The sequence below is a fragment of the Pseudomonas brenneri genome, assembly GCF_007858285.1.
Classification (GTDB): Bacteria; Pseudomonadota; Gammaproteobacteria; order Pseudomonadales; family Pseudomonadaceae; genus Aquipseudomonas; species Aquipseudomonas brenneri.
Genome location: NZ_VFIL01000004.1, coordinates 402,658 through 516,541, shown reverse-complemented (window position 1 = coordinate 516,541; position 113,884 = coordinate 402,658). Strand labels below are relative to the sequence as shown.

Genomic DNA, 113,884 nt, shown 5'->3' with positions numbered 1-113,884 from the left:
CTCGGCCCGTCGCCGCTTGAACAGCGGTCGCGATGCGCGATGGAGGCGAGCCCTTGGCGGTTGCCGCAACGGCGCGAGCCGCTGTTGATGGGCGAGTAGGGCGATAGCAGGTTGCATGCCAGAAAAATTCGGGACAGCGGTGTGAAGCAGGGTTTATCCCGGGCAGTGGACGTTGTGTTTGTCGTTCCGTGGCGAGACAAACCAGCGTTATGCGAAGGCGCTAGCTCGCGGTTTTATCGCTGTTTTTTATGATTTTTTAATTGAAAAAACATGCAAAAACTCAGGCTTATATCGATGGGTTTTGTTGCGCAAAAACAATCGGTAACTTTTCGTTTCTGCGCATTTTTTAAGATTTTTTGTGCTTCAGGTAAACAGAAGGAAAGCGTGGGCGATGTTGTATTTTTATTTTATGTATTTGAAATATAAGTATTTATTTTGATTTTTATTTTTGGTTTTGCGTTTTTTAGAGTGTTACCGAAATGCACGGCTCCGGTGCATCTCGTGGGAAATGTGCACCGAAAATACCCATATTTTAAAATAGATAATTCAATTGACATTTCACGTAAATATTATGATTTTAGATTTAAGCGTTGGGCAGGGGTTGATCTGTCCAGTCCACTGACAGGCGACGCGCAGGCGTCACAACATTGAGCGGGAGGTGGCATGACTATCGTCGTCGAGCATATGGCGTTGGGGGGGAGTGGTCTGTCGGTGATGGTCAAGGACACGATCGACATCGCAGGCTTTGCAACCCGTGCTGGCAGCCAGGCTTTGGAGAACGCAGCAGCGGCGCAGGAACATGCCCAAGTGGTCGAGGCCCTGCTCGCGGGCAACTGTCGGATTCTCGGTAAGACCAGCCTGCATGAGTTGGCCTTTGGCACCACCGGGATCAACCACTGGAGCGGCACCGCCGACAACCCGCTGTACCCCGGGTTGATTCCTGGCGGCTCCTCCAGTGGTTCGGCGGCGGCGGTTGCGGCAGGGCTGGTGGACTTCGCCCTGGGCACCGATACGGGTGGCTCGGTGCGTGTGCCGGCCGCCTGTTGTGGCGTGTTTGGCCTCAAGCCGACCTTTGGCCGGATCAGCCGTGCGGGGGTGATGCCCGGCGTCTCCAGCCTCGATTGTGTCGGCCCCTTTGCTGCCAGCATGGAACTGTTGATCGCGGCCATGCAGGTCATTGACCCTGGGTTTATTGCCCTGTCCTGCCCACCCAGTCTCAGCATCGGCGTGGTGCCCGTCACGGCGCACCCGCAGATCCTGCAAACCCTCGACGCGGCATTGGCCCGCAGCGGTTTTGCCCTGCACCCAACGCTGCTGCCTGGCATGGAGGCGGCCTACAACGCGGGCCTGGCCGTGATCAATCGTGAGACCTGGAACGCCTGTGGCCACCTGCTGCCCAGCGGCCTGCTGGGCGCGGACATCGCAGCACGCCTGCAAGCCGCGGCCTTGACCAGCGACGAAGCACTGCAGCAGGCCGAACAGGTGCGCGAAGCGTTCACCCATGAGGTGGATGCGGCCCTGGCGCAGCACCCGATCCTGGCCTTGCCCACCCTGCCCGATTACCCCCTGCAAGTGGCGCAGGCGGCAGATACCCGCGCTGCCATCGGCATGACTAGCCTGGTGCGCCCCTTCAACCTCACCGGCCACCCAGCCCTGAGCCTGCCGTTGCAAGGTCCGAGCGGCCTGCCAGTGGGCCTGCAACTGATCGCCGGCAAAGGCCAGGACGCGTTGTTGTGCGCCGTGGCCCTGATGATTTCGCAACGCCTAGAACAACAATCAGCCTGATTCTTTTTGGAGGTATTCCATGACTGCACTCCGTGCACAAAGTCCGAGGTCCGACCTGTCGATCATCGACGGTGAAGACTTCCAGCAACTGTTGGATGACATCCGTCGGCGCGCGCGTAGCGGTGAGTTCGACCAGCAAAAACACATCAGTCAGGACATCATCGAGCGCTTCCGCACCCTGGGCGTGTATCGGGCCCTGGTACCCAAGCGTTTTGGCGGGGACGAGTGTTCGCCGGCGCAGTTCTGCCAGATGGTTGAAGACATTGCCCATGCCGACGGCTCCGCCGGCTGGGTCGCGAGTTTTGGCATGAGCCTGGTGTACCTCTCGGCCTTGCCCCTGGCGAGTATCGAGCAGGTCTACGCCAACGGCCCGGATGTGGTGTTCGCCGGAGGGATCTTCCCGCCGCAACCGGCCGCGTTTGTCGACGGTGGCCTGGAGGTCAACGGGCGCTGGAAGTTCTCCAGCGGCTGCATGGGCGCCTCGTTGATCGGGGTTGGTATCGCCCCGAAAAACGGCGACATGCTCGGCCTGCCACGCATGGCCGTAATGCCCAGGGACAAGGTGCGCATCGAGCAGACCTGGGACGTGACCGGGCTGATCGGTACCGGCAGCCACGACCTGGTGGTCGAGGGCGTGGTGGTACCAGAGGAGTGGACGTTCGTGCGTGGCGGGCCGTCGAGCCTGACCGAGCCGTTGTTTCGCTATCCGTCGCTGTCGTTCGCCACCCAGGTGTTGTCGGTGGTCGGGCTGGGCGTAGCGCGTGCTGCACTGGATGAACTCAGTGGCATGGCCAATGGGCGCATTTCGGTGACTGGCGCGCCGTCCTTGTCCGATCGCCCCCTGGCCCAGGTGGAAGTGGCCAAGGCCGAGGCGGCCTTGCTTTCGGCGCGGGCCTGGTTCTACCAGGCCATCGATGATGCCTGGAGCAGCATCCTCGCCGGCGACCCGGTGTCGGTGGAACAAACCAACCTGCTGCGCCTGTCGTCGACCCATGCCACCCGCGTGGCCGCTGATGTGGCGCGCACCGCGCAGATGCTCTCGGGGATGAGCGGGGTGTACCGCAGCAGCCCGCTGTCGCGCTTCGTCAACGACGCCCAGGTCATTACCCAGCACGCCTTTATGGGTGACATGACTTACCAAAGCGCCGGTGCGATTTTCTTCGGCAACAAGCCGTTGCCCGGCTACCTGTGACGTTCAATTCTCAAGAAAAAAGGTGACTGCAATGAGCGATACCAAAGCCTTGCGCGTGCTGTTTTGCATGGGCATCAACCAGAATTTCTTCGACGCGCCGCGGGACGAACAACTGCAAGTCTGGGCGGCGTTCAGCCAGATGTGGAATGGCATCCATGACCTGCCGGGCGTCAAGGTGTTCGGCAACATGGATGACGACCAGAGCATGGTCGGCCCGTCCGCCGGCTACCCCTGGACCACCTACCTGCTGGCGGACGTGCCGGATATCGCCAGCGTGCATGCGGCTTGCAACCTGTTTCGCAGCACCCCGGTGGGGGACGGCACCTACAAGCTGTGGAAGTACTGCAAGGTCGAGGCCCGTACCGGCCGCGAACTGATTATCCAGCGCTGAGGCCCGGCCATGAACGACCCACTCCAAGCCCTGGAACAACGCCTGGACGCCCTGGAAAGTGCCAGCGCCATCCGTGCCTGCATGAACCGTTACATGCAGCTGTGCGACGACCTGGGCGCCCACTCGCCCCTGGACGAACTGGCCGGCCTGTTCACCCCCAACGCGATCTGGGAAGGCAAGGGCAGCAAGTACCAGGAGGCCTTTGGTGGCTATCACGGGCGTGCGGCCATTCGCGGGATGTTTGCCACCTACATGGTCGAGCCCGCGCACTTTGCCCTCAACGTGCACTTCCTGACCAGCGAACAGATTGAGGTCCGGGGCCTGCAGGCCGGCGGTGCCTGGGTGATGTTGCAGACCTCGACCTTTGCCAGTGGCGCGTCCCATTTGAACAGTGCACGGCTGAGCGTGACCTTCGAGTGTGAGGACGGCCAGTGGCGGATCGCCCATTTCCAGACCGAGAACCTGTTCAGCCGCCCCGTGAGCCTGTGGAACCACAGTGCCCGGTTGCCGGTGCCCCATAAGCCGGGTGAGTGAAACCCGCATTCAAGTGAGTCGGCCCGGCGGGTCGACGAGGAGACATCGTGAATAACCTGATTCAAGCAGTGAACCTTGAAAGTTGCCCGTCCGAACGCGTCCTGCCGGACCGGGTGCACACGTCGCTGTACACCGATGCGCAAGTCTTCGACCAGGAGCTGGAGAAGATTTTCTACAAGACCTGGATCTGGGTCGGCCACGTCAGTGAAATTCCCGATGCGGGCAGCTACAAGACCACCTACGTCGGCAAGCAGCCGGTGATTGTGGTGCGTGACCGCAAGCAGGCGATCCATGTGCTGCTCAACCGTTGCCGCCACCGCGCCGCGACGGTGTGCGAGCACAAGAAGGGCAAGACCAACAGCTTCGTCTGTCCCTACCACGGCTGGAGCTACGCCCTCGACGGTTCGCTGCGTGGCGTGCCTCATCCGGAGAGTTACGCCGACATGCTGGACAAGGGTGAGCACCCCTTGGTGAGCCTGCGGGTCGAGCAATACGCGGGGATGATTTTCGCCACTTTCAACGACGCCATCGAGCCGTTGGAAGACTTTCTCGGTGCGGCGAAAAAATGGATGGATCTGTTTATGAAACAAGGCGGTGGCTACCCGATCAAGGTCGCCGGAGAACACCGCTTCCGCTTCCCCGGCAACTGGAAAATCCAGCTGGAAAACACCACCGACGCCTACCACTTCCCGTTGGTGCACAAGTCGTTCCTGTCGTCGGTGGATAAGCAGACCGAAGAGATGCTCAATTTTGTCGGCGGCAGCGGTTATGTCGAGGACCTGGGCAACGGTCATAGCGTGATGGTGATGATCCCCGACCTGATCGACCTGGAAGCCAACCTTGAGTTGCCGATCCCGGCGCGTTTCGAAGAACTGGCCGGGCAACTGCGCGAAGAAGGGCATGACGAGAAAGCAGTGCGGCGCATCGTCCGCGCCGTGGGCGGCTCGGGGTTCAACCTCAATCTGTTCCCCAACATCGCGTGCTCAATGGCGTTCTTCCGGGTGCTGCAACCGATTGCCGTGGACGAGACCGAGATCCACCACGCAGTGATCACCATGGACGGCGGCCCGGCGGTCGCCAACCGCTACCGCTTGCGCCTGCATGAGCACTTCCAGGGGCCGATGGGCTTTGGCACGCCAGACGACTCCGAGGCGTGGGAGCGGGTGCAGAAGGGCGCCAGTGCCGGCACCGACCTGTGGGTCATGCTCAATCGCGGCCTGGCGGGCGAGCAGGCCAGCAACGATGGCCTGGTCAGTGATGTCAGTGCCGAAACCGGCATGCGCGCCGGCTATCAGCAGTGGAAAAAAATGATGTCGGCCCAGGAGACCCAGTGATGATCAACCTACAACTGCTCAACCAGGCCAGCGCCTTTATCTGGCAAGAAGCGGACATGCTCGATCACGGTGAGTTTGAATCATGGCTGGCGCTCTGGACCCAGGATGCGACCTACATCATCCCCATCGACCCGCTGGAAACCGACTTTGAGAACACCCTCAACTATGCCTATGACGACCATCACATGCGCCAGTTGCGGGTCACACGCCTGACCAGCGGCGAGTCGATTTCCACCACGCCACGGGCGCGCACCGTGCGCACGCTGTCACGGTTTCGCCTGCTCGCCGATGACGGCAAAACCGTCACCGTGCGCTGCGCACAGAACCTGCGTGAATGCCGCAAGGACGTGCTCAAGCACTACACCGCCGATATCACGTTCGAGCTGCTGCGTGACGGCGACAGTTTCAAGATCCAGCGCAAGCTGATCCACCTGATCAACTCCACCGACACCCTCGCCGGTATCGGTTACATCCTGTGAGGGCGCCGGCATGACACACATAGCCTTAGTGACGGGCGCTGCCCAGGGCCTGGGGTACGCCATCGCCGCCCAGTTGTACGCGGCGGGGTACGCGGTGGTGCTCAGCGACCTTTCCCTGGCGGCGGCAAACGCCAGCGCCCGGCGCCTGGACCCGAGCGGCGAGCGCGTGTTGGCGCTACGTCTGGACGTGGGCTGCAAGGCCGATTTCGAGCAGGCACTGGCGGCGACCCTAGAGCGTTTCGGCGCCCTGCATGTGTTGGTCAACAATGCGGCCATGACCCTGGCAACGCCGTTGATGCAGATCAGCCCCGAGGAGTTCGAGCGGGTCACCAACATCAACCAGCGCGGCACCTTTGTCGGTTGCCAGGTATTGGGGGCTTACCTGGCTGACCAGGGCTATGGGCGGATCATCAACATGGCGTCCCTGGCCGGGCAGAACGGTGGGACTGCTACCGGTGGGCATTACGCGGCATCCAAGGGCGCGATCATCACCCTGACCAAGATCTTCGCCAAGGAACTGGCGGCACGCGGGGTGACGGTCAATGCCATCGCCCCGGGGCCGATCGACTCGCCGGCAGTGCATGCCGTGGTCGCGCCCGAGCGCATGGAGCAACTGCTCGAAGCGATCCCGGTCAAGCGCCTGGGCAGTGCCGATTACATCGGTCGCCTGGTGGTGCAACTGGCGGAACAGGATGCCTATTTCGTCACCGGAGCGACCTGGGACGTCAACGGCGGGCTATTCATGCGCTGATGCGACAACGGGCCGACCGTGATCGGCCTTGGCCAATAATAACCAGCGGAACGAGCCGATATGAGCGTGCAAACATTATTGAAAGTGGTGGTGCAAAAACGCCAGGAACAGGGCCAGGGGGTGGTGGTCCTCGACCTGGCCGACCCTGATGGCCAGGCGTTGCCGGCCTTCGAGGCCGGGGCCCATGTGGACATTCACCTGCAAGCGGGCCTGGTCCGCCAGTACTCGCTGTGTGGCGACCCGGCCAATTCCCGGGTCTATCGCCTGGGCGTGTTGAAAGATCCGGGCTCGCGCGGCGGCTCCCTGGCGGTACACGAGCAACTGCTCGAAGGCCAAGTGGTGCAGATCAGCGCACCGCGCAACCTGTTTCCCCTGGCGGCCGATGCGCAACGCTCGATCCTGATCGGCGGTGGTATCGGCATCACGCCCATGGTGGCCATGGCGTATGCCTTGCAGGCCCAGGGGCGGGAGTTCCAGCTGCACTATTGCGCGCGGTCGCGCAGCCTCTGCGGTTTTATCGATGAGCTGCAGCACGCGTCATTCGCGTCGCGGGTACACACCCATTTCGATGACGAAGACCAGGGTCAACGCCTTGACCTGCAAGCGGTGCTCGGAGTGCCCGGCGCTGGGGTCCATGTCTACGTCTGTGGGCCGGCCGGCTTCATGGATTGGGTCATCAGTGAGGCGGCCAAGGCCGGTCATGCCCAGGACCATATCCATCGTGAGTACTTCCAGGTCGAGGTCGACAGCAGCGGCCAGGGCTTTGAAGTGGTCGCCGCGCGCAGCGGCAAGCAGGTGCAGGTGCAAGAAGGCCAAAGCATTCTCGACGCCCTGGCCAGTGTCGGTATCAAGATTGAAATCTCCTGCGAGCAGGGGGTGTGCGGGACGTGTCTGTGCGATGTGCTGGAAGGTGAGCCCGACCATCGGGATGTCTACCTCACCGACGACGAAAAGGCCGCCAATGACCAGATCCTGGTGTGTTGCTCGCGGGCCAAATCGAAAAAACTGGTGCTGGACATCTGAATTGGCGGAGGGCAAGACCATGGTAGATACAACAGGTTTTCGCAATGCAATGGCATTGCTCGGCGGCGCCGTCTCGGTGATCGCCACCGATGGCGCAGCCGGGCGCTTCGGCTTTACGGCCTCAGCGGTATGCAGCGTGACGGATCAGCCGCCGACCCTGCTGGTGTGCATGAACCGGGCGTCGACGTCCAATATCAACTTCAAGAGCAACGGTGTGTTGAGTGTCAACGTACTGACCGCCGATCACCAGGCGATTTCCGGGGTGTTTGCCAACCGTGACATGAACACCGAGCAGCGTTTTGCCTGTGCCCAGTGGGTGACCCTGGAAAGTGGCGCGCCGATTTTGCAGGAGTCGCTGGTGAGTTTCGATTGCCGCATCGCCCAGGCCCATGAGGTGGGCTCCCATACGATTTTCTACTGTGAGGTGCTGGGTATCTGCAATGGCGAAAGCCAGGAAGGCCTGGTGTATTTCAACCGTGCCTATCATCGCCTGGGGGACGCATCGAAGGCCGCTTCTTGATCGTTGCCAACTAACTTGTCCGGTTCTCTAAAACAACAATAAGCGTGCTCCGCACGCATGCGTCTTTTTGCAGCAAGTGGTTATAAAAACAAGACTGCGGATTAACTGCCCATTAGTTATCTGCCCCACTCAAATGTTTTGCGCGCATATAAAGGAACCACCGATGCCTCTTGAAAATAGAATGGCCCGCGACTGCGTGTTCGTCGGCCTGCTGGGCTGCCTGACGCCGCTATTTGCCCACGCCGACTTTATCAACGACCGTCAAATCAGCCTGGGCCTGCGCAACTTTTACCTGGACCGGGACTTTCACCAGACGGATGCACCCAAGTCCCGGGTCGGCAGTTGGACCCAGGGTTTCGACTTCAAGGCCGCCTCAGGCTACACCGAAGGCCCTATGCAGTTCGCCCTCGATCTCTACGGACAGTATGCGTACCGCCTGGACGGCGGTGGCGGGCGTGGGCCGGACTCGGTGATCCCGTACGACGACAGCCGTGGCGAACCGGTGCAGGACTACGGCCGGGCGGCGTTCGCGGCGAAAGTTCGCTATTCGAAAACCGAATTGAAGTTGGGCGAGCACCGCCCGACCTTGCCGGTGGCGTATTACGACGATACCCGGCAATTGGTGACCACATTTAATGGGGTCAGTATCGAGTCCAAGGACATTGATAAGTGGACATTGACCGCCGGGCGTTTCAACCAGATCAGTTCACGGGAATCATCCGACCGCGAAAAAATGTACCTGTTTAATGGCCCGGATATAAAACACCGCAGCGCCGGCCTGAACTTTGCCGGTGCCACTTATGCACTGACCCCACAGTTATCGGCGACGTATTTCTACGGTCAGTTGGAAGATATCTACCAGCAGCAATACTTCGGCCTGAGCCATGACCTCGACCTGGGTGGCGGCTATGCCTTGAAAAGCGACCTGCGTTATTTCGATAACCGCGAAGATGGCAAGGCGTTGTACGGAAACATCGATAACCGCTCCTATGGCCTGATGACCGCCTTGAAAAAGGGCGGCCATACTTTTGGCGTCGCCTACCAGCGCATGCTCGGTGACAGTGGTTTCCCCACCATCAACGGCTATGCACCCCAGCCGTACCTGGTGAACTGGTCCGTGGTGTCTTACGTCAAGCCCAATGAGAGCTCCTGGTCAGTGAGTTATGACTACAACTTCGCAGCGATGGGCGTCCCGGGGTTGAAGTTCAAGACGCGCTACTTCCGCGGGACAGGCATCGACCGTGGCAACAACGCCCTGGACCAGAACGTGGAAAGCGAACGCTGGCTGGCCCTTGGCTATGTGGTGCAGGCCGGGACCTTCAAGAACCTGGGGTTGGAGTGGCGCCGTTACGACGTCAAGACCCGTTATGGCAACGGCAGCGCGGCGGGGCCGGATTATACGGAGACACGCTTGATTACGACGTATGTGTTCAAGTTCTGAGGTGGGCTGAGGCGATTAGATATCACTCCACTGGGCTGGCAAGGAGTATGCAACTCGTTGCCAGCCAAATCACAGACAAAGAAAAGCCCGCGATGGGGAGTGCGGGCTTAAAGGTTTTCACTAGGAGCTGGGATCACCCTAGGCGCCCGACTGTGAAAGGGATGTGAAAGCGCCAAGCAATTTGCGTGCGCGCTGATCAGCGATGTGTCGATAAGCGATAAACCCCCACTGGCCACTGCACCAGGGATTTGCCCTTGTTGAACAGCGCAACGCGGTCCATTTGTGGGGTAGGCAGCCACAGCACTCCGTCCTTGTCCAGGAACGGCGCGTCAACCCAATGCAATCGCTCGTCCACGATCAGGGTTTCGATCTGCCCGTCAGTGCGGCGTACGCGAATGGCATCATGGGCCAGGTCGGAAAAGTACAGGTTGCCCTGTGCGTCCATGACCGAGCCACCGGTTGCGGGGATATCGGCAAAGAACTCAACCCGCGCGGCCAGTTGTTCCGGGCTCAGTGCCGGGTTGGCAAGGTCTTGGATACGCACCTTGGACCAGGGACCTTGCAGCGGGCCGTAATACAGCCAGATGCCATCAATGCTGACTTCCAGCGGATCGGCGTTGACGCGCAGGGGGGCACCATCGGGAGCCTTGACCACCTGGTTGCTGAGGATCAAGTCCCGGTCAGGCCGGGCGACCACCGATGCATGTTGGTTCAATACACGCCGGGCAGCGCCGGTCTTCAGGTCCACCACAATAATGCCGGCATTTCCCGCATCGGTGAGCAAAGCCATGCCGGCGCTGAAGCGCACGTCATCCACATAACTGCCGGCTGTGGCGATGTCCGCCCCGAAGAAGTAGGTCCGAACCACCTTGTTTGTAGGCAGATCGATACACACCAGCTTTGCGCCCTGGCTGACGGGGTTGCCGCCGAACTCGGGCGAGCCGGTATCCACCACCCACAGTTTGTCGCCTTCCAGGCGCAAGGCATTGATGTTCACAAAGGCATTGGTTGCATCCAATCCTGGCGCCCAGTTGTTCCAGGCACTGTTTGGATAGGCGCTGTGCTGGCCATTCTGGTCAACTGCCGTCAGTTGCGGGCCCTGGGTGCCGGTCCAGCGTGGCCCCGATAGAAACGTGCGGCCGCTGTAATGCGCCACGGCATTCCAGATCTGCCCGGAGCTTTGGACTGCGACGCCCAGCTCGGGCTGTTTGACGGTGCTGCACCCGATAAGCAGTGCCAGCATCGCAGCGCCCAGCAGCAAGCGGGTCATGGCCGTGCGCCCCCGGCGCGGGCACAGGTTTCCCATAACTCTGTGAGGCGTTGATGGAGGGTGTGCATGAATTGGCTGACGGTGGTTTTCGACATGGTGATTCTCCTGCATCCGGTATGTGACCTAACGAGGAGATAGCTTGATTGTTCGTGTTTGCCTGAAAAAGCCCAGGTTCAACGCATTCAGTTTCTTTAAAATATTGATAATCCGCACTTGAACATCACAACACGCGACGTTCGTTGCGCAATGTTTCTCCGAGTGAGAAACTGGCCTAATTGTGAACAGTTATCATCCACTGCCTATGTCATCTTCTTCCGCGCGCATCCTGGTCATCGAGGATGACGTCGAGCTGTGCGCCCATCTTTGTACCCATTTGAGCCGACGCGGTTTCGCCTTGAGCAGCGCGCATCGCGGTGATGAAGGCTTGAGCATGGCGCTGGACCCAGCGGTAGAGCTGATCCTGCTGGATATCATGCTGCCCAACGAAAACGGCCTGAATGTGCTGGCGCGCTTGCGCAACGAACGGGGCACACCAGTGATTCTGATGTCGGCACTGGGCGCCGAGCAGGACCGCATCATCGGTTTCAGCCAGGGCGCGGATGACTATTTGCCCAAGCCCTTCAGCCTCGCCGAGTTGGATGTGCGTATCGACGCGTTGCTGCGGCGTGTGGCGCTTGATCGCGGTACACCTGTCTCTAGGCCGCTATGGCTGGACCTGGATGTAAATGCCCGTGATGTTCTATTCAACGGCTGCCCGGCAGGCCTGACCGCTTCGGAGTTCCGCTTGCTGTCCACCCTGCATGAGCACGTCGGCGAACCCTTGTCCAAGGCGTTCCTGTACCAGCATGTGTTGCATCGCGTCTATACGCGTCTGGATCGTGGCCTGGATGTGCATGTGTGCAATGTGCGCCGCAAGCTGGCGGCAATTGATTTGCAGGGCGTGCGCATCGAGGCGGTGCGTCATCAGGGGTATGTGCTGCTGTGTGAAGGCTTGGGCTGATGCAGCGTCGGCATCCACTGCTATGGAAAATGGCGCTGTTGCAAGTGTGTTTCTGCTTGCTGCTGGTCTGGTTGGTCTGGGGCTGGGGCTTGCAGGTCGAGCGCAGTACTTATTTTCTTGCAGAGCCTGACCGCGCGGCCCTGACCGCCTATGCCGCGCAGGCCGAAGAGGTGGCCGCAACCGGTGACGCCAAGGCCGTGGAGCAATGGCGCCAGACCCTGCAGCAACGCGAGCAGACCTGGGTCGGCGTGCTCGATCCGTTCCTGCAAAGCCTTGGCACACAACCGCTGACGGCGGCTGAGGTCAGCCACCTGACCTTTATGCGCAAGCCCAGTTGGCCCATGAGCAAACGCCTGGAGGATGAGCTGCCCTATGTCAGCATCGCCTTCCCTCAACACCCGGAGCGTGGCCGCTTGGTCATGCAGTTGCCCGAGCGCTTGCTGCCACCGGGGCTGACGCCGTGGACGCATCTGTTTACCCACGGTGTGGTGCCGGTGGTTTTGGCCTTGGGCCTGGGCCTGTTGCTGTATCGCCACCTGGTGGTGCCTTTGAACGAATTGCGCGAGCGTGCGAACGCCCTGAGTGGCGGTGACCTGGCGCCGCTGGCCAGCAGTGCCGTAACCCGTCGCGGCGACGAGTTGGGCGAGTTGGCGCGTGCCTACGAACACATGGCCGAGCGCCTGCGGCAAAGCCTGCAACAGCAACGCCAATTGTTGCGCACCTTGTCCCATGAAATCCGCACGCCCTTGGCCCGCTTGAAAATCGCCAGCGAAAGCGGCCTGGCGCGCCAGCAGTTGGAACAGCGGCTGGCGCGTGAGGTCGAGGAGATGCGGCGCCTGGTGGATGATTCCCTCAACCTGGCCTGGCTGGATACTGAACGGCCGCAATTGCAGGCCGAAGATGTACGAGTGGCCTCGGTGTGGGAGGCGCTGGTGCAGGACGCGCATTTCGAGACGGACTGGCCATTGCAGGCGTTGGTGTGCGAGGTCGGTGAGGAGTGCGAAGTCAGGGTTCACCTCAACAGTTTCGCCCAGGCCCTGGAGAACATCCTGCGCAATGCAATCCGCCATTCCCCCCCAGGCGGTGTCATTCGCTTGAGCGGGGCACGTGAAGGCGAGACGTGGTTGCTGACCATCGAGGATCAGGGCGCCGGCGTTGCCGAGGCCGACCTGGAGCGGATCTTTGAACCCTACCTGCGCCTGGACGGTACGCCCGGTAACGGGTTTGGCCTGGGCTTGAGCATTGCCCGACGCGCCATCCAATTGCAGGGCGGCCAGTTATGGGCCAGCCAGGGCGGGCAAGGTCTGCGCATGCACCTGCGAGTGGCTGGGGCAAATGTTTAGAAAGTTAATGTTCTTTACTCGCAATTGCATCTGATTATCATCTGCGATCTTTGCTGGCCTACCGCTATCGGTGGGCTTGACGTTTCGGAGATCCCCGCATGCACCGCCTGCCGCCCCTGTCCCTGCTTGCCCTGAGTATTTGCAGCCTGCTGCCCGCCAGCAGCTTTGCCGCCGAGCCCGAGGCCCCTGCGCGTCTTGAGCTGCAAACCCAGACCGTCCTGGGCACGGCGCAGGAAGAGATAAAGCAGGCGCCCGGCGTGTCGATCATCACCGCCGAAGACATCAAGAAACGCCCGCCGGCCAACGATCTGTCGGACATCATCCGCACCATGCCCGGCGTCAACCTCACGGGCAATTCCAGCAGCGGTCAGCGCGGCAACAACCGACAGATCGATATCCGTGGCATGGGCCCGGAAAACACCCTGATCCTGGTTGATGGCAAGCCGGTGGGCAGCCGTAACTCCGTGCGCTATGGCTGGCGCGGCGAGCGTGACAGCCGTGGCGACAGCAACTGGGTGCCCGCCGACCAGGTCGAGCGGATCGAGGTCATCCGTGGCCCGGCTGCCGCCCGCTATGGCAACGGCGCCGCCGGTGGCGTGGTGAACATCATCACCAAACAACCCGGTACCGAGACCCACGGTTCGGCGACGATCTACCACAACTTCGCCCAGCACAGCGCCGAAGGCGAGACCGAGCGCATGAACTTCGGCCTGAACGGCCCGCTCACCGACACCCTCAGCTACCGGGTGTACGGCAACGTGGCGAAAACCAATGCCGACGACGCCGATATCAACAGCGGTCATGAGTCCAAACGTACCGGTAACCAGGTCGGCACCTTGCCGGCGGGGCGCGAAGGGGTGCGCAACAAGGACGTCAACGGCCTGTTGAGCTGGAAGATGACGCCTGAGCAGACCTTGGACCTGGAAGCCGGTTTCAGCCGCCAGGGCAACATCTACACCGGTGACACCCAGAACACCAACAGCAACGCCAACGTGAAAAAACTGCTCGGCCACGAGACCAATGTGATGTACCGCGAGACCTACGCCGTGACCCATCGCGGCGACTGGGACCTGGGCACCAGCCTGGCCTACCTGCAATACGAGAAGACCCGCAACAGCCGGATCAGCGAGGGCCTGGCGGGTGGCACCGAAGGGATCTTCTCCAGCCGCGACTTCAATACCAGCGTATTGCGTGACCTGACCGCCCACGGTGAAGTCAGCCTGCCCTTGCATGCCGGGGTGGACCAGGTGCTGACCGTGGGCACCGAATGGGTCGAGCAGCAACTGGATGACCCCAGCTCCAACGTGCAAACCACCACCGCCGGGGGCAGCGTGCCTGGGCTGGCCGGGAGCAACCGCAGCAGCTCGTCCTCGGCGCGGATCTTCTCGGTGTTCGTCGAGGACAATATCGAACTGCGCCCTGGCACACGCCTGACCCCGGGCCTGCGCATGGACCACCACGACGTGGTGGGTGACAACTGGAGCCCGTCGCTGAACCTGTCCCAAGTGCTCACCGACACCCTGACCCTGAAAGCCGGGATCGCCCGTTCCTACAAGGCGCCCAACCTCTACCAGCTCAACCCCAACTACTTGCTGTACAGCAATGGCCAGGGTTGCTACGGGCAGACCACCAGTTGCTACCTGCAAGGCAATGCCGACCTGGATGCCGAAACCAGCGTCAACAAGGAATTGGGGATCGAGTACCGCAATGACGGGGTTGTGGCGGGCCTGACGTACTTCCGTAACGATTACAAAAACAAGATCGAGTCGGGCCTGACTCCGGTCGGCAGCGCCAGCGGCGGCACCGGCACCACGGCCAACGCGAGTATCTTCCAGTGGGAAAACGTGCCCAAGGCCCTGGTCGAAGGGCTGGAAGGCACCCTGGCCCTGCCGTTGACCGAGCAGTTGAACTGGACCAACAACTTCACCTACATGCTGCAATCGAAAAACAAGCAGACCGGCGATGTGCTGTCCGTCGCGCCCAAGTACACCTTGAACTCGATGCTCGACTGGCAGGCCAGCGATGACCTGTCCCTACAAATGAGCGTGGCCTGGTACGGCAAGCAAACCCCGAAAAAATACGACTACCACGGCGAGCGCGTGACGGGATCGGGCAACAACCAGCTATCGCCGTATGCTATTGCCGGGGTCAGCGGTACGTACGCCTTCACCCAGAACCTGAGCCTGACGGCCGGCGTCGACAACCTGTTCGACAAACGCCTGTGGCGCGAAGGCAATGCCCAGGGTGTAGCGAATATCGAAGGGGCAGGCGCCGCGACCTATAACCAGTCCGGTCGTACCTTGTACACCAGCCTCACGGCGTCCTTCTGATGGGGCGCCTGATCAGCCTGGCGCTGTTGCTGATGGCCCAGGCTGCCGTCGCCAAACCTGCACCTGATCAGTTGATGGATGCGCCGGTGTTGCGTGAGGCCAGTGCCTACAGGTTCAGCACCCTGGAGCTGGAGTCGGCGGATGGCGCTCGCCATTACCGGATCTGGCTGGGGCAGCCGCCTGCGGTGAGTGACGCCAGCCCGGTGGCGTACCTGCTCGATGGCAACGCCGCGATGGCCGCGCTGGACAGCCAGGGTTTGAATCAATTGGCGCAGAGTGCGTCACCGCCGGTGTTGGTCGCCGTGGGTTATGCCACGCCGCTGCGCATCGAGCGCAATGCACGCACCTTCGACTACACGCCAAGGGTCGGCAGTGCCGTGGAGCAACGGGATCCGTTGACTGCGGTGCCCAGTGGCGGTGCGGATGTATTTTTGGATTTGCTGAGCGGAAATATCCGCCCGCAGGTCAATCAGCGTCTGGGTATCACCCCGCAGCGGCAATTGCTATGGGGCCACTCCTATGGCGGCCTGCTGGTGCTGCATGCCTTGCTGACGCGCCCGCAAGCCTTCGATGACTACGCCGCCGCGAGTCCTTCGTTGTGGTGGAATCAAGGCGTTGTGAGCGCCGAGTCTCAAGCTCTGGCACAACGCTTGAACGGCAGCCGGCCGCGCTTGCTGCTGATGCGTGGCGACCTGGAACCGGCCAGCCCGGCCAGTGTGTCGCCGTCCAAAGAGGCCAGCGACACGGCGTTCAAGACGCTAGTGGGCAGCCTGCAACAGGTCCATGGCTTGCAGGTACGCCAGCAGACCTTTGCCGGATTGGGCCACGGCCCGATGTTGCCGGCATCGTTGCGCTACACATTGCAGATGCTCAGCCAAGGCAGTCATGCCCGCCAGAGTGGTTCGCCCTCGTCATCCAGCGTCCAGTGAGGCAGGCCGGGCATGATCTGCACGCCACCGACCCAACGTGTGTGGCTTGCATGGTCTGGCCAGTACGCGCGGCCTTGCAACACCCTGGCGCCCAGCGGTGTCAGGGTCAATGTGCGGCCGGGCCATGGCAGATCAGCCTCGGACTCCGTCAGCAATGGATCGGCTCCGTCGATCAAGGGACGCAGCAGGGCATGAAACATCATGTCGCCGAGAAAGGGCAGGGGCTCACGCTTGGCCATCAACTCGGCGAACACCCGGGCAAACGCAGTGGGGCCGACCTCGGCGAGATACTGCAGGGCCAGGCGCTCGGTCAGCGACAGGCCATCGCGAGCGCCTGGTAGCTCCTGTAACTGCCGGCGCAATGCCGGGGCCAGCAAGGGCAGGCAGGGATGAGTGGCGTGGGCCAGTTGCGCCAGATTCACTGGCGAACTGTTGCAATAGGCGGCCCATGCTTGCCGAGCCAGTTGGCGCATGGCTTCATCGACAGGTCGCCGTTGTGGCCACAGCCAAGCCAATACCGGTGGCGCCAATTGGCCGATGCCGATAAAGCGTTGCACGCCGGGGATGCGGTCGACTTCGATCAGTTCCAGCCTGGTGGGCACGGGCTCAAGCCCGGCCAGCGCACGGATCAAAAACAACTGGTCATAGGCATCGGCCTCGCACCACAGCACGCTGTGATCGGCACTGCCCAGTTCCTCAAGATGCTGGTATTCGTCGTCCAGGCGGCGTGCGGCATCTGCCAGGTCTAGGGCAAACGCCTGGCTGATGAACCGCGCCCGTGTTGCCCGGTAGGCCTCGCCCGGCAAGGCCTGGACCGGGCCCATGCACAGCGGATCCGTGAGCATCCGAAACCGTCCCTTGAACCCCGCCACACCAAGGCTGTGGGCAATATCATTGCCGCAGCGCCAATGGGTGGTGCGCGCTTCATCGCTGGCCTCGAAACCTGGGTGGTTGGCGGCAAAATCCACGGCGTCCACATGGGCCTTGAGCTTGGGCCAACTGCTGAAACCCAACTGCCGGGCAACCAGCCATTGAGCATCGGAAAGGGTCGGTGGCAGGTTGGCAACCTGCGCCAGTTCAGCGGGCGCCGTGCCTTGTTTCATACGCTGCAAAAGCTCCTTGGCGCGCTTGCGCTGCTGCTCAAGGTTGATACGACCGTCAGTGGCCGGTGAGGCGGGGCGTTGCGACATACGATCTCCTTGCACAAACCTTGTCCGCTTTAAGGTTGGGAGTCGTAGTGATGGGGTATGCAGTCATGTCCTGGGCGCAGCCCTTTCCGCGGAAGGTGGCGTAGAGGGCGCCTGGCGCGAATATAGGCAGGGGAGAGGTTGATTGCAAGGCGTTCTGTTTCCAGATGTTGAAATATGCAACTTCTCCAAGAGCCGGAAAAACCGTTGAGGTAGCCTTGTTTCCTACAGACAACAAGGAGTCGTCATGCAACGAAGAACCATCAATCCCCCGACAGTCTTCAACTCCCTGCAATACGGTTTCAGCCAGGCCATGGAAGTGCGTGAGGGGCGGCGTATTCTCTTGTCTGGTCAGGTCGGCGTGGACGCTGATGAGCGCACCGTCGGCCCAGGCATCGCCGAGCAGACCGCCACGGCCCTGGACAATATCGAAAAAGTCCTGGCGGCGGTCGAGGGCGATCTGTCCCATGTGATTATGCTGCGCCTGTACATCGTCGAGTCCGCCCGCGATCAGCAGGAACCCATCGCCGCCGCTTTGCGCGAGCGTTTTCCGCGCAACCCGCCGCCGTCGTCATGGATCATCGTCAGCGGTTTGTCGCTGCCCGAGTGGTTGATCGAGATCGAGGCGGAGGCGCTGATCCCAGGGTAATCAATAACGCATCATGACCGACTTGAGTTCGGTGTAGTCCTCGATAAACGCATTGCCAAACTCGCGGCCAATTCCCGAGGATTTGTTGCCACCGAATGGTACGGCCGGGTCGAGCAGGGTGTGCATGTTGACCCACACCGTGCCGGCGTTGATGGCCGGGACCATACGCAGGGCCTTGCCCAAGTCGTTGGTCCACAGGCTGGCGCTGAGGCCGCCGGCAGTGTGGTTCATCAGTGCCAGCAACTCGTCCTCGTCGTCGTAGGGCAGGAACGTGGCGATGGGGCCGAAGGTTTCTTCGGTGAGCAGCGTATCGTTGATGCTGTTGGCGAGGATCACCGTGGGCTCGACGTAGCAACCGGGTCGATCCATCGGTTGGCCGCCGTAGATAATCGTGTTGTTTTCGGCGCGGGCGGTGGCAAAAAAACCTTCCAGCTTCGCTTGGTGTTGGCGATGGGTGACCGGGCCGAATTCGGTGCGCTCATCCAGCGGCGAGCCGATATTCAGTGCGCTCAAACGCTGGGCCAGGGCCTCCATGACTGGGTTGATTTGCGAGCGGTGGACAAAGAAACGCTCGGCCGCCGCACAGATCTGCCCCGAGTGCAGGAACCCGGCCTCGATAATGCCGTTGACGGCGGTTTCCAGCGGCACATCGCGTAGGAACGCCGCCGCGTTTTTGCCACCCAGCTCCAGAGTCGCCCGCGTCAGGCCGGCGCCCATGGCCGCGCGGCCGACCGCAATGCCGGTGGGCACCGAACCGGTGAACGACACCTTGTCGGTGCCGGGGTGTTCGATCAGCCCCTTGCCCACCTGGCCACCGCCGGTCAGCACGTTCAGCACACCGGCGGGCAGGCCGGCTTGCACCGCCAGTTCGGCAATGCGCAGCAGGGTCAGCGGCGTGAATTCGCTGGGTTTGATGATGATGCTGCAACCGGTCACCAGGGCCGAGGCGAGTTTCCAGATGGCAATCATGGTGGAGAAATTCCACGGCACGATGCCGACCACCACGCCGACCGGTTCGCGCAGGGTGAAGGCGGTGTAGCGCTCGCCGGCAAACGAGGGCAGCGACGGGGTGAGGGTCTGGCCGCTGATCTTGGTTGCCCAGCCCGCGTAATAGCGCAGGAAATGCGCGGCCTGGTCCACTTCAAAGGCGCGGGAAATCTGGATGATCTTGCCCGACTGGCAGGTCTCGATCTGCGCCAGTTCCTCGCGGTTTTGCTCCAGCAGGTCAGCCAGTTTCAGCAGCACATTGCCACGTACCGCCGGGGCGGTTTGTGACCACTGTTTGAAGCCGTGCCGGGCAGACGCCACGGCCAGCTCAATATCAGCCGCTTGCGCATCGATCACCGTCGCGATGACCTTGCCGGTGGCGGGGTTGATTACCTCCAGGGTCTGGCTGGACTGGCTGGGGACGTAGTGGCCGTCGATGAACAGGCCATGGTCTCGACGCAAGAAGGCTTCGACCTGGGGCAGCAGCGCGATATCGCTCATGGGGTGTTCCTGATCAAAAAGGAAAGCCTGAGGCTAACCAACGCGCAAGGTCACGGCTTGACTGTGCCTGCCGGGGCGTATGTCTGTGGCTGCCATGAGGGCGCAGAGCGCCCCTGTGGGAGCGAGCAAGCCCGCTCCCACATTGGGATGGCGGTAAGTATCCATAGCTCAGAACGGCACAGCGACCACCAACTGGCTGTACACATTGGTGCCATTGCCGCCGACCTGGTTGCCGCCGGTGTCCTGGTCCTTGTCCGGTTGGTACAGGCCAATCAACGGCGTGATGATCAGGTGGTCATTCACCGCCCATTCGGCATACAGGTCCAGCTCACGGCCATCGAGGTCGAGCATGTTGCGTTTGCTCACGGTCGTGTAGTCGAAGAACAGCGCGCCGAGGGCCAGGTTGTCCAGCGGTTTGACCTTGAGTGCCACATGTTGCACCGAAGTGTTGGTGTTGTAGGGGCCGGAGTAGTTGCCCGCCACTTCGCCCTGGACCCAGGTGCCAAAGCCCCGGTTGAAACCGGCAAACAGTGCATCCCAGTTCTTCGAATAGCGCGCATAACGGTAGGTCAGGTCCGGCGACCAGGGCAGGTCGGCAAAGGTATAGCCGGCTTCGGCGTACCAGGCTTTTTCCGGCCCTGGATCCTTGTCCTGCCAGGCGTATTCGAACGAGAAGTGCGCATTGTCGATCCCGGCATTCCCGCTGCCGCGCAGGCTGTAGAGGTTCATGCCCTTGCGTTGCTTTTGCACGTCACTGGCATAGCGTTCGTCGACATCAATGCCATGCAGGTACGTCAGGCCCAGGGTGCCCGGTGCGGCGCTGTATTCCAGGGTGCCGATGGCCATTTCGGTCAGGGCCTGGGCGCGGTTGTCGGACTCGATCCACATCAGGCTGCCATGCAGGCCGTCCTTGCCGCCCAGGCGCACCACCGCTGCCTTGTCGAAGGCATGCCGCGCCGCGATGTAATAGGCGCCACCGCGATCGAACTCACCATCGGCCACGCCATTGCCCAGGTTCGGGCCGTCGTCATTGATGATAAAACCATCGCCCACGGTGATGACCTGGCGCCCGTACGACAGGTCCAGGCCATCCTTGCCCAACGCGGGCAACAGATCGCCCGAGCGCCAGCCAGCAAAGGCTTCCTCGAACTTGGTGGTGCGCTCGCTGCCGTCGGTCACGCGGGAAGCATCGCCATCGCCCCAGGTACCCGAACTCACCAGATTGGTGGTGCCGTACACACTGCCCAGGTCGCCCAGGCGCTGGTCGATGCTCACGCCATATTTGATAAAGCCTTCACGCCAGGTCGAACCGCCCGGGCTGCCCTCGTAGTTCTTGCGGCTGTTGAACATCCCGTACACCGCGAGAAAGTTGCCGGTGACGGTGGTGTCGTCGTCGGCATACAGTTCGATTGCCTGGGCCGCAGGTTGGCCGATCAACAGCGCCAGACCCAGGCCGACGACCGGGTGTAGGTGGTGGGTTTTGCGTGTGTGCTCCATTGTTATAGTCCCCAGCAAGATGAAGTTGAGGGGGCATTAGGGCGAGCGTCGGCAGCGTAAGTCTTTCACCTGCGTGCCAGGCAATTGATCCTGGCCGCCAGGCCGCGAGCCCTGGCAGGGAGCAACAAAACCAGCGGCAGCCAGGGGCAAGACGATCAGGTTGGGCGGGGCGCACAGTGCAAGCACTTCTAAAAATCCCCTTCGAGGATCTGCACCATGTCGATCAATGACAGACTTACCGCGCACCTGAACCGGGGCACGGTGGGTTTTCCCACCGCGTTGGCCAGCACCATTGGCCTGATCATGGCAAGCCCGGTGATTCTCACCGCGACCATGGGCTTTGGCATCGGCGGCAGCGCGTTTGCGCTGGCCATGCTGATCGCCGTGGTGATGATGCTGGCCCAGGCCACCACCTTCGCCGAGGCCGCATCGATCCTGCCCACCACCGGCTCGGTGTACGACTACATCAACTGCGGCATGGGTCGTTTCTTTGCGATCACCGGCACCTTGTCGGCCTACCTGATCGTGCATGTGTTTGCCGGCACCGCCGAGACCATCCTTGCCGGCGTCATGGCCCTGGTGAACTTCGAGCACCTCAATACCCTGGCCGAATCCGCCGGCGGCTCCTGGTTGCTTGGGGTCGGCTTTGTGCTGGTGTTTGGTGTGCTCAATGTGTTCGGTGTCAGTGCCTTTGGCCGCGCCGAAATCATCCTGACCTTCGGTATGTGGACCACCTTGATGGTGTTTGGCGTGCTGGGCTTGATCGCTGCGCCGGCGGTGCAACTGGACGGCTGGTTTGGCGAATCCCTGGTGGGCAGCGACCTGGTGACGGTGTTGTCCCTGGTGGGCATGGCGATGTTCATGTTTGTCGGCTGCGAGTTCGTCACCCCGCTGGCGCCGGACTTGCGCCAGTCGGCCAAGGTCATGCCGCGGGCAATGATGCTTGGCCTGATGGGCGTGGCGACGTGCATGTTCATCTACGGCGCGGCGATGAAACGCCAGGTAGAAAACGTGGTGCTGGACGCGGCCAGCGGCGTGCATTTGCTGGATACACCCATGGCGATTCCACGCTTCGCCGAACAGGTGATGGGGCAGATCGGGCCGCTGTGGCTGGGGGTCGGCTTTCTGTTTGCGGGCGCCGCCACCATCAATACCTTGATGGCGGGTGTGCCACGGATTCTCTACGGCATGGCGGTGGATGGCGCGTTGCCGAAGGTGTTCACCTACCTGCATCCACGCTTCAAGACCCCGGTACTGTGCATCCTGGTAGCGATGCTGATCCCCTGCCTGCACGCGCTGTACCTGGGCGGTAACACCGATAACATCATGCACCTGGTGCTGGCGGCGGTGTGTGCCTGGAGTTTTGCCTACCTGCTGGTGACGGTGTCGGTGGTGATCCTGCGCATTCGTCGTCCCGACTTGCCGCGTGCGTACCGCTCGCCGCTGTTCCCGTTGCCGCAGATCCTGTCCAGCGCCGGCATTCTGCTGGGCATGTGGTTTATCACACCACCGGGGATGAATCCGGCGGATATCTACATCCCGTTCGGCGTGATGCTGGGCGGTACTGCGGTGTATGCGCTGTTCTGGACCCTGGTGGTGCAGAAGGTCAATCCATTCATGCCGGCGTCGGTGGAAGACGTGCTGGCCAAGGAGTTTGCCAATGAACCGGGTCACACTCACCACGGCTATGTCAGCGCTGCGGCAAAAACTGTCTGAACTGTTCAGCGCACAACGGGCGCCGGCGGGCTATCAGCCGGGGCGCACCCTTGGGCAACTGCGGCGCAACCTGGGGCTGGCACGGTTCGAGTGGGTCTCGCCGACCCTGGCGCGGGCCATCCTGGACGATGACAGCCTGCACCTGGAAATTTGCGAGCGCACCGAGTCGCAGCTGTTGATGCACCTGGTCATGACCGAATTCAGCCTGCGCCTGCCTGCCTCGACAGAGGGCGCGGCACACTTTGAATTGCACCATGGCGGGGCCATCCGGCGCACGGGGATCTGCTGTCGGCAACGTACCGGCGAACGCGCATTGTTGGGGCAACTGCAGGCGTGTTTGCAGCCGGACAGTGCCCTGCATGGGGCATTGATGCTCCTGGATTTCAAGCGCCTGCATATCGAGCTGCACGGCCGTCAGTGGCTCGTGCGCCTGGAGCATATGGGCGGCAGCGAGGTGGTCAACCGCATGCCGGCCTTTCGGCGCTACATCGCCTTGAGCCGCGTGCAGCGGGATGCGCTGCTGGCTGTGCTGGCCGGCCTGCAACGCGTATTGCGCACGCTCTGATTGGCATTATTAGTGCTAACACAATGGCAGACAGGTACTTGTTGCGCGCATATAGGTAACATGTTAACTATTGCCCGACAAAAATAATAAGCCATTGTGGAGACACCCATGGGTATCCAACAGAGTGCACAACAGGGGCTCGACACCTGGAACCGCGACTTGCGTGCGATGTGCGGCCACTTCGACACCGAACTGGCTTTCAACCGTTCGCTGTTTATCGGCGAGTTTTCCATGCTTTCAAGCGGCGGGTTGCCCTTGGCCAGCCTGCGTACCAACGCCGGCCTGATCAAGCGCCAAGTGACCAATCCCGACCATGATAACGACCAGGATTGCTTTTTGGTCAGCCAGCGCAGCGGCTATTCACAGGTCGTGCAGAACGGCCAGCGGGTGCAACTGGCCCCTGGCGAACTGCTGCTGATGGACTCGGTGGGCTCCATTGAAATCACCCCGTTCGGCTTGATCGAACATATCTCGCTGTCGTTGCCGCGTGCCCAGGTGTGCAAGCAGATGGGCAGCCAAGCGAAGACCTTTGGCAAGATTTCCTCCAGCAAAGCCTGTGGGCGCATGCTGCATGTGTTGATGGACCAATTGTGCAAGGGCAGCGAAGGCGCCGAGGATGAGGTCGAGGCGTTGCAGCGTGCTTTTGTGTCGCTGCTGGGCTCAGCCCTGGAGCAGGATGACGACGCGCGCGACGACACCAGCGCGTTGCAAGGCAACAACCTGCGCAGCTACGTGCAGAAAGTCATTGATGAGTCCTTGAGCCAGCCTGGCCTGAGCCCTGTCGGCCTGGCCAGCCGCTTGAACATCTCGGTGCGTCATTTATACCGGCTGTTCGAGGAGCAGGACGACAGCGTCTGCCGTTACATCCAGCGTGCGCGGCTCAAACGCAGTGCGGATGACTTGACCAACCCGTTCTTGCGTAGCGAGTCGATCACTTCGATTGCCTATAAATGGGGCTTTACCGATTCGGCGCATTTCAGCCGCTCGTTCAAGAAGCAGTTTGAATTGTCACCCAAGGCATTTCGTTCCAGCCGGATGGCCTGAACTCCAATCATCAACCACCACACACCGAATGTGGGAGCGGGCTTGCTCGCTCCCACATAGAGCAAAGTAGTTATACGACCGCGAAGTAGTGTTTGACGAAGCTCTGGCTCAGCACTTCCCACAGCACTGGCGTGCCCTGGGTCACGAACCAGCTGTCGCCCGCTTTGTAGGTGGTGGTTTGGCCGCTGGCCTCGTCGGTCAGACGCACTTCGCCGGTGACCACCGTGGCCTGTTCGTTAAACGGGTAGACCATGCGGAACTTGCCCTGGGTGGTGCCGAAATAGGCGCTGCTGACCTTGTCGGTGGGCGCACCAAAGGTCATTTTGCCGAAGGCCTTGAGTTCGCCTTCGAGGATTTCGGAACCGAGATCGGCAACGGTGCCCCAGGCGTCGAGTTCAGACAGTTGGATATCTTTTTTGAGGGTAACAAGGGTCATTGCAGTTGCTCCAGAGGGATAAAAAAGGGGTTAGCGGCGACCATTCCAGTAGCCGGACAGTTGGTGCCAGGATTTGCCGGCGGTCAGCAACAGTGGGCGGATCGCGTCCTTGCCGATAATCGTCGGGCGATGCACCGAGCTGACCAGGTCATAGCGCGCCGAGCCTTCGCTCATGCCTTCGGCCAGGACCTTGCAGATGATGTGGCTGGGGGTGACACCGAAACCCGAATAACCCTGGACGAAGAACGCATTGCTGCGTCCCGGCAGAGTGCCGATCTGCGGGAACAGGTTCGGGCTGCAGGCCATCGGGCCACCCCAGGCCAGGTCGATCTTCACGTCCTTGAGGTAGGGGAAAATTTTCAGCATCAGCTTGCGGTTCCAGGCTTTCAAGTCGCCGGGAATGTGCTCCACCAACGGCGTGGCAGCGCCGAACAACAGGCGGTTCTCGTTGGTCACCCGGTAGTAGTCGATCACCGGACGGATATCGCTGTAGGCCCCGCGAATCGGGCTGATGCGCTGGATCAGCTCTTCGCTCAACGGCTCGGTCATCATCTGGAAGGCGTAGGTGTTGATGGTCGAGCGATGCAGCTCCGGCTCCAGCTTGTTGAGGAAACTGTCACAGGCCCACAACAACTTGCTGGCCTTGACCGAGCCGCGCCCGGTGCGCACGGTGATGCGCTCGCCGTAGCTGACTTCCAGTGCCGGGCTGTTCTCGAAGATCCGCACGCCATGGCCGGCGAGGGCGGTGGCTTCGCCCAGCAGCAGGTTCAGCGAATGCACATGCCCGCCACCCATGTGCAGCAGGGCGCTGCTGTAGGCGTCGGAGCCGATGATCTGCTTGACGTCGGAGCCGCCGAGGAAGCGGATTTCATGTTTGCTGTTGATCGACTTGAAGTCTTTTTCCCAGGCCCGCAGGGTCTTTTCCTGGCGAGCGTTGAAACCCATGTAGCCATAGCCGTGGCAGAAGTCGGCATCGATGTTGTACTTGGCGATACGGTCCTTGATGATGTCGGCGCCCAGGTCGCTGATCTCGAAGACTTGGCGCAGACCGTCCTCGCCCACGTCTTTCTTGATCTTCTCCAGGTCGTGGCCGATGCCGGCCATGATCTGCCCGCCATTGCGCCCGGTGCCGCCAAAGCCCAGGTAGCGCGCTTCCAGTACGACGATATTGGCGATGCCTTTTTCCGCCAGTTCCAGGGCGGTATTGATCCCGGAAAAGCCGCCGCCAATCACCACGACGTCAGCCTCGATGTCCTGTTCCAGGGTGGGAAAGCTCAGGTTGTACTTCTTGGTAGCGGTGTAATACGTAGGGGTTTCGATGTTGATCATGGCGCAGCCTGAAAAGTGAAGGAAGGCTCTAAAGCAGTGTCTTCATTAGGGCCCCTGGCGCGATCATTGTCTTGATCCTGCGTGCCGGGGCTTTTGATTCAGCGCGCCATGGACGTGCGCGACCCCTAAGTTATAGCGCGAGCGCGGGGCGGGGATGTTAGAGTTTCGTTAAAACATTAACTAAATATCACGTGATCCTGACTTTATGCTCAAACCCCGGCAATCCCTGACCCTCACCCTGTTACAGGCCCGCGAAGCGGCCATGAGTTTTTTCCGCCCATCGCTGAACGAGCACGGCCTGACCGAGCAGCAATGGCGGGTGATCCGCATCCTCAATCAGCACGACGAACTGGAGATTTATCAACTGGCGGAACTGGCCTGCATTCTCAAGCCGAGCATGACCGGTGTGCTGGTGCGCATGGAAGCGGCGGGGATGATCCACCGGCGCAAGGCCGAGCAGGATCAAAGACGGGTCCTGGTGACCCTGGCGGACAAGGGCCGGGCGAGTTTTGCGTCCATGAGCCAGTGCATGGAGGCCAACTATCAGCGCTTGCAGGAGCAGTTGGGGGCACAGAAGTTACAGACCTTGCTGGGGCTGCTCGATGAGCTGAAAAACATCAAGCGCTGAAACACCACGCATCGAAAATGTGGGAGCGGGCTTGCTCGCGAAAGCGGTGGTTCAGTCACCGAATATATTGACTGACACACCGCTTTCGCGAGCAAGCCCGCTCCCACATTGGGTCCTGCGCCGTTGGAAGTTGATTAGTACACGCCGCCAGTGCTCACAGGCGCCGGCTTGTCTTTGAATTTCCCCACCAACCCCTGCAACCCACGCATCAGCACGGTGGTATCCACCCCGACCGCGACAAACCCGGCCCCCAGCTCGATATAACGCCGGGCCAGTTTCTCATCGGCACTGAGAATCCCCGCAGCCTTGCCCGCCTGGCGAATCCGTGCGATGGCATCTTCGATGGCGGCTTGCACATCCGGGTGCCCCGGATTGCCCCGGTGCCCCATGGATGCACTCAAGTCCGCCGGGCCGATAAATACCCCATCGACGCCTTCAACGGCGGCAATCGCATCCAGGTTCGCCAGGCCTTGCAGGCTTTCGATCTGCACCAACAGGCACATCTGCGCATCGGCCTGGTCCAGGTAGCCGTCGATGCTGTTCCAGCGCGAAGCCCGCGCCAGGGCGCTGCCCACCCCGCGTATGCCCTGGGGCGGATAACGCATGGCGCGCACCAGCTCCCGAGCCTGGGCGGCGCTTTCGACCATCGGTACCAACAAGGTCTGTGCGCCGATATCCAGCACCTGCTTGATCAACGCGGTATCACCGATCACCGGGCGAATCACCGCCTCGCTGGCGTAGGGCGCCACGGCTTGCAATTGGCCGAGCATGCCGCGCAGGTCGTTGGGTGCGTGTTCGCCGTCGATCAACAACCAATCGAAACCGGCATTGGCCGCCAGCTCCGCACAGTAGGAGTCGGCCAGCCCGAGCCACAGGCCGATTTGCGCTTCACCGCTATTGAGCCGCTGCTTGAAGCGGTTGACAGGCATGTCCATGAAACAGTCCTCCTGAGGTCAGACGAAACGGCAGGAAATCGAGCCGAGCATGTCGTAGTCGACATGGAAGGTGTCGCCCGGGCTGGCCGCCACAGGGCGGGTGAAGGAGCCACCGAGGATGATCTGCCCCGGCAACAACGTGACGTCGTAGGGCGCCAGCTTGTTGGCCAGCCAGGCCACACCCTTGGCCGGGTGGTTGAGCACGGCGGCCGAGACCCCGGACTCTTCTATCACGCCGTTGCGGTACAGCACGGCCGGTACTTTGCGCAGGTCGATCTCGGTCGGGCGCACCGCACGGCCACCCATGACCACGCCCGCATTGGCGGCGTTGTCGGAGATGGTGTCGAACACCTTGCGCGTGGCCTTGGTGTGCGGGTCGATCTGCTGGATGCGTGCGTCGATGATCTCCAGGGCCGGGATCACCCACTCGGTGGCATCGAGCACATCGAAGATCGTGCAGTTGGGCCCCTTGAGTGGCTTGCCGAGGATAAACGCCAGCTCCACTTCGACCCGCGGCACGATAAAACGCTCGAAAGGAATGTCGGTGCCTTCCTCAAACAGCATGTCGTCGAGCAGCGCACCGTAGTCCGGTTCGGTGATGTTCGACGATACCTGCATGGCCCGCGAGGTCAGGCCGATCTTGTGCCCGACCAGCTTGCGCCCGCCCTTGATCTTCTGGGCGACCCAGGCGCGCTGGATGGCGTAGGCGTCCTCGATCGTGATGCCTGGATGATCGAGGGAAAACTGGCGTACCTGTTCGCGGCTGCGTTCGGCGTGGTCCAGTTGGGCGGCGGCTTGCAGGATGAGCTGTGGATCAAGCATGACGAAACTCTCTTACTGAGGATTGACGATGGCGGCGTTGGTGCGCAACACCAGCAGGCCGCCAAGGGCGATAAACAGCGCCAGCACATACAGGGCCAGGCTCGCGCTTTGGGTGGTGTCGCGCATCCAGCCGATCAGGTACGGCGCGAGGAACGAGGCGATGCTGCCGAACGAACTGATCATGGCGATTCCGGCAGCCTGGGTGCAGTTGGACAGGAACGCCGGTGGCAGTTGCCAGAACATCGGCAGCGCGGCGCTGGCACCCATGCCGGCGATGATCAGGCCGCTCATCACCAACAGCGGGTTGCCCGGTGCCAGGCCGGTGATGGCGATGCCCACGGCGGCCATCAGCAGCGGTACGCACAAGTGCCAGCGGCGTTCGCGGTTACGGTCCGAGGAGCGTCCGCAGCCGATCATGAAGAAACACCCGGCCAGGTACGGCACGGCACTCAACAGGCCGACCTGGCTGTCACGGCCGATGCCGGCGCCATGGATCAGGGTGGGCATCCAGAACGCCAGGGTGTTGACTGCCAGCATCACGGCAAAATAGATCGCGACCAGCAGCCAGACTTGTGGGTCGCGGATGATCCCGCCAAAGGAGGTAATGGATTTGCGTTTTTCCTCGGTACTCAACTGCTCGCGCAGCTGTTGCTTTTGCGTGTCGTTGAGCCACTTCACCGTTTCAAAACTGTCCGGCAGGCACTTGAGGACCACCAGGCCCAACAGCACTACCGGTGCGCCTTCGATCAAGAACATCCACTGCCAGCCGCGCATGCCGCCAAAGTCGTGGAAGTTCTCCAGGATCGCGCCGGACAGTGGCCCGCCAATCACCCCGGCCATGGGTACGGCGATGGCGAACAGGGCGGTGATCTGCGCCCGGCGACGGGCCGGGTACCAACGGTTGAGAAACACCAGGATCCCCGGGAAGAAGCCAGCCTCGGCCACCCCCAGCAGAAAACGCAGGACATAGAAGCCGCTGGCGCTTTCGACCCACAGCATGCTGGTGGACAGGATGCCCCACACCACCATCAGGCAGGCAATCCAGCGCCGTGGGCCGACGCGGTCCAGGGCGATGTTGCTGGGCACACCGAACAGCGCGTAGGCGATAAAGAACAGGCCGGCACCAAAGCCATACACCGTGTCGCTGAAGTGCAGGTCGGTGCTCATCTGCATCTTGGCGAAGCCGATGTTGATCCGGTCCAGGTGGGCAAACAAATAACAGATCAGCAACAACGGCATCAGTCGCCAGGTGACGGTGCTGTGGGTGCGATCATGCTCGGCAAGGGTGACGCTGTGGGCGGTATTGGCTGTGCTCATGATGTTGTACTTTTTGTCTGAGAGGCCGTTGGGGAGGCGAGACTGCACCGTCAAGCGAATGAAACCCACTGTAGGCGCGAGCTTGCTTGCAAAGACCTCAAGGCCATCGCGGTTATCCAGCAGGCACGCGTTATCGTTGACGATCTTCGCGAGCAAGCTCGCTCCTACAGGTGATCTCGTTCAGTTGATGGATATCAGCCCGCCTGGTTGTTTAAAAACGCGTGGACGTTGTTCTGCTTGAAGTTCAGTTGCGGGTGCAGCTCGATCATCTCGAACGACAGGGCCAGCAGCCGTTGCGCCTGCAAGGCGGCGAAGTGTTCGGTGATCACCGTGAACAGGACTTGCGCCACGGCCTGGCGGGTCGGCAGGTCGCGGCCGTGGCCGACCTTGAGGGTCATGTGGACGAAGGCGTAGTCGTGCTTGCCATCGGCCATGCGCCAGGTGTCCAGGCGTACGGCGCGGCTGCGGATACCGCCCAGGGGGAACACGCCACTGTCTCCCAGCACCTGGTGGACCTTTTCAAACAGCCCCGGCAGGTCAGCCTGGGGTTCGAGGTTGTCGGTGTATTCGGCGATGAAATGCGGCATGCAAAGCCTCCTTCTGTACGCGATTCAATGTGGGAGCTGTCTCGCCGGGCGAGACAGCTCCCACATGTATTCAGAGCGGAAAAATGGCGTTGATCTGGCCGGTGCCGGAGCTGCCGAATGGTTCGGTGATGATTTCGGCCGGGCGGTTGTATTCCGGCCCGCCGAGCAACCCCAGGAGCATCGCGGTGTCGTGCATCTTGCCTTCGCCAAAGCAATGCTCGGCGTAGTCCGGGAGCATCGCGCAGAACTCCTTGAAGCGGCCTTCGCGCCACATCTGCACCACGTGCATGTCCACTTGCTTGTCGAACTCGCGGGTCCAGTTGTGGATGTTGGCTTCGGCCTCGCGGTCGTCGGAGAAACGGTGCGACAGAGAGCCGGAAGCCAGCACCAGCACCTTGCGATCACTCTTCTCGATGGCCCGGCGCACGGCAGCGCCGAAGGCGAAGCTGTCTTCCAGGCGATGCCAGGCGCACCAGGCGGCGATGGAGACCACGTTGAATTTCTGTTCTTCGGGCACATCCATGTGCATGTAGCGCATGGGCACCAGGGTGCCGTACTCCAGCTCCAGGCTCGGGATGTTGTGGTTCATGGTGCGCACCCCGGCCAGGTTGGCTTCGGCGGCGATCAGTTCACCCAGTTCCGGGCAGCCGGGGTAGGCGTACTCCATGTTCTTGATGAAGTGCGGCAGCTCATTGCTGGTGTAAGTGCCCTGGAAGCGCTCGCCACCGTTGACGTGATAACCGCTGTTGACCAGCCAGTGCACATCGAACACCACGGCGGTGTCGGCCCCCAGCTCACGGGCGCGGCGGCCGATCTCCTTGTGCCCGGCAATCGCCGCGGCGCGACAACCGTGGTGCTTGCCTGGCAGTTCTGACAGGTACATGGAAGGGACGTGGCAGATTTTCGCCGCCAGGACTACTTCACCCATGATGACTCTCCTCAATTCATTATTCTTGTTGGTGCTCTGCGGACCCAATAGGAGCGAGCTCGCTCGCGAAAAACGCAAGGTCGCCGCGTTAACCCTGACAGCCAGCGTTATCGTTAACGACCATCGCGGCGGTGCGGCGATCCGACAAGCCCGCTCCTACAGTTACACGCCCCAGCGCGGGATGTGATGGCTGCCCATGGAGATACACACGTTCTTGATCTCTGCGAATACTTCAAAGCTGTACTGGCCGCCTTCACGGCCGGTACCGGAACCCTTGACCCCGCCGAACGGCTGACGCAGGTCGCGCACGTTCTGGCTGTTGATGAACACCATGCCGGCCTCGATGCCACGGGCCAGGCGATGGGCCTTGCCGATGTCCTGGGTCCAGATATAGGACGCCAGGCCATACTCGGTATCGTTGGCCAGTCGCAGTGCCTCTGCTTCGTCCTTGAAGGGGATCAGGCACACCACCGGGCCGAAGATTTCCTCCTGGGCGATGCGCATGTTGTTGTTTACATCGGCGAACACGGTGGGCTGGATAAACTGCCCGCGTGCCAGGTGCGCCGGCAGGTTGGCCGGACGTTCCAGGCCGCCCGCCACCAGGCTTGCGCCTTCTTCGATGCCAATCTTGATGTAGCCGGTGACTTTGTCATAGTGGGCTTGAGTGATCATCGAGCCGACCTGGGTGTTCGGGTCTTGCGGGTCACCGACAATCAGGCGCTTGGCGCGGGCGGCAAATTCGGCGACGAACTGCGGGTATACGCTTTCCTGGATAAACACCCGGCTGCCGGCGGTGCAACGTTCGCCATTGAGCGAAAAGATAGTAAACAGCGCGGCATCCAGGGCGCGTTCGAGGTCGGCGTCTTCAAAAATCAGCACCGGCGACTTGCCGCCCAACTCCATGGAGTATTTTTTCAGGCCGGCGGTCTGCATGATTTTCTTGCCGGTGGCGGTGCCGCCGGTAAAGGAAATCGCCCGCACATCGGGGTGGCGCACCAGCGCATCGCCGGCAGTGGCGCCATAGCCCTGGATCACGTTGAGCACGCCATTGGGAATCCCCGCTTCAACCGCCAGGCGCCCCAGTTCGTTGGCGGTCAGCGGCGACAGCTCGGACATCTTCAGCACCGCTGTGTTGCCCAGGGCCAGGCACGGTGCGGTCTTCCAGGTGGCGGTCATGAACGGCACGTTCCACGGCGACACCAGGCCACACACACCCACCGGTTGGTAGAGGGTGTAGTTGAGCATCTGGTCGTCCACCGGGTAGCTGTGGCCGTCCATGCGCGTGCAGACTTCAGCGAAGAAATCGAAGTTGTGCGAAGCCCGCGGGATCAGCACGTTCTTGGTCTGGTGGATCGGCAGGCCGGTGTCCAGGGTTTCCAACTCGGCCAGGCGGGGCACGTTCTGCTCGATCAGTTCACCGAGCTTGCGCATCAGGCGCGCACGTTCCTTGGCCGGGGTATTGGCCCACTTGGGGAAGGCTTCCTTGGCGGCAGCCACGGCCTGGGCGACTTCCTCGGCGCCGCCGCTGGCCACTTCACCAATCGCCTCGCCAGTGGCGGGGTTGTAGTTGATGAAGGTGTCTTTGCTTTCGACCTCACGGCCGTTGATCCAATGTTTGATCATGGTGCTCAAGCCTCTTTGGCGGCGGTGAAAAAGTCCGCCTCACTGACAATTCGGTTGACCAGGCGGCCGACACCTTCGACTTCCACCACCACTTCATCGCCTGGCACCACATCGGCCAGGCCTTCGGGGGTGCCGGTGGCGATCATGTCGCCGGGTTGCAGGGTCATGAAGCTGGACAGGTATTCGATCAGGTACGGGATATCGAAAATCATGTCGCGGGTGCTGCCTTCCTGGCGCAGTTCACCGTTGATCCAGGTGCGCAGGGTCAGGTTGCTCGGATCTGGCACATCGGCCACATCGACGATCCACGGGCCGACCGGGGTGGTGGCGTCGCGGTTTTTCACCCGCAGGTTGGGACGGTAGTAGTTTTCCAGGTAGTCGCGGATCGCGTAGTCGTTGCACACGGTGTAGCCGGCCAGGTACTCCAGGGCGTCCTCGCGCTTGACGTTGCGCGCCGGCTTGCCGATCACCGCCACCAACTCGCACTCGTAATGCATGTAGACGATGTTGTCGGGGCGCCAGGTGACCTGGTTATGCCCGGTGTAGGTGCCTGGCGACTTGACGAACGCCAGCGGCTCGGTCGGCGGGGCGAAGGCCAGTTCGGCGGCATGGTCGGCGTAGTTCAGGCCCAGGGCGAACATAGTGCCGGTGGCCGGTGGCAGCCACTCGACCTGGTCTTCGGCCAGCAACCGACCATCAGCCAGGCGCACAGCATTGAACTCTTCGACGTGGACCTGATGGACCTGGCCTTCAAAACGGATACGCGCGTGTTTCATGGCTGTTCCTCGGCCTGGATGTGGTTGACCAGGCGGCCCAGGCCGCTGATCTCGACTTCGACGGTGTCGCCGGGGTGCACATCCACCCGGCCTTCAGGCGTGCCGGTGATCAGCACATCGCCCTCATGCAGGGTCATGAATTCGCTGATTTCGGCGATGAGGCGGGGAATATCACGCACAAAGTTGGCGGTGGTGTTCTGCTGGCGCAGTTCGCCGTTGACGAACAGCTTGAGGCTCAACTGATGGGGGTTGGCAATCTGTTCGCGGGCCACCAGTTGCGGGCCGAGGGCGCAGAACCCGTCGCGGCACTTGGCTTTGACGGCGGGGCGGTAGTAGCTGTCTTCCGGCAGGCTGAATTCATTGACGATGGTGTAGCCCGCCACATAGTCCAGGGCATTTTCCACGCTGACGCGGCTGGCACTTTTACCCATTACCACGCCCAGGGCCGGGCCAGGTTGCAGGCGCTGGCCAGCAGGATGAAACACCACGCCGTCATGACTGTTGCGTGTATTGGGCGTCTTGATAAACAGCACCGGCTTGACCGGCGGCTTCTGGTACGGCGGCTGTTCGAATTCAGCGAGACGCTGGTTCAGCAAGCCTTGGTAGTTCAGCGCGACGCCGAACAGGGTGCCGCTGGCAACATCATGCAGGGTACGGCTCATGGATTTCTCCTGGCGATGGCGACTGCTCTGGAGGCAGTTCGTTAATGTATTAACGTTATAATTAATATGTTAACTACCGTCAAGCGTGGCAAAATCATCGGGTGCAAAAAACAATAAAGAGATGCCTGTGAAACCGATCCCCAATATCAACATCGGCCAGGTCTACGACCAGCGCTACAGCGATGCCGACGTGCATTACGACCGGCTCGGCAACCTGGCGGGATTTTTCGGGCGCAACATGCCCGTGCATCGCCATGACCGGTTTTTCCAGGTGCATTACGTCAAGAGTGGCGCGGTGCGGGTCTACCTCGACGACCAGCAATACCTGGAATCCGGGCCGATGTTTTTCCTGACGCCACCGACGGTGGCCCATGCCTTCGTCACCGAAGCCGACGCCGACGGCCATGTATTGACCGTACGCCAGCAATTGGTGCGGGCGCTGATCGATGCCGACCCAAGCCTTGCGCCCGGCCCGCAAGTGCCGCCGGCCTGCGTGGCGCTGGCCCGCCTGGGGCCGCAGTTCCAGCCCGAGATCAAGCGCCTGGAATGGTTGTTTGACGAGTTGTGCAACGAAATCAACAGCGCCGGAGCCGGTCGTGCAACGGCCTTGGAAAGCCTGACCCGGCTGATCATGATCAGTTTGCTGCGGCTCAGTGCCAACTCCCTGGAAGCGCGCCCGGCGCGTCATGAAGACCTGCGCATCTTCCATCGCTTCAATGAGCTGATCGAAGACCACTATCTGCTGCATTGGCCGCTGTCGGCCTACGCCGAAGCCATTGGCGTCACCGAAGCGCGGCTCAATGACGTATGCCGGCGCATTGCCGACCTGCCGTCCAAGCGCCTGGTGCTTGAACGGCTGATGCAGGAGGCCAAGCGCCTGTTGCTGTTTACCGGCAGTTCCGCCAATGAAATCTGCTACCAGTTGGGCTTCAAGGACCCGGCCTATTTCAGCCGGTTTTTCCAGCGTTATGCGCAGGCCACACCGGGGGAATACCGCCTGCGCCAATCCGGCCTGCGTTGATCACCACAGCGCCAGGCTGTAGCCGACGATGATGCGGTTTTCGTCGATATCACTGGTCAGGCCGTTGCTGGAGCGCAGCGTTGCGTTACGCAGCCGCACGTTGACGTTCTTCAGTGGCCCGCTCTGCACGGTGTAGGTCAGGTCGGTATCGCGCTCCCATTCGCGGCCATTGCGCACGCTGGCGGTCTGCACATGGCTGCCATCGACATAGCGCGTCATGAAGGTCAGGCCCGGCAGGCCGAAGGCGGCGAAGTTATAGTCGTAGCGCGCCTGCCAGGCATCGGTCTGGGCCTTGGTGAACACGTTGATGGTCACCAGGTTGACCGAGTAGGGGTCCAGGCCCGGGTAGGCGAAATCGCCGTCGCCCGAGAGGTTCTGATAGCCCAGGCCAACCTTGTGGCCGCCCATCGACAGGCTCAGCATGCCGTTGAAGAAACGGTTGTCGATCCGCCCACCGTCCACCCGTGAGGCGCCACGCAGTGCATGGCTGCCTTGCTCGCGCGTGTCGAAGTAACGCAGGTCGCTGCGCAGGTTGATGCCTTCGGCCAGCGGCAAGTCATGTACCAGGCCGATAAAGTGCTGGCAGTAGATATCCTGCATCTGCGCGTAGTAGTAGGTCGTCGCCAACTGCGGGGTGATTGCATAGGTGCCACCGGCGAGGTCCAGGTGGCTGCTGTCGACGCCAGCGTAGCTCATCTGATCGTTGCTGGACGAGTCGCGCAGGTTCTGTTTTTCCAGGCGGCCGAGGTTCAGGGTCAGTCCGGCGATGTCCTGGGAGGTGAGCAGTTCACCGGTGTAGGTCGAGGGCAGCAGCCGGGTGTCGTTGTAGGCGGCGACGGGCAACTGCGGTTGCAGGGTGCCGGCCTTGAGCACGGTTTTCGACACCCGCACCTTGGCCGTCAGGCCCAGTTCACTGTAGTTGTCGACGGGCTGCTGGCTGGCGCCATAAGGCAGCAGGCCGGTACCGCGCCGGTCACGGCTGGAGTCGAGCTTGACCCCCAACTCGCCCAGGGCATCCACGCCAAAACCCACCAGGCCTTCGGTGTAGCCCGACTCCAGGCGCAGCACAAAGCCCTGGGCCCACTCATCGGCCTTGTTCTGCGGCGCGTTGGTCTGGCGAAAGTCGCGGTTCATATAGAAATTGCGCAGGTCGAGGCTGGCCTTGCTGTCCTGGATAAACTCGGCGTAGGCGCTCAAGGGGCTGAACGTAGCGCACAGGCCGGCGCTGGCCGCCAAGGGGAGGAGGCGCAAATGCATGACAGATTCCTTTTGTTGTTTTTGTAGGTATCACCCTTCTGATCGCTGAAGGGATTGGTATATTGTTAACATGTTATATTTATTGCGGGTAGAAAATTTGTGCTTCTTGTAAATAATTCATGTCGAGATTAACGAGTTTGTGCGGCGGCCGGCTTGCATGCCCATGGAGCCGACCCTAAGCTTCGACGCTTCGATCTCTTTTGCGCGTGAACCATGTCCACTCCCAGACCTTCCCTGACACTGACCCTGCTGCAGGCCCGCGAAGCGGCCATGGCGTTTTTCCGGCCGTTGCTCAATGAACATCAATTGACCGAGCAGCAGTGGCGGGTGATTCGTATCCTGCGCCAGCAAGGCGAACTGGAAAGCCATCAACTGGCACACCTGGCCTGCATCCTCAAGCCGAGCATGACCGGCGTCCTGGCACGCCTGGAACGCGACGGCCTCGTGCGCCGCCGCAAGTCCAGCGAAGACCAGCGCCGCGTGTTCGTGAACCTCACCGAGCAGGGGCAGCAGTGCTTCGTCGAGATGAGCGCCGGGATGGAAAGCAATTACCAGAAGATTCAGGAACAGTTTGGCGAAGAGCAGTTGCAGCAGTTGCTTGAACTGCTCAACCAGTTGAAGAACATCAAGCCTTAATCGCTTGTAAACGCCGGCTTGACTGGCGATGGCGCGTCGTAGGCAGGTCAAACAATCATGGAAAGACGGCAATTCAGCGGCGGCATGAAAGGCAAGAACCTGCGCTACCTGAACGAAACCCCGGGCCAGGCCCCGCGCCTGATCCGTGCGGGGTTTGTGCTGCTGGAGCATTTCTCACTGCCGGCCTTCACCCAGGCGCTGGACACCTTCATCACGGCCAATCTGTTACGTCCGGGGCTGTTCACCTCGCGCACCTTCGGCCTGGGCGAGCAGGAGGTGATCAGCGACCTGGGCCTGGTGATTCGCCCCGACGCACGCCTCGACCACAGCGCGCTGGCGGAGCTTGACCTGCTGGTGATCTGCGGCGGTTACCGCACCCAGCTCAAGGCCAGCGAAACCTTTATCGAACTGCTCAAGGCTGCGGCGCAACAGGGGGTGATCCTTGCCGGCTTATGGAACGGTGCGTGGTTCCTCGGCAAGGCCGGGGTGCTGGACGGCTATCGCTGTGCCATTCACCCGGAACATCGCCCGGCCCTGACGGAAATCGCCAAGGCCACGCAGGTCAGTAGCGAGCCCTATGTGATCGACCGCGATCGCCTGAGCGCATCCAGTCCTTCGGGGGCGTTCCATATGGCCCTGGACTGGATCAAGAGCCTGCACGACAAAGCGTTGGTGGAAGGTATCGAAGATATCCTGGCCTTTGAGGAGTCGCGCTACCGGCGGATCAAACCCGCAGAAAATATCTGCGTCAGTGCGCCGTTACGCGAGGTGGTGCGCCTGATGGATGCCAACCTCGAAGAGCCCCTGGCCCTGGAGCAACTGGCGCTGTATGCCGGGCGGTCACGGCGCCAGTTGGAGCGCTTGTTCCGCGAGCAATTGGGTACCACGCCGCAGCGCTACTACCTGGAACTGCGCATCACCGAGGCGCGACGCTTGTTGCAGCACACCGAACTGTCCCAGGTCGATGTGCTGGTGGCCTGCGGGTTTGTGTCGCCGAGCCACTTCAGTAAATGCTACAGCGCCTATTTCGGCTATCGGCCGTCGAAGGAAACCCGCCTGGTCAAATAACCCGTCATTACACAGAGTGCGTCGCCTGTTTGAGCGCGGGAGCACGCTTGACGCAATGAGCCAGGGCCTGCTCGATATCGGCCAGCAAGTCCGCGATATCCTCCAGCCCCACCGACAACCGTACCAGGCCTTCAGAAATTCCGTGCTGGGCACGTTGTTCCGGGGTGTAGGTGGAGTGGGTCATGCTCGCTGGGTGCTGGGCCAGGGATTCGGCATCGCCCAGGCTGACCGCGCGGCTGAACAGCTTGAGCGCGTTCATGAAGCGTCGGCCCGTGGTGATCCCCCCCTTGAGTTCGAAGGCAATCATGCCGCCCGACAGTTTCATCTGACGTGCTGCCAGCTCGTATTGTGGGAAGGAGCGCAGGCCGGGGTAGGTCACCGACTCCACGGCCGGGTGGGCCTGCAACGCTTCGGCCACCGCCTGGGCATTGCTGCAATGACGATCCATGCGCAGGGCCAGGGTCTTGAGACCACGCATCAGCAAAAACGCATCCTGGGGCGACAGCACGGCACCGGTCAGGTCTTTCAAGCCTTGCAGGCGAATCCGTTGCGCCAGGTCGTGGCGGCTGACGGCGATACCTGCGGTGATATCGCCATGGCCGCTGAGGTACTTGGTGGCCGAGTGCACCACTACGTCGGCACCCAGTTCCAGCGGGCGTTGCAGGTACGGGGTGCAGTAGGTGTTGTCGATCACCACAGTAATGCCGGGTTGCTGGTGGGCGATCTTGGCCACGGCGCCAATGTCGATCAATTGCAGGTTGGGGTTGGCCGGGGTTTCGCAGTAGATCATGCGGGTCGCAGGGGAGAGTGCGGCGCGCAGGGCGTCGAGGTCCGACAGGTCGACATGGCGCACCTTGATCCCGAACTCGGCGATGCCGTGGTGCAGCAGGGCGAAGGTGCAGCCGTACAGCGTCTGGCTGACGATCACTTCATCGCCGGGGCGCAACAAGGTCCAGAAGGTTGCCGCAATCGCCCCCATACCGGAGCTGAACGCCACTGCGGCTTCGCCACCTTCCAGGGTGGCCATGCGCGACTCCAGCAGCGCCAGGGTCGGGTTGGAGATACGCGTGTAAAAGTGCCCGCTTTCTTCACCGGCAAAGCACCCGGCGCCGTATTCGGCGGTCGGGAAGGCAAAGGTCGCCGACAGATAAATCGGCGGCACCAGGGCACCATGGTGGTCTTGCGCATCGTAGCCGTAGTGAATGGCACGGGTGGAAAAGCCGAATGTGTTGTGTTTATTTTTCATGTCGGACGCTCCTTATTTCCTACAATGCTATGCTCATAACCGAGGCCGAACGTTGCCTACTTTGCCGAGAAAAACCTGTGGCGAAGGATGAAACCCCATAAAAATAATGATTTGAGGCAAGACATGCCCAGCAGTCTGGACCGTACCGACAAAGCCCTGCTCAACGCCCTGCAAGGCAACGCGCGCCTGACCGTCGCCGAACTGGCCGAACGGGTGTCCCTGACCACCTCGCCGTGCTGGCGCCGGGTCAAGAACCTTGAAGACAGCGGTGTGATCAGCGGCTACCAGGCGATTCTTTCGCCCAAGGCCCTGGGCTACGGGGTGACGGCGTTTGTCAGCATCATGATGGACACCCACTCCAAGGAAATCGCCCGGGCGTTTGAACAGCGGCTGCTGGATATCCCGGAAATCGTCGCCTGCCATAACGTATCCGGGCGCTATGATTTTTTGCTGGAAGTGGTGGCCAGGGACCTGGAGTCCTTCGGCGAATTTGCCCGCGAGGTGTTGCAGACATTGCCGTGTGTGAAGGAAATATATTCGAGTTTTTCCTACAAGTCGGTCAGACCGTTGCGGGTGATTCCGTTGCCGGGGTGATAGGACGGGCGTGAGCCTTGTGCGGGGCTTTATTCTTTCCTGCTCGTTTCAAAGACAAATCGTATTTCTTGCCCCGCCGTAACCCTTCAAGTTCATGTTTGAAGCGAGCACCACGCTGTTCGGTTCAGCTTTGAAAAAGGGTTACTGGCTCAGTGAGGGTATTTATGTCCGCAGTTACACCACGAGTAAGCAGCACGCTCCAGGATATTGACCAGTTCCGGCATCGCGATGACCGCGGCGGTACGATCAAGCACAACGGATTGCAGTCCAAAACCACTGAAGAGGCCGCACGGCAGCTGTGGCGTAGAAGTCCCGGATGGCCAGATAAAAACGGTGATGGCACGTACGATGTCAGCTACGAGTTTCTATCTGCTCCCGCTGATAAAAAACTGAAACGGGGTGGCAGGTCAGGGTTCACATCGATCCTTGAAAATCAAAGGAAGCAAACCGAACTCAGCCTTCAATCAATTGCCGATGTCGCAAACGTCAAGTTCAACGAAGGGCCTAGGACCGTCAAGAGTGAAGGGCATATTGCAATCGGTAACTATGGTCAGAGATTTGATAAGAATAATAAATCCATCGACGCTCAACCCCATACGGAACTGCCGGATAATAAAGGCCGGGGAGGCGCTGTCTGGTTTGTGAACAATGCTGAAGAAATGTCGGTGCCCAAGGCTCACCATGGTGATGCCGGTCGCCACACGATCACCCATGAACTGGGCCACGCGATGGGACTTACGCATCCGGGTAACTACAATGGCATTCTTGATCGCTCGAAGATCGACTCCCATGAGGACTCTCAAAGCCATAGCGTCATGAGTTACCGGGGTGAACGAACGAGCTATGCCAATCACGGTGGTTTCCGGGCATCGGCTCCCCAACTCGACGATATTTCTGCCTACCAATCGAAATATGGCGCCAATCACCAAACCCGCAAAGACGACACCACTTACGGCTTCAATTCCAATACCGATCGTGACTTCCTCAGCGTCAATACCAAGGACGACAAAATACTCGCCGCCATTTGGGATGGTGGTGGTAATGACACGCTAGATTTTTCGGGCTACGTCCAGGATCAAAAAATCAGTCTCAAAGAGGGTACGTTTTCCGATGTGGGTGCTCTTAAAGGCAACGTTTCCATTGCTTATGGCGCCACTATCGAGAACGCCATTGGCGGGTCAGGCAACGACTGGCTGGTCGGTAACACCGCGAATAACGAGTTGCGCGGTGGTGACGGGAACGATGTGCTCTACGGCGCCGAGGGGGCTGACAGGTTGTGGGGCGGCAAGGGCAATGACACCTTTGTCTATGGCAAGATCAACGAGTCCAGCGCGGCGGCACCGGACCGGATCGAGGATTTTGTCAGCGGCCAGGATAAAGTCGATGTATCAGGTATCAGGGTGCAATTGGGTGATAAGCCGCTGCAGTTTGTCAGCCGGTTTTCCGGGGCTAGCGGTGAAGCCATCGTCGCCTATGACCGGCGGTTGAACCTGAGCACGTTGCAGGTTGCTGGGGAGCCCAACGATCCGACCTTCGTGCTGCAAGTGCAGGATGAACTGCGGCGTAGCGATATCGTGAGCTGACCGTCAGAGGTGTCCAAGGGCTGTGGCCCAGTCCTGGCTGTTGAGTACGCCCAGTACCTTGAGCTTGCCGTTGCTGCGCACCTGGACAAACAGCGAACTGCCGTATTCGGCACCGTCAGCATGGGGGTAGCCCAGTACCCGCTCCAGGTCGCCGATGCATTCACTATGGGTGACCAGTAGCAGGTTGCGTCCGGCGACCTTGCGTGCAGGCAGGTCGTGCGTGAGTGTGGCGCCACACAAGGTCAGGCGGTCAGGTAATACATGGACGTCGCCGAACATGAACTGTGAGGTTTGCACGGTGCGAGTGGTAGGACTGCTCAACACATCGCTGTGGGACATGCCCAGGGTGCGGAACGCGGAGCCCACGGTGGCTGCCGAGACGCTGCCGGATCGGGTTAGGCCATCCGCAGGGCCCAGGCACGGATTACTGGAGCGGTCGCAGCGTTCTGCATGGCGCACCAGCACGATCAGGTTGCCACTGCGCCAGGCCGCCAGGGCCCCTGAAGTGACCAGGCGATTGTCGGCCCCCAGATCCTGCGGTGAAGTCGGCCAGAGCATGGCCCCCATCACTAGCAGGCACAGGGCGATGAGTGCGATGAACCGCAGCCACAGCTGTCTGAGCGTTTTCGCCAAGCCCCGATCTGCGCGGGGTTTGGCCTGGATCATGTCAACCACACTGTTCACCCTGGGAAGCTTTGGTATTGCCTTTGGCGTTGGCGGGCAATCTAGATCCCGGGGCGTGGGCAGGCAGTGAAATCAATGTGAAAAAATCGCGCGGCGCACGGTTAATACTGTAGGAGCGAGCTTGCTCGCGAAAAACCTCCAGACGACACGTTCATTCTGGATAAACCGTGCAGCTCTGAGAGCTTCGCGAGCAAGCTCGCCCCTACAAAGTTGGCATTCGGGGGGAGTTATGGCGGACTTTCTGTAGGTCTTGATCGCTCGCATAGTAGGCAACTTCCCAAATGTAATTGACAAGCCGCTTTTCATCCCTGGGCTTGTGCCAGGCCCGTTCTGCTTACTTATATTCCTACGCCCTATTCATTGCATCAGGGATGCGGGCGATGGCGCAGGCGTATATCAATGACCGGACCATAGATTTTCACAGCTTGAAATCCAGTTTGCTCAAGGACTCCTACAACCAACTGTCGGCGCAGTTCGATGCGTTGAACCTGCACTTGCGCCACGGCCTGGTCACACCTGGGCAGATGGTGATTATTCCCAATGACTACGGCATGGCCTGCACCTTCAACGATGCCTGGTTGATGCGCCATGCCGAGGACATCCGCCGCGGCCTGGAACAGGACACGGCACTCGGGACAGCGGTGGTCGGCAAGTATGATTTGCTGCAAAGCCTGCTCGGCTACAGCTCTTTAGGTGTCGGCAGTGCCACCTCGGCATGGGGTCGGCATCTGGATGAGGTCAAGCACACGCTGGAGGAGGTTGAACGGTTGCACCGACAGCTCAAGGACGGGGTGCTGGATCGCAACAATTTTGTACGCCATCGCCAGGTGTTGTTCAACAAGCTGGAGGTGCAACTGCAAGGCGCGGCGCGGTTTGGTACCAGTTTGCAGAGCCATAAATCGTTGAAAAAAGTGCTGGGGATTTCGACCAGGAGCTATCTGGATAAGAGTGAGATCGCCGGTTACACCCAGCGCATCAAGAGCATTGCCCAGACGTCGAAGTTTTTAGGCAATGGCACGTATGTGGGGCTGGCGCTGGATGTGGGGGTGGCGGGGTTGCAGATCAAGGAGGCGTGTATGAAGGATCGGGGGGAGCTGTGCAGCAGGGCGAGGTATGTGGAAGGGGGGAGGTTGGTGGGTGGTGTTTCGGGGGCAGCAGCGGGTGGAGCAATCGGGGCTCACCTTGCGCGGTCCATCTGCAACGTTGTCCTGGGTGTGGTTATGAAAGGTCAAGGGAAGTTGGCGTGCGGGATTATCGGAGGCGCTGCTGGTGGGTATGGCGGGGGGGCCGAGGGCGGGATTTTTGGAGAAGAGATGGGCGATCTTTTGTACAAGCCAGCAGGGATATAAACATGTCGTTATACACCTTGATCCTGATAGCGCTGGCACTTGGAATGTTCGTTTCTTTGGGCTTGCTCCTATACGCCGAGTATAAAAAACTGGATGAGATAGAAAGCTATTTCAGCGAGAACGAGGCGGTCCAAGGCAACAAGCGTTTTTGGGGAAGGAACACACGTATCGATAGAACCATGCGTATGAGCATACTCATTGGCTTTTTCATGCAGCCCAAAACCCATATGAAGAGCAATGAAGTGAGCAGGGAGGAGTTGGGGTCAGTCCCATTGGCACTCAAACGCTGGGCAACGTGGCCATTTTATTTCTCGGCAATCTATTTCGTGGCTTTGACGGCTTGGGTCATCTGGCGCAAGTGGTAGCCTAGCGAACCAAAGCCCAGCACTGCCTGGGCTTTGTCGTTTCTTCCTACGGCACTGCGCACACCTTTCTCGCATTTATTTCAAAAAATACTGTACAAATATACAGTATAAACCTACAGTCCATCCCAGGTGAACGGATTTCACCGCGCACCAAAGCCACAAATTTTTTAACTATGGATGGATAAAAAATGAAATCAAAAAAAGCCTTTATGCTGGGTGCGGCCATGGCGGCCTCCTGCTTTGTTTCGGCGTTTGCCCTGGCCGAGCAATACCCTTCGCAAACCCCTGCCAAACTGTCCGCGCAGGCGGTCAAGCGTGCGGTCGACCAGGTGCTTAAAATCGGTGGCCAGGTTGATCCGTCGAAGCTTGCGACCGAAATCAAGCAAAAGCTCAAGGCGGCCAAGGCCGGCAAGGCCAGGGCTGTGGCAAGTAAGGCCGCAGTCAGCAGCGCGCCGATGGATACGGTGGTTGGCGAGCTGAAAAAACCCAATGAGAAACAACTGCAAGGCGCAGCGATTGCAGCCTTTGCACCGTTGTTCCCGACCCTGGATATCAACACCCTGTACAACGTGACCGGCGTGGAAACCGGGGCGGAAGTTGCCTACCACTTCAACCTGGCGCAAAGCGCGCGCATCCAGCTGCAACTGCTGAACCAGAGTGCCGGCACCAATATGTCGCTGAGCCTGTTTCATGACGACGGCCAGGGCAACCTGACGCTACTGGGCACCTCTGATAACGCAGGCAGCGCCGACGAATACCTCAATGGCGTGATGCCCGCCGGCGACTATTACTGGTACATGGTGGCCAACACCGCGAGCAATGGGCAGTTCAGCTTTGGTGTCGCCGTGGACAGCAATATCGACGCCTTCGAGCCCAACGACACTGCGCAAACCGCGTTCGCGTTGCCGGATGCCTTGAACCAGGTGGCCGGTAACCTCGACAGCGTCAACGATGTCGATTACTTCGACTTCACCTCGTTGCGTGGCCAGGGCGTGGGCATGTTCCTGGGCGATGATGGCGAGGGCACTCGCAACCAGTGGATCTTCGAGCGCTTCGATGGCAACAACTGGGTGGTGATCCAGCCGAACAACACCTCCACCTACCCAAGCCTGACCCCTGGCTACACCGTTAAGGTACGGGTACGGGCCAACCCGGCAGTGGCACTCAACCCACAGGCGCGCTACATCCTGTCCTTTGGCTCGGCGCCACGACTGAACCAGAACAATGTGAACGGCGACAACGTGGTGCGTATCCCCAGCTCGATCATGCAACTGGCTACCCAGGCCGCCCGCAGCCTGAGCTGGAGCACCCAATGGTCGGACAGCACCGGCGAGCCGCTGCGCGGCGTGACCCCGGTGCTGCGGGTCGACAAGCGCTTTGATGACACCATCAACTACCACTGGGTCGACTACGAGGCCAAGACTGGCATCACCGGCGCGGCCTCTGGCAGTGTCGACCTGGGTACCTGCTCCGGCGATCTGAATGTGGTCTACCCGGACAGTTCGTCCGGCCAGACGTACAACTGGCGGACCTGGTTCAACATGGGCGGCTGGCGCATCGAGCTCAAGGAGTTCCCGGGCGTGGGCGTAGGCGGCAACATCACGCAGTATGTAAGCCTGGGCCACATTTGCAGCCAGACCATCGTGCGTTAACCCCGCCCACCTCTATAGGCGCCGGCTTGCCGGCGACGAAGCCCTCAAGTCTTGAGGGCTTCGTCGTTTCCTACAAAGCCAATGCCAGCTTCAGCGGCAAGCGCGCCATGCGGGTGTTCTTCAGCGAGCCCAGGTACAGCCACTCGCCATGTTCGCGGGCGCTGGTAATCGGTGAATAGTTGCCCGCGCTGCCATCTTGCAGGTTGGCGACCACCTGGCCCTGTACATCCAGCCCCAGCACAAAGGCTTTGCGTTCGATGGGCTTGGGCACCACCATCAGCGCCCGCACCATCATCTTGCGTATCGCGGGGTAACCGGCCAAGCCATCGAGCAGTGGGTTACGCGGTGAGTACAGCGCCACCCAGAACCGATCCCGACCGTTGAAGGTGAGGTTGTCCGGCAGCCCCGGCAAGTTGTCGATAAACAGATCATGGGTGCCCGCCTTGTCGCCCTTGAGCCAATAGCGGCTGATGCGATAGGCCCCGGTTTCATTGACCAGCACATAACTTTCATCCGGTCCCAGCGCTACGCCGTTGGCGAATTGCAGTTGATCGAGCAACAGCTCGGTCTGGCCATTGTGAAAGTCATAGCGCAGCAGCCGGCCATCGCCACCATGTTCGATGACCGCCTCTCCATCCTGGCCATAACCCCAGCGGCTGGAGGCGTCGCTGAAATAGGCGTAGCGCCCGGCGGCGTCCACCGTCACATCATCGGTGAAACCGAAAGGCACGCCATTGGCGCTGGTGCTCAGGGTGGTCAGTTTGCGCTGGGCGTCCAGCGCCAGCAGGCCCTTGACCCCATCGGCAATGATCAGGCGCCCGTCCGGATGCTGTGCCAGGCCCAGCGGGCGGCCGCCGGTGTTGGCCAGCACTTCCAGGGTCTGGCTGTCGGGCGCGGTGCGGATGATCCGTCCATCATGCAGGCCGGTGACCAGCAAACCCTGGGCATCCACCAGCAACGCCTCGGGCCCGGCAATGTCCTGGGCGCCGATGCGCTGGACATCCTTCAGGCGTAGGTTCTCGCTGTAAGGCCCATCCTGCATCGAGGGTGCCTTGGGCGGCGCCCAATTGACCGGCTGGACCTCGGTGGGCATCAGCAGCAGAAAGGCCACGACGGCGATCAATACCAACAACAGCAAATGACGGAATTTTTGGCTCATGGTGCTTCCCGAGAGTCTTTGGAGGGGCGCGTGGCAGGCTCCCAGTGCAACGTGCCGAACAGATAATCCATCAGCGGCAGCACGATGTTGAAGTTGCGGCCTTGCATCAACTCGCGACGGTGGTGCAACGCGTGAAGTTGGTGCATATGCCGGATCCACGGCAAGCGGGCCAGGGGATGGTCGGGTGGCAGGTGCTCACAGGCATGGAAGATTTCGTAGAGTAGGTAGCCCAGGATCATACATCCGGCGAACAACCCGGCGACGTTGGGATTGAGCTGCTTGAGCAGCCACCAGGCGGGGAGGGTGACGGCCAGGCTGTGGAGGATGATCAGCCAGGCCGGAAACAGGATCACCCGCCAGTCCCTGGGGCTGTCGTAAGTCATATGGCCGGGGGTGAAGAAACTGTGATGATCACCCGTGTGGCGCGCATAGAACAGCTTGGCAAACCCGTGTTTATGATGGCCAAGGTGGCGGTGGACGAGGTAGATACACAGGTTGAAGAACACCAGCGTCAGGGGCACGGCCAGCCATTCCCAAGCCTGAATGTGCTGGGTGCTGCCCCAGGCCAGGATGATGCAGAGCAAACCGTAGCTGAGCACAAAGCCGGCATGCAGCCACGGGTTGTAGCGCGGGTGGACAGCGGCGCGGTAGCGTTCGCGAAAGGCCTCGGTGGGATGGGTCATGGCGGTGCTCGTTATATTTTTTGTTGGGGACCAAGCTTAGTCCGGCCTGGGGATATCTCAAGGGGCTTGCACCGCCATCATTTCCTTGTTAGCTTCTGACAAAATGTTAACGATAACATTTGCTCTAAAAATAAAAACAAAACAGAGATCCACGCCATGAAAATGCTTCCGAAAACCCTGTGTTTGTTGGCTCTAAGCATCTCCACCGTCGCCCTGGCCGACACCCAGCCTGCGCCTCTGCGTATCGGCGCATCCTTCCAGGAAATCAACAACCCTTACTTCGTCACCATGAAAGACGCCCTGCAAGAAGCGGCAGCGACTATTGGTGCACAACTGATCATCACCGATGCCCGCCACGACGTGTCCAAACAGGTCAGTGACGTCGAGGACATGCTGCAAAAAGGTATCGATATCCTGCTGATCAACCCCACGGACTCGGTGGGCGTGCAGTCCGCCGTCAAATCGGCCCATGCCGCTGGTGTGGTGGTGGTCGCAGTCGATGCCCAGGCCGATGGTCCGTTGGACTCCTTTGTTGGCTCAAAGAACTTCGATGCCGGCTTCCAGGCCTGTGAATACCTGGCCAAAAACATCGGTGACAAAGGCAATATCGCAATCCTCGACGGCATCGCCGTGGTGCCGATCCTGGAGCGGGTGCGCGGTTGCAAGGAGGCGGTGGCCAAGCACCCGGAGATCAAGATCGTGAGTATCCAGAACGGCAAGCAGGAGCGTGACCAGGCGCTGACCGTGACCGAAAACATGCTCCAGGCCCAACCCACGCTCAAGGGCATTTTCAGCGTCAATGACAACGGCTCCCTCGGCGCACTGTCGGCCATCGAGGCCAGCGGCATGGACGTCAAGCTGGTCAGCGTCGATGGTGCGCCGGAAGCGATCAAGGCCATCCTCAAGCCTGGCAGCAAGTTCATTGCCACGTCGGCGCAGTACCCACGCGACCAGATCCGCCTGGCCCTGGGCATCGCCCTGGCCAAGAAGTGGGGCTCGCAAGTGCCGGCCACCATCCCGGTGGATATTGCCCTGATCGATCAGGCCAAGGCCAAGGACTTCAGCTGGTAAACCGTCCGTGCCCCACGTCAATGGTGGGGCATCGGGCATCCTTCTGAACGAGAGGTCGGCGGTATGAGCAGTCTTTTGCAACTGGAAAATATCTGTAAGCGCTACCCGGGGGTGCAAGCCCTCAAGTCCATCAACCTGCAAGTGGAGCGCGGTGAGATTCACGCCTTGCTCGGGGAAAATGGCGCGGGTAAATCGACCCTGATGAAAATCCTCGGCGGAGTCGAGCACCAGGACGAAGGGCGCATCCTGATTGACGGCCAGGCGCAGCAGTTCGCCACGTACCGCGATGCGATCGCCGCTGGCATCGGCATTGTGTTCCAGGAGTTCAGCCTGATTCCCTACCTCACGGCGGTGGAAAACATCTTCCTCGGCCACGAGCTGAACAACCGCTTCGGCCTGCTGCGCAAGCGCGACATGCATCAAGCGTCCCAGGCGTTGTTCCAGCGCCTGGGGGTGAGCATCGACCTGCAATGCCCGGTGAAGCACCTGAGCGTGGCCGAGCAACAGTTTGTCGAAATCGCCAAGGCCCTGGCCCTGGACGCGCGGCTGCTGGTACTCGATGAGCCCACCGCCACCCTTACGCCGAGCGAGGCCGAACTGCTGTTCGACATCATGCGTGAACTCAAGCGCCAGGGCGTGGCAGTGATATTTATCTCCCATCACCTGGAGGAGATTTTCCAGGTCTGCGACCGCATCAGCGTGCTGCGCGACGGCGGCAATGCCGGGGTCACCGATGTGGCCGACAGTGATATCGACCGCCTGGTAGAAATGATGGTCGGCCGGCGCCTGGAGTGCAGTTTCCCAGCCAAGCCTACAGCCGAGCGCGGGCCGCTGCTGCTGGAGGTCAAGGACATCCAGCTCAAGCGCAATGGTCCGCACAACCAGTTCCAACTGCATCAGGGCGAGATCCTCGGCTTTGCCGGGTTGGTCGGTTCGGGCCGCACCGAATTGGCCCTGGGCATGATGGGCGCACTGCCGTCAGTGACCAAGGATGTGTGGCTACGCGGGGTAAAAGTCAGCCTCGACGACCCGGCCCAAGCCTTGGCCCAGGGCATCGGCCTGCTACCGGAAAGCCGTAAGAGCGAAGGCCTGATCACCGATTTCAGCATTCGCGAAAACATCTCGATCAACAACCTGCGCAAGTACCAGGGCGCCAGCGGCCTGATCGACAAGACCAAGGAGTGCGCCAGTGTCGATGAACTGATGCGACAGCTATCGATCAAGGCGCCGAGCGGCGAAAGCCGGGTGTTCAACCTCAGTGGCGGCAACCAGCAGAAAGTGGTGATTGCGCGCTGGATCAACCATCACTGCGACGTGCTGGTGTTCGACGAACCCACCCGTGGCATTGACGTCGGCGCCAAGGCACAGATCTACGCGCTGATGCGCAAGCTCACCGAGCAAGGCTACGCAATCATCATGATTTCCTCGGAGCTGCCGGAAATCATCGGCATGTGCGACCGCGTCGCCGTGTTCCACAAGGGCGCCATCGTCAAGGTACTGGAAGCGTCCGCCGTCAACCCACAAGAGGTCATGCGCCATGCAACAGGGGGCTCAAGTGAATACGTCCATTAACCGCGCCGAGACCGGCTGGCTGCGCCTGAACCTGGCGCGGCTGGTGCGCTCGCCAGCGTTTTATCCGTTTATCGGGCTATTGGTGGTCACGGCCGTGATGATCGTGGCCAGCGACAACTTCCTCACTGCCAGCAACCTGTCGAACATTGCGCGCCAGGTGTCGATCAACGCGATCATCGCGGTGGGCATGACCTGCGTGATCCTCACGGGCGGCATCGATTTGTCGGTGGGGCCGGTGATGGCCTTGTCCGGCACGTTGACCGCCGGCCTGATGGTCGCGGGCCTGCCGCCCGGCCTGGCCATTGGCGCCGGGCTGCTGATCGGCGTGGCGTTTGGTGTCGGCAACGGTCTGTTCGTGGCCTACCTGCATATGCCTCCGATCATTGTCACCCTGGCGACCATGGGCATCGCCCGTGGCTTTGGACTGATGTACACCGACGGCTATCCGATTTCCGGGTTGCCGGAGTGGTTCGGCTTCTTTGGCCGCGAAAGCCTGTTCGGTATCCAGGTGCCGATCCTGATCATGCTGGTTACCTATCTCGTGGCTTATGTGCTGCTGCAACACACGCGCATCGGCCGTTATATCTACGCGATTGGCGGCAATGAAGAGGCCGTGCGTTTGTCCGGGGTGCGGGCGGCGCGTTTCAAATTGCTGGTATACGGCCTCAGCGGTTTGACCGCAGCGATTGCCGGACTGGTGCTGACCTCGCGCCTGATGAGTGGCCAGCCCAACGCAGGCATCGGTTTCGAACTGGATGCGATTGCCGCCGTGGTCCTGGGCGGCGCCTCGATTGCCGGTGGGCGCGGGGTGATTGTCGGCACCTTGCTCGGCGCCATGCTGCTGGGGGTCTTGAACAACGGCCTGAACATGCTCGGGGTCTCGCCCTATGTGCAGAGCGTGATCAAGGGCGCAATTATTTTGCTGGCGATCTTTATCAGCCGCCAGCGCCACAAGTAAAAAAACGCATCACCGCAACTCGGCCGCCGTGGCCGCGACGGGCTCTCTCATCTTCAATAAAGGTCAGTACACCATGGATAAGCACACCCAAATGCAAGCCGTCGTCTGCCACGGCCCGAAAGACTATCGCCTGGAGCGCATCGGCAAACCCCAGGCGCGGCCCAATGAATTGGTGATCCGCATTGCCGCCTGCGGGATCTGCGCCAGTGACTGCAAATGCCACTCGGGCGCGGCGATGTTCTGGGGCGGCGACAACCCGTGGGTCAAGGCGCCGGTAGTGCCGGGGCATGAGTTCTTTGGCTATGTGGAACAAGTCGGCGAGGGCGCCGAGGAGCACTTTGAGGTCAAGGTTGGCGACAAGGTAATCGCCGAGCAGATCGTGCCTTGCGGCAAATGCCGCTTCTGCAAGTCCGGCAAGTACTGGATGTGCGAGGTGCACAATATCTTTGGCTTCCAGCGCGAAGTGGCCGAAGGCGGCATGGCCCAGTACATGCGTATCCCCAAGACAGCCATCGTGCACAAGATTCCCGAGTCGGTGTCCCTTGAAGATTCGGCGTTGATCGAGCCGATGGCTTGCGCGATCCATACCGTCAACCGTGGTGACCTGCAACTTGATGACGTGGTGGTGATTGCCGGTGCCGGTACCCTGGGCCTGTGCATGGTCCAGGTGGCGGCACTGAAAACCCCGAAAAAACTGGTGGTCATCGACATGGTCGACGAACGCCTGGAACTGGCGAAAAAATACGGCGCCGATGTGGTGATCAACCCGTCCCGCGACAACGCCCGCGAGATCATCAATGGCCTGACCGACAACTACGGGTGCGACGTGTACATCGAGACCACTGGGGTGCCGGCCGGTGTGACCCAGGGCCTGGAACTGATCCGCAAACTGGGGCGCTTTGTCGAGTTCAGCGTGTTCGGTGCCGAGACCAGCGCCGACTGGTCGATCATCGGCGACCGCAAGGAGCTGGACGTACGCGGTGCGCACCTGGGCCCCTATTGCTATCCGGTGGCTATCGACCTGTTCGAGCGTGGCCTGGTGACGTCCAAGGGCATCGTCACCCATGACTTTCCACTGGATAACTGGGCCGAAGCGTTCGACCTGGCCAACTCGGTGAAGTCGATCAAAGTCCTGTTGAAACCGGCGCCGTGACGATGAACTACGTCATGGGTGTGGACATCGGCACGCAAAGCACCAAGGCGTTGCTGGTGGATGGCGAGGGCCGGATCATCGCCCAGCACAGCCAGGGTTATCGTGTGGATACCCCGAAAGTACGCTGGGCCGAACAGTGGCCGCAGGTCTGGCTGGATGCGGTCGAAAGTTGCGTCAACCAGTGCATGGCCAAGGCCGGTGTGCCAACGGATGCGGTCAAGGCGTTGTGTATCAGCAGCCTTTACGGCGGCTCGGGAATTGCCGTGAATGCCGCTATCAAGCCGCTGCATCCGTGCCTGATCTGGATGGATCGGCGTGCCGGCGAGCAGGTGGCCTGGGTGCGTGAGCATGTCGACCAGCAGCGTCTGTTCGAGGTTACCGGCAATTCGCTGGACAGCTACTACGGCTTTACCAAGATGCTCTGGCTCAAGCAGCACCAACCTGAGGTCTGGGCCAGCACACGCTATTTGCTACCGCCCAACAGTTATATCAACTACTGCCTGACCGGTGAGGTGGCGGTGGATCACAGCAGCGCGGGCAATATCGGTGGCGTCTACGATGTGGCCGCGCGGAGCTGGTCCGCCGAGATGCTGGCGGCGCTGGATATCCCGTTGGCGATGATGCCCGAGCGCTTGCTGTACTCCGGCGAAGTGGTGGGTGGCCTGCTGCCTGAATGGGCCCGGCGCCTGGGCTTGCCGGTGGGCATGCCGATCCTCGCCGGTGGTGTCGACGCGGCCATGGCCACCCTGGCGGCCGGTGTTACCCGGCCGGGCAACCACGTGGCGATGATCGGCACCAGCATGTGCTGGGGCTATCTCAACCAACAGGTCGATGCTCATCACGGTCTGGTGAGCATGCCCCATGTCTACAACGGCCAGCAGGACCTGTACATCTTTGGCGGGACGATTACCGCCGGGGCCTCGGTGAGCTGGTTTCGCGAGCAGTTCTGCCAGGCCGAGGAGCAGCAGGCCCGGGACACCGGCCAGGATAGCCTGTGGTTGCTGGAGCAGAGCGCGGCGAAGATTCCGGCCGGCAGTGAAGGGCTGCTGTTCCTGCCGTACCTGATGGGCGAACGCAGTCCGGTATGGGATGACCGTGCCAGTGGCAGTTTTGTCGGCCTGAACCTGTATCACAGCCGTATTCACCTGTATCGCGCGGTGTTGGAAGGAGTGACGTTTGCCCTGCGGCACAACATCGAGGCGGGCACGCAGGGCGCGCATTCACTGGACCCGCGGTTGATCGTGGTGGGCGGGGCGAGCCATTCGGATTTGTGGATGCAGATTATTGCGGATGTTACCCGCTACCCGGTGTACACGATTGTCCAGGAAGTGGAAGCAGCGCTGGGGGCGGCGTTGCTGGCTGCGCATACGGTGGGGTTGGTGGACACGGCGCAGATGGAAAAGGGCTGGGTACAACTGGAGCTGCGAGCTGAGCCCAAGGCTGAGCATGTGCAGGTCTATGACCGGGCGTTTGCCGACTACTTGCAGCTCTATCCCGCGCTGAAACCCGTCATGCACAGTTTGCAAAGCCACTAAGTGCACACGGACCAAAATGTGGGAGCAGGCAAGCCAGCTCCCACATTGATCTTCATTGTTTTTGGGATATTCATTCATGACCACCACCTTCGACTTCACCGACCAACGCATCCTCGTCACCGGCGCCACCAGTGGCATTGGCCGGGAAATCGCCGTGCAACTGATCGCCAGCGGGGCCCAGGTCTTCGCCATCGGCCGTGACGCCAACGCCCTCGCGCAATTGGGTTGCGAAACCCTGTGCCTGGATATCGCCAACAGCGCGGTCCTGGATTTGGCCCTCAAGGATTTGCCGGCCATGCACGGCCTGGTCAACTGCGCCGGTATCTCGCGCCTGGAACCAGCAGCGGCTATCAGCAGCGCGGCCTTCGATCAGGTGATGAACGTCAATGCGCGCGCCGCTGCGCAAGTGGCCAGTCGGGTCGCGGCGGCAATGATCGCAGCGCAGATTGCCGGCAGCATCGTCAACGTCTCCAGTCAGGCTTCACTGGTGGCGCTGGACGATCACCTCGGCTATTGCGCGTCCAAGGCTGCCCTGGATGCGATCACTCGCGTGCAATGTGCCGAATGGGGGCGCTTCGGGATCCGGGTCAACAGCGTCAACCCCACCGTGACCCTGACACCTATGGCGCAACAGGCCTGGTCCGATCCGGCCAAGCGCGACCCGGCGCTGGCGGCGATACCCTTGGGACGTTTCGCCCAGCCGCACGAAGTGGCGTTGCCGGTGCTGTTTCTGTTGAGCGCGGCGGCGAGCATGATCAGCGGTGTCAGCCTGCCAATCGATGGTGGCTACACCAGCCGCTAGCCGTTCTCCAGAGTGCCGGCAATCACCACCTTGTCTCGGGGTTTGTACGGGTCTTGCAGGCGGTCGAGCAGCAGGCGCACCGCACTGCTGCCGGCCAGCGAAGCATCGTGGGCCACGCAGGCAATCGGCACGCCGAAGATATCGGCGAAGGGCAGGCGGTCGATGCCGCAGATGGTCAGGCTGTCGTGGGGGATGTTGTGCATGCGCAAGGCGCGCAAGGCGCCGAGGGTGATCAATTGGTTGAAACCCATGATCGCATCCGGTGCGGTGTGCGCGGCCAGGTAGTCGAGGGTGTGCAGGTAGGAGGGCATCAGGGTGTAGTCGCCGGCGCACACTTCGACGTGCACCTGGGGGTGGCTGACCAGCACTTCGCGCAGGCCCTTGAGGCGCTCCACGGTGATCCGTGAATGCTCGGGCCCGGTCAGCACCAACAAGCGCTTGAGCGCCGGGTTCTGGCGCAACAGGTACTGCGCTGCCTCGATTCCACTGTGGTAATTGTCCAGCACCACACGGCTGAACGGGCTGTCGTGGATCGTGCGATCGAGCAGCACTACCGGGGTCTTGCCATTGCCCAGGCGTTCCAGGTAATCGGGCTGGTAGTCGGGCTCGTCGGAGACCGGTGACAAGATAATCCCCGCCACACGGTAGCCCAGCAGCGTATCCACAGCCTTGCTTTCCAGCTCTTCAAGCTCGTCGGTGTCCACCAGCATGATGGTGTAGCCGTGCTTTTTTGCCTCGCGGGAAATCGCCTTGATCATCTCGCTGTAGAACGGGTTGTCCACCGAGGCGGTGATCACCCCGATGATCAGGCTTTCGCTGCGCTTGAGCCCACGGGCGAAGGTGTTGGGCACGTAGTCAAGCTCGCGCGCGACTTCGAGGATCCGCGCCAGGGTGGCGGGTTTGACCAGGTCAGGTTTGCTCAGCGCCCGGGACACCGTGATGGTGGTCATGCCGACCCGTTTGGCGATGTCGCTGATAGTGACGGATTTTTTCTTGTTCATCGACAGGGGAGACCAGGAGAAAACATCAGGAGGCTAACATGGGCACCGGTTCAAAGCACCGGATCCCAGCGCTGAGACCAATCGCTCTCGGCCTTGACGACTGCGCGCAGCAGCACCAGAGCCTGCTGCAGGATCGCCGAATCACGTTCGCGCGAGTACACCAGGTAGGTCGGGAAACTGAACTCCGGGGCCTTGGGCACGCGCTCCATCACACCGCTGGCGAGGTAGCTCTGCACCACCCGTGTGCGGAAATAGCCGCTGCCACCATTCTCCAGTATGTACTGCAGGGCCAGCGGCCCGAGGTTGAAATTCACGGCGGCGCGGGCCTTGTCGGGCAGGGCGGCGTCATGTTGCTGGCGAAAGCCCGGGCCCCAGTCGATATACACATAGGGATCGGGGCGGGCGGCCAGGCGTACCAGGATCAGTTTTTCTTCCAGCACCTGCTCTACCTGCAGCCCCGGCCAGTACTGCGGCTGGAACACCAGCGCGGCGTCCAGCACGCCCAGCTCCAGCTGGCGCAACAGGTATTCACCGTCACGCACTTCGGTGCGCAGGGCATGGCTGGGGATGTGCTCGCGCAGGGCCTTGGCCCAACCGAGCATCAGCGGGTTGCACAGGCTGACTTCGCCGCCGATATGCAACACATTGCGATAGCCCTCGGGCAGCGGCAGGTCGCGGCGCGCGGCCTCCCAGGTCTGCACCAGTTGATTGGCATACACCACGAACGCCTCACCATCGGCGGTCAGCCGCGCCCCGGCGCGGTTGCGCACAAACAGCGTGCTGTCGAGCTGGCTTTCGAGCTTCTGCACCCGTGCGGTAATGGCGGTCTGGGTGACGTGCAGTTTCTCGGCGGCTGCGGCCAGGCTGCCGCAGCGGGTGATTTCCAGGAAGGTGCGTGCCAGTTCGATGTCCATGTCGGTCCCGAGGGTGAGTAGGACCGACATTGTAGTGTGACAATCGAAAATCGGTGTGTGAAATGCAAGCCAGTTCCCACATTGGGCTGGGTTTCAACCCAGGTCTTTTGGCGCCTGCAAGTGCTGGGTCGGGAATGCCTGGGCATAGGCCTGGCACACCCGCAGCACCTGCTCATCGGCAAACCGCGCGCCGACCACATGCAACCCCACCGGCAGCCCATTGGCCGCTAGCCCGCACGGTACCGAGGCCGCCGGTTGCTGGGTGAGGTTGAAGGGGTAGCTGAACGGCGTCCACTCCATCCATTCACCCAGACCGGAGCCCGGTGGCACGTTGTGCCCGGCGTCAAATGCGGTGATCGGCAACATCGGCGAGACCAGTATGTCGTAGTGCTCATGGAAGGCGGCCATGCGTGCCACCAGCGCTGCCCGTGCTTCCAGGGCCGCGTTGTAGTCGCCCAGGCTGAGGCGTTCGCCCAGTTGCGCGATACGCAGCAGGCCGGGGTCGAGCAGTGCGCACTGGGCGCCGGTCAGTGGCCCGGTCAGGCGTGCCGCGCCGGCACACCACAAGGTGTTGAACACCTCCAGCGGATCGCTGAAACCCGGGTCGATCTGTTCCACCTGTGCCCCCAGTTGCACCAGGCCGGCGACCGCTTGCGCGACCACTTTGGCCACCTGCGGATCGACCTTCACATAGCCAAAGTCCGGACTGTAGGCGATGCGTAATCCTTTCAGATCACTGCCCGGTGTGAGCCAGGGCGTGGTGCGTGGTGCGCCGATCAGGCCGTCCCTGGCATCCGGTTGCGCCACGGTTTGCAGCATCAGCACGGCATCTTCCACGGTGCGGGTCATCGGCCCCAGGTGCGAGAGGATGGTCATCGAACTGGCCGGCCATTGCGGTACATAACCGAAGGTCGGCTTGATCCCGAAGGTGCCGGTAAACGCGCAGGGAATGCGGATCGAGCCGCCCGCATCGCTGCCCTGGTGCAGCACGCCAAGGTTCAGCGCCGCCGCCGCGCCCGCGCCGCCGGACGAACCACCCGCCGTGGTGCGTGTGTCCCACGGGTTGCGGGTGATGCCGTACAGCGGGTTGTCGGTCACGCCTTTCCAGCCGAATTCCGGGGTGGTGGTCTTGCCCAGCAGCACCGCGCCGGCCTTGCGCATTAACGCCGAAAAAGGCGCGTCCACGTCCCACGGCCCGGCAGCGGATGAGGTGCGCGAGCCCTTGCGGGTGGGCATGCCGACGGTCAGGGTCAAGTCCTTGATCGAGGCCGGCACTCCGTCCAATGCACCGCAGGGTTGGCCCTTGAGCCAGCGCTGCTGCGAGGCCCGTGCTGCGCTCAAGGCACCCTCGGGGTCGACGTGGCAGTACGCGTTGACCACCGGGTTGTAGCGTTCGATGCGCAGCAACGTGTCCTCGGTCACTTCCACCGGCGACAGGCTTTTATCCCGGTAGCGTGCCAGCAGTTCCACGGCCGTCAGGTTGGCGATATCACTCATGCCGCGTGACCTCCCTGGGCTGCATTGACCATGGCCCGCAGCAATACCGCGCAGCCTGCCGCCAGATCGTCCGGTGCGGCGTTTTCGATTTCGTTGTGGCTGATGCCGCCTTCGCACGGCACAAAGATCATCCCGGCCGGACCCAGTTCGGCGACAAAGATCGCGTCGTGCCCGGCGCCGCTGACAATGTCCATATGGCTCAGGCCCAGCACACTCGCGGCATCGCGCACGGCGTTGACGCAAGAAGGGTGAAAGTCCAGCGGCGGGAAGTCGGCGGTGGGCGTCAGTTCATAGCGCAGGCCATGCTGCTTGGCCGTTGCCTCGATCACCTCGCGCACTTCATCGACCATCGCTTGCAGCTTGTCGGCATGCAGATGGCGCAGGTCGATGGTCATCTGCACCTGGCCGGGAATCACGTTGCGTGAACCCGGGTGCAGGCTCAGGCAGCCGACGGTGCCGCAGGCATGAGGTTGTTGTTCATGGGCAATCCGGTTGACCGCGCTGACCACCTGCGCGGCGCCTACCAGGGCGTCCTTGCGCAGGCGCATCGGTGTCGGGCCGGCGTGGGCTTCGACGCCGGTGAAGGTCAGGTCGAACCACTTCTGGCCCAGGCAGCCCATGACCACGCCGAGGGTGATGGCCTGGTCTTCGAGCACCGGGCCCTGTTCGATATGCGCCTCGAAATAGGCGCCCACCGGATGCCCGAGCACTGCGCGCGGGCCGGCGTAGCCGATGCGTTGCAGTTCGGCGCCCACCGACAGGCCTTGCTCGTCCTGCTTGTCGAGGGTCTCCTGCAAGTCGAATTTGCCGGCAAACACCCCGGAACCCATCATGCACGGCGGGAAGCGCGAGCCTTCCTCGTTGGTCCACACCACCACTTCAATCGGTGCCTGGGTCTCGATCTGCAAGTCATTGAGGGTGCGGATCACTTCCAGGCCGGCCATCACCCCATAGCAGCCATCGAACTTGCCGCCCGTGGGCTGGGTGTCGATATGGCTGCCGGTCATCACCGGTGGCAGGTCAGGGTTACGTCCGGCGCGGCGCGCGAAGATATTGCCGATGGCATCCACGCTGACGCTGCAGCCGGCGGCCTCGCACCACTGCACGAACAGGTCGCGGGCCTGGCGATCCAGGTCGGTCAGGGCCAGGCGGCACACGCCGCCCTTGGCCGTGGCGCCGAGCTGGGCCAGGTCCATCAAGGATTGCCACAGACGGTCGCGGTTGATCAGCGGGGCGTTGCTCTTGAGCGGTTGCGTAAAACTATTCATTTGCAAACTCCGGTCAGGCACTCAGGGCCAGGTAGCGGTTCTTGATGGTCGGGTCGGCGCGAAAGGCCTCGGCGCTGCCTTCGTAGACCACGCGGCCCTGTTCGAGTACGTAGTGGCGGTCGGCGAGCTTGTCGCAGACCAGCAGGTTCTGCTCCACCAGCAGCACCGGCAGGCCGTCGTCCTTGATCTTGCGCAGGATCTTTACCAGTTCGTCGACGATCACCGGGGCCAGGCCTTCGGTGGGTTCGTCGAGGATCAACAGCTTGGGGTCGTTGAGCAGGGCGCGGGCGATGGCGAGCATCTGCTGCTCGCCACCGGACAACGCATGGCCGGCGTTTTTGCGCCGCTCCTTGAGACGCGGGAACATGGCGTACACGTCTTCCATCTGCCAGCGGCTGGTCTTGCGCACGGCGATGCGCAGGTTTTCCTCGACCGTCAGCAGGCGGAAGATTCCGCGGTTCTCCGGCACCAGCGCCAGGCCCTGGCGCGCTATCTCAAAGATTTTCTGCCCCACCAGCGGCTGGCCGTTGAAGTGAATTTGCCCCTGGCGCGGGCAGATAATCCCCAGGATGCTGCGCAGGGTGGTGGTCTTGCCGGCGCCGTTACGGCCGAGCAGGGTCACCAGTTCGCCGGGGTTGACGGTCAAGGACACGCCCTCAAGGACGTGGCTCTTGTCGTAGTAGGAGTGAATATTGTCGACGGTCAGCATCAGGCGGCCTCTCCCAGGTAAGCAGTGCGCACGCGCTCGTCGGCGCGTACGAATTCCGGCGTGCCTTCCACCAGGATCTGCCCGTGGCTCATCACGGTGATGCGCTGGCTGATGGACATGACGATGCTCATGTTGTGCTCGATCAACAGCACGGTGTGGTCACGACCGAGGTCGCTGATCAGTTGGGTCATGATCGGGATATCGTCGATGCCCATCCCCGAGGTGGGCTCGTCGAGCATCAACAGCTTGGGTCTGGAGCAGATCGACATGCCCACCTCCAGCACCCGTTGCTGACCGTGGGACAGTTCGCCGGCCAGGGTGTCGGCGCGGGCGGTGAGTTGCAGGCGTTCCAGGACTTGGTCGGCCATCTCCAGGTGTTCGCGCTTACTGTCCACGCGGCGCCAGAAGTTCAGGGCGCGGACGCCGTCGCGGCCCTGTGCGGCCAGGCGCAGGTTCTCGCGCACGCTAAGGTTCTGGAACAGGCTGGTGAGCTGGAACGAACGGGCCATGCCCAGGCCCACGCGGCTGTGGGCCGGTTTGCGCATCAGGTTCTGGCCGTCGAAATGAATCGCGCCTGCAGTCGCTTGGCGCTCGCCGGTCAGGCAGTGAAACAGGCTGGTCTTGCCGGCACCGTTGGGGCCGATGATGGTATGGATGGTGCCGGCTTCGACCTTGAGGTTGACACCGTTGACCGCACGGAATGCACCGTAGGCCAGTTCCAGGTCTTTGGTTTCCAGCAGGATGCTCATAGCAGCTCCTCCTTGGTCACGGCGGTGGCCTTACGGCTGCCACGTACACGTTCGAACAGCGCCGACAGGCCGCCCCACAAACCGCCGCGCATAAAGATCACCACCAGGATCAGGATCACCCCCAGCAGCATCAGCCAGCGCGGCCACAGGTCGGAGAGAAAATCCCCCAGCAGCACAATGGACCCGGCCCCCAGCAACGAGCCGAACAGCGAGCCGGTGCCGCCGACGATGGTCATGATCAGGATGTTCTCCGACATCACCAGGTCGATATTGGACAGCGGCACAAAGTGCAGGAGCATGGCGTACAGCGCCCCGGCAATCCCGGTGACCGCGCCGGACAGCACAAACACGAGGATCTTGAAATGGCGGGTGTCGTAGCCGATGGCCGAGGCGCGGGTTTCGTTTTCGCGGATCGCCATCAGCGTGCTGCCGAACGGCGAGGCAATCACCCGGCGTGCGCCGATGAAGATCAACAGGAACAGCACCGCGACAAAGCCGTAGAACACCCGGGCGTCGGCCAGGGACAGCAGTACGGTGTCACCAATACGGATTTCCGGGCGCGGCACGCTGAGCAGGCCGTTGTCGCCACCGGTCCAGTCGCTCAGGGTGTAGGCGATGAAGTAAGCCATCTGGCTGAAGGCCAGGGTCAGCATCACGAAGTAGATACCGGTGCGACGGATCGCCAGGGCGCCCACCAGGAACGCCAGGAACCCACCGGCCAGCGCCGCGCCGAGCAGCGCGCTGAACAGGCCCAGTTGCAGGTGGATCATCAGCAAGGCTGCGCAATAGGCGCCGGCGCCGAAGAAGATGCCTTGGCCAAACGACAGCAGCCCGGTGTAGCCCAGCAGCAGGTTGCAGGCCAGGGCGGCGAGGGCAAAGATCAGGATCTCGGTGGCCAGGGTCGCCGAAGGCAATATCAACGGCAGGCCGATCAACACCGCCAGCACCCACAGCAACATGGCTTTGGATTGGGTCTTGGCAAACGGCAGGGGATTTTTCTCGCTCATGTCAGACTCTCCCGAACAAGCCGTAAGGGCGCACCAGAATCACCACGGCCATGGCGCCGTAGATCATCAGGCTCGCGCCTTGGGGCCAGAGTGTGGTCATCAGGCTTTGCACCACGCCCACCAGCAGGCCACCCACCAGGGCGCCGCCGAACGAGCCCATGCCACCGATCACCACTACAACGAAGGCGATACCGAGGATTTCCGGACCGACAAAAGGCTGGGCGCCGCGCAAGGGGGCAAACAGCACCCCAGCGATGCCGGCCAGGGCCACGCCGAGGGCGAAGGTCATGGAAAACAGACGGAAAATATTGGTGCCCAGCAGCGAGACGGTCTCGGTGCTCTCACTGCCGGCCCGCACCAGGGCGCCAAAGCGCGTGCGCTCCAGCAGCAGCCACAGGCCCAGACCCACCAGCGCAGAAAACACAATCAGGAACAGGCGGTAGTAGGGGTACACGAAGTCGCCGACCACCAGCACCCCGCGTAGCAATTCCGGCACGGCGACGCTCTTGCCCACCGGGCCCCAGATCATCACGCTGGCTTCCTGGATGATCAGCGCGATGCCCAGGGTCACCAGGATCTGGAACATGTGCGGCAGGTGATAGATCCGCTGGATCAATAATCGCTCGATCAGCCACGCCAGCGCGGCCACCACCAGCGGTGCGATCAGCAGGGCCAGCCAGAAGCTGTCGGTGAGGCTGACGGCGGTGTAGCAGATGTAAGCGCCCAGCAGGAAAAACGCGCCGTGAGCAAAGTTGACGAAGTTCAACAGGCCGAAAATGATCGTCAGCCCGACCGCGATCAGGAAGTAGATCATCCCCAGGCCCAGGCCGTTGAGAATCTGGAACAGGTAAAGATTGAGCATGCAGGAATCCTCCAACAGACGGCCGCGGTCAACGGCCCTGTCGTGTATTACCGGTGAAAGGGGCGGATCAGCCGAGCGTGCAGCCCGTGGCTTCTACCGGTGGGAATGACTGGCCGGCACTGAGGACCTTGGCCAGGTCATCCTTGTCGGCCATGTCGCCTGCGGCCTTGCCCACCAGCAGGTAGTAATCCTTGATCACCTGGTGGTCGCCGGCACGGATTGTTTCCTTGCCGGTCGGGCCCTCGTAGCTCAGGCCCTGCATGGCCTTGGCCACAGTGGGGCCGTCGAAGCTGCCGGTGGCCTTGATGGTGTCGAGCATGACCTTGGTGCTGATGTAGTCGGCCGCCAACGGATAGGTGGGGTTGATCCCGTATTTGGCCTGGGTCAGCTTGACCAGTTCGCGATTGAGCGGGGTGTCGACCTGGTGCCAGTACTGCGCGCCGAGGTACACGCCTTCGAGCACATCGCTGCCCAGTTCCTGGAACTGGTCGAGGCCGGCGGACCATACCAGCAGCACTTTCATGCGCTCCTTGATGCCGAAGTTCACCGCCTGGCGCAGGGTGTTGGACGACTGGCTGCCGAAGTTGAGCAACACCAGCACATCGGGCTTGGCGGCGATGGCGTTGGTCAGGTAACCGGAGAACTCCTGTTCCTGCAACGAGTGGTAGCTGTTGCCGACATGTTCCAGGCCGTTTTCGGCCAGCACCGTCTTGGCGCCTTCGAGCAGGGCTTCACCAAACACGTACTGCGGCGTGATGGTGTACCAGCGCTTGGCGTCCGGCAGCAGCTTGATCAGCGGCACCAGGGTTTCGCGGATCGCACCATAGGTGGGCACCGACCAGCGGAAGGTCGCGCTGTTGCAGTCCTTGCCGGTGACTTCATCGGCGCCCACCGGGGTCATGAACACGCCACCGACTTTGCCCACTTCCTTGGCCACCGCCAGCGCCGAGGAAGACAGGGTGCAGCCCTGGAAGAACCGCGCACCGTCCTGGCCAATCGCCTCCTGGACCTTGCGTACCGCCTTGCCGGCGTTGCCTTCGGTGTCGATCACCTTGTAGTTCAACGGGCGCCCCAACACGTCTGGGTACTGCGCCACGGCCAGGCGTGAACCCATGTCGGCAAATTTGCCATAACTGGCAAACGCGCCAGACATGGACTTGAGGCCGTAAAAGGTAAACGGTTCGGCGGCGAATGCGTGGCGCACGCTCAGCGGAAGACTGAGCGCGGCGGCGGCGGTGAGGCTGGCTTTCAACAACGTACGACGCTGCATGGGGTGACTCCCTGGTTTAGTTATTGGCAGGAGTGGCAATGGCGATACGGTGGAGCACGGCCTGTGGGCAGGCCTTTTATTGGGTGGCGCGGTCTATCGGGTGTACACGGTCAACTGTAGGAGCGAGCTTGCTCGCGAAGGTATTCCAAGCGAATCGTTGCGTTGGGGGGACGATTTTCGCGAGCAAGCTCGCTCCTACAGAGGGATTTTTGGTGTGTTTAAGAGTGATCGAACTCCAGCAGAAAGTGCGGGCTGACCTGGCCTTCCAGCGCGGTCATATGGTGTTCGGCGTCGCACATGTGCTCATGCATCAGGCTGCGCACGGCCGCTTCATCGCCGGCGCGAAAGGCGCTCAGCAGTTGTTTGTGATAGTCCAGGTTGGCCGCGTCGAACTGCTTGCGTTTGGGCTTGTAGGCCTTTTTCAACACCACCAGGTCGCGCAGCAGGTCGTTGAGGAACTGCGCCATGAAACTCAGCAACGGGTTGGGGCAGGCCCTGGCCAGCAGGTTGTGGAACTCCAGTTCCGCCAGGCGCTGCTCACGTTGTCCGGCTTCGCTGTCTTCGGGAGCGCTGCAAAAATCCACGTTGTCTTGCAGGGCACGATAGTCGTCTTCGCTCAAGCGGCCCAGCACCGACACTGCCAGCTCCACCTCGATCACCTTGCGCAGTTGATACACCTGCTCTCCGTCCAGATGCTGGAAGTGCAGGTAGTTGCGCAAAGCACGGCTGGCCGGCTCAGTGCCGGCCTGGTTCAGATAGGCGCCACCGGTGGGGCCGGTGCGGGTGCTGACCAGCCCTTCGACTTCCAGGGCCTTGAGCGCCTCGCGGGCCGAGCCCTTGGAGCACTGGAAGCTTTCCATCAACTCGCGTTCGGTGGGCAAGCGGTCGCCGGGCTTCAAGGCATCGGTGACGATCGAGCGCTTGACCGACTCGACAATCACATCGGAAAGCTTCTGGCGTTTGCGTCGCAGGGGGCGGCTGAGCATGGTTTTCAATTTATCGTATTAATGCGGATAAATAGCACTTAATAGGGGTTGGGCAGAGGCGTCAACGGCAGGCGTCGTTTTCAGGTAAAACAGGTCGTAAACCACCTTTTGACTCCCAGACCAATTCAAACCCATGTGGGAGCGTTCACAAAATTGAGTCTGGCGCAGTAATTGCCTCCCTTCTGGGTCCAGTCTTTGTGCAGGAGCACCCGACCATGCAATTACGAGCCTTGCGGTATTTTCACGAGGTGGCGCGCTGTGCCTCGTTGCGTAAGGCGGCCGAGCGTTTGTACGTCACGCCCACTGCCGTCAGCCGGCAGATCGAGCACCTGGAACACTTCTTTGGCGCCGCCCTGATTGAGCGCGGCCCGCGTGGCATCCGCCTGACGGTGGAGGGTGAGTGCCTGGCTGAGCAGGTCACCAGCACCCTGCGTGGTCTCGATCAAGTGCGCGATGTGATCGCCAGCCGGCAAAGCCAGGTGGCGGGTAACATCAGTATCCATGTGTCAGAAAGTATCGTTTCCACGGTTCTGGCGCCGGTGCTCGCGGCGTTCTACCGCGCCCATCCCAAGGTCACGTTCAATATTGTGATCGCCAGCGCCTCGGCCACCCTGGATGCCCTGTGCAGCGGTGAGGCCGATCTGGGCCTGGCGTTCTATCTGCAGGAGCGGGCCGATGTTGAAGTCACCGCGCAATGCGAGCTGTGGCACCGGGTGCTGGTCAGTGCCGAACACCCTTTTGCCCAGCGCGACAGCATTGAACTGCGTGAGCTTGAAGGCCAGCCCCTGGCCATCCCCGACTCGGCTTACGGTGTGCGCCAGGCCCTGGAGGCCGCGGCGAAAAAGCGTGGGGTGACGATCCAGCCGGTGTTCACCACCAGTTCCCTGGAAGTGCAAAAAAGCCTGGCCCGGCAACGGGCGGCGGTGTTGATCCTGCCCCAGGTGGATGCCGATGCCCGTGACCTGGGCGATGGCCTGGTCGCGGTGCCGATTGCCGATGAACACCTGGGGCGGATTCGCATCGACCTGTGCGGGTACCGCAACCGGCCACGCTCGGTGGCGGTACTCAAGTGCCAGGAAATGCTCGCCAGCGCGATGCAGCGTTGCGCGCTGGTGGACTAGTCGGCCAGGCAACGGGTCGACGATGGCGGCTGCCTGCCCTGGGCCAGGTAGGTGCCGACCCAGCGGTTCACGCACTGGCTGGCATCCGTGGTTGTGCTCTGTAGGTACGGGCCCTTGAGCCGCAGGGTGGCGGGCAGAGCCTCGAATGCCTGGGTGGTGGCTTCGACGGGCTCGATCAGCACCATGCGCTCGACGCGATCGGCAAACAATGCGGCATAACCGGCGCCGAGCAAATTGCCTTGGGCGATGCCCAGGAAGCTGATGCGTTGCTCTCCCAGTTGCAGGCGTACGAACTCCATGTCCCAGGCCGATTGTTCGTCGGCCGCTCCATTGCGTGGGCTTAGCTCGATGACATCGTAGAAACGCGTCAACGTGCGGTACGCCTCAGTGTTGTAGTACTTCCAGACCGTCGCCAGATGCACCGCAAAGACTCCGCGTAAATCTGCTTGAGGCGTGGCGGGGCGGGCGAAGATTACACCTCGGCGCTCCAGGGGCTGCCGGGCACCGACCCGAGTGATGGTCAGGCGATAGGTGCGTGCGTCAGGGGCTTGATGGTCCAGTGGCACGGTGACAATGCCGCACTGGGTGCGCGCGACCACCTCCTGATCCAGGGCCCGCCCGGGCAGGCGCGGGCAATCGACCAGCCATTCGATACCCGGCGGCGCGGCGTGGCTGGGTGAACTCAAGAGCATCATCAAACTACTGATGATGCAAAGCGCTGCTGTTTTCAAAGGATTCATCCGCGTTCCTGGGTAACCGTCCATAGGGGCAGACTTTTTACCAAGTGCGGCGATGAGCCAATGCCGGAGCAATCTTATGCAGGGTGTAAGAATTCTGAATATTTCCCGTCGGCATTGACTGGTGCCGACGGGCGGTTGTCAGAACAGGTTGATGGGAAAGTTGCCAACGATCCTGAATTCGTCATAGCTGCCATCAATCTGCCCGCCGCTGGCGCGGTGGTTGTAGACGATGGTGCGCACCACGGTGTTCTTCAGTTTCCCGGATTGCACCACATAGGCCAGCATCAAGCCGTTTTCGTTGTGCTTGGCGTTGTCCAGCCCGCGCACGTTGTAGCCGGTGTTGTGGCCGTTGCGATCACCCTCGTAGTGCGTGCCGTCGATGCCCCAGCCCTTGGCGTGCCACAGGCTCGCCGTCAGGCCGGGCACGCCGTAGGCGGCCAGGTCAATGTCGTAGCGCAGTTGCCAGGATTTTTCGTTGGGGCCGTTGTAGTCCGAATACAACGAGTTGGCCATGTAGTTGCCGGTGGACTCCCACACATAGTCGAAGTACTCGTTGCCGAACACCTGTTGCCAGGCCAGGGTCAGGCTGTGGGCCTGGTGGTTGGCGGTCACGGCCAGGCTGGCGGCGTCGTTGTCGATGTAGCCCAGGCGCTGCTGGCCGGAATCCTGGGTGTGGTAGTAGTGCAGGGCGGTCTTGAGGGCGAGCGCATTTTTGTCGCCGACGCGATGGGTCAACCCCAGGTAATACTGGTCCCACATGTCCTCGAAACGCGAGCCGTAGAGGCTGGCTTCCAGGCCATGGCCGGGCTTGAACGTGGCCCCCAGATAGCTGATGCGCGCGCCGCTGTAGGCGCGGTTGCCGAAGGTGGTGGTCAGGCGCTCGGCGCCGGTACCGGTACGTGGGATTGCGCGGTCGAAGCTGCCGCCCTGGATCGACAGCCAGTCCAGTTCGTTGCTGTACAGGCCCACGCCCTGGAAGCTTGAGGGCAGGGCGCGGTTGTCCTTGTAGCGCAGGATCGGGTTTTCGGTCATCAAGCGCCCGGCCTTGAGCTCGGTGTTGGACAGGCGAAACCGCACATCGCCCACCCCCAGCCGGCTCCAGGTCGGGATCGCGTCGCCGTCGCTGTCCACCAGCATGCGGTCGCCGCCATTGGCCACCTTGCCATGCCCGCGTTGCAGGTTGACGGCACTGAACACCCCCACATCCACACCCACGCCGATCACACCTTGGGTATAGCCGGAGCTGTACTTGAGCATGGCGGTCTGTACCCAGGTTTCACGCACGCGGGTGCGTTCGATGCCGCCGGGTTTCTTGATGCTCAGGTAGGTACTGCGCTGGGTGTGCTGGTTGGAATAGTAGTGACGCAGGTTCAGGTCCAGGCTGCTGCCCTCGATAAAACCGGGCGCGCTGGCCTGGGCGTTTTCTTGCGCATAAGCCTGGGTGCCGGCCGCCAGGGTGGCGGCCAGGAAAAGACGTGGATACATGGTCAATCCCCACACAAAAAAGGAACTGTAGGCGCGAGCTTGCTCGCGAAAAACCGCAGACCGCCGCGTGCATCCAGAATGCGCGCGTTATCGTTGACGATCTTCGCGAGCAAGCTCGCTCCTATAAAGGAGGGCCTATACGCATTGTTCTGCGAACCGGGGCTTCTGCGAGCCGGGGAGCACGGGCCGGGTTTCCTTGGCGAACCAGGCGGCGGTGAGGCACACCAGGTTGGCGATCAACAGGTACCAGACCGGTGACATCGGGTCGCCCGTGGTGCCGATCAGCCAGGTGATGATGATCTGCGCGGTGCCGCCAAATGCCGCCACACCGAAGGCGTAGACAATCGAGAACCCGGTGGAACGCACGGACTTGGGAAAGCTCTCTACCAGCAACACGATCAACGCCGCGCCACTCATGCCATGCAGGCCGGACAGCACTGCCAGGGTCAGGAGGAAGGTCGAGGGGCTGGGGTGTTCGGTCATCAATTGCAGCGCCGGGAACAGGATCAGCAACAGCACTACCCGTGGCGTCATCAGGATTGCGCGGCGCCCGAAGCGGTCGCACAACATGCCACCGGCAATGGCACACACCGCCATGGCGGCGCCGGCCACCAGGGTCGAGAGCATGGAGATGCTGGTGGGTAACTTCAGCTCGGTGAGGGCAAAGGTGGTCATGTAGTTGAGGAAGTACTGGGTGATGGTGCTACCCGAGAGAATCAGCAAACCCAGGACCAGGGCACGCCGATGCTTGCCGCAGACTTCGCGCACCAGGTCGCCCGTGCTGGTGGTTTCGCCTTGGCCATGGAAGGTCTCGGCCAGGTTGCGGCGGATATAGATACCAATCGGCAATACCAGCAGGCCGAACACGAACGGCACGCGCCAGCCCCAGCTGTTGAGGTCTTCGGGGGACATCACTTTGGTCAGGGTATAACCCACCAGCCCGGCCGCCATGGCAGCGACGCCCTGGGCTACCACTTGCCAGCAGGCATAGGTGCCACGCTTGTGCGGTGGAGCGGCTTCGAGGATGTAGGTGGTGGCGGGGCCCGCTTCACCGCCCCAGGCCAGGCCCTGAATCATGCGCGTGACCACCAGCAGGATCGGTGCGGCAATCCCGATGGTCTCGTAGCCAGGCAATATCGCAATACTGCCGGTGCCCACCGCCATCATCACCAGGGTCAGCAGCATCGCCGGCTTGCGTCCGACGCGGTCGGCGTAGGCGCCAATCAGCACCGCGCCCAGGGGCCGTACGATAAAACCGATGCCGAAGGCGGTGACTGAAAGCATCAAGCTGAGGAAGGCGCTGTCGGACGGGAAAAACGTGTGGCCGATCATCACCGCGAATGTCGCGTAGACCCCAAAGTCGAAAAACTCCACCGCATTGCCCAGCACCACGGCGAAGATGCTCTTGCGGCCGGCGTCCGGCGATGGCGTTTCAGGTGTGTGCTCGGGACCCTCGCGGGTCAATTGTTCAGTGTGCATACCAGCCCCTCGGTTTTAGTTATAGGTCGCCCAGGCCCCGGCCTTGGGGCCAGGGAACGGGCGTGTGGGTGGGCAGTTCAGTTACAGCGTCAAGGTCAGATCGGGTTCGGCCATTGGTGGATTGCGCCACGCCAGCTCTCATAGGTTTTTGCGATTTGCAGCAGCCAGATATCGGCGAAACGGGGTGCGATCATCTGCAGGCCGATGGGCATGCCATCGGCGGCGAAACCACAGTTGATCGACAGCGCCGGTTGCTCGCCCATGTTCCAGGGCACGGTGAACACGATGTGTTCGAACGGCAGTTGCGGATCATTGCTCGGTGATGGCCATTGCGCTGGGAATGCATTGACCTGGTTGGTCGGTGACAGGATCAGGTCGAGGTCGCTGAAGGCCTGGGCAGCACGGCGGCGCATTTCAAAGGTCTGGTTGAAACCCTGCACCGCCTGTACACCGCTGATGTCGGCACCGGGTGCGGCCCAGTCGCGGATGTACGGCAAGACCTTATCGAACTGCTCGCTGCTCAAGGCCGACAAGTCGCCCCATTGCCGGGCGCGCCAGAACTGGTCGAGGCCGTCGAGTTGGGCGCGGTCCATGATCGGCGGGATCAGCGTGACCTTGGCACCATGGGCTTCGAACAGTCGCGCGGCTTGCTCGACCGCTTCACATACGAAGCCTTCCGGTTGCAGGCCTGCACCGGGCTCCAGCATCAGGCCTACGCGCAAGCCCTTGACCGACAGCGGCTGGTTGCTCCACTCGCGGGTGAGCGGCGGCAGGCTGGTGGCGTCGCGGGCATCGGGGCGGGCCAGGTGCTGCATCATCAATACGCAGTCATCGACCGTGCGGGTCATGGGCCCGGCGGTGCGGCCGGTGTAGTACGGATCAATCGGGATACGCCCCAGGGTCGGCTTGAACCCCACCAGGCCGCACCAGGCGGCGGGCAGGCGCACCGAACCGCCGATATCGGTGCCGATATGCAGTGGGCCGTAACCGGCGGCGGCGGCAGCGGCGGCGCCTGAGCTGGAACCGCCGGTATTGTTGGCGGTGTTCCACGGGTTGCGCGTGATGCCATGGAAACTCGACAGGCCGGAGGAGAGCATGCCGAAATCCGGGACAGTGGTCTTGGCCAGCACAATCGCCCCGGCTTCACGCATCCGTGCGGCGGGTGGTGCGTCCCGGAGGGCCGGGGTCAGGCGGGTGGCGGCGCTGCCGAGGGGAATCGGCGTGCCTTCGGTGGCGACCAATTCCTTGATGGTCACGGGCACGCCATCGAGCACACCGTTGGGCTGGCCTTTGTTCCAGCGCTCGGTGGAGGCCTGGGCTTGCTGGCGCACCTGCTCTGGGTCGAAGGCATACAGGGCGCGGATCTTCGGCTCCCAGCGGTCGATGTGGGCCAGCAGATGGTCGTAGTAGTCGATGGGGGAGAGCTGGCGGCTGGAGAATTGCTCCAGCAACTGGGCGGCCGTGAGGTCGTGAAGATCGGTCATTGAGCGCTTCCTGGTGATGGGCCTTGGGGCTCATGGCGGGTGGCTGTTGATCTGGACTATATAAACCTGCCGGGGTATCGACCATCACAATCGAGGCGGTGCAGTGTTGCGTTTTTGTGTGCACTCAACGGCCACGACTGTGGGAGCGGGCTTACCCTAATGCCAGTCAGTTAAGGTTTTTTTGTAGGAACTAGGCGTCCCCCTCGCTCCTACAGAAAGCAGAATCCGTTTAACTGACTGGCATTAGGGCTTGCCCGCTCCCACAATGGATCAGCGCAACAATTGCTCGACCGCCGCCCACACCTGCGGGTCATCACAATGCGCCACGTTAAACCGCATGAAATCCCGTAGCCCTGGCTCATATCCAAACAACGCCCCCGGCGCCAACACCATGCCGCGCTTGAGCCCTGCCTCGGCCAGTTGCTCACCATTGACCCCCGCCGGCAGGCGCGCCCATATAAACATCCCGGCCGTATAGGCGATGGGCAGTTCACAGCCACAACGGCGCAGCCACTGCTCCACCCGTGCGCCGGCTTCGAGCAATCGCTGGGCCATACGCTTGCGGTGCCGGGCATAGCTGCCCTCATTGAGCAAGCGATAGACAATCTGCTCGAACAACTCTGACGTCACACCGCCGCTCATCAGTTTCATATTGGTCAGGTTGGCCGCCAATTGCGGCGCAGCTACCACATAGCTGACGCGGGTATTGGCGCTGAGGGTTTTCGAGAAGCCCGACAGGTAGGTCACCTGGTCCAGGCCGGCGAGTGCTGCCAGGCGTGGCGGCGGGTTGGGGTGCAGGTCGCCGTAGAGGTCATCCTCGATGATATGGCAGTGGTATTGGCGCATCAGTTGCAACAGCCCAAAGGCCTGGGCGGCGCTGAAGGAATGGCCGGTGGGGTTGTGCAAAATACCGGTGGTCAGATACAGGCTGGGCTGCTCGAAGATCAGCAATTGTTCCAGGGCGGCCAAGTCGAAACCGTCCGGGCCCCGTGGCAGCGTCACCACCTTGACTCCATGCAGTGCCAGGTTGGCGTGGAAGTTGAAGTAACACGGCGCATCCAGCAGCACTGTATCGCCGGGGCGGGCCAGCAAACGCATCAACATATCCAGCCCCTGCAGGGTGCTGGGCGTGGTGATGATCTGTTCCACCGGTACCGCCAGGCCATCGCCCTGCAGTTTTTGCTGCAGGGCCTGGCGCAACGGCAGGAAACCCGCCGGGGTGCCCATGCCGGCTATGCGCAGCGACGGCGCCCGCACCACACTGCGCATGGCCTGGCGCATGGCTTCGCAGTTGAGCCAGTCTTCAGGCAGGTGACCACCACCGGGGCGCAGTTCGCCTTGGCCGATGAGCATGGGCCTGCGCAGGACACTGAGCAGATCTTGGGGCAGCAGGTCGACCCAGTTGCTGGACGACGGCTGTGCCTGGCGCTGGGCAACAAAATGCCCACGGCCCTGGCGCGAGGTCAGCAGGTGCTGGCCGCGCAGACGGTCGAGGGCTTCATTGACCGTGAATTTGCCGACGCCCAGTTGCTCGCCCAATTCACGCACGGAAGGCAGTTTGCTGCCGGCGGCCAGTTCGCCCTGCTCAATGGCACGGGCAAAGGCCTCGACGATTTGCTGGACCTTGGGGCCTTGGTCATGGAAGCGTATCTGCGGAAGGGGCATCGCGACGTCCTGATGTTTGCCGGTCACTTTACCGGTAAAGTCTGCGTGAATAACCGCAGAGTTTACCTGCCCGCCGTCGAGTCCGCGCCCTAGACTGCACAACATTCCCCCCTGTCGTGAAATTACCCACCATGGTCACCGCCCTGACGCTGTCATCCTTCCTGTACTTCCTGCTGCTGTGCAGCACGTTGGCCTTCAGCCCCGGGCCCATGACCTTGCTGCTATTGAGCCTTGGCCTGAAGGACGGCTTGCGCCATTCGCTGCCGGCGCAGTTTGGCGCCAGCGTGTCGTACCTGATTTCGATCCTGATCTTTGCCGTGGGTTTTTCCGAGTTGATCAGGGGCTACCCGCTGATTACCCAAGGCATCCAACTGGTGGGCGTGGCCTACATCCTCTACCTGGCCTACAAGCAGTGGACCAGCAGCGGCGTGCAGATCAGCACTGCCGGGCAAGCACCGCAGACGCGCCGTGGCCTGTTCGGCAAGGGCCTGCTGACCGGGTTGTCCAACCCCAAGGCCATTATTTTGTTCAGCGCGGTGTTCCCGCAATTTGCCGCCGTGGGCCAGGACAGCGCCGCGGGCGACATTGCCATCCTTGGCCTGACATTCCTGATCCTGCAGTTCGCCAGTGGCTGCCTGTATTGCTATTTCGGCCAACGGATCAAGCATGTGCTGGAGTCGCCGCGCAAGCGTGTGCTGTTGCAGAAGGTCACGGCAGTGCTGCTGCTGGCCGTGGCGATGCTGCTGGCGCGTGGGTTCTCCCAGTAGGAAATGGCGCCAAGTCGTTGGCACTGCGGCCTGCACGCGGGATAAGCCTCTGAGCGGTAGTGGCTATTTGCCGTTGCCCTGATAGACTTCCAGCATTCATCCAGGATCAGCCAGATCATGCCAGCCGCAGGAGGGAAAGGACTTCCGCTCGCCAAACGCCTGTACAAATCGCGGGCCCTGGGGCTGACGCTCGGGTTTGTGTGTGTGGTCGCCGGTATGTACCCACTGGACCCGCCAAAATGGGTCTGGGCGTGGATGTTGATCAACGCTTTCGTCTGGCCGCACGTGGCCTACCAATGCTCACGCCGTGCCGCAAACTCCCTGCGCACTGAACGCCGCAATTTATTGTTTGACTCGTTTTGTGGCGGTTTCTGGGTCGGTGCCATGCACTTCAACCCGCTGCCCAGTGTCACCACACTGTCGATGATGACCATGAACAACGTCGCCATCGGCGGGCCGCGGTTTATGCTGCTGGGCTGGGTGGCCCAGGCGTTGGGCGTTGGTGTGGCGATGCTGATATTCGCCCCGGCCTATATCGCCCTGACCACCTCGACCCAACTCTACGCCTGCTTGCCGATCCTGATGCTCTATCCGTTGGCGCTGGGCTGGATCTGCTATCGCCAGGCCATCACCCTGGCCCGGCACAAGCGCGAACTACTGGCCCTGAGCCGCACCGACAGCCTGTCCGGGCTGCTCAACCACGGCGCCTGGAAAGACCATCTGGAACTCGAATTCCAGCGCTGCCGCGGCGGCCAGCAAGGCGCCGCGATTGCGTTGATCGATATCGACCATTTCAAGATCATCAACGACACCTACGGTCATGTCACCGGCGATATCGTGTTGCGCCAATTGAGCAAAGTCCTGCGCCAGAACCTGCGCGCCACCGACCTGGCGGGGCGTTATGGCGGCGATGAGTTCTGCGTGATCCTGCCGGACATGCCCCTGGGCCGCGCCACGGAGGTGATGGATGCCTTGCGCGATCGCTTCAGCTCCCTGGGTTATGCCCAGGACCCGACCCTGCGCGCCAGCCTGAGCATCGGCCTGGCGCCGTATCAACCGTCCCACGGCGATGCGACCAGTTGGCTCAGTGATGCGGATCAGGCGTTGTATGAGGCCAAGAGCAGTGGGCGCAACCGGGTGAGGTCGGTGCAGGGGAGTTGGGTCAGGTCGGTTTGAGGATGAATAAAGCGATGCTTGTCAGGTAGGGTATGAGATTCCCCCTCCAATAAAAAACAAGGATCCGTTCATGACTTTCAACCTCCACCGCACGATGCTGTCCGCCGCCTTGGCGCTTTCCCTGGGCATCGCCATGCCGGCCTTCAGCGCCGAACCTCACCAGCAGATCCAGGCCGATGCCGAGCAGTACAAGGCGCCGGCCTTGAAGTTGCTGGAGCGTCTGGTGAATATCGACTCGGGCTCTGGCTACGAGCCCGGCCTGACCCAGGTGCGCGACATTGCCGTCGATGAGTTGAAACAATTGGGTTTCAGCATTGAACTGGTGCCGGATGCAGCGGCCAATAACAGCCATGTGATCGCCACCCTCAAAGGTACGGGCAAGGCCAGAATCCTGCTGATGGCGCACATGGATACGGTGTTCAAGGAAGGCTCGGCGGCCGAGCGGCCGTTTCATATCAAGGACGGCCGCGCCTATGGCCCCGGGGTGATGGATGACAAGGGCGGGATCGTCGCCGGAATCTATGCCTTGAAAGTGCTGAAAAACCAGAATTTCACGGACTACGCGCACATCACCTTCCTGCTCGATGCCAGTGAAGAAACCGGTTCTGAGGCCGCCTCCGAACTGATCCGCAAAACCGCCAAGGGCCATGACGTCACCCTGAACCTGGAGCCCGGTCGCCCGGCCGATGGCCTGGTGGTCTGGCGCAAAGGCAGCGCCACGGCGGTGGTCGAGGTCAAAGGCAAGGCCGCTCATGCTGGCGTGGCCCCGGAGTTGGGGCGTAATGCGGCGATGGAGGCGGCCCACCAGATCCTGCAACTGGGCAAACTGGGGGATGAAGAGAAAAAGACCACGATCAACTTCACCGTGCTCAAGGCTGGCGACCGCACTAACGTTATCCCCGATCAAGCCACGGCCAAGGCGGATGTGCGGGCAGCGTTGCCGGAAGAGTTTGATCGGATCGAGAAAGATCTGGCGCGGGTTTCCGCCAACAAGCTGATCCCCGACACGCAGGTCACGACCAGTCTGAAACGGGGTTTGCCACCGATGCCGCAGACACCTGAGTCCGATAAATTGGTGGCTATCGCCCAGGGTATCTATGCAGAACTGGGCCGCAAGCTGACCATTGAAGGCAGCGGTGGGGCGGCGGACGCCAGCTTGTCCGCAGGTGTTGGCACCCCGACGCTGGACGGGTTCGGGATTGTCGGTGGCAATATCCATACAGCGCAGGAATATGCCGAGGTGGAGAGCGTGGCACCGCGGATTTATCTGTTGAGCCGGATGATTATGGAGCTGGCCAAGCGCTGATCTACCTGTAGGAACGGGTTTGTGTGGGAGCGAGCAGCCCGCTCCCACATTGGGGTTTATGGTGTCTGGGGGATTGCCGCCTGCACCTTGTCCCGCCCCAACACCAGGCTGCACAACGCCGGCAAAAACAGCAGCGTCAATAACGTCCCCACCAGCACCCCGCCAATCAGCACATACGCCAGCGACGACCAGAACACCGACAAGGTCAGCGGAATAAACGCCAACGCCGCCGCCAGCGCGGTCAAGATCACCGGCCGGGCACGGCGCACGGTGGCTTCGACAATCGCCTCGCCGGTCGCCATGCCATGCGCCTGGTTCTGGCGGATCTGGTCGGTAAAGATCAGGGTGTTGCGCATCAGGATCCCGCCAATCCCGATCAGCCCCAAAATGGCATTGAAGCCAAACGGCTGGTTGAACAGCAGCAGGGTCGGCACCGCGCCGATCAACCCCAGCGGGGCGGTGGCGAAGACCATGAACATCACGCCGAACGAGCGCACCTGGAACATGATCACCGTGAGGGTCAGCAGGATCATGATCGGGAACAGCGCGGCCAGGGCGACATTGGCCTTGGCGCTTTCTTCCACCGGGCCGCCGATGTCGATGCGATAGCCGGCCGGCAAGCCTGCGATCAGCGGTTGCAGGTCTTTGTAGACGGCCATTTCCACATCGGGCGGTTGCACGCCGTCGATGATGTCGGCGCGCACTTCGACGGTGCTCGCGCGGTTACGCCGCTTGAGAATCGGCTCTTCCATCACCGCCTGGAAATGCCCGACCTGGGCCAAGGGCACCGATACGCCGGCGCTGTTGGTCAGGGTCATGTTGTCGAGGTTGCCGAGGTCTTCGCGCTGGTTGCCCTGGGCGCGGGCCACCACGGACACGGTGCGGTTGCCTTCGCGCACTTCGGTGATGGGGTTGCCGCTGAGCAGGGCGTTGAGTTGGGATTTCACCTCGTTGGGGGTGAAGCCCAGCAGGCGCAGGCGATCCTGGTCCAGCACCAGGCGATAACCGCTGCTGCGCTCGCCCCAGTCGAGGAAGGCGTCCTTGGTCAGTCGGTTGGCGGCGACTACTTGGCGCACGTCTTCGGACACACTGCGCAGCACGTTCAGGTCCGGGCCGGACACGCGAAACACCACCGGGAACGGTACGGGCGGGCCGAACAGCAGTTGCGTAACCCGTACCCGCGCCGCCGGGAATTCGCCGGCGGCGATGCGTTCACGCATGCGCAGCTTCAAAGCGTCCCGCGCATGGGCGTCGGGGGTTTGCACGATCAGTTTGGCGAAGGCCGGGTCCGGCAGTTCGGGGTTCAACGACAGGAAAAAGCGTGGCGCACCGCCGCCCACGTAGGTGTCGACCATCGTGGTTTGCGGCTCTTGCAGCAGCGCCTTTTCCAACTGCGCCGCCACCGCTTCGGTGCTTTTGAAGGCACTGCCTGGCGGCATATACACCTCCAGGATCAGTTCGGAACGGTCGGAGTTGGGGAAGAACTGTTTTTTCACCAGGCCCATGCCCAGCCCGCTCACTACAAAGGCGGTCACCACCAGCCCGGTCACCAGCCAGCGACGGCGTACGCAGGTTTGCACCAGGTTGCGCAGTTTCTGGTACCAGGGCCCGGCATAAATCCCATCGTGGCCGCCGGGCACCGGCTTGATGTCGGGCAGCAGCTTGACCCCCAGGTACGGGGTAAACACCACGGCGACCAACCAGGACGCAATCAGGGCAAAGCCGACGATCCAGAAGATATTGCCGGCATACTCGCCAGCACCGGAGCGGGCAAAGCCCACCGGCAGAAAGCCAATGATCGTCACCAGCGTGCCGGTCAGCATTGGCGCGGCGGTGGAACTCCAGGCAAACGTGGCGGCGTGGATGCGGTCGAAGCCTTCTTCGAGTTTGACCACCATCATCTCGATGGCGATGATCGCGTCGTCCACCAGCAGGCCCAGGGAAATGATCAGCGCGCCGAGGGTGATGCGGTCGAATTCGCGCCCGGTCAACAGCATGATGACAAACACAATCGAGAGCGTCAGCGGCACCGCTGCCGCCACCACCAGCCCGACCCGAAAGCCCAGGGCCAACAGGCTGATGATCATCACCACGGCCAGGGCGACAAAGAACTTGAGCATGAACTCGTTGACCGCCAGGCTGATGTTTTTCGCCTGGTCGGCGACTTTTGCGAAGTTGATACCTAACGGCAGGTCAGCCTGGATTTTGGCTTCCTGGGCCTTGAGGCTCTTGTCCAGGTCCAGGCCGTTCCAGTGTTTTTCCATGATGATGCCCAGCATCAGCGCCGGGTCGCCCTGGTGGCGGATGCGGTAGCTGGGCGGGTCTTCGTAGCCGCGGCTGACGGTGGCGACATCGGCGATACGCAGCACTTTGCCGTCCACCGGCAGCGGCACGTTTTCGATCAGCGCCAGGCTGTCGAAAGCCCCGTCGATACGGATATAGGCGCGGGCGCCGGCGGTTTCGACAAACCCCGACGGGGCCACGGCGTTCTGCGCGGCGAGGGCGGCGAAGATCTGCTCGGGCTTGATGCCCAGGGTGGCCAGGCGCTCATAGGAGAACTCGACAAACACCCGCTGGGCCTGTTCGCCAAGGATGTTGACCTTTTTTACCCCCGCCAGATTGAGAAATTCCTGGCGCAGTGCTTCGGCCATTTGCACCTGCTGGCGATGGGGCAGGTGTTCGGCTTCGAGGGCGTACAGGGCGAAGTACACATCGGAATATTCATCGTTGAAGAACGGCCCGATCACGCCCTTGGGCAGTTTGGCGGCCTCATCGCTGAGTTTTTTGCGGGTCTGGTAGAACAGGTCCTGGATTTCGTTGGGGCGCGTGGATTCGAGGAAGGTCATGCGCATTGATACAAAACCCGGTTGGGCGATGGTTTCGACGCGGTCGTAGTAGTCCAGTTCCTGCAGGCGCTTTTCCAGGCGGTCGGCCACCTGTTCCTGCATCTCCTGGGCCGTGGCGCCGGGCCAGGCGGCGGTGATGGTCATGACCTTGACCGTGAACAGCGGGTCTTCGGCGCGTCCCAGTTTGCCGAAGGAGAAAATCCCCGCCGCCAGGATGGCGAGGATCAGGAATAACGTCACGGCGCGGTGCTTGACCGCCAGTTCAGAGAGGTTGATACCGCGCATGATCATTGGCCCTGCCGACGGCTGAGTGCCAGCGCCTGGGCGGGCAGCAGCCTTATGCTGTCACCGTTGTGCAACAAGTGGGCGCCGAGGGCGACGATGATCTGGCCGGGGCTGACGCCGCTGCTGAGTACGGCGTCTTCCTGGCCCAGGTAGGCCACGACCACTGGGGCAAAGCTGACCTTGTCGTCATCGCCGATTAGCCATACGCCAGTGCCGCTACCCGTGTCGTGCAGGGCGCCGATCGGCACGCGGGTCTGTGGCAACGAGCCGCTGCCTTGCAAGCGCAGGGTGATGGTGGAGCCGAGTGCAAAGCGATCAAAGGTGCCGTGCAGCACGTAGCGAGCACGATAGGTGCGGGTGACGGGATCGGCACTCGCGGACAGTTCGCGCAAGGTCGCCGTGACGGCCTGGTCGGGCGCGCCGAAGGGCAGGGCCAGGGCTTTGTGCGAGGCCTGCTCGCGCTGGTTTTCCGGCAGGTTGATGATTGCTTCCCGCGCACCGTCGTGGGCCAGGCGCGCGACAATCTGCCCTTCGGCCACCACTTGCCCGCGCTCGACGCGCACATCGGTGACCACACCGTCGTTATCGGCCCTGAGCACGGAGTAGGTGCGGCGGTTTTCGATCTGGCTGGCGTCTGACTGGGCGGCGGCCAGTTCGGCTTCGGCGACCCGCAGGTTGGTCGCCGACTGGTCGAAAATCTGCCGCGACACTGCGCCAGTGCTGGCCAGGCGTTGGTAGCGGCTTGCGTCATCACGGCGCTGGCGCAGTTGCGCCTGGGCGGCGTTGACGCGGTTTTTCGCCGAACGTAGCGCCAGTTCGAAGTCGCCGATATCCAGTACCAGCAAGGTGTCGCCACGGGACACATGTTGGCCGGGATCGACCTTACGCTCGATCACCTTGCCGCTGACCCTAAAACCCAGGTCGCTTTCGGTACGGGCTGCCACCACGCCGGTATAGGCACTCTGCTGACTGGCGGCGGTTTCAACTTTGGCCGCCAGCACCGGGCGCGGCGCAGGTGTGTGGGCGGCGGTATCGGCAGGGCTGTTGCAGCCGCTGAGGAGGATCAACAGCGCCAGGGACGGGAAAAGGCTGCGAAGGGGAGGACGTGGGCTCATTTCAGGCTCCTGCTGCTGGACTATTAAAAAATTACGGTCGTAATATTAAGTCGTATATTATGACCGAAATATAATTAAATCCAGCCCTTCATTTTCAAGCTCGACAGTGACTACGGGATACGCGGGGTGGTGGTTGTCACACTTTGTCCAAGTTAAACGGGTGCAGATGATGATTCTCTTTTGAGATCAATCCTGAAGGTCTACGCCCATGCTTCCTGCTTTTCGTTTTGCGCCGCTGTCATTGGATCGTCCCATGTATGGAACGATGCGAGCCATATTCGCCGCCTACCGCCTTATTGGTATTGGATTTAAGGTGTATTCACTTTGGAGGATCATCATGAAAAACATCATTGGTATCTACACCAGCCCGCGTAGCCACTGGGTAGGCGACGGTTTTCCGGTTCGCACGCTGTTTTCCTACGACACTATGGGCAAACATATCAGCCCGTTCCTGCTGCTGGACCACGCTGGCCCGGCGGATTTCACCCCCACCACTCAACGGCGTGGCGTGGGCCAGCATCCGCATCGCGGCTTTGAAACTGTGACCATCGTCTACAAGGGCGAAGTCGAGCACCACGATTCCACTGGTGCCGGCGGCAAAATCGGCCCAGGTGACGTGCAGTGGATGACGGCTGCCAAGGGGATCCTGCACGAGGAGTTCCATTCCGAAGCGTTCGCCAAAAGTGGCGGCGCCCTGGAAATGGTGCAGTTGTGGGTCAACCTGCCGGCCAAGGACAAAATGAGCGACGCCGGCTACCAGACCATCCTCGACGGTGATATTCCGTCGCTGCCCCTGGCCGATGGCGCCGGCAGCCTGCGCCTGATTGCCGGTGAGTTCGCCGGCGAGAAAGGCCCGGCCCGCACCTTCACGCCGATTGACGTGTGGGACCTGCGCCTCAACGGCGGCAAGGCCGTGACCCTGGACCTGCACGCCGGGCGCAATACCGCGCTGGTGGTGCTCAAAGGCACCGTGCAAGTCAATGGCAAGGAACTGGCGCGCGAAGGGCAACTGGTGTTGTTCGAGCGCGAGGGTGAGCAGATCAGCCTGGAGTCGAACAACGACGCCATGGTCTTGCTGCTCAGCGGTGAGCCCATCGACGAGCCCATTGTCGGTCACGGCCCGTTCGTGATGAACACCGAGCAAGAGATTCATCAGGCCTTCGCCGACTTCCAGTCCGGCCAGTTCGGCCAGATGCACGGCTGATACTGAGTGAGGCTGCGATGGCGGCGGCACAGGCGCTAGAGAAGTATTGCCTGATCCACCGCTATCGCAGCCTCGCCGGGGCTCGACAGCTCCCACACTTGATCCATGTCGCGACCAAAATCCCGGACCTGCCACCCATCCCTGTGGGAGCTGTCGAGCTTTAGCGAGGCTGCGATGGCGGCGGTACAGGCGCTAGAGATGTATTGCCTGATCCACCGCCATCGCAGCCTCGCTAAAGCTCGACAGCTCCCACACATGATCCATGTTGCGGCCAAAATCCCGGACCTGCCACCCATCCCCGTGGGAGCTGTCGAGCTTTAGCGAGGCTGCGATGGCGGCGGCACAGGCGCTAGAGAAGTATTGCCTGATCCACCGCCATCGCAGCCTCGCCAGGGCTCGACAGCTCCCACATTTGATCCATGTCGCGGCCAAAATCCCGGACCTGCCACCCATCCCTGTGGGAGCTGTCGAGCTTTAGCGAGGCTGCGATGGCGGCGGCACAGGCGCTAGAGATGTATTGCCTGATCCACCGTCATCGCAGCCTCGCCGGGGCTCGACAGCTCCCACACTTGATTTCTGTCGATGCCAAAACTCGGGCACACCGCCGATCCCCTGTATCTGGACCCACAGGGTTTGCGTTTCGTTTGTCAGGCCCTATACCCGTCAATCCCGTTTCGTGCGATCTTCACGGCATTCGCCCTGGAGTCGCCTGGATGCTGCCTTTTATCTCCGATCACCCGATGGTGTGCGCCCTGGCGCTGATCCTTATCGATATCGTCGTCTGGCGTCTGTTTTCTGCCAGCTCCGGCAATTGGAAGCTGGTCGCCCGCCTGGTGATCTTTGCCACCTACAGCGCGGTGCTGTTCAACGACGGCATGAACCCGATGCAAATCGCGCCTTATGCCGACAACACCCCCTTGCACATGGCCGCCACCGCCTTGCAGATTGGCTGGTGGTTGTTTGCCGCCCGCACCCTGACGGTGTTGCTCGGTGCGTTGATGATGCAGCGAGTCGGCCACACCGGACGGTTGCTGCAAGACCTGATGGGCGCGGTGATTTTCCTGATCGCGATCATCGCCGCCATGGCTTACGTGCTGGACCTGCCGGTCAAGGGCGTGCTGGCGACTTCCGGCGCGGTGGCGATCATCGTCGGCCTGGCGCTGCAAAGTACCTTGAGCGATGTGTTTTCCGGGATCGTGCTCAACACCACCAAGCCCTATCAACTCGATGACTGGATTTCCATCGACGGCACCGAAGGCCGGGTCACCGACATCGACTGGCGCGCCACGCGCCTGCAAACCTCCCAGGGCAGCATGGCGGTCATCCCCAATTCGCTGGCGGCCAAGGCCAAGATCATCAACTTTTCGCGCCCGGCGGACATGTTCGGCCTGGCAGTGAGCCTGCAAGTCAGCCCGCATGCGCGCCCGCAAACGGTGCTCGAAGCCCTGGAGCGCGCCATGCAAGGTTGCCGGCAATTGCTGGCCAAACCGGCGCCGAGCGTGGCTTTCAAGACGTCCACTGGCGGTGGCGTGGAGTATGAAATCAGCGGCTTTGTGCCGGCCATGGGCCTCAAACGCGAGGTGCGCAACCAGCTTTACGACCTGGCCTACCGGCATTTGCAGGCGGCTGGCGTGAGTTTGCTATCGAGTGCCGAAAGCCCGACCTCGCCGACCACGTCGCCAGCGCGGGCATTGCTGGAAAGCTCAAATATCTTCTCCACCCTGCGCCAGGAAGAGAAGGAAACCTTCAGTCAGAACATGACGGCGCAAACCTTCCGTGCAGGCGACATGATCCTGCCGGCAGGGGAGGCCAGCGATCACCTGTTCATCATCGAGTCCGGGGTGGTTTCGGTGATGCTGGCCAAGGCCGGGCACACGTTCGAAGCCGGGCGCATGGGGCCGGGGGAAGTGATCGGCGAGGCCGGGATCCTCGGTGAGCAGGGCGTACCGGCGGATTTTGTGGCCAAGACCTATTGCACCCTCTACCGCATCGAAAAGGAATACCTCAAGCCGTGCCTGGACGCGCGCCACGATATCAGTGAAGCCATGCAGAACCTCCTGGATTTCCGCCTGCACGCCGCTCAGCACCTGACCCAGGACGCGCCGATCGTGCCGGTGAAAAAGGGCTTCTTGCATTGGCTGCGCAACCGGGTCTGAACGGTCTGGCATTGGCTACCTGTTCTTCGCCCGGATTGGCTATTTGTCCGCCGCAGTGGGGTGATTAAGCTAGGCACCAATCCCCACTGTCCTGGAGTTACACCATGTCTGCCCGTATCGATTTCTACACCGCTTCCCCAGACGCGATGAAAGCCATGCTCGCCCTGGAAGCGGCCGTCGGTAAACTGTCCATCGAACTGCCCCTGCTGGAACTGGTACGCCTGCGCGTGTCGCAGATCAACGGCTGCGCGTTCTGCCTGGATATGCACACCGCCGATGCACGCAAGGGCGGCGAGACTGAGCGTCGTCTGTACACCGTGTCGGCCTGGCGCGAAACGCCATTTTTCACCCCGCGCGAACGTGCCGCCCTGGCCTGGGCCGAAAGCCTGACCCTGATCAGCCAGACCCACGCTTCGGATGAAGATTATGCGTTGCTCAATGCCGAGTTCAGCCCGGCTGAGCAGGTGGACCTGAGCGTGGCCATCGCCACCATCAACAGCTGGAACCGCCTGGCGGTGGGCTTTCGCAAGATGCCCAAGTAATCAGAAATTCACTGATGCACTCAAGCGCGCCGTCAACGGCGCGCCCTGGAACAGGTAGTCATCGCCCATATACTCGCCCGCGTCGCGCCAGTAGCGCTTGTCGAACAGGTTGTCGACGCTCAGGCGAAACACTGTTTCGTAGCCGTCGACCTTGGTGCTGTAGCGGCTGCCGATATTGACCACCGCATAATCTCCAACCTCCACATTGCCGGTGCGATTGGCGTTCTTGCTGGCGCTGTATTGCACGCCACCGAGAACGGCGAGGCCGTTGACCCACGGTAGGGCATAGTCGGCGTACACGCTGGCGCGCAGCTTGGGCACGTTGATCGTCTGGTGATCTTCGTATTGCGGCGTACCGCTGCCGTTCACCCGCGCGCGAATGGCTGCCACGCTGGTAGCGATCTGCAGGCGCTCGGTGGCCCAGCCGTTGGCCGACAGTTCCAGGCCGGTGTTTTTCTGCTGGCCTTGCTGCACATAGGTGAAGTCACCGGCGCTATCGGGCTTGGCGTATTGATAAGCCTGGCGGGTCTGGAACACGGCGGCGGCGAAGCTGATGCGGCGCCAGTCGTATTTGACCCCGGCTTCGAGTTGGCGCGAGACGGTCGGTGCGAGGATTTCCCCATCATTACTCGCATACCACGGTGCTTCGCCGCCTAGGGACAGGCCTTTGCTGTAGCTGGTGTACAGCGAGAGATTGTCCATCGGTTTGTAGATCAGCGCAGCGTTGGGCAGGAACTCGTATTGCTGGGTGTGGCGTTCCTGGACGCCAGTCTGATCGAAGGCTTTTTCATCCAGACGCACTTCGCGGCCGCCCAATACGGTTTGCCACTGCTCGTTGAAGCTGATGCGGTCGGTGACGAACAGCCCGTACTGGCGGCTGTCGAGGCGTCGATGACTGTCGTTCAAAGGCTTGTCGGTAGGCGTGAAGGCTGGTGGGTCCTGATCGATATTGCCGCTGCCGATGGGCTCATTGACCGACTTGCGCTTGTCAATCACCCGGCGAAAGGCGCTGGTGCCGAAGGTCAGCTCATGGCCTATGCCTGCGGTTGTGAACAGGCCGGTCATGGCCGCCTGGATTTCATCATTGCGCCGGGTATCGTCAGGGCTGCGGTAGTCAGCGATGTCGTAGTTGCCTTCCGGACTGAAGTAGTTCGGTACTTTGACGCCTTCGCAACTGGCGGAGCCGTAGCACCCCCAGGCAAACGAGCTGTAATCATCAATCACCACCTTGCTACGCGCTGCGCTGATATTGCCTTTCCACTGGTCACTGAAGCGGTATTCGAACTTGCCGTTGAGGTTCAGCGAGTCGATGCCCACCTGCTTGGAACCACTCTGGTGGCCGAGCAGTTTTTTCGGTGATGCGTCATGGGGCACTTCGGTGCCGCCGAGCAACTGGTAACCGGGCACCGAGCGCTGTTGCTTGTCCTGGTATTCGGCATCCAGTTGCAGCACAGCGTCGGGGCTGATGTTCCAGTCGAACGCCAGGGATAGGAAATCGCGCTGGCCATTGGCGTGTTCGACATAGGAGTTGAGGTCTTCATGGGCGACGTTGGCGCGCAGGCCGAACTGCTGCTCGCTGCCAAACCAGCCGCCGACATCGGTGGCGATATAGCCGCTGCCGCGATCATCGGTGGACACGGTGACCGAGCGCACGTCTTCCGGGCGCTTGGTCACGTAGTTGATCACGCCGCTGGGCTCGGAGATCCCGCTTTGCAGGCCCGCCAGGCCCTTGAGCAATTCCACCCGTTGCTTGTTTTCCAGGGCCACGTTCTGCTCGCCGGTGATGGTGCGCCCGTTGATCTTGTAGCTGCTGGCGGCATTCAGGGAAAATCCCCGCACCACGAAATTTTCGTAGTAGCCGATCGGCGCGTAGCTTTCACCCACCGAGGCGTCGTTGCGCAGCACTTCGCTGAGCAGGCGGGCTTGCTGGTCCTTGATCAGCGCGGCGTTGATCACGGTAATCGAAGCCGGGGTGTCGAGCAGCGGCGCGTCTTCGAAGCCGCCGACCGATGCGCTTTCACTGCGATAACCGGACTCATCCTGGCCCAGGATCTTCAGCGCCGGCAGTTCCAGCTCAGCCGCCAGGCTGTTGCCGATGCCGCCGCTGAGCAACAGGCCGAGGGCGAAACGTGAGGTGACGACGGGACGAAAACGCAAAACCATGGGGCAAGGCCTTAAAGCGCGGGCGGGGGCGCATAAGCTAGGCATAAGTGCGCGCCTTTACAAGCACTCGCCTTGGCCGAGAACATCGTTAACGATAACGCAGCGCTAAAAAGTAACCCGAGGTGCCTGTGGGATTTTCGTCGGACCGCCGCCCGCAGATAAGCTCGCTCCTTGATTTATCGGCCGTGCCTTGATACCTGTCAAAACCCGCCGTGACGCTTTGCCTCATGCTGCACGCCTGATTGTCATGGCTCACGGAGTTCCCCATGAACGCCCCCGCAACACCCGCTGTTTCCTTCAAATTGCCCATGGGCCTGGTCATTGCCGTGCTGGTGATGGTCTGCGTCTTGCTATTGCCGCTGCCGGCTGATTTACCGGTAGCCGGCCACCGGATGCTGGCGATCCTCGCGTTTGCGGTGGTGGTGTGGATCACCGAAGCGGTGTCCTATGAAGCCAGTGCGATCATGATCACTTCGCTGATGGCTTTTCTGCTGGGCACCGCACCGTCATTGCAGGACCCGACGCACCTGATCGGTTCCAGCCCGGCCATCAGCATGGCGCTCACCGGGTTTGCCAACCCGGCCCTGGCCCTGGTGGCCGGTGCGTTGTTTATTGCCGCCGCCATGACCCACACCGGCCTGGACCGGCGTATCGCTCTGGTGACCCTGACTCGGGTCGGTACCAGCACCCGCGGGATTCTGCTGGGGGCGATTGCAGTGACTATCCTGCTCAGCCTGGTGGTGCCCAGCGCCACCGCGCGCAGCGCCTGTGTGGTGCCGATCATGATGGGGGTGATTGCCGCGTTTGGCGTGGATAAACGCTCCAATATCGCCGCCGGGATCATGATTGTCGTCGCCCAGGGCACCAGCATCTGGAACGTCGGGATCCAGACCGCTGCCGCGCAGAACCTGTTGACCGTGGGTTTTATGGATAAAATGCTCGGCCAGCGTGTGTCATGGATCGACTGGCTGATCGCCGGGGCGCCGTGGGCCGTGATCATGTCGGCGGTGCTGCTGTTTCTGGTGCTCAAGTTGCTGCCACCGGAAAGCAATAGCATCCCGGGCGGCAAGGAAGCCGTTGCGCAATCTTTGGCCGATATCGGCCCGATGACCGGCCCGCAGAAGCGCTTGCTGACGGTCTCGATCCTGCTGTTGCTGGCCTGGGCCACTGAAGGGCGCCTGCACAGCTTCGACACCACCTCCACCACGTATGCCGGCCTGGTGCTCCTGCTGATGCCGGGGATCGGGGTGATGACCTGGAAGGATGTGCAGTCGCGCATTCCGTGGGGCACGGTGATTGTGTTCGGGGTGGGCATCAGCCTTGGCACGGCCCTGCTGACCACCCAGGCCGGGCAATGGCTGGGCGCGCAGGTGGTGGGGCATACCGGCCTGGATCAACTGGGCCCGCTGGGGGTGTTTGCGATCCTTGGTGCGTTCCTGATCGTGATCCACCTGGGCTTTGCCAGCGCCACTGCGCTGACCTCGGCCTTGCTGCCGATCCTGATTGCCGTACTGCAAACCCTGCCGGGGGATTTCAGCCGGTTGGGCATGACCATGCTGCTGGGGTTTGTGGTCAGCTATGGCTTTATCCTGCCAATCAACGCGCCGCAGAACATGGTGTGCCTGGGCACCGGCACCTTTACCGCCCGCCAGTTTGCCAAGGTGGGCCTGCTGGTGACCTTGATCGGTTACCTGCTGATGCTGGTCTTTGCAGCCACCTACTGGAGCTGGCTGGGCTGGATCTGATGATCCTTTGTAGGAGCCGGCTTGCCGGCTCCTACACAAGGATTGTGCTTTCGACATGACAAGATGAACTTAGCTCAGGTCTACTACGCTCTGAGTCATGGTTTTACCGGCCTTGTGCGTCGGTCATCAAGGTCAGGCAATGGATAAATACACCCCGCACACCTGGCAACCCCACGAGCGCCCGAGCTTGCCGGGGTCGCCGTCGACACCCCATCACCCTACGCTCAAACGCTGGGCCTTTGCCCTGGTCGGCATACTGGTGGCGATCACCGGCGGCCTGGGTAATGCGCTGGTGATCGCCAACCTGCCGTATCTGCAAGGCGCATTGGGCGCGACCACCGCTGAAATGGCCTGGCTGCCTGCGGCCTATGTGATGACCAACGTTTCGATGAACCTGCTGCTGGTGAAGTTTCGCCAACAGTTCGGCTTGCGCGCGTTTACCGAAGTGTTCCTGGTGCTGTATGCGCTGGTGACCTTTGGCCACTTGTTCGTCAACGACCTCAGCTCGGCGATTGCCGTGCGGGCCGCCCACGGTATGGTCGGTGCGGCGCTCAGCTCCCTGGGCTTGTACTACATGGTGCAGGCGTTCCCCGCGAAGTGGCGGCTCAAGGCCCTGGTGTTGGGCCTGGGCACGGCGCAACTGGCCTTGCCGCTGGCGCGGCTGTTCTCCGAAGACTTGCTGCAAATTGCCGAATGGCGTGGCCTGTATCTGTTTGAATTGGGCATGGCACTGACCTGCCTGGGCTGCGTATTCATGCTCAAGTTGCCGCCGGGTGACCGTTTCAAAACCTTTGAAAAGCTCGACTTCCTGACCTTCGGCCTGCTCGCCTCGGGCGTGGCGTTGCTCTGCGCGGTGCTGTCACTGGGGCGCATCGACTGGTGGCTGGAAGCGCCGTGGATCGGGGTCGCCTCGGCCTGTTCGCTGGTGCTGATCATGGCCGGATTGGCCATCGAACATAACCGCGCCAACCCGTTGCTGATGACCCGTTGGCTGGGCGGCGGGGTGATGATTCGCCTGGCCCTGGCGGTGATCCTGATCCGTATGGTGCTGTCCGAACAGTCCACCGGCGCAGTGGGCTTCTTGCAGGCGCTGAACATGAGCAGCGAGCAGATGCGCACCTTGTACCTGGTGATGCTGCTGGGAGCGATCAGCGGCCTGGTGATCAGCGCCTTGACCATCAACCCGGCCCACTTGCTGATGCCGCTGGTGATTTCCCTGGCCCTGATGGCCACAGGCTCCGTGATGGACAGCTTTTCCAGCAACCTGACCCGGCCGCAGAACATGTACTTGAGTCAGTTCCTGCTGGGGTTTGGCGGCACGTTTTTCCTCGGGCCGACCATGGTGCTGGGCATGCGCAATGTGCTGACCAATCCGCGCAACCTGGTGAGTTTTTCGGTGCTGTTCGGTATTTGCCAGAACCTTGGCGGGCTGCTGGGGGCAGCGTTGCTCGGCACGTTCCAGATCGTGCGCGAGAAGTTTCACTCCAGCATGATTGTCGAACACCTGACGCTGCTGGATCCGCGCGTGGCCGCCCGCGTGCAGAGCGGCGGCTCGGCCTATGGCTCGGTGATTGCCGACCCTGAACTGCGCAACCTGATGGGCATCCGCAGCCTGGCCACGGCGGCCACCCGCGAAGCCAATGTGATGGCCTATAACGACGTGTTCATGCTGATCGCGATCATCGCGATCCTGACCATGTTGTGGATCTTTACCCGCAGCCTGTGGCTGATGAGCACCACCCAGAAAGCTGCCGCCAGTGCAGCGCCTTCCGTTCAACCTAGCGGCGCACTTCCTTCATGACCGAACCTACGGCTACCACCACGACCACCAACGCCATTGCTTCCACCCCGGAAGGCACCACGCCACCCGGTGCCACGGTCACCGAACCGCGCTCGTTGGGTGTGCGCATCATCTCGTCCCTGGGCTTTGCCGCGATTGCTATCGTTGGCGTGTTGATCGTGTTGTACGCCTGGCAACTGCCACCGTTCAGCAGCGCGGTAGAAACCACGGAAAACGCCCTGGTGCGTGGCCAGGTGACGATCATCGGCCCGCAACTGAGTGGTTATGTATTCGAAGTGCCGGTGCAGGACTTCCAGCACGTCAAGACCGGGGATTTGCTGGTGCGCCTCGATGATCGCATCTACAAGCAGCGCCTGGACCAGGCCCTGGCGCAACTGGCGGTGCAGCAGGCGTCCCTGGCCAACGTGGTGCAGCAGCGCAACAGCGCCGAGGCGACCATCAAGCTACGCCAGGCCGCCTTGGCCGACAGCCAGGCCCAGGCGCGCAAAAGCACCGCCGACTTGCGGCGCAATGAAGAACTGATCAGCGATGGCTCGGTGTCGCGCCGTGAGTTGGACGTGACCCGCGCGGCCAACGCGCAGACGATTGCAGCCGTGGCCCAGGCCCAGGCCAGCCTGGAAATCGCTCGCCAGGATTTGCAGACGGTGATTGTCAATCGCGGCTCACTGGAAGCTGCTGTTGCCAGCGCTGATGCGGCCGTGGAGCTGGCGCGCATTGACCTGTCCAACACCCGCGTGCTGGCGCCACGGGATGGTCAATTGGGGCAGATCGGCGTGCGCCTGGGCGCCTACGTCAACTCCGGTGCGCAGTTGATGGCGCTGGTGCCGAACCAACTGTGGGTGATCGCCAATATGAAAGAAACCCAGATGGATCACGTGCAGGTGGGCCAACCGGTGACGTTTACCGTCGATGCCCTGAACCACCGCAAGTTTCATGGCACGGTCCAGCGCATCTCGCCGGCCACGGGCGCCGAGTTCAGCCTGTTGCAGGCGGACAACGCCACCGGCAACTTCGTCAAGATCGCACAGCGGGTGCCGGTGCGGATTACGGTGGACCCGGATCAGGAACAGAGCGAGCGCCTGCGACCGGGGTTGTCGGTGGTGGTCAGTATCGACACGGCGGGCCGCCTGAAAAACAGCCCGCCCTGATATTCAACGCACCCCTTGTAGGAGCGAGCTTGCTCGCGAAAAACTTAACGACAACGCGGTTACCCAGGCAACCCGCGTTATCGTTGACGACTTTCGCGAGCAAGCTCGCTCCTACAGCATCGGGGGCAGGGTGCCCAGCAGGGACACCGCCGCCACCGCGGCCACGCCCAGCAACCATTCGAGCTTCACACTGGCCTGCAATGGGCCCACTCGCTGCTGGCAATCCTTGATCCGCAGCCGGTTCAGCAACGCCAACCCCAACATCCCCGCGACCAGCAGCACCTTGATCAGCAGGATCAAGGCAAACCCACTGAACAGTGGGGTCGGCCATAATTCTCCGGTGAGTACGCGGATGTTGATCAGCCCGCTGATCAGCAGGCCGGCCACCAACACGTAACCGACACCGCTGAAGCGCCGAAGGATTGTCTCCAGCGGGTACAGCGCCGCGTGCCGCAGGATCAACACCAAGAGCAACAAACCACCGAGCCAGGCACCGACGCAAAGCAGGTGCACGATCTGGTTGAGGATCAGCAATTGCCCGCTGAGGCCACTGAGCATGGCGCCGTGCCCCACTGGGGCCAGGGTTGCCAGTAGCAGCGCGCTGAGGGGCAGGCGCAGGTGATTCCAGGGTGTCAACAGGCTCAGGACCAGCAACCCATTGAGCAGCAGGTGGACGCTCCAGACCTGGCCGAAGAAGGTCTTGCCCAGCACCAACTGCACCGTCGCCAGTTCACTGCCGGCCATGCTGGCACTGATCAACAGCAGCCAGCTCACGCCAGAGCCCAGGGCCAGCCAGGCCAGTAGCCTAGTGATGCGGGATAGTTGCCGGTCCAGGGCCGGCCTGGGGCTTGCGCCCAATAACCAGGGCCTGAAGGCACAGGCCCCGAACATCAGCAAAACCACCATAAAGTGCAGGAAACGACACAGCACCAGCAGGGTTGCCATGGGTTACTGGCCGACCTTGAAGCTGTAGCTGCCTGCGCTCTTGTGGGTATCGACGGAGATCGCGTGCCACTCCACTTTATAGGTGCCGGCGGCCAGCGGTGCGGCTGGGGTCACAACCAGGGTTTTCTTGTCGGCGTCTGGGGTTTCCAGGCCCTTGACCGCGACTTCGGTGCCGTCCTTGCTCAGGGAAACCTTGGTGAACGTGGCTTCGACGCCTTCGGAGAACACCAGGCGCAGGTCGGCGGGCGCGGCGACGGTACTGTTGGCGGCCGGCGTGGCGCTTTTCAGGTGGGCGTGGGCCAGGGCTGCCTGGGCGCCGAGCAGAGAGGCCAGCAGGGCGGCGATTGTCAGGGTGTTTTTGATCAACATTGTGCAATCCCAATCAATGAACAGGACGGGCAGTGTACGAAGTTTCAGCTCAGGCTGTCGCCCCGATCTAGAGCGGATGGTAGTCTTCGGGACATGTCGTGGTCAGGGAGCCCCCATGGGCAATCACAAGATCGGTATTCGTCGGGTCAACGTCGAAAAGATTCTGCTGGCGGCAGAAAAGGTTTTCGCTGAAAAAGGCTATGGCAGCACCGCCATGGCTGACATCGCCGAACAGGCGCAACTGCCACGCTCCAACCTGCATTACTACTTCAGCACCAAGAGCGAGCTATACAGCGCGGTGTTGTTCGACCTGCTGGAGGTGTGGAAGCAGGATGCGTTGTGCTTCGAGATGTTCGATGATCCGCGCGTGGTGCTCAGCAGTTACATTCGGGCGAAGATGCAGCATTCGCGCAGCCGTCCCTATGGTTCGAAAGTCTGGGCCAACGAAATCATCCACGGCGCACCAACCCTTGGCGAAGCGCTGGACGCGAGCCTGTATGACTGGGCCAAGATGAAGGAAGCGAAAATCCGCCAGTGGGTGGAAGACAAACGCATCCTGGCGGTGGAGCCGTCGAGCCTGCTGTACATGATCTGGGCTTCGACCCAGCACTATGCCGATTTTGACCATCAGGTGATGATCCTCAATGACCATCAGGCGCTGTCGGATATGCAATTCGAGCGGGCGGTGCAGACGGTGACCAGTGTGATTTTGCGGGGGATCGGGTTGGAGCCTTGAGCTGTGTGGTGAGATTGATGGCCTCATCGCTGGCAAGCCAGCTCCTACAGGGAAATGCATTCCAAATGTAGGAGCCGGCTTACCGGCGATAGCGGTCTAAAGGTTTACACCGCCTCCCGGTAAGGATTTCGCGGATCCTGGGTCCAGTTCAAAAACGGCTTGCCCGTGTCCATCGGCACCATTTCGATGCAGTCCGCCACCGGGCAGGTGATCTGGCACAGGTTGCAGCCCACGCATTCATCATCGATCACTTCATATTTATGCGTGCCATCGGCCTGTTTCAAACTGGCAATTGCCTGGTGCGAAGTGTCCTCGCAGGCAATATGGCAGCGTCCGCAACCGATGCACGCCGCTTGGTCGATCTTGGCGATGACCTGGTAGTTGATGTCCAGGTATTTCCAGTCTGTGGTGTTGCCCACCGCGCGCCCGGAAAAATCCTGCAAGCTGCTGTAGCCCTGGCTGTCCATCCACCGCGACAAGCCATCCTTCATTTCCTCGACAATCCTAAAACCATGCAGCATCGCCGCCGTACACACCTGCACGGCACCGCAACCCAGGGCAACGAATTCTGCCGCGTCGCGCCAGTTGCCGATGCCGCCAATCCCACAGATCGGCAGGCCCTGTGTCTGGGGATCGCGGGCAATTTCAGCGACCATGTTCAAGGCGATTGGCTTGACTGCTGAACCACAGTAACCGCCATGGGTGCTCTGGGTGCCGACCACCGGCAGGGCGACCATGCGCTCCAGGTCGACACTGGTGATGGAGTTGATGGTGTTGATCAACGACACCGCATCGGCACCGCCGCGATAGGCCGCCCGGGCCGCCACGCGGATATCGGTGATATTGGGCGTGAGCTTGACGATCACCGGCAGCGAGCAATAGGTCTTGCACCAGCGTGTGACCTGTTCCACATATTCCGGCACCTGGCCCACCGCCGCCCCCATGCCTCGTTCCGGCATGCCATGGGGGCAGCCGAAGTTCAGCTCGATACCATCGCAACCGGTGGCTTCCACCAGCGGCAGGATGTTTTTCCATGATTCTTCGACGCACGGCACCATCAGCGACACGATCAGGGCGCGGTCCGGCCAGTCCTTTTTCACCTGGGTGATTTCCCGCAGGTTGATCTCCAGGGAACGGTCGGTGATCAGCTCGATATTGTTGATGCCCAAGACTTCACGGTTGGCGCCAAAGTGCGCCGAATAACGGGACGAGACGTTGACCGCCGCCGGGTCCTCGCCGAGGGTTTTCCAGACCACGCCGCCCCAGCCGGCTTCAAAGGCTCGGACCACGTTGTAGGCCTTGTCGGTGGGTGGCGCGGAGGCCAGCCAGAATGGATTGGGGGCTTTGATACCGGCGAACACAATCGATAGATCGGCCATTTACGCAGCCTCCACATTGAGCATGAGTTGAGCGTGCATGGCTTCGGCAGCCAGCTTGCCGTGTTGTACGGCCTGGACGGTGAGGTCCTGCCCGAGGCTGACGCAGTCGCCACCGGCATACACCCCGGGGATGCTGGTTTGCAGTTGTGCATCGACAAAGATCCGTTCGCCCTGGCGTTGCAACTGCTGGGCCAGTGGGTCGTGCAGGGCGTGGTCGTCGAAGCCTTGGCCGATGGCCTTGAAGATCGCATCTGCTGCCAGTTCGAAGGTGTCGCCGGTGGCTTGCAGGCGGCCGTTTTCCAGGCGTGTGCGAGCAAAACGCATGCCGCGCACCTGGCCTTGGTTATCGAGTAGCACTGCTTCGGGTTGGGCCCAGGTCAGCAGGCGTACCTGATTGGCCTTGGCGATGTCCTGTTCATGGCCGGTGGCGCCCATGTCGGCAAAGCCACGGCGGTACACCAGGTTGACATCGCGCGCGCCCAGGCGGGCCATTTGCACGGCCATGTCGATGGCGGTGTTGCCGGCACCGAGCACGATGCAGCGGTCGGCCAGGGGCAGTTGGCTGAGGTCGTCGGCCTGGCGCAGTTCGCGGATGTAGTCGGTGGCGGCGAGCAGGCCGGGCGCATCCTCGTGGGGCAGGCCCAGGTGCTTGCTGGCGGCCAGGCCGAGGCCGAGGAAGACCGCGTCGAAGTGCTGGTGCAGGTCGCTCAGGCTCAGGTTATCGCCCAGGCGCTGGCCGTGACGGATTTCGATCCCGCCGATTTGCAGCAGGAAATCCAGCTCCTTCTGGGCGAAGTCATCCACCAGTTTGTATTTGGCGATCCCGTACTCATTGAGGCCACCGGCCTTTTCACGGGCTTCGAAAATCACCACGTCATGCCCATGCAAGGCGCTGCGATGGGCGCAGGACAAGCCCGCAGGCCCGGCACCGACCACGGCGATGCGCTTGCCGGTCGACGCGGCGCGCTGGAACGGGTGTTGATCAAAGTGCGCGTTGTCGATGGCGTAGCGCTGCAACAGGCCAATCAGCACCGGGGCGCATTCTTCGCTGTTGTTGCGCACACAGGCCTGCTGGCAGAGGATCTCGGTCGGGCAGACCCTGGCACAACTGCCGCCGAGGATGTTGGCCGAGAGAATCTTCTGCGCCGCGCCCTGCACGTTGTCGGTGTGGATATTGCGGATGAACGATGGGATATCTATTTCGCTGGGGCATGCGTTGACGCACGGTGCGTCGTAGCAATACAGGCAGCGCGAGGCTTCCAGGTGGGCTTGCCGGGCATTGAGGGGCGGTGCCAGGTCGGTGAAGTGGCTGGCGAGGGTCGCCCCGTCTTCGTCGGGGTGGGGAAGGTGGTTCAGGGTCTGGATCACGGTAATGGCCTCACGGTTTTTTTGCCTCTGGCGGGCATTGGTTTTTTTGTGGTTTGCACTGGCCTCATCGCGGGCAAGCCCGCTCCCACATTTGAACTGTGTGAACCCGATCAAGTGTGGGAGCTGGCTTGCCTGCGATCGGCGATGTCAGCGTTTCACCGCGGCGGGCTTGGAACGCTCCGCGCGCTTGAGCAACTGCTCGAACACCGCCGGATACGCCGGCCGCTCGACATAGCGCCCGGCACCGCGCTCGGCGCGCAAATCGCCGTCGACCCACACCAGCTTGCCCTGGCTGATGGTGTGGCTGGGCACGCCGCGCACGGTCTTGCCTTCGAAGATGTTGAAGTCCACCTGCTGATGGTGGGTCTTGGCCGAAATGGTCCGTGTGCCCTGGGGATCCCACAACACCAGGTCGGCATCGGCACCGACCCGGATCGCGCCCTTGCGTGGGTAGAGGTTGAAGATCTTCGCGGTGTTGGTGGAGGTCAGTGCAACAAACTCCTGCATCGACAAGCGCCCGGTGTTGACCCCTTCGTCCCACAGCAACGCCATGCGGTCTTCGATGCCGGCGGTGCCATTGGGGATCTTGCTGAAGTCGTCACGCCCGGCAGCCTTTTGTTCGGCGCAGAAGCAGCAGTGATCGGTGGCGGTGGTGTGCAAGTTGCCTGATTGCAGGCCACGCCAGAGTGCCTCTTGATGCCCGTGCGGGCGGAAGGGCGGGCTCATCACGTAGCCTGCGGCGGTTTGCCAGTCGGGGTGTTGGTAGACGCTGTCGTCCAGCAGCAGGTGCCCGGCCAGGACTTCGCCATAGACCGCCTGGCCCTTGGCGCGGGCGTAGGTGATTTCGTCGAGGGCTTCCTGGGTTGAAACGTGTACCAGGTACAGCGGCGTGCCGATGGTTTCGGCAATGCGGATCGCGCGGCTGGCGGCTTCGCCTTCCACTTGCGAGGGGCGGGACAGTGGATGGGCCTCGGGCCCGGTGATGCCCTGGGCCAGCAGCTTGCGTTGCAGGTGATACACCAACTCGCCGTTCTCTGCGTGCACGGTGGGCACCGCGCCCAGTTCCAGGCAGCGTTCGAAGCTGGCGACCAGGGTGTCGTCGGCGGCCATGATCGCGTTCTTGTAGGCCATGAAGTGCTTGAAGCTGTTGATGCCGTGATGGGTCACCAGCTCGGCCATTTCCTCGCGGACCTGTTCGCTCCACCAGGTAATCGCCACATGAAACCCGTAGTCGGCCGCCGACTTCTCGGCCCAGCCGCGCCACTGGTGGAAGGCTTCCATCAACGACTGCTGCGGGTTGGGAATCACGAAGTCGATGATCGATGTGGTTCCGCCTGCCAGGCCCGCTGCCGTGCCGCTGAAAAAGTCTTCGCTGGCCACGGTGCCCATGAAGGGCAGTTGCATATGGGTATGGGGATCGATACCGCCGGGCATCAGGTACTGGCCATTGCCATCGAGTATCTCGGTGCCGGCGGGAATATCCAGATCAGTGCCAATGGCGCGGATTAGACCGTCTGCGCACAAGACATCAGCTTTATAACTTTCATCATGGGTAACAACGGTGGCGCCACGGATCAACAGAGACATGCCGAGTTCCTCAGAGGCTTGACCGGCTTATGCCAGTTCTAAGTGTTGTAGTGCTGCACACTGTGCAAGGTTTATTCTTGTCAGTGGTGACAGGAATAGAAGCTAGCCCGAGTTTTTCGAATGATCAAGATTATTTTTTATAAGCATGTATCTGTATTAACTTATTGATATGTAAGGATAAAAACTTAAATTCACCAAAATGTAGCGCCCTCTCACCATTTTGACGCACTTGACAGGTTCGTAATATGAGCAACATTTCCTATTGCAAATCAGACGCTTGAGAGTTGCCTCTTGACGGCGGGCAGCAATAAAAATAATTGTGTTGCACCAGATTGAGTCCTGATTGTTCGGACAACTTCTGCGTTATTTGGCCTGAGTAACGTTGCAAGTGGCGTGGGACTTTTCGGTTAAGACAATAAAGCTGATAAACATCAGCCAGTTATATAAGCAGTACGGATGGGGCGATGGCTTGCGGCACGGTAATTGAGTGCGCTGCCGGTTGGCCGGGTCCGTGATGTCATGTTCATGCGGGACTACGGCCATCCAGCGTTGAGCGCCGGATGAGCAACAATAATTTTAAGAAAACCGTGGAGCGGCCATGCAACAGAACAGATCGCAAGTCATAGAACGCGACGGCCTGTATGAACTCGACGCCGGCAGCGACGTCCTCGACAGCCCCCGTTACAACCACGACATGGCACCGACCAAGGTGCACGAACGAACCTGGAACAAGTGGCACATCACGGCATTGTGGGTCGGCATGTCGATCTGCGTGCCGACCTACACTTTGGGCGGCGTGCTCACCGCGTACTTCGGCTTGTCGGTAGGCGAGGCGCTGGTGGCAATCCTGCTGGCCAATATCGTGGTGCTGGTGCCCCTGACGCTCAATGCCTTTCCCGGTACCAAATATGGCATTCCGTTCCCGGTGCTGCTGCGCTCATCCTTTGGCATTCTCGGTTCCAATGTGCCGTGCCTGATCCGCGCGCTGGTGGCCTGTGGCTGGTTCGGCATCCAGACGATGTTCGGCGGGCTGGCGATCCACTTGTTCCTCGGCTCGATCTTCGAGGGCTGGAAGAGCCTGGGCGGCACCGGCGAGGTGATCGGCTTCATGATCTTCTGGGTGTTGAACCTGTGGGTGGTGCTGCGCGGCGCCGAGTCGATCAAATGGCTGGAAACCCTGTCGGCACCGCTGCTGGTGGCGGTGGGTATCGGCTTGCTGGTGTGGGCGTTGCCCAATGTGTCGATCAGCGAATTGATGGCCATCCCACCCAAGCGCCCCGAAGGCGCGAGCCTGACGGGTTACTTTATGGCCGGACTGACCGCGATGGTCGGTTTCTGGGCCACCCTGTCCCTGAATATTCCTGACTTCAGCCGTTATGCCAAAAGCCAGAAGGACCAGATCCTGGGGCAGATTTTCGGCCTGCCGCTGACCATGTTCCTGTTCGCCGCACTGGGCGTGATCATGACGGCGGCCTCGGTGAAACTGGTGGGCGTCAGCGTCTCCGACCCGGTGACTCTGATCGGACATATCCAGAGCCCGGTGTGGGTAGCGGTGGCGATGGCGTTGATCATCATTGCCACACTGTCGACCAACACGGCGGCGAATATTGTCTCGCCCACCAATGATTTCCAGAACATCGCGCCCAAGTTGATCAACCGCACCACCGCGGTGGTGCTCACCGGTCTGGTGGGGTTGGCGCTGATGGCCCATGAACTGCTGAAAAAGCTCGGGCTGATCGTTTCCGATGTCAGCCTGGAAACGGTCTATTCCAACTGGCTGCTCGGCTATTCGAGCCTGTTGGGGCCGATTGCCGGGATCATGGTAGTGGACTATTTCCTGATTCGCCGCCAGCGACTGGATCTGGCGGGTTTGTATCGCGATGACGTGTATCCGGCGTGGAATGTCGCGGGGTTCATCGCCTTTGGCGTCCCGGTGCTGCTGACCCTGTTGTCGCTGGGCAGCGATGCGTTCAGTTGGTTCTACAGCTACGGCTGGTTCACCGGCTCGGCGCTGGGCGGGTTGTTGTATTACGGCCTGTGCAGCAAGCGCAAAACAAACCCTGTCGCCGCGAAGACAACCCTGTAGTCGAGGTGAAATGCAATCAACTGTGGGGGCGAGCAAGCCCGCTCACACAGTTGGATCGCGTCAATCATAAGAAATATTGCCTGAGGAGATCACCATGAACGCTGCCATCGACGTTCTGCAATCCACCCATCAGCACATCAACCGTGACCGCCTGTGGCAGTCGTTGATGGACCTCGCCAGGCTCGGCGCCACGCCCAAGGGCGGCGTGTGTCGCCTGGCCCTGACCGACCTCGACCGCCAGGCTCGCGATCTGTTTGTGCAGTGGTGCGAGGCGGCGGGCTGCACGGTGACCATCGATGGCGTGGGCAATATCTTCGCCCGTCGCGCGGGGCGCAATCCGGCATTGCCACCGGTGATGACCGGCAGCCATATCGACACCCAGCCAACGGGCGGCAAGTTCGATGGCTGCTTCGGTGTACTGGCGGGCGTGGAGGTGTTGCGCACGCTCAATGACCTGAAGATCGAAACCGAAGCGCCGCTGGAAGTGGTGGTATGGACCAACGAAGAAGGCTCGCGCTTCCCTCCCTGCATGATGGGCTCCGGGGTGTTCGCCGAAAAATTCAGCCTTGAAGACACGCTGGCCAAAACCGACGCAGAGGGCATCACGGTGGGTGATGCGCTGAACGCGATTGGCTACGCGGGCTCCCGGCCAGTCAGCGGGCACAAGGTTGGGGCTTACTTCGAAGCCCATATCGAGCAGGGCCCGATCCTGGAAGATGAACGCAAAACCATCGGCGTGGTGCTGGGAGCGCTCGGCCAGAAATGGTTCGACCTGACTCTGCGCGGTGTCGAGGCGCATGCCGGTCCGACGCCGATGCACCTGCGCAAGGACGCCCTGGTCGGTGCGTCGGCAGTGGTGGCGGCGGTCAACGCTGCCGCACTCGGCCATCAGCCCCATGCCTGTGGCACGGTGGGGTGCCTGCAAGCCTATCCCGGCTCGCGCAATGTGATCCCTGGCGAAGTACGCATGACTCTGGACTTCCGTCACCTGGAACCGGCACGCCTGGATTCGATGATTGCCCAGGTGCGTAAGGTGATCGACGACACTTGCGCCAAGCACGGCCTGAGCTTCGAGATGGTGCCTACCGCTGACTTCCCGCCGCTGTATTTCGACAAGGGGTGTGTCGATGCCGTGCGTGAGGCGGCCAATGGCCTGGGCCTGTCGAACATGGATATTGTCAGTGGCGCCGGGCACGACGCGATCTTCGTCGCTGAGTTGGGGCCGGCCGGGATGATATTCGTGCCATGTGAAGGCGGGATCAGCCATAACGAAATCGAAAACGCCGCACCCGATGACCTGGCGGCGGGGTGCGCGGTGTTGCTGCGGGCGATGGTGGCGGCTTCGGCTGCGGTGGCCCGCAAGCAGGTGGCGTAGATCTGCAGGAGCCGGCTTGCCGGCTCCTGGATTCGGTCAGGCGTGATGCGCGACTGGCTTGTGGGTCTTGGCGCGTGCCTCGGCCTTGGGCTGTGGATGAGGGTGCCGGCGGGTCACGCGCAACACGCCCCACAGCATGGCGCCGGCGACGGCCAGCCAGCCAAGCACCAACAGGAAAATCGTGGTTGTCAGGCTCATGAGTGCCTCCTTTTGCCCTGTGCAGGGCACACACTGTCTTTGCAATGGACAGTCTAGCTGCCTCCCGGTTGCGTGCTATTGACCAATGGTCGTGTGCGTCCAACTTGTTTGCTCTATCCCGGGCTTTTTACTGCTGCCCAAGGCTATACCCGGGCCCAAGAGCGTCCTATGATCAACGCCCCAGCCCGCAGATGATCAAGAGAGTGAAGAAGTTGCGTTTACGGTCGAACCTCAAAGCCTCCTTGCTGGTGGCTGCCTGCGTCCTTGGCTTGGCCGCGTGTGCCGGGCATCCCACACCTTCAAAAATCAAGGGCCTGCCCGAACGTGTAGAGCTCAACGGCGTGCCGGCGTTTCGTGGCGACACGTACCAGGGCGGTCCGGCTGCCCTGGCCAGCATGCTGTCGCAACAAGGCATTGTGATTACACCGGGCTTGCTGGATAAGCCATTGCATCTACCCGGTGGGGAAGCCGACCTTGAGCGCAACATGCAAGTGCTGGCGCGCGAATACGGGATGTTGGTGTATCCGCTGGATACCAGGCTGACGGCGCTGTTGGCGCAGGTGGCGGCGGGGTATCCGGTGATGGTGCGGATTACCGAAGGCTCGACACTCTGGGCCGAGCCGCGTTATGCGGTACTGGTGGGCTTTAACCAGCAAAACAGTACGGTGTTGTTGCGCGTCGCCAGGGATCGGCGACGCCCGGTGGCGTTCAGCGACTTCGAGTCCGCCTGGAAAAGCGCCGGGCAGTGGGCGGTGCTGGTGCAGCGTCCGAGCCAGTTGCCGGTCAACCTGGATACGGCGAGGTGGCAGCAGGCCGCCAACGCCACCGCCCAGGCCGGCCAGGAACAGGCGGCGGCACAGGCACTCAAGGTCATGGCTGAAAGGCCAAAGCAGCCATAACGCAAACGGCGCTCGAGAGCGCCGTTTTTGTCAGTCGTACATCAGTGCGATTGGGCGACCCCGGTCTGGCGGCCCTTGAGGTTCTTGTCGGCCTTGTATTGCAGGGCCACATCTGGCACCGAGCCGCTCTTGCCCGTTTCAATCCACTTGCGAATACGGCTGGCATCGGCAAAGTGCGTGAATTTGCCGAAGGCATCGAGGATCACCAGCGACACTGGGCGGTTGCCCATGCTCGTCACCAGCACCAGGCAGTGACCGGCCTGGTTGGTGAAACCGGTCTTGGTCAGCTTGATATCCCAGTTGGCGCGGTTGACCAAGTGATCGGTGTTGGAAAAACCCAGGGTGTAACTGGGCTTGCGGAACGACACGGTCTTTTCCTTGGTGGTGCTCAATTGCGTGAGCAGCGGATATTTGTGCGCGGCCTGGACCAGCTTGCTCAAGTCGCGGGCGGTGGACACATTATGGATCGACAGACCGGTGGGCTCGACATAGCGGGTGCTGGTCATGCCCAGGGCCTTGGCCTTGGCGTTCATTGCGGCAATAAACGCCGTATAGCCACCCGGATAATGGTGGGCCAGGCTGGCAGCTGCACGGTTTTCCGAGGACATCAGGGTAATCAGCAGCATTTCCTTGCGCGGCATTTCGCTGTTGAGCTTGACTCGCGAGAACACGCCTTTCATTTCCGGGGTGTCGCTGATGTTGATGGAGATGTACTCATCCATATTCTGCTTGGCATCCAGCACCACCATGCCGGTCATCAGCTTGGTGACGGAGGCGATCGGTACGACCACGTCGGGGTTGCTGGAATAGATGACTTTGTTGGTTTGCAAGTCCACCAGCATCGCGCTGCCTGAGGCGATGTGCAGTTGCGAGGTGTCCCGTGGGGCCAGGGTGGTTTCACTGGCGTTGGCGACAGTGCCTGCGAATGCGAAGAACAGGCTGATGAGAGAAAGATGAATTTTCACGCGGATGAACTCGCTAAAAGGTAGAAAAATACCGGATGCAGCCGGTTTTATGAAAAATGACGTTACATATTATTAGTATGGATCACAAACTGATAGAGAGCCTTTAAATAAAGGCTGTAAGCCGATGATTGGTTAGGTTTGTAGCGCAAGCGCGTTGGCGATAAGGCTCCGTAAAAACGGTCCTGTCGGTCTTGGGTGTGTAGGACTGATACAAAAACCTCAGAGCCTTTGATATGGGCTTTTTGTTAACGTTGAATTGAGGAGGCGTTGTTGAAAACAGGGACGTAGATGAACGGCAAAACGATCCGATGGGCGACCAATTTATTACTGTGTGTGGGCACAGGCTTCATGGTGACGGGTACTACAACGTTGTTGATCGCTGGAGCCGTTGATGCCAATGCGCTGAGAGCCAGTGCGACAATGGCGATTGTCAGTTTTTTTGTAATCGTCGTGTCGTACGTGGTGGCAATACTTGAGGAGGATGTATGGCACTGACCATCATAGGGTTATGGAGTTTGGGGATTACGCTCCTTATAGGTGTGGCCTTTAAGCGCGCAGGCATCATTTTCAGGAAACCGCGGCGTGCTGTTCCTGTTGACAGGGAGCAAGTCAAATCTCTCGGGCAGGAATAAAAAAATCCGCTGCCAGATATCTGATAGCGGATTTTTCAGGAAGCCCGGCGTGACCTAACAGCATTGCGTCAAGGCGGGGTCCTTTTAGCTGTGCAACGTTTCGGCTGCGTACAGCGTGTTTTCCAGCAGGCATGCACGAGTCATCGGGCCAACACCACCAGGTACCGGGGTGATCCATCCGGCGCGGGGCAGGGCGGTTTCGTACACCACGTCGCCCACCAGCTTGCCGTCATCCTGACGGTTGATACCCACGTCGATCACGATGGCGCCTTCCTTGATCCACTCGCCCTTGACCAGGCCTGGCTTGCCCGCGGCGACCACGACCAGGTCGGCACGCCCGACGTGGCCTGCCAGGTCCTTGGTGAAGCGGTGGGTGACGGTCACAGTGCAGCCGGCCAGCAGCAACTCCATGGCCATCGGGCGACCTACAATGTTGGACGCGCCAACCACCACTGCATCCAGGCCGTACAGGTCGACGCCGGTGCTTTCCAGCAGGGTCATGATGCCCTTCGGTGTGCAGGGGCGCAGCAGGGGAATGCGCTGGGCCAGGCGACCGACGTTATAAGGGTGGAAGCCGTCCACGTCTTTGTCGGGGCGGATGCGCTCCAGCAGCAGGGAGGCGTCCAGGTGCTCTGGCAGCGGCAATTGCAGCAGGATGCCGTCGATGTTCGGATCGTCGTTGAGACCGTCGATCAGGTCGGTGAGGGCCTGTTGGGTGGTGTCGGAAGGCAAGTCGTAGGCCTTGGAAATAAAGCCGACCTCTTCACAGTCTTTACGCTTGTGCGAGACATAAACCTGGGAGGCAGGATCGCTGCCGACCAGGATCACCGCGAGCCCCGGCGTGCGCAGGCCAAGCTGGCGACGCTCGGTGACACGTTTGGCGATCTGCTGGCGCAGGCTGGCGGCGATTGATTTGCCGTCGATAAGTTGTGCAGTCATTACGCGTGATTAACCATCGAGAGGGGGAGGAAAAGTGCGCGCATTCTCGCACGCCAGGACGTGAGGGCAAAGGCGCTTGGTCTGCAAATTCCCCTAACCCCTTAAATAAAATGAATTTTTTTCAAAAAAGATTTGACGGCCCCTAGGGGCGTCTATACTATTCGTCGCACTTGTCGGGCACAGCCTAGCACTGGTTAAGAAGGTCGAGCGCAATAGCCGTTTTATTGTGTAAGGCTGGAAGCATTTAGTTTGTAGTCCTCCAAGAGTACAGATTAATCAGGCGCCCGTAGCTCAGCTGGATAGAGCATCCGCCTTCTAAGCGGATGGTCGCAGGTTCGAGTCCTGCCGGGTGCGCCATTAGGCAGCTTTGGCACAAGTAGCGCAAGATGGTGGGCGTAGCTCAGTTGGTAGAGCACGGGATTGTGACTCCCGTTGTCGAGGGTTCGATCCCCTTCGTCCACCCCATATTTGAAAAGGCGCCAGATTTAACGGTCTGGCGCCTTTGTTTTAAAAAAGCTTCAAGCCGCGGATGTGGTGGAATTGGTAGACACACTGGATTTAGGTTCCAGCGCCGCGAGGCGTAAGAGTTCGAGTCTCTTCATCCGCACCAAATAAAGCGTCACCCCTGCATTGGCTGGGTTGGTGCTCGGCAGAGAAGGCAGTTGGCTTCTTTGTCACGCAATATGGTGGGCGTAGCTCAGTTGGTAGAGCACGGGATTGTGACTCCCGTTGTCGAGGGTTCGATCCCCTTCGTCCACCCCATATTCCGAAAGGCGCCAGATTTAACAGTCTGGCGCCTTTTTTGTTTTAGCGGTTTGCGTATTCGGCGACTGCAGGTTTTGGGTCGCAGGGGTGGGGCGTTTCGTCGTATTTTTGTTTCTCGATGATGCCGTTCTGCCCGTCGGCCTTGTGTGCAAGGTCGGCAGCCGGGGAGATGGTTGGCAGCTTCTTCTATATATAGAAGGGTTGGCACAGAGCCCTGGCGTGATTGGCTGTATTTGTCACTGGGGCGAGGAGCATTCGTGCATTCGTACCTGTAAAATGCCTGCTGTTTTTTAACCCGTTTTCAGTAGGGTGACTTCTTGAGTTTGACCCACTAGAATGCATGCCCTTGATTCTTGGGTCGGAAACGGCCGGCTAACGTCTGTGCAACGAGGAATATCCATGCAAGTTTCTGTTGAAAATACTACTGCTATCGAGCGCCGCATGAGCATCACCGTGCCGGCAGAGCGCATCGAGACTGCGGTCAACAAGCGTCTGCAGCAGACTGCCCAGAAGGCCAAGATCGCTGGTTTCCGTCCAGGCAAAGTGCCGATGAGCGAAATCAAGCGCCGTTTTGGTGCTGATGCGCGTCAAGATGCCGTAGGCGACGTGATCCAGGCTTCCTTCTACGAAGCTGTTGTCGAGCAAAAGCTGAACCCGGCTGGTTCGCCTTCCATCGAGCCTAAGTCCCTGGAAGCTGGCAAGGACCTGGAATACGTTGCCGTATTCGAAGTGTTCCCAGAGTTCGAAGTGGCTGGTTTCGAAGGTATCGAAATCGAGCGCCTGAGCGCCGAAGTGGCTGATGCCGACCTGGACAACATGCTGGAAATCCTGCGCAAGCAGAACACCCGTTTTGAAGTGGCCGATCGTGCCGCCCAGAACGAAGACCAGTTGAACATCGATTTCGTGGGCAAGGTTGACGGCGAAGTATTCGCTGGCGGCTCGGCCAAGGGCACCCAGTTGGTTCTGGGTTCCAACCGCATGATCCCGGGTTTCGAAGACGGCCTGGTTGGCGCTAAAGCCGGCGAAGAGCGCGTCCTGAACCTGACTTTCCCTGCTGACTACCAAAACCTGGACCTGGCTGGCAAAGCTGCCGAGTTCACCGTGACGGTCAACAGCGTTTCCGAGCCTAAGCTGCCAGAGCTGAACGAAGAGTTCTTCGCCCAGTTCGGTATCAAGGAAACCGGTATCGAAGGTTTCCGCGCCGAAGTTCGCAAGAACATGGAGCGTGAGCTGCGCCAGGCCATCAAGTCCAAGGTCAAGAACCAGGTAATGGACGGTCTGCTGGCCGCCAACCCGATCGAAGTGCCTAAGGCCCTGCTGTCCAATGAAGTGGATCGCCTGCGCGTACAAGCTGTTCAGCAGTTTGGTGGCAACATCAAGCCTGACCAACTGCCGGCCGAGCTGTTCGAAGAACAAGCCAAGCGCCGTGTCGTGTTGGGCCTGATCGTGGCTGAAGTGGTCAAGCAGTTCGACCTCAAGCCTGACGAAGACCGCGTTCGCGAAATGATCCAGGAAATGGCTTCGGCCTACCAGGAGCCTGAGCAGGTCGTGGCTTGGTACTACAAGAATGACCAGCAACTGAACGAAGTCCGTTCGGTTGTGCTGGAAGAACAAGTTGTGGATACTGTTCTGCAGAAGGCTAAGGTGACCGACAAAGCGGTCTCTTACGAAGAAGCAGTCAAGCCGGCTGAAGCAGCACAAGCCGACTGATTGTCCAACTCGTTTGAAAATACACCCATAAGCCAGCCTCGCGCTGGCTTATGCGTATTCAAGACATGACTATTTGGGAGTAACTGCAGAGCATGTTCCGTAATTCGTATATTCAGCAGAACTCTGATATCCAGGCCGCAGGCGGCCTGGTCCCGATGGTTGTCGAGCAATCTGCTCGTGGCGAACGCGCCTATGACATCTACTCGCGCCTGCTCAAGGAGCGAGTGATCTTTCTGGTTGGTCCGGTAGAGGACTACATGGCCAACCTGATCTGTGCGCAACTGCTGTTCCTTGAAGCGGAAAACCCGGACAAGGACATCCATCTCTACATCAACTCCCCAGGCGGTTCGGTAACGGCGGGCATGTCGATCTACGACACCATGCAGTTCATCAAGCCGAATGTATCCACCACGTGCATTGGCCAGGCCTGCAGCATGGGTGCATTCCTGCTGACAGCCGGTGCCGAAGGCAAGCGTTTCTGCCTGCCCAACTCGCGCGTGATGATTCACCAGCCACTGGGCGGTTTCCAGGGGCAGGCATCGGACATCGAGATCCACGCCAAGGAAATCCTGTTTATCCGCGAGCGTCTCAACACGCTGATGGCCAAGCACAGCGGGCACACCCTGGAAGAAATCGAGCGCGATACCAACCGCGACAACTTCATGAGTGCCGAGGCCGCGCGTGAATACGGGCTGATCGACGCCGTGATCGACAAGCGCCCCGCTTAATATAAGCAGCTCAAAATAGGGCTGGTCGGCATGTCCGACCACTGGCGGGCTTGAAAAAGCCCGCATAAGCCTTCATCTTGTGTTGCAAGCCTATCGGATTTGGATCGAACGAATGACTGACACCCGCAACGGCGAGGACAACGGCAAGCTGCTCTATTGCTCCTTCTGTGGCAAAAGCCAGCATGAAGTGCGCAAATTGATTGCCGGCCCCTCGGTCTTTATCTGCGACGAGTGCGTCGACCTGTGCAATGACATCATCCGTGAGGAGGTGCAGGAGGCACAGGCCGAAAGCAGCGCGCATAAATTGCCTTCGCCTAAAGAAATCAGCGGCATCCTTGACCAGTACGTGATTGGTCAAGAGCGTGCAAAGAAGGTTCTGGCCGTAGCGGTGTACAACCACTACAAGCGCTTGAACCAGCGTGACAAGAAAGGCGACGAAGTCGAACTCGGCAAGAGCAACATCTTGCTGATCGGTCCTACAGGCTCGGGTAAGACCCTGCTTGCAGAAACCCTCGCTCGCCTGCTGAACGTTCCGTTCACCATCGCCGACGCCACCACCCTCACCGAGGCTGGCTACGTGGGTGAAGATGTCGAGAACATCATTCAGAAACTGCTGCAGAAGTGCGACTACGACGTAGAGAAAGCCCAGATGGGTATTGTCTATATCGATGAAATCGACAAGATTTCGCGCAAGTCCGACAACCCGTCGATCACTCGGGATGTTTCCGGTGAAGGCGTGCAGCAAGCCCTGCTGAAGCTGATTGAAGGCACGGTCGCTTCCGTACCGCCCCAAGGCGGCCGCAAGCACCCGCAGCAGGAATTCCTGCAGGTTGATACGCGCAACATCCTGTTTATCTGTGGCGGCGCGTTCTCCGGTCTGGAAAAGGTCATCCAGCAGCGTTCCACTCGGGGTGGCATTGGTTTCAGTGCAGAAGTGCGCAGCAAGGAAGAAGGCAAGAAGGTGGGCGAGTCCCTGCGTGAAGTCGAGCCTGACGATTTGGTCAAGTTTGGTCTGATCCCGGAATTCGTTGGTCGTCTGCCGGTCCTGGCCACGTTGGACGAGCTGGATGAGGCTGCTCTGATTCAGATCCTCACCGAGCCGAAAAACGCCCTGACCAAGCAATACGCCAAGCTGTTCGAAATGGAAGGCGTGGACCTTGAGTTCCGTTCTGACGCGCTCAAGTCGGTGGCCAAGCGGGCACTGGAGCGCAAGACCGGCGCACGCGGTTTGCGTTCGATTCTCGAAGGCGTACTGCTCGACACCATGTACGAAATCCCCTCGCAGTCCGAGGTGAGTAAAGTGGTGATCGACGAAAGCGTTATAGAAGGTAAGTCCAAGCCACTGTATATCTACGAAAACAGTGAGCCGACTGCCAAGGCTGCGCCAGACGCATAAGCGTTGCGCAGTTTCGGTACAAACAAGGGGCCTCTAGGGGCCCCTTTGTTTTTCATGAGGATTTTTACTGTGTGTAACTGCCAGCATTGAGCTTGTTTTTTTTACACGCAGCCCCCATCTTGGTTTCAAGCTTACTTTCATCTGTCATAGAGGCGAAATCATGAAGACAACCATTGAATTGCCTCTCCTGCCATTGCGTGATGTGGTTGTGTATCCGCACATGGTTATCCCGCTGTTCGTGGGGCGCGAGAAGTCTATCGAAGCCCTTGAGGCAGCGATGACGGGCGACAAGCAGATCCTGCTGTTGGCCCAGAGAAACCCGGCTGACGACGATCCTGGCGAAGACGCCCTGTATCGCGTTGGTACTATTGCAACCGTTCTGCAATTGCTCAAGCTGCCGGATGGCACCGTCAAGGTGCTGGTCGAAGGTGAGCAGCGCGGGGCGGTCGAGCGCTTCATGGAGGTGGATGGCCACCTGCGTGCGGAAGTGGCATTGATCGACGAAGTCGATGCACCTGAGCGCGAATCCGAAGTCTTTGTGCGTAGCCTGCTGTCCCAGTTCGAGCAATACGTGCAACTGGGCAAGAAAGTCCCGGCTGAAGTCCTGTCCTCCCTCAACAGCATCGATGAGCCAAGCCGCCTGGTCGACACCATGGCCGCGCACATGGCGCTGAAAATCGAGCAGAAGCAGGACATCCTCGAAATCATCGACCTGTCGACCCGGGTCGAGCACGTCCTGGCGCTGCTGGATGCCGAGATTGACCTGTTGCAGGTCGAGAAGCGCATTCGTGGCCGCGTAAAGAAACAGATGGAGCGCAGCCAGCGCGAGTACTACCTGAATGAGCAGATGAAGGCCATTCAGAAGGAACTCGGCGATAGCGAGGAAGGCCACAACGAAATCGAAGAGCTGAAAAAGCGCATCGACGCCGCTGGCCTGCCGAAAGACGCCCTGACCAAAGCCACCGCCGAGCTGAACAAGCTCAAGCAAATGTCGCCGATGTCGGCCGAAGCCACCGTGGTTCGTTCCTACATCGACTGGCTGGTGCAGGTACCGTGGAAAGCCCAGACCAAGGTACGCCTGGACCTGGCGCGTGCCGAAGACATCCTCGATGCCGATCACTACGGCCTTGAAGAGGTCAAGGAGCGCATCCTCGAATACCTCGCCGTGCAGAAGCGGGTGAAGAAGATTCGCGGCCCGGTGTTGTGCCTGGTGGGTCCTCCTGGCGTGGGTAAAACCTCGTTGGCTGAGTCGATCGCCAGTGCAACAAACCGTAAATTCGTGCGTATGGCCCTCGGTGGCGTGCGTGACGAGGCGGAAATTCGCGGCCATCGCCGGACTTACATCGGTTCGATGCCGGGAAGATTGATTCAAAAGATGACAAAGGTCGGGGTGCGCAACCCGCTGTTCCTGCTCGATGAAATCGACAAAATGGGCAGCGACATGCGTGGCGATCCAGCATCGGCCCTGCTGGAAGTACTCGACCCCGAGCAGAACCACAATTTCAACGATCATTACCTGGAAGTCGATTACGACTTGTCTGACGTAATGTTCCTGTGCACCTCCAACTCCATGAACATTCCGCCAGCCTTGCTGGACCGGATGGAGGTGATTCGTCTGCCGGGTTACACCGAAGACGAGAAGATCAATATCGCGGTCAAATACCTTGCGCCCAAGCAGATTTCGGCCAATGGCCTGAAGAAGGGCGAGATCGAATTCGATGTCGAGGCGATCCGCGATATCGTGCGCTACTACACTCGCGAGGCCGGTGTGCGGGGGCTTGAACGCCAGATTGCGAAAATTTGCCGCAAGGCGGTCAAGGAGCATGCACTGGAAAAACGCTTCTCCGTGAAGGCTACGGCCGACTCGTTGGAGCATTACCTGGGTGTGCGTAAATTCCGCTACGGTTTGGCCGAGCAGCAGGACCAGGTAGGGCAGGTCACTGGCCTGGCGTGGACCCAGGTAGGCGGCGAATTGTTGACTATCGAAGCCGCAGTGATTCCTGGCAAAGGGCAATTGATCAAGACCGGTTCTTTGGGTGACGTGATGGTCGAGTCCATCACCGCCGCGCAGACCGTGGTGCGCAGTCGCGCCCGTAGCCTGGGAATCCCCCTGGACTTCCACGAGAAGCACGACACTCACATCCACATGCCTGAGGGGGCTACACCCAAAGACGGCCCTAGCGCTGGCGTAGGCATGTGCACGGCCCTGGTCTCGGCCCTGACCGGCATCCCGGTACGCGCTGATGTGGCCATGACCGGGGAAATTACCCTGCGTGGTCAGGTATTGGCCATCGGTGGCTTGAAAGAGAAATTGCTTGCTGCACACCGCGGTGGTATCAAGACCGTGATCATTCCGGAAGAGAATGTTCGCGATTTGAAGGAAATTCCTGACAACATTAAGCAGGATCTGCAGATTAAACCGGTTAAATGGATTGACGAGGTCCTGCAAATTGCGCTGCAATACGCGCCGGAGCCCTTGCCGGATGTGGCTCCCGAGATAGTCGCGAAGGACGAAAAGCGCGAGACTGACTCTAAGGAAAGAATTAGCACGCATTAATACGTTTAAGCCTGGGGGCTTCCTTGACAGATTTTTAGAGCCCTTGTTATAAAGCGGCTCTTAAGTGTCTGTAGGCCATTCAGCACTGGTTTTTGCTTTCACCAAAAAACTTAGAATCATACTCAATAGATATAAGGGGACTTAGAGTGAACAAGTCGGAACTGATTGATGCTATCGCCGCATCTGCTGATATCCCGAAAGCCGCTGCTGGCCGTGCGCTGGACGCAGTAATCGAATCCGTCACTGGCGCTCTCAAGGCCGGCGACTCCGTGGTACTGGTAGGCTTCGGCACTTTCTCTGTGACCGATCGTCCAGCTCGCACTGGCCGTAACCCACAGACTGGCAAAGCACTGCAAATCGCTGCTGCCAAGAAACCAGGTTTCAAAGCCGGTAAAGCCCTGAAAGAAGCCGTTAACTAAGCTTCGTTCAAGCCTTTGCCTATCCGGGCCGGACGCAGGTCTGGCCTGGCAGCGGAGCGGCAACTGACCCAAGTATCCATTGGGTCGCTACGCCGGGGGGCGGGTTCAACACCCGTCCGTTCCGCCAGTTACGAGAAGGCGCATCCTCGGATGCGCCTTTCTTCTATCCGGATTCTACCCACGCTCCACGGTTGCCTAATTTTGAAGTTCAACCGTTTCTGGGGGACGCATGCTGCAGAATATCAGGGACAATTCACAAGGCTGGATTGCCAAGACCATTATCGGGCTCATCGTTGTACTGATGGCCTTCACCGGTATCGAGGCCATTTTCCAGGCTACGACCAACAGCCAGGACGCGGCCAAGGTCAATGGTGAAGAAATCAGTCAGAACGAGCTGAGCCAGGCCGTCGACATGCAACGTCGGCAGCTGATGCAACAATTGGGCAAGGACTTCGACGCGTCCTTGCTGGATGAAAAAATGCTGCGCGAAGCGGCCCTCAAGGGCCTGATCGATCGTAAGCTGCTGCTGCAAGGCGCGGCCGATTCGAAGTTCTCCTTCTCGGAAGCTGCACTGGACCAAGTGATCCTGCAGACGCCGGAATTCCAGGAAGACGGCAAGTTCAGCGCTGAACGCTTCGACCAGGTGATCCGTCAACTGGGCTACAGCCGTATGCAGTTCCGTCAGATGCTGACCCAGGAAATGCTCATCGGCCAACTGCGCGCAGGCATTGCCGGCAGCGGTTTTGTCACCGACCAGGAAGTCCTGAACTTCGCGCGTCTGGAAAAACAGACCCGTGATTTCGCCACCGTCAGCGTCAAGGCCGACCCGGGTGCCGTGAAACTCACCGACGACGAGGTCAAGGCTTACTACGACCAGCACGCCAAGGAGTTCATGACCCCGGACCAGGTCGTCATCGACTACCTGGAGCTGAAGAAGGCTTCGTTCTTTGACCAGGTAACGGTCAAGGACGATGAGCTGCAGGCCCTGTACGAGAAAGAGACCGCCAACCTCGCTGAACAGCGTCGTGCCGCGCACATCCTGATCGAAGTCAACGACAAGATGACCGAGGCGCAAGCCAAGGCCAAGATCGAAGAGGTCCAGGCGCGCCTGGCCAAGGGCGAAAGCTTCGAGGCCCTGGCCAAGGAGTTCTCCCAGGATCCAGGTTCGGCCAACAATGGCGGCGACCTGGGTTTTGCAGGTCCTGGTGTCTACGATCCTGACTTCGAAACCGCCCTGTACGCCTTGAACAAGGACCAGGTTTCGGCGCCGGTACGTTCCAGCTTCGGCTGGCACCTGATCAAGCTGTTGGGCGTTGAAGCACCTGAAGTGCCATCGTTCGCCAGCCTGAAAGACAAACTGACCCGCGAGCTGAAGACCCAGCAAGTGGAGCAGCGCTTCGTCGAGGCGACCAAGCAACTGGAAGACGCGGCATTTGAAGCC

99 protein-coding genes and 4 tRNA genes (1 of these 103 cut by a window edge) are annotated in these 113,884 nt (G+C 61.0%); 58 read left to right on the top strand and 45 right to left on the bottom strand.

The window, feature by feature from the left end; genetic code table 11:
• Window positions 1–663 precede the first annotated feature (663 nt).
• The 10 genes from FJD34_RS11660 (at window position 664) to FJD34_RS11615 (ending at window position 9,450) form a co-directional block, all read left to right on the top strand.
• Window positions 664–1,785 carry an amidase gene (locus tag FJD34_RS11660; protein WP_032863771.1) on the top strand — a complete coding sequence of 374 codons (1,122 nt, stop codon included), beginning with the start codon at window positions 664–666 and terminating at the stop codon, window positions 1,783–1,785.
• Between the two features lie 19 nt (window positions 1,786–1,804).
• Window positions 1,805–2,977 (top strand): acyl-CoA dehydrogenase family protein, encoded by a 1,173-nt coding sequence (locus tag FJD34_RS11655; protein ID WP_005787257.1) that lies wholly within the window; start codon window positions 1,805–1,807, stop codon window positions 2,975–2,977.
• A gap of 31 nt (window positions 2,978–3,008) precedes the next feature.
• On the top strand, window positions 3,009–3,368 hold the full coding sequence (locus tag FJD34_RS11650) for a hypothetical protein (RefSeq protein ID WP_032863767.1): 360 nt from the start codon (window positions 3,009–3,011) through the stop codon (window positions 3,366–3,368).
• A gap of 9 nt (window positions 3,369–3,377) precedes the next feature.
• Entirely contained in the window at window positions 3,378–3,902 is a 525-nt protein-coding gene (locus FJD34_RS11645) for a nuclear transport factor 2 family protein (protein WP_032863765.1), read from the top strand.
• 47 nt (window positions 3,903–3,949) lie between these two features.
• Window positions 3,950–5,236 (top strand): aromatic ring-hydroxylating oxygenase subunit alpha, encoded by a 1,287-nt coding sequence (locus tag FJD34_RS11640; protein WP_090290771.1) that lies wholly within the window; start codon window positions 3,950–3,952, stop codon window positions 5,234–5,236.
• Window positions 5,237–5,238: 2 nt separating this feature from the next.
• Window positions 5,239–5,715, top strand: coding sequence for an aromatic-ring-hydroxylating dioxygenase subunit beta (locus FJD34_RS11635; protein WP_032863795.1), 477 nt, complete (start codon window positions 5,239–5,241; stop codon window positions 5,713–5,715).
• A gap of 10 nt (window positions 5,716–5,725) precedes the next feature.
• Window positions 5,726–6,466, top strand: coding sequence for an SDR family NAD(P)-dependent oxidoreductase (locus FJD34_RS11630; RefSeq protein WP_032863761.1), 741 nt, complete (start codon window positions 5,726–5,728; stop codon window positions 6,464–6,466).
• 60 nt (window positions 6,467–6,526) lie between these two features.
• Window positions 6,527–7,489 carry a PDR/VanB family oxidoreductase gene (locus tag FJD34_RS11625; RefSeq protein ID WP_090290772.1) on the top strand — a complete coding sequence of 321 codons (963 nt, stop codon included), beginning with the start codon at window positions 6,527–6,529 and terminating at the stop codon, window positions 7,487–7,489.
• A 19-nt stretch (window positions 7,490–7,508) separates the two neighbouring features.
• Complete coding sequence (locus FJD34_RS11620; protein WP_005787271.1) at window positions 7,509–8,009, top strand: flavin reductase; 501 nt, start codon at window positions 7,509–7,511, stop codon at window positions 8,007–8,009.
• Between the two features lie 163 nt (window positions 8,010–8,172).
• Window positions 8,173–9,450 (top strand): OprD family porin, encoded by a 1,278-nt coding sequence (locus FJD34_RS11615; protein WP_090290773.1) that lies wholly within the window; start codon window positions 8,173–8,175, stop codon window positions 9,448–9,450.
• A 196-nt stretch (window positions 9,451–9,646) separates the two neighbouring features.
• On the opposite strand, the gene FJD34_RS11610 is transcribed toward FJD34_RS11615, so the two are convergent.
• Window positions 9,647–10,720 carry a major royal jelly family protein gene (locus FJD34_RS11610; protein WP_223232700.1) on the bottom strand — a complete coding sequence of 358 codons (1,074 nt, stop codon included), beginning with the start codon at window positions 10,718–10,720 and terminating at the stop codon, window positions 9,647–9,649.
• 301 nt (window positions 10,721–11,021) lie between these two features.
• On the opposite strand from FJD34_RS11610, the gene FJD34_RS11605 reads away from it, so the two are divergent.
• The 4 genes from FJD34_RS11605 (at window position 11,022) to FJD34_RS11590 (ending at window position 16,322) form a co-directional block, all read left to right on the top strand.
• Window positions 11,022–11,720 carry a response regulator transcription factor gene (locus tag FJD34_RS11605; RefSeq protein ID WP_090290774.1) on the top strand — a complete coding sequence of 233 codons (699 nt, stop codon included), beginning with the start codon at window positions 11,022–11,024 and terminating at the stop codon, window positions 11,718–11,720.
• Window positions 11,720–13,063, top strand: a complete 1,344-nt coding sequence (locus FJD34_RS11600) for a HAMP domain-containing sensor histidine kinase (protein ID WP_032863753.1) — start codon at window positions 11,720–11,722, stop codon at window positions 13,061–13,063. Before FJD34_RS11605 ends, FJD34_RS11600 begins: the two co-directional genes overlap by 1 nt.
• A 98-nt stretch (window positions 13,064–13,161) precedes the next feature.
• Window positions 13,162–15,393, top strand: coding sequence for a TonB-dependent siderophore receptor (locus FJD34_RS11595; protein ID WP_065943762.1), 2,232 nt, complete (start codon window positions 13,162–13,164; stop codon window positions 15,391–15,393).
• Window positions 15,393–16,322 carry an alpha/beta hydrolase gene (locus FJD34_RS11590; RefSeq protein ID WP_065943761.1) on the top strand — a complete coding sequence of 310 codons (930 nt, stop codon included), beginning with the start codon at window positions 15,393–15,395 and terminating at the stop codon, window positions 16,320–16,322. Before FJD34_RS11595 ends, FJD34_RS11590 begins: the two co-directional genes overlap by 1 nt.
• Here the strand turns inward: FJD34_RS11590 and FJD34_RS11585 are convergent.
• Window positions 16,277–17,512, bottom strand: coding sequence for a DUF1835 domain-containing protein (locus tag FJD34_RS11585; RefSeq protein WP_090290775.1), 1,236 nt, complete (start codon window positions 17,510–17,512; stop codon window positions 16,277–16,279). The two genes, FJD34_RS11590 and FJD34_RS11585, sit on opposite strands and share 46 nt — an antisense overlap.
• 244 nt (window positions 17,513–17,756) lie before the next feature.
• Here FJD34_RS11585 and FJD34_RS11580 point away from each other — a divergent pair, with 244 nt between their 5' ends.
• Window positions 17,757–18,158 (top strand): RidA family protein, encoded by a 402-nt coding sequence (locus tag FJD34_RS11580; RefSeq protein WP_032863749.1) that lies wholly within the window; start codon window positions 17,757–17,759, stop codon window positions 18,156–18,158.
• On the opposite strand, the gene FJD34_RS11575 is transcribed toward FJD34_RS11580, so the two are convergent.
• Both FJD34_RS11575 and FJD34_RS11570 read right to left on the bottom strand, forming a co-directional pair.
• On the bottom strand, window positions 18,159–19,646 hold the full coding sequence (locus tag FJD34_RS11575; RefSeq protein ID WP_032863747.1) for an aldehyde dehydrogenase family protein: 1,488 nt from the start codon (window positions 19,644–19,646) through the stop codon (window positions 18,159–18,161).
• A gap of 168 nt (window positions 19,647–19,814) precedes the next feature.
• Window positions 19,815–21,143: an alginate export family protein gene (locus tag FJD34_RS11570; protein ID WP_090290776.1), complete on the bottom strand. Its 1,329-nt coding sequence runs from the start codon at window positions 21,141–21,143 to the stop codon at window positions 19,815–19,817.
• 216 nt (window positions 21,144–21,359) lie between these two features.
• On the opposite strand from FJD34_RS11570, the gene FJD34_RS11560 reads away from it, so the two are divergent.
• The 3 genes from FJD34_RS11560 to feaR all read left to right on the top strand — a co-directional run bounded on the left by FJD34_RS11560 (window position 21,360) and on the right by feaR (window position 24,468).
• On the top strand, window positions 21,360–22,859 hold the full coding sequence (locus FJD34_RS11560) for an APC family permease (protein ID WP_032863743.1): 1,500 nt from the start codon (window positions 21,360–21,362) through the stop codon (window positions 22,857–22,859).
• Window positions 22,804–23,424 carry a DUF3156 family protein gene (locus tag FJD34_RS11555; RefSeq protein WP_050593462.1) on the top strand — a complete coding sequence of 207 codons (621 nt, stop codon included), beginning with the start codon at window positions 22,804–22,806 and terminating at the stop codon, window positions 23,422–23,424. Before FJD34_RS11560 ends, FJD34_RS11555 begins: the two co-directional genes overlap by 56 nt.
• A gap of 108 nt (window positions 23,425–23,532) precedes the next feature.
• Window positions 23,533–24,468: a transcriptional regulator FeaR gene (feaR, locus tag FJD34_RS11550; protein WP_090290777.1), complete on the top strand. Its 936-nt coding sequence runs from the start codon at window positions 23,533–23,535 to the stop codon at window positions 24,466–24,468.
• Window positions 24,469–24,538: 70 nt separating this feature from the next.
• Here feaR and FJD34_RS11545 read toward each other — a convergent pair whose 3' ends face one another.
• Complete coding sequence (locus FJD34_RS11545) at window positions 24,539–24,904, bottom strand: cupin domain-containing protein (protein ID WP_090290778.1); 366 nt, start codon at window positions 24,902–24,904, stop codon at window positions 24,539–24,541.
• Window positions 24,905–24,934: 30 nt separating this feature from the next.
• Complete coding sequence (locus tag FJD34_RS11540) at window positions 24,935–26,233, bottom strand: NAD(P)/FAD-dependent oxidoreductase (RefSeq protein WP_065943757.1); 1,299 nt, start codon at window positions 26,231–26,233, stop codon at window positions 24,935–24,937.
• A 205-nt stretch (window positions 26,234–26,438) separates the two neighbouring features.
• Here FJD34_RS11540 and hpaR (FJD34_RS11535) point away from each other — a divergent pair, with 205 nt between their 5' ends.
• On the top strand, window positions 26,439–26,861 hold the full coding sequence (gene hpaR / locus FJD34_RS11535) for a homoprotocatechuate degradation operon regulator HpaR (protein WP_029294338.1): 423 nt from the start codon (window positions 26,439–26,441) through the stop codon (window positions 26,859–26,861).
• 134 nt (window positions 26,862–26,995) lie between these two features.
• On the opposite strand, the gene hpaI is transcribed toward hpaR (FJD34_RS11535), so the two are convergent.
• From hpaI to FJD34_RS11490, 8 genes are all read right to left on the bottom strand, one after another.
• Window positions 26,996–27,796 (bottom strand): 4-hydroxy-2-oxoheptanedioate aldolase, encoded by an 801-nt coding sequence (gene hpaI, locus FJD34_RS11525; protein ID WP_090290779.1) that lies wholly within the window; start codon window positions 27,794–27,796, stop codon window positions 26,996–26,998.
• Between the two features lie 18 nt (window positions 27,797–27,814).
• On the bottom strand, window positions 27,815–28,618 hold the full coding sequence (gene hpaH / locus FJD34_RS11520; protein ID WP_032863733.1) for a 2-oxo-hept-4-ene-1,7-dioate hydratase: 804 nt from the start codon (window positions 28,616–28,618) through the stop codon (window positions 27,815–27,817).
• Window positions 28,619–28,630: 12 nt separating this feature from the next.
• Window positions 28,631–29,935, bottom strand: coding sequence for an MFS transporter (locus tag FJD34_RS11515; protein WP_032863789.1), 1,305 nt, complete (start codon window positions 29,933–29,935; stop codon window positions 28,631–28,633).
• Between the two features lie 194 nt (window positions 29,936–30,129).
• Window positions 30,130–30,522: a tautomerase family protein gene (locus tag FJD34_RS11510; protein WP_065943755.1), complete on the bottom strand. Its 393-nt coding sequence runs from the start codon at window positions 30,520–30,522 to the stop codon at window positions 30,130–30,132.
• A gap of 70 nt (window positions 30,523–30,592) precedes the next feature.
• Window positions 30,593–31,450 carry a 3,4-dihydroxyphenylacetate 2,3-dioxygenase gene (gene hpaD / locus FJD34_RS11505; RefSeq protein WP_032863731.1) on the bottom strand — a complete coding sequence of 286 codons (858 nt, stop codon included), beginning with the start codon at window positions 31,448–31,450 and terminating at the stop codon, window positions 30,593–30,595.
• 162 nt (window positions 31,451–31,612) lie between these two features.
• Window positions 31,613–33,073, bottom strand: coding sequence for a 5-carboxymethyl-2-hydroxymuconate semialdehyde dehydrogenase (hpaE, locus tag FJD34_RS11500; RefSeq protein ID WP_032863729.1), 1,461 nt, complete (start codon window positions 33,071–33,073; stop codon window positions 31,613–31,615).
• Window positions 33,074–33,078: 5 nt separating this feature from the next.
• Entirely contained in the window at window positions 33,079–33,849 is a 771-nt protein-coding gene (locus tag FJD34_RS11495) for a fumarylacetoacetate hydrolase family protein (RefSeq protein ID WP_032863727.1), read from the bottom strand.
• On the bottom strand, window positions 33,846–34,511 hold the full coding sequence (locus tag FJD34_RS11490; RefSeq protein ID WP_032863726.1) for a fumarylacetoacetate hydrolase family protein: 666 nt from the start codon (window positions 34,509–34,511) through the stop codon (window positions 33,846–33,848). Before FJD34_RS11490 ends, FJD34_RS11495 begins: the two co-directional genes overlap by 4 nt.
• 121 nt (window positions 34,512–34,632) lie before the next feature.
• Between FJD34_RS11490 and hpaA the strand changes: the two genes are divergently transcribed.
• On the top strand, window positions 34,633–35,532 hold the full coding sequence (gene hpaA / locus FJD34_RS11485; protein ID WP_090290781.1) for a 4-hydroxyphenylacetate catabolism regulatory protein HpaA: 900 nt from the start codon (window positions 34,633–34,635) through the stop codon (window positions 35,530–35,532).
• Here hpaA and FJD34_RS11480 read toward each other — a convergent pair whose 3' ends face one another.
• Window positions 35,533–36,789, bottom strand: a complete 1,257-nt coding sequence (locus FJD34_RS11480) for an OprD family porin (RefSeq protein WP_090290782.1) — start codon at window positions 36,787–36,789, stop codon at window positions 35,533–35,535. It abuts the gene before it with no gap.
• Window positions 36,790–37,002: 213 nt separating this feature from the next.
• Between FJD34_RS11480 and hpaR (FJD34_RS11475) the strand changes: the two genes are divergently transcribed.
• On the top strand, window positions 37,003–37,425 hold the full coding sequence (gene hpaR / locus FJD34_RS11475) for a homoprotocatechuate degradation operon regulator HpaR (RefSeq protein WP_032863720.1): 423 nt from the start codon (window positions 37,003–37,005) through the stop codon (window positions 37,423–37,425).
• Between the two features lie 57 nt (window positions 37,426–37,482).
• Entirely contained in the window at window positions 37,483–38,493 is a 1,011-nt protein-coding gene (locus tag FJD34_RS11470; protein ID WP_090290783.1) for a GlxA family transcriptional regulator, read from the top strand.
• Window positions 38,494–38,500: 7 nt separating this feature from the next.
• Here the strand turns inward: FJD34_RS11470 and FJD34_RS11465 are convergent, their stop codons facing one another.
• Complete coding sequence (locus FJD34_RS11465; protein ID WP_065943750.1) at window positions 38,501–39,739, bottom strand: methionine gamma-lyase; 1,239 nt, start codon at window positions 39,737–39,739, stop codon at window positions 38,501–38,503.
• Window positions 39,740–39,862: 123 nt separating this feature from the next.
• Between FJD34_RS11465 and FJD34_RS11460 the strand changes: the two genes are divergently transcribed.
• Together FJD34_RS11460 and FJD34_RS11455 are read left to right on the top strand one after the other, a co-directional pair.
• A complete protein-coding gene (locus FJD34_RS11460; RefSeq protein ID WP_032863716.1) occupies window positions 39,863–40,333 on the top strand; it encodes an Lrp/AsnC family transcriptional regulator in 471 nt (156 codons plus the stop codon).
• A gap of 164 nt (window positions 40,334–40,497) precedes the next feature.
• A complete protein-coding gene (locus FJD34_RS11455) occupies window positions 40,498–41,916 on the top strand; it encodes a M10 family metallopeptidase C-terminal domain-containing protein (RefSeq protein ID WP_157695975.1) in 1,419 nt (472 codons plus the stop codon).
• 3 nt (window positions 41,917–41,919) lie between these two features.
• On the opposite strand, the gene pmrG is transcribed toward FJD34_RS11455, so the two are convergent.
• Window positions 41,920–42,474: a lipopolysaccharide core heptose(II)-phosphate phosphatase PmrG gene (gene pmrG / locus FJD34_RS11450; RefSeq protein ID WP_308425964.1), complete on the bottom strand. Its 555-nt coding sequence runs from the start codon at window positions 42,472–42,474 to the stop codon at window positions 41,920–41,922.
• A gap of 506 nt (window positions 42,475–42,980) precedes the next feature.
• On the opposite strand from pmrG, the gene FJD34_RS11445 reads away from it, so the two are divergent.
• The 3 genes from FJD34_RS11445 (at window position 42,981) to FJD34_RS11435 (ending at window position 45,966) form a co-directional block, all read left to right on the top strand.
• Window positions 42,981–43,949, top strand: a complete 969-nt coding sequence (locus FJD34_RS11445) for a hypothetical protein (protein WP_146552203.1) — start codon at window positions 42,981–42,983, stop codon at window positions 43,947–43,949.
• Between the two features lie 2 nt (window positions 43,950–43,951).
• A complete protein-coding gene (locus tag FJD34_RS11440) occupies window positions 43,952–44,314 on the top strand; it encodes a hypothetical protein (protein WP_032863713.1) in 363 nt (120 codons plus the stop codon).
• 188 nt (window positions 44,315–44,502) lie between these two features.
• Window positions 44,503–45,966: a hypothetical protein gene (locus FJD34_RS11435; RefSeq protein ID WP_090290784.1), complete on the top strand. Its 1,464-nt coding sequence runs from the start codon at window positions 44,503–44,505 to the stop codon at window positions 45,964–45,966.
• Between the two features lie 70 nt (window positions 45,967–46,036).
• Here the strand turns inward: FJD34_RS11435 and FJD34_RS11430 are convergent, their stop codons facing one another.
• Window positions 46,037–47,125, bottom strand: coding sequence for an SMP-30/gluconolactonase/LRE family protein (locus FJD34_RS11430; RefSeq protein ID WP_065943746.1), 1,089 nt, complete (start codon window positions 47,123–47,125; stop codon window positions 46,037–46,039).
• Entirely contained in the window at window positions 47,122–47,808 is a 687-nt protein-coding gene (locus FJD34_RS11425; protein WP_090290785.1) for a sterol desaturase family protein, read from the bottom strand. The genes FJD34_RS11430 and FJD34_RS11425 overlap by 4 nt, the downstream gene beginning before the upstream one ends.
• 156 nt (window positions 47,809–47,964) lie before the next feature.
• Between FJD34_RS11425 and FJD34_RS11420 the strand changes: the two genes are divergently transcribed.
• The 6 genes from FJD34_RS11420 to FJD34_RS11395 all read left to right on the top strand — a co-directional run bounded on the left by FJD34_RS11420 (window position 47,965) and on the right by FJD34_RS11395 (window position 54,899).
• Window positions 47,965–48,879, top strand: coding sequence for a substrate-binding domain-containing protein (locus FJD34_RS11420; RefSeq protein WP_090290786.1), 915 nt, complete (start codon window positions 47,965–47,967; stop codon window positions 48,877–48,879).
• A 63-nt stretch (window positions 48,880–48,942) separates the two neighbouring features.
• The gene (locus FJD34_RS11415; RefSeq protein WP_065943745.1) at window positions 48,943–50,451 is read left to right on the top strand and encodes a sugar ABC transporter ATP-binding protein; all 1,509 of its coding nucleotides are present in this window, start codon (window positions 48,943–48,945) and stop codon (window positions 50,449–50,451) included.
• Window positions 50,417–51,409: an ABC transporter permease gene (locus tag FJD34_RS11410; RefSeq protein WP_090293086.1), complete on the top strand. Its 993-nt coding sequence runs from the start codon at window positions 50,417–50,419 to the stop codon at window positions 51,407–51,409. The genes FJD34_RS11415 and FJD34_RS11410 overlap by 35 nt, the downstream gene beginning before the upstream one ends.
• Window positions 51,410–51,482: 73 nt before the next feature.
• Entirely contained in the window at window positions 51,483–52,562 is a 1,080-nt protein-coding gene (locus tag FJD34_RS11405) for an alcohol dehydrogenase catalytic domain-containing protein (RefSeq protein WP_032863705.1), read from the top strand.
• A 2-nt stretch (window positions 52,563–52,564) separates the two neighbouring features.
• Window positions 52,565–54,097, top strand: a complete 1,533-nt coding sequence (locus tag FJD34_RS11400; RefSeq protein ID WP_032863704.1) for an FGGY-family carbohydrate kinase — start codon at window positions 52,565–52,567, stop codon at window positions 54,095–54,097.
• A 76-nt stretch (window positions 54,098–54,173) separates the two neighbouring features.
• On the top strand, window positions 54,174–54,899 hold the full coding sequence (locus FJD34_RS11395) for an SDR family oxidoreductase (protein WP_032863703.1): 726 nt from the start codon (window positions 54,174–54,176) through the stop codon (window positions 54,897–54,899).
• Here FJD34_RS11395 and FJD34_RS11390 read toward each other — a convergent pair.
• The 10 genes from FJD34_RS11390 to FJD34_RS11345 all read right to left on the bottom strand — a co-directional run bounded on the left by FJD34_RS11390 (window position 54,896) and on the right by FJD34_RS11345 (window position 65,162).
• Window positions 54,896–55,900, bottom strand: coding sequence for a LacI family DNA-binding transcriptional regulator (locus tag FJD34_RS11390; protein ID WP_065943742.1), 1,005 nt, complete (start codon window positions 55,898–55,900; stop codon window positions 54,896–54,898). The two genes, FJD34_RS11395 and FJD34_RS11390, sit on opposite strands and share 4 nt — an antisense overlap.
• Window positions 55,901–55,950: 50 nt before the next feature.
• On the bottom strand, window positions 55,951–56,814 hold the full coding sequence (locus FJD34_RS11385) for a LysR family transcriptional regulator (RefSeq protein ID WP_032863701.1): 864 nt from the start codon (window positions 56,812–56,814) through the stop codon (window positions 55,951–55,953).
• Between the two features lie 93 nt (window positions 56,815–56,907).
• The gene (locus FJD34_RS11380) at window positions 56,908–58,311 is read right to left on the bottom strand and encodes an amidase (RefSeq protein ID WP_090290787.1); all 1,404 of its coding nucleotides are present in this window, start codon (window positions 58,309–58,311) and stop codon (window positions 56,908–56,910) included.
• A complete protein-coding gene (locus tag FJD34_RS11375) occupies window positions 58,308–59,579 on the bottom strand; it encodes a Zn-dependent hydrolase (RefSeq protein ID WP_090290788.1) in 1,272 nt (423 codons plus the stop codon). Before FJD34_RS11375 ends, FJD34_RS11380 begins: the two co-directional genes overlap by 4 nt.
• A gap of 13 nt (window positions 59,580–59,592) precedes the next feature.
• Window positions 59,593–60,288 carry an ABC transporter ATP-binding protein gene (locus FJD34_RS11370; RefSeq protein WP_032863689.1) on the bottom strand — a complete coding sequence of 232 codons (696 nt, stop codon included), beginning with the start codon at window positions 60,286–60,288 and terminating at the stop codon, window positions 59,593–59,595.
• A complete protein-coding gene (locus tag FJD34_RS11365) occupies window positions 60,288–61,037 on the bottom strand; it encodes an ABC transporter ATP-binding protein (protein WP_032863687.1) in 750 nt (249 codons plus the stop codon). Before FJD34_RS11365 ends, FJD34_RS11370 begins: the two co-directional genes overlap by 1 nt.
• On the bottom strand, window positions 61,034–62,044 hold the full coding sequence (locus tag FJD34_RS11360; RefSeq protein WP_032863685.1) for a branched-chain amino acid ABC transporter permease: 1,011 nt from the start codon (window positions 62,042–62,044) through the stop codon (window positions 61,034–61,036). Before FJD34_RS11360 ends, FJD34_RS11365 begins: the two co-directional genes overlap by 4 nt.
• A gap of 1 nt (window position 62,045) precedes the next feature.
• On the bottom strand, window positions 62,046–62,906 hold the full coding sequence (locus FJD34_RS11355) for a branched-chain amino acid ABC transporter permease (RefSeq protein ID WP_032863683.1): 861 nt from the start codon (window positions 62,904–62,906) through the stop codon (window positions 62,046–62,048).
• Between the two features lie 67 nt (window positions 62,907–62,973).
• A complete protein-coding gene (locus FJD34_RS11350) occupies window positions 62,974–64,176 on the bottom strand; it encodes an ABC transporter substrate-binding protein (protein ID WP_065943739.1) in 1,203 nt (400 codons plus the stop codon).
• A gap of 218 nt (window positions 64,177–64,394) precedes the next feature.
• Window positions 64,395–65,162 carry a FadR/GntR family transcriptional regulator gene (locus tag FJD34_RS11345; protein WP_029293293.1) on the bottom strand — a complete coding sequence of 256 codons (768 nt, stop codon included), beginning with the start codon at window positions 65,160–65,162 and terminating at the stop codon, window positions 64,395–64,397.
• 215 nt (window positions 65,163–65,377) lie between these two features.
• On the opposite strand from FJD34_RS11345, the gene FJD34_RS11340 reads away from it, so the two are divergent.
• Window positions 65,378–66,283, top strand: a complete 906-nt coding sequence (locus FJD34_RS11340) for a LysR family transcriptional regulator (RefSeq protein WP_032863678.1) — start codon at window positions 65,378–65,380, stop codon at window positions 66,281–66,283.
• On the opposite strand, the gene FJD34_RS11335 is transcribed toward FJD34_RS11340, so the two are convergent.
• From FJD34_RS11335 to FJD34_RS11315, 5 genes are all read right to left on the bottom strand, one after another.
• Complete coding sequence (locus tag FJD34_RS11335) at window positions 66,280–67,023, bottom strand: hypothetical protein (protein WP_065943738.1); 744 nt, start codon at window positions 67,021–67,023, stop codon at window positions 66,280–66,282. The genes FJD34_RS11340 and FJD34_RS11335 overlap by 4 nt on opposite strands.
• A gap of 138 nt (window positions 67,024–67,161) precedes the next feature.
• On the bottom strand, window positions 67,162–68,508 hold the full coding sequence (locus FJD34_RS11330; protein ID WP_090290789.1) for an OprD family outer membrane porin: 1,347 nt from the start codon (window positions 68,506–68,508) through the stop codon (window positions 67,162–67,164).
• Window positions 68,509–68,643: 135 nt separating this feature from the next.
• Window positions 68,644–69,987, bottom strand: a complete 1,344-nt coding sequence (locus FJD34_RS11325) for a citrate-proton symporter (protein WP_223232699.1) — start codon at window positions 69,985–69,987, stop codon at window positions 68,644–68,646.
• A gap of 95 nt (window positions 69,988–70,082) precedes the next feature.
• Window positions 70,083–71,471 (bottom strand): amidase, encoded by a 1,389-nt coding sequence (locus tag FJD34_RS11320; protein ID WP_032863673.1) that lies wholly within the window; start codon window positions 71,469–71,471, stop codon window positions 70,083–70,085.
• A 270-nt stretch (window positions 71,472–71,741) separates the two neighbouring features.
• Window positions 71,742–73,136: an aminotransferase-like domain-containing protein gene (locus FJD34_RS11315; RefSeq protein WP_032863671.1), complete on the bottom strand. Its 1,395-nt coding sequence runs from the start codon at window positions 73,134–73,136 to the stop codon at window positions 71,742–71,744.
• Between the two features lie 131 nt (window positions 73,137–73,267).
• Between FJD34_RS11315 and FJD34_RS11310 the strand changes: the two genes are divergently transcribed.
• The 3 genes from FJD34_RS11310 to FJD34_RS11300 all read left to right on the top strand — a co-directional run bounded on the left by FJD34_RS11310 (window position 73,268) and on the right by FJD34_RS11300 (window position 76,385).
• Window positions 73,268–73,903: a LysE family translocator gene (locus FJD34_RS11310; RefSeq protein WP_090290790.1), complete on the top strand. Its 636-nt coding sequence runs from the start codon at window positions 73,268–73,270 to the stop codon at window positions 73,901–73,903.
• A 117-nt stretch (window positions 73,904–74,020) separates the two neighbouring features.
• The gene (locus FJD34_RS11305) at window positions 74,021–75,079 is read left to right on the top strand and encodes a diguanylate cyclase (protein WP_065943737.1); all 1,059 of its coding nucleotides are present in this window, start codon (window positions 74,021–74,023) and stop codon (window positions 75,077–75,079) included.
• A gap of 70 nt (window positions 75,080–75,149) precedes the next feature.
• Entirely contained in the window at window positions 75,150–76,385 is a 1,236-nt protein-coding gene (locus FJD34_RS11300; protein ID WP_065943736.1) for a M20/M25/M40 family metallo-hydrolase, read from the top strand.
• A 56-nt stretch (window positions 76,386–76,441) separates the two neighbouring features.
• Here FJD34_RS11300 and FJD34_RS11295 read toward each other — a convergent pair whose 3' ends face one another.
• Both FJD34_RS11295 and FJD34_RS11290 read right to left on the bottom strand, forming a co-directional pair.
• Window positions 76,442–79,516 (bottom strand): efflux RND transporter permease subunit, encoded by a 3,075-nt coding sequence (locus tag FJD34_RS11295; RefSeq protein ID WP_090293089.1) that lies wholly within the window; start codon window positions 79,514–79,516, stop codon window positions 76,442–76,444.
• Between the two features lie 2 nt (window positions 79,517–79,518).
• On the bottom strand, window positions 79,519–80,631 hold the full coding sequence (locus FJD34_RS11290) for an efflux RND transporter periplasmic adaptor subunit (protein ID WP_090290791.1): 1,113 nt from the start codon (window positions 80,629–80,631) through the stop codon (window positions 79,519–79,521).
• 337 nt (window positions 80,632–80,968) lie between these two features.
• Here FJD34_RS11290 and FJD34_RS11285 point away from each other — a divergent pair, with 337 nt between their 5' ends.
• From FJD34_RS11285 to FJD34_RS11275, 3 genes are all read left to right on the top strand, one after another.
• Window positions 80,969–81,835: a pirin family protein gene (locus FJD34_RS11285; protein ID WP_065943734.1), complete on the top strand. Its 867-nt coding sequence runs from the start codon at window positions 80,969–80,971 to the stop codon at window positions 81,833–81,835.
• Window positions 81,836–82,548: 713 nt separating this feature from the next.
• Window positions 82,549–83,991, top strand: coding sequence for a mechanosensitive ion channel family protein (locus FJD34_RS11280; RefSeq protein ID WP_032860299.1), 1,443 nt, complete (start codon window positions 82,549–82,551; stop codon window positions 83,989–83,991).
• A gap of 104 nt (window positions 83,992–84,095) precedes the next feature.
• Window positions 84,096–84,533 (top strand): carboxymuconolactone decarboxylase family protein, encoded by a 438-nt coding sequence (locus FJD34_RS11275; RefSeq protein ID WP_032860298.1) that lies wholly within the window; start codon window positions 84,096–84,098, stop codon window positions 84,531–84,533.
• Here FJD34_RS11275 and FJD34_RS11270 read toward each other — a convergent pair whose 3' ends face one another.
• Complete coding sequence (locus FJD34_RS11270; protein WP_090290793.1) at window positions 84,534–86,696, bottom strand: TonB-dependent siderophore receptor; 2,163 nt, start codon at window positions 86,694–86,696, stop codon at window positions 84,534–84,536.
• A gap of 266 nt (window positions 86,697–86,962) precedes the next feature.
• Between FJD34_RS11270 and FJD34_RS11265 the strand changes: the two genes are divergently transcribed.
• The 3 genes from FJD34_RS11265 (at window position 86,963) to FJD34_RS11255 (ending at window position 91,390) form a co-directional block, all read left to right on the top strand.
• Window positions 86,963–88,441 (top strand): DASS family sodium-coupled anion symporter, encoded by a 1,479-nt coding sequence (locus FJD34_RS11265; protein WP_090290794.1) that lies wholly within the window; start codon window positions 86,963–86,965, stop codon window positions 88,439–88,441.
• A 139-nt stretch (window positions 88,442–88,580) separates the two neighbouring features.
• On the top strand, window positions 88,581–90,242 hold the full coding sequence (locus FJD34_RS11260) for an MFS transporter (protein ID WP_032860294.1): 1,662 nt from the start codon (window positions 88,581–88,583) through the stop codon (window positions 90,240–90,242).
• Window positions 90,239–91,390 (top strand): HlyD family secretion protein, encoded by a 1,152-nt coding sequence (locus FJD34_RS11255; RefSeq protein ID WP_032860293.1) that lies wholly within the window; start codon window positions 90,239–90,241, stop codon window positions 91,388–91,390. Before FJD34_RS11260 ends, FJD34_RS11255 begins: the two co-directional genes overlap by 4 nt.
• 111 nt (window positions 91,391–91,501) lie before the next feature.
• On the opposite strand, the gene copD is transcribed toward FJD34_RS11255, so the two are convergent.
• Window positions 91,502–92,335 (bottom strand): copper homeostasis membrane protein CopD, encoded by an 834-nt coding sequence (gene copD, locus FJD34_RS11250; protein WP_090290795.1) that lies wholly within the window; start codon window positions 92,333–92,335, stop codon window positions 91,502–91,504.
• Between the two features lie 3 nt (window positions 92,336–92,338).
• Entirely contained in the window at window positions 92,339–92,704 is a 366-nt protein-coding gene (gene copC, locus FJD34_RS11245; RefSeq protein WP_032860291.1) for a copper homeostasis periplasmic binding protein CopC, read from the bottom strand.
• Window positions 92,705–92,819: 115 nt separating this feature from the next.
• On the opposite strand from copC, the gene FJD34_RS11240 reads away from it, so the two are divergent.
• Window positions 92,820–93,440 (top strand): TetR/AcrR family transcriptional regulator, encoded by a 621-nt coding sequence (locus FJD34_RS11240; protein ID WP_029298440.1) that lies wholly within the window; start codon window positions 92,820–92,822, stop codon window positions 93,438–93,440.
• Between the two features lie 104 nt (window positions 93,441–93,544).
• On the opposite strand, the gene preA is transcribed toward FJD34_RS11240, so the two are convergent.
• The 3 genes from preA to hydA form a co-directional block, all read right to left on the bottom strand.
• Complete coding sequence (gene preA, locus FJD34_RS11235; RefSeq protein WP_032860290.1) at window positions 93,545–94,819, bottom strand: NAD-dependent dihydropyrimidine dehydrogenase subunit PreA; 1,275 nt, start codon at window positions 94,817–94,819, stop codon at window positions 93,545–93,547.
• Window positions 94,820–96,187, bottom strand: a complete 1,368-nt coding sequence (locus FJD34_RS11230) for an NAD(P)-dependent oxidoreductase (RefSeq protein ID WP_090293091.1) — start codon at window positions 96,185–96,187, stop codon at window positions 94,820–94,822. It lies immediately after the preceding gene.
• 147 nt (window positions 96,188–96,334) lie between these two features.
• The gene (hydA, locus tag FJD34_RS11225; RefSeq protein ID WP_090290796.1) at window positions 96,335–97,774 is read right to left on the bottom strand and encodes a dihydropyrimidinase; all 1,440 of its coding nucleotides are present in this window, start codon (window positions 97,772–97,774) and stop codon (window positions 96,335–96,337) included.
• 598 nt (window positions 97,775–98,372) lie between these two features.
• On the opposite strand from hydA, the gene FJD34_RS11220 reads away from it, so the two are divergent.
• Both FJD34_RS11220 and FJD34_RS11215 read left to right on the top strand, forming a co-directional pair.
• Window positions 98,373–99,860, top strand: a complete 1,488-nt coding sequence (locus FJD34_RS11220) for an NCS1 family nucleobase:cation symporter-1 (RefSeq protein ID WP_032860287.1) — start codon at window positions 98,373–98,375, stop codon at window positions 99,858–99,860.
• 94 nt (window positions 99,861–99,954) lie between these two features.
• A complete protein-coding gene (locus tag FJD34_RS11215; RefSeq protein ID WP_032860286.1) occupies window positions 99,955–101,235 on the top strand; it encodes a Zn-dependent hydrolase in 1,281 nt (426 codons plus the stop codon).
• Between the two features lie 36 nt (window positions 101,236–101,271).
• Here the strand turns inward: FJD34_RS11215 and FJD34_RS28040 are convergent, their stop codons facing one another.
• Complete coding sequence (locus FJD34_RS28040) at window positions 101,272–101,433, bottom strand: hypothetical protein (RefSeq protein ID WP_167360818.1); 162 nt, start codon at window positions 101,431–101,433, stop codon at window positions 101,272–101,274.
• Window positions 101,434–101,645: 212 nt separating this feature from the next.
• Here FJD34_RS28040 and FJD34_RS11210 point away from each other — a divergent pair, with 212 nt between their 5' ends.
• The gene (locus FJD34_RS11210) at window positions 101,646–102,332 is read left to right on the top strand and encodes a peptidase C39 family protein (RefSeq protein WP_032860314.1); all 687 of its coding nucleotides are present in this window, start codon (window positions 101,646–101,648) and stop codon (window positions 102,330–102,332) included.
• A gap of 41 nt (window positions 102,333–102,373) precedes the next feature.
• Here the strand turns inward: FJD34_RS11210 and pbpG are convergent, their stop codons facing one another.
• The gene (pbpG, locus tag FJD34_RS11205; RefSeq protein WP_090290797.1) at window positions 102,374–103,297 is read right to left on the bottom strand and encodes a D-alanyl-D-alanine endopeptidase; all 924 of its coding nucleotides are present in this window, start codon (window positions 103,295–103,297) and stop codon (window positions 102,374–102,376) included.
• Between the two features lie 288 nt (window positions 103,298–103,585).
• On the opposite strand from pbpG, the gene FJD34_RS11200 reads away from it, so the two are divergent.
• On the top strand, window positions 103,586–103,792 hold the full coding sequence (locus FJD34_RS11200) for a hypothetical protein (protein WP_090290798.1): 207 nt from the start codon (window positions 103,586–103,588) through the stop codon (window positions 103,790–103,792).
• 221 nt (window positions 103,793–104,013) lie between these two features.
• On the opposite strand, the gene folD is transcribed toward FJD34_RS11200, so the two are convergent.
• Window positions 104,014–104,868 (bottom strand): bifunctional methylenetetrahydrofolate dehydrogenase/methenyltetrahydrofolate cyclohydrolase FolD, encoded by an 855-nt coding sequence (folD, locus tag FJD34_RS11195; protein ID WP_032860284.1) that lies wholly within the window; start codon window positions 104,866–104,868, stop codon window positions 104,014–104,016.
• A gap of 280 nt (window positions 104,869–105,148) precedes the next feature.
• Here folD and FJD34_RS11190 point away from each other — a divergent pair.
• The 10 genes from FJD34_RS11190 to FJD34_RS11145 form a co-directional block, all read left to right on the top strand.
• Window positions 105,149–105,225, top strand: a tRNA-Arg gene (locus tag FJD34_RS11190).
• A gap of 32 nt (window positions 105,226–105,257) precedes the next feature.
• Window positions 105,258–105,333 (top strand) — tRNA-His (locus FJD34_RS11185).
• A 60-nt stretch (window positions 105,334–105,393) separates the two neighbouring features.
• Window positions 105,394–105,478, top strand: a tRNA-Leu gene (locus FJD34_RS11180).
• Window positions 105,479–105,554: 76 nt separating this feature from the next.
• Window positions 105,555–105,630 (top strand) — tRNA-His (locus FJD34_RS11175).
• 402 nt (window positions 105,631–106,032) lie between these two features.
• Window positions 106,033–107,343 (top strand): trigger factor, encoded by a 1,311-nt coding sequence (gene tig, locus FJD34_RS11170; RefSeq protein ID WP_032860283.1) that lies wholly within the window; start codon window positions 106,033–106,035, stop codon window positions 107,341–107,343.
• A 92-nt stretch (window positions 107,344–107,435) separates the two neighbouring features.
• On the top strand, window positions 107,436–108,071 hold the full coding sequence (clpP, locus tag FJD34_RS11165) for an ATP-dependent Clp endopeptidase proteolytic subunit ClpP (RefSeq protein WP_029298421.1): 636 nt from the start codon (window positions 107,436–107,438) through the stop codon (window positions 108,069–108,071).
• Between the two features lie 112 nt (window positions 108,072–108,183).
• Window positions 108,184–109,467, top strand: a complete 1,284-nt coding sequence (gene clpX, locus FJD34_RS11160; protein ID WP_032860281.1) for an ATP-dependent Clp protease ATP-binding subunit ClpX — start codon at window positions 108,184–108,186, stop codon at window positions 109,465–109,467.
• A gap of 160 nt (window positions 109,468–109,627) precedes the next feature.
• Window positions 109,628–112,024: an endopeptidase La gene (gene lon, locus FJD34_RS11155; RefSeq protein WP_032860280.1), complete on the top strand. Its 2,397-nt coding sequence runs from the start codon at window positions 109,628–109,630 to the stop codon at window positions 112,022–112,024.
• A gap of 146 nt (window positions 112,025–112,170) precedes the next feature.
• Window positions 112,171–112,443, top strand: a complete 273-nt coding sequence (locus tag FJD34_RS11150) for an HU family DNA-binding protein (protein ID WP_003174819.1) — start codon at window positions 112,171–112,173, stop codon at window positions 112,441–112,443.
• A 229-nt stretch (window positions 112,444–112,672) separates the two neighbouring features.
• A protein-coding gene (locus tag FJD34_RS11145) for a SurA N-terminal domain-containing protein (RefSeq protein ID WP_090290799.1) crosses the window boundary here: on the top strand, window positions 112,673–113,884 show its 5' portion. The gene runs 660 nt beyond the window's last position; the window shows 1,212 of its 1,872 coding nt (coding positions 1–1,212); its start codon is at window positions 112,673–112,675; the stop codon falls past the right edge of the window.

Bases quoted from the DNA above. Each gene is read 5' to 3' on its own strand.
- FJD34_RS11270 (WP_090290793.1), bottom strand. From the start codon at position 86,696: ATGGTTTTGCGTTTTCGTCCCGTCGTCACCTCACGTTTCGCCCTCGGC.
- FJD34_RS11490 (WP_032863726.1), bottom strand. From the start codon at position 34,511: ATGAGCCGTACCCTGCATGATGTTGCCAGCGGCACCCTGTTCGGCGTC.
- FJD34_RS11620 (WP_005787271.1), top strand. From the start codon at position 7,509: ATGGTAGATACAACAGGTTTTCGCAATGCAATGGCATTGCTCGGCGGC.
- folD (WP_032860284.1), bottom strand. From the start codon at position 104,868: ATGACTGCACAACTTATCGACGGCAAATCAATCGCCGCCAGCCTGCGC.
- pmrG (WP_308425964.1), bottom strand. From the start codon at position 42,474: ATGCTCTGGCCGACTTCACCGCAGGATCTGGGGGCCGACAATCGCCTG.
- FJD34_RS11305 (WP_065943737.1), top strand. From the start codon at position 74,021: ATGCCAGCCGCAGGAGGGAAAGGACTTCCGCTCGCCAAACGCCTGTAC.
- FJD34_RS11440 (WP_032863713.1), top strand. From the start codon at position 43,952: ATGTCGTTATACACCTTGATCCTGATAGCGCTGGCACTTGGAATGTTC.
- FJD34_RS11360 (WP_032863685.1), bottom strand. From the start codon at position 62,044: ATGAGCGAGAAAAATCCCCTGCCGTTTGCCAAGACCCAATCCAAAGCC.
- clpX (WP_032860281.1), top strand. From the start codon at position 108,184: ATGACTGACACCCGCAACGGCGAGGACAACGGCAAGCTGCTCTATTGC.
- FJD34_RS11545 (WP_090290778.1), bottom strand. From the start codon at position 24,904: ATGACCCTTGTTACCCTCAAAAAAGATATCCAACTGTCTGAACTCGAC.
- FJD34_RS11480 (WP_090290782.1), bottom strand. From the start codon at position 36,789: ATGCATTTGCGCCTCCTCCCCTTGGCGGCCAGCGCCGGCCTGTGCGCT.
- FJD34_RS11590 (WP_065943761.1), top strand. From the start codon at position 15,393: ATGGGGCGCCTGATCAGCCTGGCGCTGTTGCTGATGGCCCAGGCTGCC.
- FJD34_RS11515 (WP_032863789.1), bottom strand. From the start codon at position 29,935: ATGAGCACAGCCAATACCGCCCACAGCGTCACCCTTGCCGAGCATGAT.
- FJD34_RS11280 (WP_032860299.1), top strand. From the start codon at position 82,549: ATGCTGCCTTTTATCTCCGATCACCCGATGGTGTGCGCCCTGGCGCTG.
- FJD34_RS11455 (WP_157695975.1), top strand. From the start codon at position 40,498: ATGTCCGCAGTTACACCACGAGTAAGCAGCACGCTCCAGGATATTGAC.
- FJD34_RS11420 (WP_090290786.1), top strand. From the start codon at position 47,965: ATGAAAATGCTTCCGAAAACCCTGTGTTTGTTGGCTCTAAGCATCTCC.
- FJD34_RS11315 (WP_032863671.1), bottom strand. From the start codon at position 73,136: ATGCCCCTTCCGCAGATACGCTTCCATGACCAAGGCCCCAAGGTCCAG.
- FJD34_RS11390 (WP_065943742.1), bottom strand. From the start codon at position 55,900: ATGAACAAGAAAAAATCCGTCACTATCAGCGACATCGCCAAACGGGTC.
- FJD34_RS11240 (WP_029298440.1), top strand. From the start codon at position 92,820: ATGGGCAATCACAAGATCGGTATTCGTCGGGTCAACGTCGAAAAGATT.
- FJD34_RS11380 (WP_090290787.1), bottom strand. From the start codon at position 58,311: ATGAGTGATATCGCCAACCTGACGGCCGTGGAACTGCTGGCACGCTAC.
- FJD34_RS11540 (WP_065943757.1), bottom strand. From the start codon at position 26,233: ATGATCAACATCGAAACCCCTACGTATTACACCGCTACCAAGAAGTAC.
- FJD34_RS11395 (WP_032863703.1), top strand. From the start codon at position 54,174: ATGACCACCACCTTCGACTTCACCGACCAACGCATCCTCGTCACCGGC.
- FJD34_RS11555 (WP_050593462.1), top strand. From the start codon at position 22,804: ATGAACCGGGTCACACTCACCACGGCTATGTCAGCGCTGCGGCAAAAA.
- FJD34_RS11605 (WP_090290774.1), top strand. From the start codon at position 11,022: ATGTCATCTTCTTCCGCGCGCATCCTGGTCATCGAGGATGACGTCGAG.
- hpaI (WP_090290779.1), bottom strand. From the start codon at position 27,796: ATGGACATGCCTGTCAACCGCTTCAAGCAGCGGCTCAATAGCGGTGAA.
- FJD34_RS11610 (WP_223232700.1), bottom strand. From the start codon at position 10,720: ATGACCCGCTTGCTGCTGGGCGCTGCGATGCTGGCACTGCTTATCGGG.
- FJD34_RS11340 (WP_032863678.1), top strand. From the start codon at position 65,378: ATGCAATTACGAGCCTTGCGGTATTTTCACGAGGTGGCGCGCTGTGCC.
- FJD34_RS11595 (WP_065943762.1), top strand. From the start codon at position 13,162: ATGCACCGCCTGCCGCCCCTGTCCCTGCTTGCCCTGAGTATTTGCAGC.
- FJD34_RS11650 (WP_032863767.1), top strand. From the start codon at position 3,009: ATGAGCGATACCAAAGCCTTGCGCGTGCTGTTTTGCATGGGCATCAAC.
- FJD34_RS11575 (WP_032863747.1), bottom strand. From the start codon at position 19,646: ATGAGCGATATCGCGCTGCTGCCCCAGGTCGAAGCCTTCTTGCGTCGA.
- hpaE (WP_032863729.1), bottom strand. From the start codon at position 33,073: ATGATCAAACATTGGATCAACGGCCGTGAGGTCGAAAGCAAAGACACC.
- FJD34_RS11645 (WP_032863765.1), top strand. From the start codon at position 3,378: ATGAACGACCCACTCCAAGCCCTGGAACAACGCCTGGACGCCCTGGAA.
- FJD34_RS11370 (WP_032863689.1), bottom strand. From the start codon at position 60,288: ATGCTGACCGTCGACAATATTCACTCCTACTACGACAAGAGCCACGTC.
- FJD34_RS11585 (WP_090290775.1), bottom strand. From the start codon at position 17,512: ATGTCGCAACGCCCCGCCTCACCGGCCACTGACGGTCGTATCAACCTT.
- FJD34_RS11460 (WP_032863716.1), top strand. From the start codon at position 39,863: ATGCCCAGCAGTCTGGACCGTACCGACAAAGCCCTGCTCAACGCCCTG.
- FJD34_RS11385 (WP_032863701.1), bottom strand. From the start codon at position 56,814: ATGGACATCGAACTGGCACGCACCTTCCTGGAAATCACCCGCTGCGGC.
- FJD34_RS11310 (WP_090290790.1), top strand. From the start codon at position 73,268: ATGGTCACCGCCCTGACGCTGTCATCCTTCCTGTACTTCCTGCTGCTG.
- feaR (WP_090290777.1), top strand. From the start codon at position 23,533: ATGGGTATCCAACAGAGTGCACAACAGGGGCTCGACACCTGGAACCGC.
- FJD34_RS11375 (WP_090290788.1), bottom strand. From the start codon at position 59,579: ATGAATAGTTTTACGCAACCGCTCAAGAGCAACGCCCCGCTGATCAAC.
- hpaH (WP_032863733.1), bottom strand. From the start codon at position 28,618: ATGCTTGATCCACAGCTCATCCTGCAAGCCGCCGCCCAACTGGACCAC.
- FJD34_RS11410 (WP_090293086.1), top strand. From the start codon at position 50,417: ATGCAACAGGGGGCTCAAGTGAATACGTCCATTAACCGCGCCGAGACC.
- FJD34_RS11355 (WP_032863683.1), bottom strand. From the start codon at position 62,906: ATGCTCAATCTTTACCTGTTCCAGATTCTCAACGGCCTGGGCCTGGGG.
- FJD34_RS11615 (WP_090290773.1), top strand. From the start codon at position 8,173: ATGCCTCTTGAAAATAGAATGGCCCGCGACTGCGTGTTCGTCGGCCTG.
- FJD34_RS11435 (WP_090290784.1), top strand. From the start codon at position 44,503: ATGAAATCAAAAAAAGCCTTTATGCTGGGTGCGGCCATGGCGGCCTCC.
- FJD34_RS11400 (WP_032863704.1), top strand. From the start codon at position 52,565: ATGAACTACGTCATGGGTGTGGACATCGGCACGCAAAGCACCAAGGCG.
- preA (WP_032860290.1), bottom strand. From the start codon at position 94,819: ATGGCCGATCTATCGATTGTGTTCGCCGGTATCAAAGCCCCCAATCCA.
- FJD34_RS11325 (WP_223232699.1), bottom strand. From the start codon at position 69,987: ATGCACACTGAACAATTGACCCGCGAGGGTCCCGAGCACACACCTGAA.
- FJD34_RS11200 (WP_090290798.1), top strand. From the start codon at position 103,586: ATGAACGGCAAAACGATCCGATGGGCGACCAATTTATTACTGTGTGTG.
- FJD34_RS11630 (WP_032863761.1), top strand. From the start codon at position 5,726: ATGACACACATAGCCTTAGTGACGGGCGCTGCCCAGGGCCTGGGGTAC.
- hpaR (WP_029294338.1), top strand. From the start codon at position 26,439: ATGCTCAAACCCCGGCAATCCCTGACCCTCACCCTGTTACAGGCCCGC.
- FJD34_RS11255 (WP_032860293.1), top strand. From the start codon at position 90,239: ATGACCGAACCTACGGCTACCACCACGACCACCAACGCCATTGCTTCC.
- FJD34_RS11285 (WP_065943734.1), top strand. From the start codon at position 80,969: ATGAAAAACATCATTGGTATCTACACCAGCCCGCGTAGCCACTGGGTA.
- FJD34_RS11510 (WP_065943755.1), bottom strand. From the start codon at position 30,522: ATGCCGCATTTCATCGCCGAATACACCGACAACCTCGAACCCCAGGCT.
- FJD34_RS11470 (WP_090290783.1), top strand. From the start codon at position 37,483: ATGGAAAGACGGCAATTCAGCGGCGGCATGAAAGGCAAGAACCTGCGC.
- FJD34_RS11445 (WP_146552203.1), top strand. From the start codon at position 42,981: ATGGCGCAGGCGTATATCAATGACCGGACCATAGATTTTCACAGCTTG.
- FJD34_RS11220 (WP_032860287.1), top strand. From the start codon at position 98,373: ATGCAACAGAACAGATCGCAAGTCATAGAACGCGACGGCCTGTATGAA.
- FJD34_RS11465 (WP_065943750.1), bottom strand. From the start codon at position 39,739: ATGAAAAATAAACACAACACATTCGGCTTTTCCACCCGTGCCATTCAC.
- FJD34_RS11345 (WP_029293293.1), bottom strand. From the start codon at position 65,162: ATGCTCAGCCGCCCCCTGCGACGCAAACGCCAGAAGCTTTCCGATGTG.
- FJD34_RS11655 (WP_005787257.1), top strand. From the start codon at position 1,805: ATGACTGCACTCCGTGCACAAAGTCCGAGGTCCGACCTGTCGATCATC.
- hpaA (WP_090290781.1), top strand. From the start codon at position 34,633: ATGCCTGTGAAACCGATCCCCAATATCAACATCGGCCAGGTCTACGAC.
- FJD34_RS11215 (WP_032860286.1), top strand. From the start codon at position 99,955: ATGAACGCTGCCATCGACGTTCTGCAATCCACCCATCAGCACATCAAC.
- hydA (WP_090290796.1), bottom strand. From the start codon at position 97,774: ATGTCTCTGTTGATCCGTGGCGCCACCGTTGTTACCCATGATGAAAGT.
- FJD34_RS11560 (WP_032863743.1), top strand. From the start codon at position 21,360: ATGTCGATCAATGACAGACTTACCGCGCACCTGAACCGGGGCACGGTG.
- FJD34_RS11295 (WP_090293089.1), bottom strand. From the start codon at position 79,516: ATGCGCGGTATCAACCTCTCTGAACTGGCGGTCAAGCACCGCGCCGTG.
- FJD34_RS11330 (WP_090290789.1), bottom strand. From the start codon at position 68,508: ATGTATCCACGTCTTTTCCTGGCCGCCACCCTGGCGGCCGGCACCCAG.
- FJD34_RS28040 (WP_167360818.1), bottom strand. From the start codon at position 101,433: ATGAGCCTGACAACCACGATTTTCCTGTTGGTGCTTGGCTGGCTGGCC.
- FJD34_RS11365 (WP_032863687.1), bottom strand. From the start codon at position 61,037: ATGAGCATCCTGCTGGAAACCAAAGACCTGGAACTGGCCTACGGTGCA.
- copD (WP_090290795.1), bottom strand. From the start codon at position 92,335: ATGGCAACCCTGCTGGTGCTGTGTCGTTTCCTGCACTTTATGGTGGTT.
- FJD34_RS11570 (WP_090290776.1), bottom strand. From the start codon at position 21,143: ATGGAGCACACACGCAAAACCCACCACCTACACCCGGTCGTCGGCCTG.
- FJD34_RS11300 (WP_065943736.1), top strand. From the start codon at position 75,150: ATGACTTTCAACCTCCACCGCACGATGCTGTCCGCCGCCTTGGCGCTT.
- FJD34_RS11425 (WP_090290785.1), bottom strand. From the start codon at position 47,808: ATGACCCATCCCACCGAGGCCTTTCGCGAACGCTACCGCGCCGCTGTC.
- FJD34_RS11625 (WP_090290772.1), top strand. From the start codon at position 6,527: ATGAGCGTGCAAACATTATTGAAAGTGGTGGTGCAAAAACGCCAGGAA.
- copC (WP_032860291.1), bottom strand. From the start codon at position 92,704: ATGTTGATCAAAAACACCCTGACAATCGCCGCCCTGCTGGCCTCTCTG.
- FJD34_RS11260 (WP_032860294.1), top strand. From the start codon at position 88,581: ATGGATAAATACACCCCGCACACCTGGCAACCCCACGAGCGCCCGAGC.
- FJD34_RS11405 (WP_032863705.1), top strand. From the start codon at position 51,483: ATGGATAAGCACACCCAAATGCAAGCCGTCGTCTGCCACGGCCCGAAA.
- FJD34_RS11430 (WP_065943746.1), bottom strand. From the start codon at position 47,125: ATGAGCCAAAAATTCCGTCATTTGCTGTTGTTGGTATTGATCGCCGTC.
- FJD34_RS11415 (WP_065943745.1), top strand. From the start codon at position 48,943: ATGAGCAGTCTTTTGCAACTGGAAAATATCTGTAAGCGCTACCCGGGG.
- FJD34_RS11290 (WP_090290791.1), bottom strand. From the start codon at position 80,631: ATGAGCCCACGTCCTCCCCTTCGCAGCCTTTTCCCGTCCCTGGCGCTG.
- FJD34_RS11600 (WP_032863753.1), top strand. From the start codon at position 11,720: ATGCAGCGTCGGCATCCACTGCTATGGAAAATGGCGCTGTTGCAAGTG.
- FJD34_RS11350 (WP_065943739.1), bottom strand. From the start codon at position 64,176: ATGCAGCGTCGTACGTTGTTGAAAGCCAGCCTCACCGCCGCCGCCGCG.
- lon (WP_032860280.1), top strand. From the start codon at position 109,628: ATGAAGACAACCATTGAATTGCCTCTCCTGCCATTGCGTGATGTGGTT.
- hpaR (WP_032863720.1), top strand. From the start codon at position 37,003: ATGTCCACTCCCAGACCTTCCCTGACACTGACCCTGCTGCAGGCCCGC.
- FJD34_RS11580 (WP_032863749.1), top strand. From the start codon at position 17,757: ATGCAACGAAGAACCATCAATCCCCCGACAGTCTTCAACTCCCTGCAA.
- hpaD (WP_032863731.1), bottom strand. From the start codon at position 31,450: ATGGGTGAAGTAGTCCTGGCGGCGAAAATCTGCCACGTCCCTTCCATG.
- tig (WP_032860283.1), top strand. From the start codon at position 106,033: ATGCAAGTTTCTGTTGAAAATACTACTGCTATCGAGCGCCGCATGAGC.
- FJD34_RS11335 (WP_065943738.1), bottom strand. From the start codon at position 67,023: ATGAATCCTTTGAAAACAGCAGCGCTTTGCATCATCAGTAGTTTGATG.
- FJD34_RS11495 (WP_032863727.1), bottom strand. From the start codon at position 33,849: ATGAAACACGCGCGTATCCGTTTTGAAGGCCAGGTCCATCAGGTCCAC.
- FJD34_RS11320 (WP_032863673.1), bottom strand. From the start codon at position 71,471: ATGACCGATCTTCACGACCTCACGGCCGCCCAGTTGCTGGAGCAATTC.
- FJD34_RS11275 (WP_032860298.1), top strand. From the start codon at position 84,096: ATGTCTGCCCGTATCGATTTCTACACCGCTTCCCCAGACGCGATGAAA.
- FJD34_RS11660 (WP_032863771.1), top strand. From the start codon at position 664: ATGACTATCGTCGTCGAGCATATGGCGTTGGGGGGGAGTGGTCTGTCG.
- FJD34_RS11265 (WP_090290794.1), top strand. From the start codon at position 86,963: ATGAACGCCCCCGCAACACCCGCTGTTTCCTTCAAATTGCCCATGGGC.
- clpP (WP_029298421.1), top strand. From the start codon at position 107,436: ATGTTCCGTAATTCGTATATTCAGCAGAACTCTGATATCCAGGCCGCA.